This window comes from Thiemannella venezuelensis, assembly GCF_014203605.1.
In the GTDB taxonomy this organism is placed as follows: domain Bacteria; phylum Actinomycetota; class Actinomycetes; order Streptosporangiales; family Streptosporangiaceae; genus Planomonospora_A; species Planomonospora_A venezuelensis.
In genome coordinates this window covers 55,614-155,915 of the sequence record NZ_JACHJJ010000023.1, presented here as the reverse complement: position 1 = coordinate 155,915, position 100,302 = coordinate 55,614, and the positions used below count along the sequence as shown (strand labels likewise).

Genomic DNA, 100,302 nt, shown 5'->3' with positions numbered 1-100,302 from the left:
CCATCGCCCCCGCCCTGCTCGCCGCCGAACCCGGGCCACTGCAGATCCTGGCCGATGCCGCCTACGCCGCAGCCGGATTGCGCGCCTGCCTGACGGAGGCCGGGCACCGGCTGCTGATCAACCCGCCCGCGCTCAAACCCGCCGTCCCCGGTGGGTTCACGCTGGACGACTTCGGAATCGACACCGCCGCCGGCACGGTCTGCTGTCCCGCCGGGCACACCGTCGCGCTCGCCGCGCCCGCAGGCCGCTACCAACAGCGCCGCGCCACCTTCACCGGCCTGTGCGCCGCCTGCCCCCTGCGTGATCGCTGCACAACCGCCAAAACCGGCCGCATCCTCACCATTCGCCCGCACCACGATCTGCAGGCCGCCGCCCGCCACCAGGCCGCCACCGACCCCGCCTGGCAGGACGACTACCGGCGCTGGCGGCCCATGGCCGAACGCGCCGTGGCCTGGCTCGTGGCCCGCGGCAACCGCCGCCTGCCCTACCGAGGCACCCAGGCCAACGACCACTGGCTCCATCACCGCGTCGCCGCTCTCAACCTCCGCCGCCTCGTCAACCTGGGACTCACTCACACCGACAACATCTGGGTTCTCGTCCCCATCGCCCCATGACGAAGAGGGTGAGCCGGCGCATGCCGACCCACCCACCAAGATCTTCAGGACACTCCTAGGAGCTGTTCGGAGTTCGGATCATGTGGTTGAGGTGGGGAGCTTCAGCCACATGACCGAACCTCGAAGGCAGAGCCCGGCCTCGTGGCTTTCCGGGGCCTTGCCGTAGCGGGTCGCCGGACCGCGCCAGGTCTTGATCTTCTGGAAGAAGCGTTCAACGGTGTTGCGGCGCCACCGCGTGGCGGCACGATCGTGGTCCGACGAGGTGTCTACGCCGTCCGTGCCGGGTGCGGCCTGCGGCAACATCACCCGCAGCACCGGCGGCTGCTGCGGCGGCGCAGCCCCCTTTCCCTCGGTCAGGGCCTGCTCCAGCGCATCCAGGGTCTCTCCGGCCACGGCCAGCCCGGCCGACTCCTGATGCGCCCGCACGATCGTGGAGCCCACGCTGACCAGCTCCAAGCCCACCTGCCCGCGCGAGGCGGCCTCGGCGATCAGCGCGTCCATCAGCCCCTGGAACACCCCGGCCTCGGCCCAGGCGTTGAACCGGGAATACAGCGTGGACCAGGGCCCGTAGCGTTCGGGGACGTCACGCCAGCCGGATCCGGTTGAGCAGACCTCTGGCAGAGACGCCCCGATCGGGATCCACGGGAAACGGACGGTACACAACCGATCGAGCCCCCGTTCCCTCCGGCGAGTTCCATAATGGGGGCGATGTCCGTCGATCCTTTGCGTCGCGCGACCGCCGCCCTGTACGGTCTGGCCCTCGGCGACGCGCTCGGTTCCCAGTTCTTCGTCCCCGCCAACCGCCCCTACCTCGACTCCCGCACCCTGCCGCCCGGACCGTGGCAGTGGACCGACGACACCGAGATGGCCTGCTCGATCCACAAGGTCCTCGCCGGCCACGGCCGCATCGACCAGGACGTGCTCGCCTCCTCCTTCGCCGCCCACCACGACTTCGACCGCGGCTACGGCCCCGCCACCGGCCGCATGCTCCGCCTGGTCCGCGAAGGCGGCGACTGGCGCACCCTGGCCGCAGAGCTGTTCGACGGTAACGGCTCCTGGGGCAACGGGGCCGCCATGCGCGTCGCCCCGCTCGGCGCCTGGTTCGCCGACGACCCGGCGCACGCCGTACGGCAGGCGGAGTTGTCGGCCCGCGTCACCCACACCCACCCCGAGGCCGTCGCCGGCGCGATGGCGGTGGCCGCGGCCGCCGCCATCGCCGCCTCGCACGCCGACCTGTCGCCGGGCCGGTTCCTGGACCTGGTGGCCGAGCACGTCCCGCCGGGCATGGTCCGCGACGGGATCGGCGAAGCACGGCTGCTGCTGACCGTCCACGATCCGCTCCTGGCTGCCCGCGTCCTGGGCAACGGCCGCAACGTCACCGCCCACGACACCGTCCCGTTCACCCTGTGGGCCGCGGCCCGCCACCTCGGCGACTTCGAGCAGGCCTTCTGGACCACCGCCACCGCGGGCGGTGACGTCGACACCACCTGCGCGATCGTCGGCGGCGTCCTCGCCGCCCGGACCGGAATCCCGGGTGACTGGATGCGAACGGTCGAGGCACTGCCCGGCTGGGCCGGGGTACCCGAGCCCTTCCCGGACGATTCCGCGGCGGGGAGGGCAGCGGCGGCCCGCGCGGCCACCGCGCTCGCCCCCGTCCAGGGTCCACCCTCCGGCGGGCATGCGGCCGAACACCGGCGCCGGAAGTAGACACCCGTGCTGGACGCCATCGACGAGGTCCCATGGGACCGGCTGGAACACAACTACGGGACCGCCTCCGGCGTGCCCGCCCTCGCGCAGGAGCAAGGCGCGGCCGACGCCCTGGCCGAACCGGACAACCTGCTGTTCCACCAGGGCGGCTGGATCTGCTCCGCCGCCGCGGCGGCCGTACCGTCTCCTCGTCGAGCTGGCGGTGAGCGCGGACGTCCCCGAACGCGCGGAGATCATCCTAATCCTGTCATCCCGGCGGCCAACGCCATCGAGCATATCCTGGCCTGGTCACACTTCCGGCGGCTCCACCAGACCCGCGCTCTGGTTAGCCACTACAGAAGGCGCGGTGATCCACTCCCGGTGGACCTACGAATGTAGTACGGGGCAGCACCTGAAAGCCTTTCACGCCCGCGTTGCGCGGCACCGCGACGATCTCGACGCCCTCCGTCCCCGCAGCCCAGCCCACCAACCCGGAATCGACGGCGTTGACGTACCCGCCGTCCACCCACACGAGCCCCACCTGCGGAAACGCCTCCCGGATCCCGGACAGGACCAGCCTGGCGCCAGCCCGGTCCTGCACCGAGGCCGAATGCACCACCGCCCGCAGCACCAGCCCGCAGGCGTCCACCAGCAGGGGGCGCTTGCAGCCCCGCACCCGCTTGCCCGCGTCGTAGCCGATCGCCTCGCCACCCTGGCAGGTGCGCACGGACTGCAAGCCCAGCACCGCCGCCGACGGCTGCGGGTCACGACCCCCGGCGGCGCGGACCCTCTCGCGCAGCGCGTCATGGACGCGATCCCAGGTGCCGTCGGCCGTCCAGGAGCGAACCCACCGGTAGGCCACGTCCCACGGCGCCAGGTCATGCGGGACCAGCCGCCAGGCGCAGCCGGTGCCCAGCACGTACAGCACCGTGTCGATGATCAAGCGGCGTGGGAACGTCAACGGGCGTCCGCCCCGGCGCGGGTCCCGCGCGGGCAGCAACGGCGCGATCACCGCCCACTGGGCATCGGTCGGGGACGTGTCGTAGGCGGGCTTAGCAGGTGCAGGCACACATGCCGGTGATCCTGGCGAAACCGTGATCCGCAAGGATCACCACCCGGCTGCTACAGAACGAATCCGGTCAATTACCCAACACTTTCTCAGGCGCCGCCCCGGTCCGCGGCGAGCGTCCAGACCGCGTCCTCGCCTCGGCCCTGCGCGACACCGCGCCCGAACTCGGCCACAGCCGCGTCGAACAGCGGGGCCCGCGTGCCGGAGGAGGACAGCGCGTGTTGGAACGTGCGGGCTGCCTTCTCATAGGTTGCGAGGGTCGCCTGGTCGGTGGTGAAGTCCTCGTCGGCGAGCCGCTGGACTATTTCCTCCTGTTGGAACTCGAACACGCTGGCCACACGCACCGCCAGCGGCAGGAACTCCTTCGGAGAGATCCCTTGGGACTTCGCGTAGCGGGCGGCCTCGGCGAACGCGGCGAGGATGGTCATGTGGAAGGCGCCGACCGTGGCGGCCTCCAAGACGTTCGCACCCTCCGGAGACTCGGATACGTGGCGAGAGATGCCGCCGAGCAGCGCCAGGGCCGGCCGAGCGGTCTCCCACTCCGGTTCGTGGCCGGAGACCAGGAGCAGGAAATCGTCTCGCCCGACTTGTTCCGGATAACCGACGATCACGGCGTCGAGGTAGCCGCCACCCTGCTCGGCGACCCGGTCCCGCATCGGCCGCGCCTGATCCGGGCTGCCCGTGGTCACATTGACGACGACGCGGCCGGCCAGTGTCCCGGCGCCACCGAGAACGACCTCGACGCTTTCGTAGGTGCTAAGACAGATCACAACGATCCGCGCGCGCCTCACGGCCTCCTGCACAGCCGCAACGGCGGAGCATCCCGAGGCTGTCAGAGCCTGTGCGCGCTCCGGAGTCCTGTTCCACACCGTGACGTTGGCCCCTCTGCCCGCGAACGTCCTGGCCAGAGCAGAGCCCATGTATCCGCAGCCGAGCACGGCCACATCGAACTGAGCAGACATCCGCGCGTCCTTTCGTGTCGAGTGCTCGACCAGTCGCCGTGCACGAGCGAGGACAGCGGTCATGGACTCATCAAGCCGACCGCGTCTGCTCATGCGAATCTGCACCCGGTAAACCAGGCCGTGATTGAGCCCACGTGCCACACGATCCGACGGGAACGTCACCGGCCGCGGTCAAGCGATAGCGGCCCGGGGCGAATGCCGGGGGAGGCCGTGCCTCAGCCGTTTCCCGGGGATGGGGGTGAGCCGGGTTCAGGGGCGATCGATCACCGATTCCGGGAGGTCGTCGCCGGACCGACGACCCGGCTCCATGCACCGTCAGCGCTTGGTCGGCTTGCCCTGGAGCAACCCGGCTGCCTCACGGCGACGGACCTGCCCGCCCCAGGACGGTGGGCCGGCGAGCACTGCCCCCCCCCGTTTCGTGTCCCGGCGATTCGAGGGAGAACAGCCGGGGAGGGGCCCTACCGGTCATCGCGGCAGGATCGCCGCTACTAACCCAGTACCCGGCGCAGGATCTCGGGCACCGGACACTTGCCCGAACCGTCCCCGGCGATCGAGACATAGACGATGCGCGCCTCGCACACGGCCTCGGCATCCCGCAGTACGGTGAAGGACACCTCGAAGCTCGTGTTCCCGATCCGCACCGGCTCGACCAGAATCGACACGTCGTCGCCGAAACGGACACCTGAGCGCCAATTCATCTCGGCTCGGACGAGCTGGAAATCGACACCCTGTTCCTGCAACCCGAGGACAGGCAAACCCTTGTGCTGAAAGAAGCCCGAAATGGCCTCGTCGAACCATGCCAGATACCAGGCGTTGAAGACCACCCCCTGCTGGTCGACCTCGTAATAACGCACGTGCCACGGGTGGACGTATCCCATGTCTCTTCCTTCACATCGCGTTCCGATTCTGCTGTTCCGAAGGTTCTCCGCCGTCTCGCGGTGAAGGTAACAGCAGACATGGCTCTGCGAATCGGACCAGACTGCCAGATGGCGGCAAATCCGTGCCAGCAAAGCCGGACATGCTGGCGGAAGCGAGCACGGTGAGGGATCATCGTCCAGCTTTGGGAAATCCCGCTCCGAAGCGTCGATCCAGGGAGTCGTTTTCGAGCAGATCAGCGCGTCGCCCTCCTATCGGAAGCCCCGGCCCATCACGGTCGCGACGCTTGCTCTTGAACCGCCCTGTCCCGGCGAGGTCCTCGTCCGGATCGAGGCGGCCGGGTCGTACCATTCGGATCTCTCGGTCGTCGGCGGGAACCGACGCAGACCCTGTACCGCTTCAAAATCCATCGCAAAGGCTTGAGTTGGAAGTCCTGCGAAGTGACTACGCGGCTCGGCGGTACTCGTCGATCAGTCTGCCGAGCACTTTCCGGCGTTCGACCCGTCCTTCCAGCGGCATCACGCTCCCCTCGTCATGACCCGGTGGCTGCTGCGTGCGGGACCGACGCGGGCGACAAGAGGACCGTATCGACGCAGAAGGAGTCGACGGCCAGCAAACCTCGTGCTTGAGCGCGCAGGAACGTTCGCCAGGAGGTGTCGCCTCTCGGGACTCCGGTCGGTGCGCCGACACCGGAGGATCCGCCCTACGGTCGCCTCGCTGACCTGGTAGCCGAGCCGCACCAGTTCACCGGTACGGGGGTATCCGTGTTGATAGCACTGGAGGCAACGGACCTGACTGACTCGACGATCAACGGGGACCCAGTTTCCGGTGGATGGCCATGAAGACCACCTACCTACTGAATCTCCGTTCCCATGCCCCGGGAACCCACCTGCTTGATAGCGCCACAGCCGACTTAACCACCTGGCCTCAGGGAAACGCCCGGGCGGCCGCATGGACAAACCTGGCAGCGCGAGCCCATCGATTGGCGCGGTACTTCAATTAGCAAGCCGCTTCTCGCAGGGAGATTGAACCCTTATCGGATGTCCTGCACTGGACAGGTGCTCATGTCGAATCCAGTTCAGCGGCTCCCGTGAACCCGATCCAACACCGGACCGATCCCAAGATCACGGCAAAGGGGCAGTTCCTTGCGATCCCTCTGGAGCCGATCCGAGGCTCCTTACCAGAGCTCTCATCACGTCGTCAGCAGTGGCGACACCCCGTCAGTACACGCCTCCATGCTCCCACATCCTGTGCACCGCGGGTCCGGCAAGGGCGCACGGCTCGTCGACGTAGAAGGCAACAACCCGGCCGCGACGGTAGCCGGATCCGCTGCAGCGGGCTGGCCTTCCCGCCGCGAACTGGTCCTTGCCGGACTGCTGGAACGCGGCATCTGCGCGGCGGGCTGGGGCCGGCTCCTTCTCTCCACCGTCCACTCCGCGGATCAGACCGCCGAGACCGTCGAGGTATTCGTCGACGCCCTCGGCCTGATCCGCCCTCCCGAAATACAGGCCGGCGCGATCTAAGCGCCTGCTGCACCAACGCTTACGGACCATGCCGGGGGCGAGGCACCCCCCTTCCTCGCCTACATCATCCCCGCTCCCCATCCCCACCACAGGAGGTCCGATGGACTATTCCAAAATCAACCCACTTGATCATTCAGACGCAGAGGACGGCGTCACGTTCGAGGCCTCTCGGAGTGAGCCCGTACCCGCGCAGGATGACATGGCACCGGTAGGCAAGAGGTTCATCAGTCTCTACACCTTGGCTTCGCTCGCCACAGCGACCGCGATCAACACACCGCTCTTCGTCACTCTCGCCCTACGCGTCTCCGAAATCGATTCCGACGGCAAGACCACCTCTTTTGCTCTCCTCTCCGGAATGGGCATGCTGATCGCGACGATCAGCGCGCCCGTCTTCGGCACCTTGAGCGACAGGACGCGGAGCCGATTCGGTATGCGCCGCCCATGGATCGTCTTGGGCCTCATCGGCACGGTCTTCGGCGGATTCCTCATGGGCATCGCGCACGACCTGGTCACGCTGGCCGCCGGCTGGATGCTGATGTCGGCCTTCGGCACGGCCGTGGCCTCCTTGCTGCTGACTGCCATCTCCGACCGGGTACCCGAAAACCAGCAGGGCCTGCTGGGCGGACTCGTCGGCGCGAGCAACCTCATCGCCGTGATGGTGGGCAGCCTGATCATCGCCTTCGTCCCGCACAGCTCATTCCTTCAAGTGAACCTCCCGGTGGCCATGGCGGTCATCGCGGTCCTCGCCTTCATTCTGGCTTTCCCCGATCGCCTCCCGCAGGAGCGGGAGGACACGGGCGACGATTCGCCGGCCGCCGGCGGGAGGTTGCGCAATCTGCTCGCGGGCATGCGCTTCGACCCGCGGCAGTCGCCCGACTTCGCACGCCTTCTCCTTTCCCTGTTCCTGATCTCCCTAGGCGGCGCACTCGGAACGACATATGCGGTGTATTTCATCGAGGATCATCTGAGAGTGGGTTCTGAGGAGCTCGCCACGGTCATCGCCTACAGCAACGCGGCCTCATGTCTCCCCGCGCTCCTCGGCAGCCCGCTCGCGGGGTGGCTCGCCGACAGGTTCGGCCGGCGGCGGCCGATCCTGCTTTTCGGCACGGTGTGCAGCGTGATCGGGCTCCTGATCACCGCGTTCAGCAATGATCTTCCCACGTTCTACCTGGGAGCACTGGTGGGCGGCATCGGACTGGCCGCCTATTCGGGGGTCTATCTCGGGTACGCGATCGCCACCATGACCGACACGGAGAACAGCGCAAGGAATCTCGGTCTCACGAACGTCGCGATCTCGATTCCTCTGACTCTGGCCCCTTTCCTGACGCCGTTCTTTCTGTCCCTGGGGTCCGGCGAGCACAACTACATCAGTCTCTATATCACCGGAGCGGTGATCAGCATCACGGCGATCCCGGTGATGTACACCGTCCGCAACGCCCGGTAACGCTTCCGACATCCTCGGGCCCGGCAGTCGACCGCAGGAGAGGGCGTCCCTTCCCACCATCAGGAGACGACACCCTCTTCTCCGTCACCCCGGACTCACCGACGATACAACCGAGTTCACCCCCGTCCTTCGGGCGGCGCATCGTTCACAAGACGGCACTGGCCGGTAACGGCAGGGGGCCGAAGCCGTCATGGCCGCTGCACAGCGGGACATCCCAACTGACGCCCTGGCTCAAGGCGATGGCGCTCGGGCTCGATGTCGCAGGACCTGCCGAATGCCAGACTCTGGCCAGAGAACGCGGCGTCGCGCTTCTTTCCGGCCCGTCCAGAGCGTCAACCGGCTGCTTCTCTTCAATCCAACGATTCCGACGGTAACCCGGAGGCTCCATGGACATCGGTCTGTTCTACGCCCATCAGTTGCCCTCGACGCCTCCTTCCGTGGGGTTCGAGTGGGACCTCCAGACGGCCCGCTGGGCTGAGGAGTACGGCCTTGCGGAAGCCTGGTTCTCGGAGCACTTCACGGAGGGCTACGAGCGCTGGAACTCGCCCGAGCTCCACATCGCGGCACTTTCCCGTGAGACGTCCCGGATCAAACTCGGTACGGCGGCCAACCTGCTGCCGTACCACAATCCGGTAGCCCTGGCCTACCGCCTGATGGCGCTCGACCACATAACCAAGGGCCGCCTCATGGTCGGCTTCGGCGCCGGCGCCTACCCGACCGACGCCCAGCTGTTCGGCACCTCGATGCCCGAGCAGAACCACGAAATGCTGGAGGAGGCCCAGGACCTCATCCGACGCATCTGGGCCAACAAGGGCGAGAGCCTCAAGATCCAGGGTAAGCACTTCGGTGTCGACGTGCCGCCCAACGACAACCCCCTTCTGCTCGGCAACCACTGGCGGCCCTACCAGGAGAACGGCCCCCGCGTGGCCATGGCCGCGTTCTCACCGCGCTCCTCCACCCTGTTCAGGGCGGGGGCCCGAGGGGACATCCCGCTCACCATCGCGATGACCGACGAGTTCCTCGCAGGACACTGGGAGGTCTACGCGGAAGGCGCCGCGAGCACCGGCCGCACCCCGGACCGCCGGGACTGGCGGGTGGTGCGTGATGTGATCGTCGCCGACACCGACGAGGAGGCCTTCGCGCTGGCCTGTTCCACGCCGCTGCGGCGGACTCAGGAGGAGTGGGTCCTTCCCTACAACATGGACAACATCGCGAAGATGCTCCCCGAGGGGGTGAGCCCCGAGGACCTCAACATCGAGGCGCTCGCCTACTTCCAGTGGATCGTCGGTTCCGTGGACACGGTCGTCGACCGGCTGGCGGCCGAGTACGAGCAGTGCGGTGGCTTCGGATCTCTCCTGGTCTACAACTACGACTGCCACGAGGAGCCGGAGGCCTTCCGCCGGCACCTCGAGCTGCTGGGCACCGAGGTGGCGCCGCGGCTGACCGAGCGGGTCGGAAAGCTGACTTCTGGGCACTGATCTGCGACGACAAAAGGCGATGGCAGCGGTGTATCGCTGCCATCGCCTTTTGCGTGGCTGTGAGCCACCTGGTGGTGCGGAGCAGGGGCCGGTTCGGGCGCTCCGGCACAGCAGAGTTCCCGCAGCCTGATAGAGCACCGTCTTTCGACTCCTGTGCGACGGCGATCGCATCGCACGCGCATGTGAGGAAGCCGTTGGCAGGGCCTGCCAACGGCTTCGTAGCGCAGGTCCCGGGAGAGCCGCGGCCTGGAGGGGCCCAGAGCCCGCGGGGACTGTGTCCCGTCAGGCTCGCGCCGCGCTCTGCTCGCCGTGGTCGTAGGCGGCCGGATCGAAGGGGGCGCACTCGTCTCGGAAACGGTGGGCGAAGTCCGGCCAGGACAGCGTCGCTCGCCCGTTGCGGGGGTCGAGGTACCAGCTGCTGCATCCGCCCCGAATGATCACTGTTTCGGCGGCCCCCTCGTCCAGACGCTTCGCGAAGGCGTTCTCAATGTCAGAAGAGACTTCCAGGACCCGCCCATCGTGTGCCGAGCGCCAGTCCAGCGCCGCGAGAAGGTGGTCGATCTGGGCTTCGATCATGTAGATGACCGAGTTGTGGCCCAGGCTCGTCCCTGGCCCGTTGAGCAGGAAGAGATTGGGGAATCCTGCCGTGGCGATCGACTTGTAGGCCTGCATCCCGTTCGACCAGTGGTCGGCGAGAGCGTTCCCCCCACGCCCGAAGATCCGGTACGACGACGGGAGGTCGTAGGTCTCGAAGCCGGTCGCGACGACCAGGACATCGAGCTCGAACGCCTCTCCCACGGCGCTGAACGCCGTCGAACCTTCCACCCGTTCCAGGGCCGCCGCTTCGAGGTGCACGTTGGGCCGCTGGATGGCCGGGTAGTAGTCGTCGGACAGCAGGATCCGCTTGCAACCGATCGTGTAGTCGGGGGTGAGCTTCGCGCGCAGCTCAGGGTCGGATACCTGCTTATCGAGGTGGCTCAACGCCTGCCAGCTGGCCTCTGCGAGGTAGTCGTCGATGAGACGGCGGGCGGCGAAGCGGGAGTCGTTGTACCAGAACAACATCTCCCGCATCTCCTCGACCGTGCGCTGATCACGGCGGAAGAGATTCTTCTCCGCTTCGGAGAAGACACGGTCCCGGCGGGGCTGGATGTAGGGCGCCGAACGCTGGAACACGACGAGCTGATCGGCGATCTCTGCGAGCTGTGGAACGATCTGGATCGCCGAGGCTCCGGTTCCCACCACGCCGATGCGCTTTCCAGCCAGCGGGAAATCGTGGTTCCATCGGGCGGAGTGGAACAGCTCGCCGGTGAAGGTCTCCAGGCCTGGCACCTCGGGCAATTTGATGTCCGTCAGGTGTCCGGTCGCGGCGACCAGGACGTCACCGTAGAACTCGCCTTGCGGCGTCCGGACCGTCCAGCGGTGGTCGTTCTCATTCCAGCGGGCCTCGAGCATCTCGGCGCCGAAGCGCAGGTGTGGTCCCAGACCTTCTTCTCGGGCCGCCGCCCGCAGGTAATCCCAGATCTCCTGACCGGGTGAGAACATCCGCGACCAGTCAGGGTTCGTCCGGAAGGAGTAGGAGTAGAGCGGCGAGGGAACGTCACACGCGACACCTGGGTAGGTGTTGTCCCGCCACGATCCGCCGACATCATCGGCTCGTTCCAGGATGACGAACGAGGTCTCGCCGCGCCGGCGGAGCTGGATGCCGAGGCCGAGGCCGGAGAATCCGGCGCCGACGATGATCACTGAAACGTCGCGCAACGCGTCTGGGGTGGAGGTAGGCACATCAAGCTCCTTCGGATGGAGGTACGGGGGTGCGGGTCAGGGTCGGCGGGTCGGCAGAATCGCGCCCGCGGGGTACTGGTTCGGGTTGGCGTTGAACGCTGCGATCAGGTGCACCAGTTCGGCGGGCCGCTCGACGACCATCGCGTGGCCGGAGGTGACTTCGGTGTATCGGGCGTCCGCGATGGCGCCGAAGAGCCGCTTGGACTGCCTGAACGGCGTCATCAAGTCGTCCGTGCCGGCGACGATGAGGGTCGGGCAGGCGATCTTCGGTGCGACATCGGTGAGGTCCACGTGTCGGTTGATCTCCATCTGGGCTGCCATGACGTCGTCGGTCCGGAAGCTCGACACGAGCGCTTCGATCTCACCGTCGCTCAACATCGCCAGGAGAGGCGCACTGAAGGCGCAGAAGGCCTGGTAGCGCCGGAGCGCTTCGACGTCCGACTGCCGCAGTGCCCGCCAGATGTCGTTGCGCAGCTTCTGCTGCGCGTCAGTCTTCAGCCAGCCGGCCATCAGGATCAGTCCCCCCACCAGGTCCGGTCGGGTGCCGGCGGCGGTGGCGGCGACCACCGCGCCGAGCGAGTAGCCGGCGAGGGTCACGGGCCGGTCGGGAAGGACCTTCTCGATCACTGCCTGGACCTGCTCCGCCATCCGGATCTGCCCTTCGTCCGGCGGGCCCTGCGGAGTGGCCAGGTCCACTGCCACTACTCTCTGCTTGGCCGCCAGCATGGGGAACAGGAAGCCGAAGTGGCTGCGGGTGCTACCTCCGGTTCCGTGGACCAGCACGATGGGCGGAAGACCGCTGTGCTCGTCGAGCGAATCGAAGAAGTTCACCTCAAGGTCACCGATGTGAAGTGAGCCGTGGTTCTCTTTGACGTCTCCGGCAGTTGCCGGAACCGTGCTAGCCGTTGACATAGCTCTCCTTGCCGAGGTTCATGATCATGTGCTGTTGCGGTCCGCCGGTCCTCATGGCCACGCGGACGGGGTGGGCCTCAACCGGTGACGGTCAGCGCACGGAATCGGCTGCCGTGGAAGACGAGCGGCGGTCAAGCGGGATCGCCGAGCAGGGAAACCCGCTGGGAAAGCAGCTCTTCCACTGCCACGCCGGCGGCGAAGAGGTGAAACCACCCTCCGCCTCGTCATCCACCCCCGGACCTGCTGATCCGCGAGCGGGTTTATGACTGCTCCGACTATCGGCCAGTGCCGGCGCTGCTCATTGAGCAGGCGCGCCAGGGCATAGGACGGCTCTGTCATCCGGCCGGACGAGGCCTGCCGCTTCGCGTTTCGGTCGCGATCATGGCGGTCTGCTTTTCATGGTGCTTCTCCTTGGCGGTGCGGTCGGGCGCAGATCGTGCCCGCTTTTCCGCCCCGTGCCGATGTGGCATCGGGTAGGAGGCCAACGGATCTCACTGAGGTCGATCGGAATGCGGCCAATGATTTATCTGCCGTCCCGGAGACGTGGCGTCTTGACGAGTGCGGCCGCCACGGCGGCCCCGACGAAGAAGACGGCCCCGAGCAGGAAGATCTTGTTGTAGACGTCCTCGGTCGGCAATTCGATCGGTCCTGTCCCGGTGACGACCATCTTGACGTCGCTCACCAGCAGAGCCCCCACCACTGCTGCGCCGACGGCCCCGCCGATGGTGCGCGTGATCGAGTTGATCGAGTTAGCGACCCCGGTCTCTTCCGGCCGCACGTGCGCGACCAACAACACCGGCATCGAGGCATAGGCAGCGGCGATGGCGAGGTCACCGACCATGATGGCGATCACGACCTCGGCGGTCGTGGCATGCCGGAGCGTGAACATGAGCATCGCCCCGAGACCGACGAGGCTGCCCAACACCAGAATGATCTTGGGGCCGAATCGCTGAACCAACGATCCGAGGATGGGACCGGCCAGAATGGCGGCGATAGCACCCGGCAACATGTAGACGAACGCCGTGCGGAGACCGTCTGCGGCGAAGCCGTATCCAGAACCGGTCGGCGCCTGAACGAAGTAGGTGGCTCCCATGTAGAGCACCAGCATGGCGAGACCGACACAGAAGCCGGCGATGTTCGCCGCCAGCACGGGGCCGTTCTTGAGCATGCCGACGGCGACCAGTGGTTGCGACGATCGAGCCTGAGACCAGACGAAGGCACAGAGTGCGAACGCCGCGATGCCGAAGAGCCCGAGCACGGGAGCCGAGGCCCACCCCCAGCGTTCACCTTGGGAGATCGGCAGCAGCAGCGCCAGGAGGCCCGAGGCCAGCAGCGCGGCGCCTGCATAGTCCACCCGTCCGCCCGGCCCGCGCCGTCGTGGAAGCCGCGTCGCGAGCAGCAGGACGAGGCAGCACAGCACCACGCTGAGCCAGAAGATGCGGCGATAGTCCGCGCCGTTCAGTGTCAGCAGCCCTCCCGCGACGAGGGCGAGACATCCGCCGACGCTCATTGCGGACGCGGTGATGGCCATGGAGCCGGCCAGCCGGTGTGACGGCATCTCCCGGTGGAGGACGCTCATGGCGAGCGGGAAGAGACCCAGGCTCACGCCTTGGAGCGCTCGCGCCAGGATCAGCAGTCCCACGCTGTGGGTGAGAGCCCCGAGAAGGCTGCCTGCCAGAGCCACGGTCAGCACGCCGATGAATGCCACTTTGTGGCCGTGGACGTCTCCCAGCCTTCCCATCAAAGGCGTCATGGCGGAAGCACTCAGCAGAACGACGGTGGTCGCCCATGCCACTGTGGTGAGCGAGGTATTCAACTGGCTGGCCATCAACGGCAAAGCCGGCACCACAGTGCTCTGGATCATCGACAAGAGGAATCCGGCGCTCGCCATCGTCAGCAATACCAGCCGAGGAGATCCCTCCTCGGTGCCCTCCCGGTAGCGCTCCCGGCGCTGCCTGCCGCCTTTGGGCGCGGCATCGCCCAGGACGGGCTCCTTGGCATCTGCTTGTGTGGCGCCGCTGTCGTCAAGCACTTTCGGTCCCCCTCCGCAACCGGTCGGCGTGTGCGAACCTCGGCACCGCCCGGCATACGCCGAAAGTCTGGCCGTTGTGCCGATCTACGCATTGCGTCTGCGTGCCACGGTGTCGGCGCAGTGCGCCGCTGCGCACCGGTCTGCCTGCACGTCGGCCTTTCGGGACTTCGATGAAGCCGCTCCCAGTCCCTGGCCTGATCCGCATGGACAGGTTGCTCCGGACGGCCGCTCTTTTGCGGGTACTCAGGCCAGCGCCTCCGCGATCACCTCTCCGACCAGCACAGCCGAGTTCGCCGGGCCGCGTAGGGGGGCGGCCGGCAGGATCGACGTGTCCGCGATGGTCAGGTTGGCCACTCCATGGACCGCGCCGCTCCCGTCCACGGCCGCCGCCGGGTCACCGGAGCGGCCCATCGGGACGGTCCCGCAGGTGTGCTGCGACGTGCCGAGCCGGGTGGCGATCCACTCGTCGAGCCCCGTGTCGTCCAGATCGACGACCTCGGCCCGCTCGGCGGTCAGTTCGGCGAACGCGGCCGATCCCAAGATCGCCGCTGTCGCCCTGACCGCTTGGCGCAGCCGTCGGCGATCTTCCGGTTCGGCCAGATAGCCGTAGCAGATGCGGGGTGGAGTGTCCAGGTCGGGCGAGAGCGCGCGCAACCGGCCGAGCGGCCGGGGAGTCTGCACCGAGACGAGGAACGCATGCGGCGCCCCCGGCGCCGTGGTCTGGCCCCTGACGAGTCCCGCCATAGGCACGAGCGACTGGAGGATCTCCAGGTCGCCAGGCTCGCCTCCCCCCGAGCCCAGGTGGAGCGCCCCGCCCAGCCAGCTGTCCTCGGGCTCCGGCAGCGTACGGTTGGGCACCCACTCGACGACGACCTGTGGATGGTCGCTGAACGCGGCGCCGATGGCCGGAAGGTCGTGGACGACCTGGATTCCGGCGGCGGTCAGCACCTCGGCCGGGCCGATCCCCGACACCTGCAGCAGGTGCGCCGAGCCGAACGCCCCGGCGCACACAATGACCCGGCCTGCCTCGATCACCTCGGCATGACCGTCCCGGACCGCCAGGACACCCGTCGCGCGCAGGCCACCTGGTCCCCGTCGCAGCACGATGGAACGCACGGTGCAGTCGCCGTGTACGGCGAGGTTCGGCCGGGAGATGACGCCCAACAGGTAGGCGGCCCCGGTGTTGATCCGCACGCCGCAGGCCACATTGGTGGGAACCGGCCCGAAACCCGGGGGACCTTGGGCGTTCTTGTCGGCTTCTGCGGTATGGCCCAGTTCCCGTGCGGCCTCCGCGAAGGCGTGCGCAGCGGGGTGGGTGAGCGAAGTCCGCCGGACCTTGATCGGCCCGGTCCCGCCGTGCAGGTCCGACTCCCCCATGTCGAGATCGTTCTCCAGCCGCCGCAGCAAAGGAAGCGCCGCCTCGTAGGACCAGCGGGCATCTCCGGACGCCGCCGCCCAGCGGGCGAAGTCGGACTCCCGTGCCCGGATGAAGTAGCCGCCGTTGACCGTCGTCGAGCCGCCGAGCACCTTCCCGCGAACCGCCACATAGGGCCGCCCCGGCGCGAGCTCTGCCGGATAAGCGTTCGTGGTGGTCAGACGGGGCCGTGCGCCTGGCACCAGCCGCGCGTCGAGAAGGTCGGCGGAGAATCCGCCGACCGGGACCGGCCCTGCTTCGAGGACCAGCACCGACCGGCTCCGATCGGCGCTGAGCCTCGCCCCGAGCACCGCACCCGCTCCCCCGGCCCCGACGATCAGCACGTCGGGGTGGCCGTCGACCGCCGGGACCGAACGGAGGCCCATTGACCCCACCCCATTTCTCTCGCGCTTGATGCCTTTCACATTCCGGCAGGAGTCGCGGGAGCGGTGTGAGGACCGGATAGACGAAAGGCGGTTCCGGGGAGACCGGGGTGAAGGAACCGACCGCCGTTCCATCCGGGATACCGCTGTCGCCCCACTTGGCGGTACAAGCTCCGCACGCCATGGACGGTGTTCCGACTATCGGTCGCAGCGTCCACAACTCATTGAGCGAACGCGCCAAGGCGTTGGACGGGGCTGCCGCCCTGCATGCTCTGTCCTGCGTGACGGCCGCACCTCAGGTGACGCGACCTTCCGATCCGGCCGACTGGTCGACCATGGACTTCCTTGCCCTGCCGTCCAGCCGAAACCCCGTCCGTAGCGACGGACGCCTTGCTTCTACAAGCTGGCACTCGTCGTCAATGATCCCGCGGCCGCCGATGCCAGAGTCGGATCAGGACGCGGCGTTCCGCACGATCGGATCGCGGACGCGGTCCGAGAACTCTGGTCTCGCGCAGGAGGAAGTGGCATGGTGTCGCAGTGGAGCGCGTCGAAGACGGCGCTGGACCGGGCGCAGCGAAGCATCGGTGGAGGCGTGACGTCGAGCGTGCGCAGCTCGGTCAAGCCCCACCAGATCTACTTCGCTTCGGGTAACGGACCGCGCATCGTCGACATCGAGGACAACAGCTATATCGACTACGTCCTGGGCTGGGGGCCGCTCCTGCTGGGACATGCGCACCCGCAGGTCGGCGCGGCGGTCAAAGCGCAGCTCGATCGGGGAACCCTGTTCGGCGGCGGGAACCTCACCGAGATCGTCGCGGCCGAGAAGTTCCTCGCCGCGCTGGGATGGGCCGAGCGGCTGCTGTGGTCCAATACCGGCACCGAGGCCGTGCAGATCGCACTGCGCCTGGTGCGTTCCCACACCGGCCGCGATGTCGTCATCAAGCTCGGCGGCGGGTACCACGGCTGGCATGACACCGTCTTCGCCAGCGTCGTCGTCTACGGTGGCGGGGGAAGCGCCATCCCGCATTCTGCGGGGCAGCCCGCGTCCTCGCTGGCCGACCTGCGAGTCGGCCTCTACAATGACCTCGACGCCTGTGCGGCGCTCTTCGCCGCCGAACCCGGCCGGGTCGCCGCGGTCCTGGTGGACCCGACCTCGTCCAACACCGGAAGCGTGGTTCCCGCTCCGGGCTTCCTCGAGGGCCTGCGCCGCCTGTGCGACGAGCACGGAGCCCTACTGATCTTTGACGAGGTCGTCTCCGGGCTTCGGCTCGGCCTCGCCGGCGCGACCGGACGATTCGGGGTCACCCCCGACCTGGCGACCTTCGGCAAGGCCATCGGCGGCGGGTTGGGGGCCTCCGCGGTGGCGGGACGCGCCGACATCATCGACCTCGTCACCCGGGACACCGTGCACTCGGGCACCTTCAACGGCAACCCGCTGGCCATGGCGGCGGTCGACGCCACGATGGACGTGCTCAGCACGGACGGGGTGTACCCGCAGATCGAGAACACCAGCCGGACCCTCGTGGAAGGCATCCGGGCTGCCGCGGCCAAGACCGGGCATACCATCGCCGTCCACGGCATCGGCGCGACCGCGCTCGTCGCGCCCGGCCTGCCGGAGATCACCGGCCCGGACGACTTCATCACCGCCGACTGGCACTGGTGGGACGACCTCCTCGTTCCGGAGATGCTGGCCCGCGGCATCTATCTGCTTCCCCATGGAAGGCTCTTCCTGTCCACCGAACACGGCCCGGCCGAGGTCGCCGAGACCGTCGCCGCCTTCGCCGAGGTCTTCGCCATGCTGCCGCCCCCGCGCGTCACCTCCTGATCCGGCGCCTTAGAGGATGTCCTATGGGTGAGCCGGGCGTCAGTCAGGCACGGGTAAAAGCGTGTGGCGGTGAATCGCTTCCGGGTGGATCCGGGGAGATCACCCAGCCGTTGCTGTCGTCGGCGCAGCTGCGCCGGCGGGGAGGGCGGGACGCAGAATGCGCCTGATGAAGCGGTGTTCGAGGCCATCATCTACCTGTTGATAGAGCGGGTGTGCGTGACAGGCTCTGCCGTCGCATTTCGGGACCTGAAAAGTCCGCCGCGCATCACCGGGGCCGTTCTCGAGACGGCCTGAAGCACGTTGACGAGATCCCGTCCGACCACCTCGATCGGACGGGATCTTACTGCGCTCCCGGATGGCGTGGCCGTTGACGGGCTCTTCCGAGCATGGATGACGGTCATGGAGAAGGGCACCGACGGTGTGCGGCCATGCGGGCGCACCACAGACCGGCCGGTCGGCATGTTGTGGAGGCGGTGATCCCGCCGGCAGCTCGACAGTCGGTCGCAGGAGGTCACCTCGACTCGGGCGGGCCGTCGCCTCGCCCCGGGATGGCCCGCGTTCCGCGTAATTCAGCGGTCTGGAGGCGCGAATTCGGGGGTTGAGCTGGGCTGACATGGGTGTGGCCGCCTGGAGGGCGTTTCTCTAGGCGGTGGTGTTCACACTGGTCAGCGGTCTGCGGGCTTGAGGTCGATGACCTGCTTGGGGGCGGGGATGGCGAGCTTGGCCAGCAGGTCCTGCTGGAGCTTGGTCAGAGCGGTGACCTGCCGGAACAGTCCGGCGGGGCCGGTGAAGGTGCCCAGGTGGAGCCGTTCCAGCTCGCGGCGGCAGATGGGCCAGGTGCTGCCGGTGGTGGTCTCGATGATCCGGATGAGCAGCAGCGCGAGCCAGCAGAGGATCACGTGGGCGCGGATGCGCTCTTCGAGCCGGTGATAGACCGGCCGCAGGTCGATGATCTGTTTCATGTCCCGCCAGCCCCGCTCGACCTCCAGCAACTGCTTGTAGCCCAGGGCGATGTCGGTGGCCGACAGCTGCGGGTCTGAGCAGCGCAGCAGATACTTGCCGTCCAGGTTGGCCTCGGCCTTGACCTTCGCGGCATCGATACGGAGCTTGCCGGCCGGTGTCGCCTTCAGATACCGGTTCAGGCCCGGCTTGGCCGTGATCTTCCCGCGCAGCTCGCCGCGCTTGAACTCACTCAACGCATCAGACCCGTCGATCAGGTCGGTGAGCTGGGCTAGAAGCTGCTCACGCGTGTGCGCGTCGCGTTCGGCGGCTTCGGGGTTGTGGCAGATGAGGAATCGGTCGGTGTCGCTGATGCGTACTTCCTTGATGCGCATGTTGCCGGAGATCTCGGTGTAGCGGCCCTGCCGTGACAGGGCGGCCTTCACCTCGGCTGATCCGGAGCGGAGTTTCTCCCCGATGATGTAGGCGTGGTCGCCTTGCCGCAGGTAGCGGCGGTTTTCGGTGGAGGAGAAGCCCCGATCGGTCACCCACACGATCTTCGACAGGGTCCAGTCCCGCATGTCGTCCTTGACCTGGCGGATCACGTTCTGGTCGGAGGCGTTGCCGGGCCAGCACCAGCAGCGCACCGGGATCCCGTCCCGGGTGACGGCCATGCCGATCACGATCTGCGGCAGATCGTCCCGGGAGTCCTTGGACTTGCCGTGGGTGCGAAACCCGGCCGGTGTGCTCTCCCGTTCGCTGTCGTGGCTGCTGTTGTGGCCGCCGGCAAGCCGGTCGCCGCGGCTGTCGCGGGCGACGGGCTCATCGGGCTGCTCGAGTTCGAAGTAGGTGCTGGTGGTGTCGAAGAACAGCAGGTCGACTTCGAGGTTCAGCAGGGTCGCGACCTCGTCGAACACCTGTTTTTCCAGGTCGTCCTTGACCTCGTGCAGCCAGTCCATCGCCCGGTAGCAGGCGTCGTCATCGGTGCCGGGCAGGCCGTCGATGTGGACGTCATGGGTGATCCAGTCCGCGGCGGCCAGCTTCGACGACGGCGCCAGCGCCCGGTTGGCGACCAGGCCGAACAGCACCCGCTCGGTGGTGGTCATGTTCCGGCGGCGGCCCCGCTTGGGTTGCCCGACCCGGCCGACGATCTGGTCGATCTTCAGTCGTCGCCACAGATGGTCGAGAACGTAGGTGCCGCCGAACGGTACCGAGCACGTGAACTCCAGGTCCGGGGCCGCTGCAGCGGCCAGGGCCTCGCCCGGCTCCAGCAGCCGTGATAGAGACGCGACCAGCCTCCGGACCGCATCGCGATCCAGTTCGTCCTCGCGGCCGAAGGTGAACAGGACCTTCGGGACGGCCCGGCCCTTGATCGGGTCCCACTCGTTGTGGGCCAGGTGCAGGTACCGGACTGTCCCGGACTTGTTCTCCCGCTTCGTCGTCTTCACGTACACGGCTCTAGACCATAGACATCCAGCCCAGGTTGCCGCAGTCGAATCACCAAAATCGCGTCTCTAGGCGAATCCGGCCCGACAGCCCCAGCTTGGGCCGCTGACCAGCACATTCAGCCTGCACCGACCTCTAGGAACCCCGAATTACGCGGAACGCGGGAAAAGGGGCGAACAGACATGAGACCGCCTATGAACTCGGCAGCGTTCTGGTAGTCGCAGATCGCGGCGATCCCTGAATCGCCCGGTTCAGCGCACAAGAGCTTGCCCGGCGTCGGAGACCGGCTCAGCCGACGACCGACGCGGCCCATTTGTAGTCGGGCTTGCCGACGGCCGTGCGCTTCACCTCAGTGACGACCTTGATCTTGCGAGGCAGCTTGAAGCCGGCGATCCGGTCGGCCAGGAACGTGTTGAGCTCCTCCAGGGAGACCTCCTTGCCCGGGTGAGCACAGACCACCGCCGCGACCTTCTGGCCGAACCTCTCGTCGGGCACGCCGACGACGATCGCGTCGGAGATATCGGGATGCTCCTTGATGGACGCCTCCACTTCCTCGGGGAAGATCTTTTCGCCACCGCTGTTGATTACCAAGGAGCCACGGCCGAGCAACACGATCGTTCCGTCAGGCTCAAGAGTGGCGAAATCTCCAGGAATCGACCAGCGGGTGCCCTGGCTGTCGGTGAAAAAGGTGGCCGCGGTCTTGGCCGGGTCGTTGTAGTAGCCAATGGGAATGTGCCCGCTGCGGGCCAGCTTGCCGATCTCGCCGGGTGCGACGACCCGCAGCTCGTCATCGAGCACGGTGCAGTCAGGCCCCATCCTGAACTTGGCGGTCCCGCTGCTCCTGCCATCGGCGGAGGTGCCGCCGACACCGGTCTCCGAGGCGCCGTAGTTATCGACGAAGCGGACGTCAGGGAGATGGCCGCGGAGCGCATCGCGGACGGCGGGGGTCAGCGGTGCTCCACCGGACGAGAGCGCGTACAGCGAACCGGTGTCATACCGGCCTTTGGCCAGCTGCTCAGCGATCGGGCGGCCCATGGCGTCGCCCACGATCATCAACACGTTCGCGCCCTCCGCGGACAGCAGGGCCAGCGCCTCCTCGGGGTTGAACGCACGCTCGGTGTAGAGCACGACTTTGGCCCCAACGAACAGGCCCATGAGCGTCATCCACTGGCCGGCCCCGTGCATCACCGGCGCGCAGTTCAAAATGACGGCGCCGGGCTTGTTGGCGGCCTCCGCGAGCTGAGCGGGGTGCGATATCGGGGTGTTCAGGGAGCTGCCGCCCCCGAGCGCGCCGAAGAAGATGTCCTCACAACGCCACTCCACCCCTTTCGGGTAACCCGTCGTACCGCCTGTGTACATGATGTAACGGTCGTCACTGGAGCGTGACGGGAAATCGTCATGGGGTGAGGCCGCCGCGAGCGCCTCCTCATAGGGCACTGCGCCGGGGATCGTCTCGTCGCCGCCATCCTCGATGACCATGACGTGGCTCAGCTTCGGCAGCTCGTTGCGGACCTCCTCGACCCGGGCGAGCAGGGAGCGTTCCCCGATGATCGCGACGGAATCGGAATCAGCGAGGACGTGCCGGAGCTCACCTGCGACATAGCGGTAGTTGACCGGGATCGGCACCGCCCTGATCTTGTGTATCCCGAACATCGACTCCAGCCACTCGGCCCGGTTGTAGGCCAGGATCGCCACATGATCGCCCGGCCTGATACCCGCCTGCGCCAGGTGGTGGCCGACCCTGCTCGCCCGCGCGCTCAATCCCCCGTAGGACAGCCGCACATCGCCGGCGACCAGCGCCGGCCTGTCCGGGCCCGCTGTCGCGACAATCTCCAAGAGATCGGCCAGGTTATAGGTGCGCTCGGTCACGGAGGACTCCTCATCTTCGTTCCGGGTGGGCGGGGAAGGGGGTGGGCCGGGGCAGAGGTGTCGAACAGGAGTCTTTTCTTCGGCTTGGCGGCCTCAAGCTCAGAACGGCCGGGCATCTACCTGGCGAAAAGAACGGACCGCCACCCCCGTCGTCCGGCTGATCGATCACCCGGCCGAGGATGGCGGCAGATCTCCTGGTGGGGTGCGTTCAGACACGCAGCCGTCTTCAGGGGACACGAGGAGCCGTTGAGCTGTCGGCCGGTCCGCCGAGCCGTGCCCACCGGCTCGAAGGAACCCGCTCTCGTGTTCAGGGGCCGAAGCAGAGGGATGCCGGCGCAGGTCCGAGCCTGAGGCATCCCATCCGCTCGGTGCGCGTCAGAAAAAGCCGAGCCGCTGCGGAGCGTAGCTGACCAGCAGGTTCTTGGTCTGCTGGTAGTGGTCGAGCATTGCTCGGTGGTTCTCGCGCCCGATGCCGGACTGCTTGTAGCCGCCGAACGCGGCGTGGGCCGGGTAGGCGTGGTAGCAGTTCGTCCAGACGCGGCCGGCCTTGATCGAACGGCCCAGCCGGTACGCCGCGGAACCGTCCCGGGTCCAGACTCCGGCGCCCAGGCCGTACAGCGTCTCGTTGGCGATCTTCAGAGCCTCATCGGTGGAGTCGAAGGTGGTGACCGACACGACGGGACCGAAGATCTCCTCCTGGAAGATCCGCATGTCATTGGTGCCCTTGAAGACCGTTGGCTCGATGTAGAACCCGCCCTCCAGGCCCTCCACGGTCCGCGAGCCTCCACCGGTCAGCACCTGGGCGCCCTCGGCGCGGCCGATGTCGAGGTAGGACAGGATCTTCTCGTACTGGTCCCGGGATGCCTGCGCGCCGATCATGGTGGCCGGATCCAGCGGATTCCCCCTGACGATGGCCTTGGTGCGCGCGAGGCAGCGCTCCATGAACTCGTCGTAGATGGATGAGGCGATCAGCGCGCGGGAGGGGCAGGTGCACACCTCGCCCTGGTTGAGGGCGAACATCACGAACCCCTCGACCGCCTTGTCGAGGAAGTCGTCGTCGGCGGCCATGACATCGGGCAGGAAGATGTTCGGGCTCTTGCCCCCCAGTTCCAATGTCACCGGGATGATGTTCTGTGATGCGTACTGCATGATCAGGCGGCCGGTGGTGGTCTCGCCGGTGAAGGCGACCTTGGCGACCCGCGGGCTGGACGCCAGCGGCTTGCCCGCCTCGACGCCGAACCCGTTGACCACGTTGAGCACACCGGGCGGCAGCAGGTCGGCGATCAGCTCGACCAGCAGCAGGATGCTGGCGGGGGTCTGCTCGGCGGGTTTGAGGATCACGCAGTTGCCCGCGGCCAGCGCGGGAGCGAGCTTCCAGGTGGCCATGAGCAGCGGGAAGTTCCACGGGATGATCTGGGCGACCACCCCCAGCGGCTCGTGGAAGTGGTAGGCGACGGTGTCCTCGTCGAGCTGGCTGATACCGCCCTCCTGGGCGCGGATCACGCCGGCGAAGTAGCGGAAGTGATCGACGACCAGAGGCAGATCGGCGGCCAGCGTCTCGCGGACCGGCTTGCCGTTCTCCCAGGTCTCGGCGACGGCGAGCTTCTCGAGGTTCTCCTCCACCCGGTCGGCGATCCGGTGCAGGATCAGGGCGCGCTCAGCGACAGAGGTGGCAGCCCACTTGTCGGCGGCGGCGTGCGCGGCGTCCAATGCGAGTTCGACGTCGGCGGCTCCGGATTGGGCCACCCGGGTGAAGACCTGTCCGTCCACCGGGGACAGGTCTTCGAAGTAGCGGCCATCCGCCGGGGGCACGAAAGTGCCGCCGATAAAGTTGTCGTAGCTCTTGGCATAGGAGACGATGCTGCCTCCGCTGCCCGGCTTGGCGTAGACCATGGACTTCCTCCTCATTCACAAGCCCGGATGCGGGCTTGCGGTGCGAACACTTTGCGGTGCGCAGGCCGCCGAAACGTTCTCGTCAAGCGCGTAAGTCGTTCAGGGCTGCGTTGATCCGCGCGGCGGCGGGCGAGCGCTCCCGATGGAGCGATGCGCGGGTGCCAGACCTGCGCCTTTCGCCCCTTGCGGATGGGCACCGGTGGGCGCCGATGGGCCTCAATCTGCCTGAGCAGGACGGTCTGCTCGTTGAAGTAGCGCGCCAGCCGGTAGTTCCGGGATGCCATTCCCCGACCTCCCCCAGCAGCGCCGGCGCGGTGACGGCGACGGAAGGTGGACGACGCCCCGCTGGGGATGCCGGGCCATCTGGTCGATAGGCGGTTACAGCTGTCTGGAACTTGTCGCATGCGTGCGATTTGACGGCGCTGTGGGCCAATAGACGTCACTTTGCTTTCACGCAGAATCGACTACAGGCCGAGCCGGAAGCAGCCCGTCAGCGCTCTGATGCTCCTTCAAGAAGACGACGGCAGGGCATGGGCCGTCTCCAGAGATGGAGATGTGCGCTGGCAGGAGCTTCATCCCGCCCGGTGGCGTGCCGCCTGGATCGCAATGACGGGGCATGGCTCGCCGCCATCGACGTCGACCTGGCCGCGACCCGGCGGACGTGCAAAGCGGCGCCCGGCGATGCCCGAAGCGGGCAACGGCGGCTCCACGGTAATTCGAACCCGCCATCGAGACAGCCGTGTCGAGGCACGAACGCGACTGCCACGATGGTCCTACCTCAAAGGTGAGAACATGCAAACTCGGGCAGCGGTCTTGTGGGAACAGAACAAGCCCTGGCACGTTGAGGACATCGAGCTGGACGACCCGAAGGCCGGCGAGGTCAAGGTCAAGCTCGCGGCCTCCGGGCTGTGCCACTCTGACGAGCACATCCTCACAGGCGACATGGTGCTCAACCCGGAAACCTCAGCGCTGATGGGTGTCGAGCAGTTCCCCATCATCGGAGGCCACGAGGGCGCGGGGGAGGTCGTCGAGGTGGGCCCCGGGGTGACGACCCTGAAGGAGGGCGACCATGTCGTCCTGTCCTTCATCCCGGCATGCGGACGCTGCCCGTCTTGTGCGCGCGGCTATCAGCATCTGTGCGACCTCGGCGCGTTCCTGCTGGCCGGACGTCAGATCACCGACATGACGGCCCGGCATCACACGGCGGACGGCGTCGACCTCGGCATCATGGCCTGTGCGGGGACGTTCGCCCCGTACACGGTTGTGGCCGAGAGCTCCTGCGTCAAGATCGATGACTGGATTCCGCTGGACAAGGCCGCACTCATCGGGTGCGGCGTCACGACAGGTTGGGGTTCAGCGGTCAACGCAGCCGATGTACGCGCTGGGGAGACCGTGGTCGTCATCGGGCTGGGCGGGATCGGCATGGGTGCGGTGCAGGGTGCCGCACTCGCCGGCGCGCGTCACGTGCTGGCCGTCGACCTGGTCGAATGGAAGCGGGACAAGGCCATCGAGTTCGGCGCCACCCACACGGCGGCCTCCATGGAGGAGGCTGTGGCCAAGGTCGGCGAGCTGACCTGGGGCGCGATGGCCGACAAGGCGATCCTGTGCACCGGCGTCGCGACCGGCGACCTCATCCACCCGATGATGAGCATGATCACCAAGGGCGGCCGGGGCGTCGTCACCGCGATCGGCCCGATCCACCAGGAGGACGTCAAGCTCAACCTGTTCGACCTGTCGATGCAGCGCAAGGAGCTCGTCGGATGCATCTTCGGCAACGCCAATCCCCGTCGTGACATCCCCCGCCTGCTGCGCCTCTACGAGGAAGGCCGGCTCAAGCTCGACGAGATGATCACCACGACCTACACGCTGGATGAGGTCAACCAGGGTTATCAGGACATGCGAGACGGCAAGAACATCCGCGGTCTCATCACCTTCTGACCGTCCCGGTGCCGCCTGTCTGCCTCGTCCAACCGGCCGACGCGTCCGTCCTATGGCGAACCGGGCGCTGGCCGGCAGGGTCTTTTCAGGGGTGGGGGCGGTTTTTCCGGTGACCGACGGACGCTTCGGCGAGCATCGGCTTGTGCGCGTCCACGCCCTCCGAAGGAACCAGAAGGCAACACGGTGAGTCCTCATGCGAGGTCCAGGCCCTGCAGGGGGTGAACCGAAGGAGGCTGTACATGTCGAACCAGGCGCGCCGCCGGGCCCTCGTCGTAGGACTGGGCATCGCCGGAATCGCCACCGCCGTACGGTTGCACCAGATCGGCTGGTCGCCGGTACTGCTGGAAAGGGCCCCTGCGCGTCGCTCCAGTGGCTACTTCATCGCATTGTTCGGTGCCGGCACCGCTTCCGCCCGGCGCCTGGGTGTGCTGGAGGCCATCGGGGACCGCACCCACCGCGATTTCGCCGCGTACGAGGTGAACCGAGCGGGACGCCGCCGCCCAGGGGTCGGGTTCGCCGACCTGCCCGGCCGGCCACGGACCCTGTTGCGCGGCGATGTGGAACAGGGACTGTTCTCGGCGCTGCCCGACGATGTGGAGATCCGCTATTCCACTGTGCCGACGCAGTTCGTCCAGGACGACCAGGGTGTCGATGTCACCCTGCTCAACACTGCCACCGCCACCACGACCGCTGACCGATTCGATCTGGTCGTCGGTGCGGACGGGATGCGCTCCACCGTCCGCGAACTGGTCTTCGGCTCCCACTCGGAGTACCTGCACCCGCTGAACTACATGATCGGTGCCACCACGCTGGACGAACCGGTCGACGGCTTCTCCCCGAACGAAGGGCTGGTGCTGGCCGAGCCCGGACGCTCGGTATGGACCTTCCCCTTCGACGATCGTCCCCCAGGCCTGCTCTTCTCCTATCGCACCGACGATGTCGATCGCGAGTTCTCCCGGCCGCCGAGCGAGTCCGTCCGCGCAGCCTTCGGCCCCGAACCTGCGGGTGCTCTGCTGGAGCACCTGCTGGTCAAGTTCGAAGGGGCCACGGAGGTCCTGTTCGACTCGGTGAATCAGGTCAAGATGCCGCGCTGGCATCGCGGCCGGATCGTCCTGGTCGGCGACGCCGCCTGGTGCCTGTCCCTCTACTCGGGCATGGGAGCTTCCAGCGGCATCGCCGGGGGCGAACTGCTCGGCACCATGCTGGACCGCCACCCGGGCAACATGGCCGAAGCCCTGCGGAAATGGGAGGCTCGCATGCGGCCATTCGTCATCCAGGAGCAGAAAGGCGCTCTGGAACTGCGCACGCTCTTCACTCCCCATGACCGCAAGGAACACCTTCACCGCAGCATCTGGCTGCGCCTGATACACACCCCGATGATCGGCTCCCTCATGGGCAGGATCATCGAAGGCGGCGGAGAGATGGCGAACAAGAATTTCGACATCGCTGCGGCCTGACCAGCACGATGCCATGCTCACGTGGCCTGGCACTCGCGCACATCGAGACGGCACTCGGACTCAATGCCCGCCGGGCCGATCCGGGTGACCCTGGGACAACGAACACTTTCGGATGTCACCTGCGGTGATTACGGCTGAGGAGTCGACCGATGACGCACAACAATGCTGAGGTCCCCCTGGACGGACGTCTTCTTCGGACCGCGTTCGGAAAATTTCCCACGGGCGTGGTCGCGGTTTGCGCGATGCATGGGACGGAGCCGGTGGGCATGGCCGTCTCGGCGTTCATGCCGGTGTCGCTCGATCCGCCCCTGCTCAGCGTGTGTATCCAGTTGTCGTCGACGACCTGGCCGCGGCTGCGGGAGGCGGGCGTGGTGGGCGTGAGCGTGCTGAGCCGAGCGCAGCAGGCCCACGCTCAACGACTCGCCTCGAAAGAGGCCGATCGATTCGCCGGCCTGGAGGTCACCCGGTTGCCCTCCGGGGCCGTCGTCGTCGGCGGCACTCACGCATGGTTCGAGTGTGCGATTCGTGAGTCGCACCAGGCAGGCGACCACGAGATCGTCGTTCTGGAAATCCTCCGGCTCCAGGTTGAATCACATGCAGACGACCCCATGGTCTTCTTTGCCAGCGGCTTCCGCGGTCTCCGGCACGTGCAGGGCGTGAGTGCCGACAGTCTCGCCGGCCTCGAAGCCGCGCACTGGTGACCGACGCCGTACGTCGAGGCTGATGCTCGAAGGCGTACCGCGGTCATGTGAGAGCGCGGGCGGGTCACGCCAACCGTTCCGGCGCCCCTGGCGCTCGGCTCCCCGTCCGTAGATGTCGACGTGAGGTTCTGAAGCCTCCCATCCAGCGTTCGATCGATCCCGTGGAGGGTCAAGAGTGAAATTTTCGATCTTGTGCGTTCCGTACGCGTTGGATTACGCGGCCGGCACGGACAGCGTCTCCGACGTCATCGCCTGGGACCTCCAAGTCGCTTCATGGGCTGATCAGTACGGTCTCGACGAAGTCTTCTTCGCCGAGCACCACACCCTTGGCCACGAGCCGAGTCCCGCGCCCGAACTGATGATCGCTGCGGCATCGCAGACCACGACTCGCGTTCGGCTCGGAGCCCTTGGACATCTCATCCCGTATCACAACCCTGTGGCGCTGGCTCACAGGATGATGTGGATGGATCATCTGACTGGCGGGCGGTACGTCGCCGGTGTCGCTCCAGGCGCCTTTCCGACGGATGCGCAGCTGTTCGGGACGGGCGGGGAGAACGCGCGCATGCTCGCCGAGGGTCTCGACATCATCCATGCGATCTTCACCAAGCCTGGGCCTTGGCGTATCGACGGGCGGTACTGGACCGCCGACATGCCCCAGTTCTCCTCCAGCGTGAACGGTCCGCATCTCAAGCCCTTCCAGAGGCCCCATCCCGAGATCCTGATGACGGGCATGCAACCCAGGTCGCCGACTCTCGCCGAGGCGGGCAGGCGTGGTTACAGCCCGGTCAGCCAGGAAGTCTCCAGTGAGACGCTGATCCAGCACTGGGAGACTTATGCCGAGGCGGCCAAGAGCGCCGGGCACGTCCCAAACCGATCGAACTGGCGCATCACGAGGGACCTCTGGCTCGCCGACACCGATGAAGAGGCCCGACAGCAGGCTCTGAGCGGCCCTCTGGGTGAGGTCTGGTCCGAGGTCAACCTCCCATTGTTCAAAGACCTCGGACTGGGCTCGCTTCTGGCGGGAACAGCCGTGCCCGAGCAGGATCTGTCTCTGGAGTGGCTCGTGGACAACTTCTTCCTCGTCGGCTCGCCGGAGACGGTCGTCAAGAAGATCGAGAAACTCCATGCCGAGGTAGGCGGCTTCGGCACGCTCCTCATGGGCGCCCCGGGCCGCGGCCAGGAGCCGGAAAGGTACCGGCGCAGCCTCGAGCTCCTCGGGTCAGAGGTGGCTCCCCGGTTGTCTCACCTGGTGGCGGGCTCTTAGGGCCTGTACGGAGTTGAGATCAGAGGAATTCACCTGCGTTCCGGCCTCCGCTCCTGGTAGGCAGGCCATCGCCATGGTGTGTGGCGACCTCACCGACGAGGAATGCTCCTGGATCGAACCTCACCTGCCCCTGGGTGAGCAGGACCCGGTCCCGGACCTGCGGCAGCAGTTCAACGCGGTGATGTGGCGGTTTCGCACTGGCAGTCCACGGTGGGATCTGCCTGCTTCGTACGGGCCGTGGTCCACCGTCTACGACCGGTTCGCTTCTGGGGCATGGCTGGCGTCTTGGATCGCCTGATGCAGGCGGTGATCGCCGCGGTCGCGGCCTTCGGGCAGGCCGATCTCGACCTGGTCAGCGTGGACTCCGCCACGGTCCGGACCCACCACCACGCCGTCGGGACGGTCCTGGACGGCGAGGTGGCCACGGCGCTGCAGGGGGCCGCCGAGCAGGAACGCGGCTGTCGCGGTGGCCGCCCGGTCAGCCATGACCCGGATCTACAGGCAGCGCAACACCACCGAGCAGCGCATCAATCGGATCAAGGAGTGGCGCGGGCTCGCCTTTCGCTTCGACAAGACCCCAGCGAGCCACCTGGCCGGGCTCCACCTACGCGGCGCGATCCTGTGGATTCACGGCTCTGGCCCGCCTGAAGCCCCGCACTCTATACAGGCCCTAACCGACTGCGCCGAGAAGATCGAGACAAAGGCGGGTGGGGTGACCCCCGGGAGGCCACCCCACCCGTAGCGCTGATTCAGACGCGGAAGTGAGCGATCGACCGGTCGAGGTCACGCGCCAGATCGGCCAGCTGCTGCGCTGCCCCGGCCGCCTGCACCGCGCCGGCGTTGGACTCCTCCGCCGCGTGCGAGACGTCGGTGACGCTGCGCGCGATCTGGTCCATGCCGGTGGCCGCCTGGCCGACGCTGCGGCTGATCTCCTGCGTGGTCGCCGTCTGCTCCTCCACCGCCGAGGCCACCGTGGTCTGGTGCTCGTTGATCTGCTCGACGATCCCGGTGATCTCCGACAGCGCCCGCGCGGCCTCGGTGCTGCTGGCCTGGATCGCGGCGATCTTGCGGCTGATCTCCTCGGTCGCCTTGGCGGTCTCCTGAGCCAGGTCCTTGACCTCGGTCGCCACGACCGCGAATCCCTTGCCAGCCTCCCCGGCGCGCGCCGCCTCGATGGTGGCGTTCAGGGCCAGCAGGTTGGTCTGCTCGGCGATGCTGCTGATGACCTTGACCACGTCGCCCACCTCGGCACTGGCCGCACCCAGCGTGGCGACGGAGGCGTTGGTCTGGGCGGCGACGTTCATCGCCTGCTGGGCGACCTGGACCGCGCTGGCGGCGCTGCGCGAGATGTCGGCGATGGCGGCGTTCATCTCCTCGCTGGCCCCGGCCACGGTGGTGACGCTGGCCGAGACCTGGTCGGCGGCCGCCGCGGCGCTGTGCGACTGCGCCGCGGTGACGGTGGCACCCGACTCGATGCGCGCCGCCAGGCCGGTCAGCTCACCGGAGGCGGCCGACAGCTGTCGGGCCTGGGTGAGCACCTGCTGCACACTGGCACGCATGGCCTCCAGCGAACGGCGCAACGCCCCGGCCATCACCCCGACCTCGTCACGGGTACCGGGGTCGGGCACTTCGACGGCCAGGTCGCCGTCGGCGACCGCGCTGAGGGCGTCGGCGACGCCGCGCAGCGGACGGCTGATCCCTCGCGAGACCCACACGGCCAGCGCCAGGCCGAGCAGCACGGCCCCCGACAGGAAGGCGACCGACAAGACCACGGCGCGGTCGTACTCGGCGTCCAGGTCGGCAGCGGTGGCGGCGGCCTCGCTCTTCTCGGCCTCCACCATCTCCTTGAGCAGAGCCTTGCACGCCTCCCAGAGCTCATCGGCCTGGCCGGTGTCCTTGATCGACACATAAGCCGCCACATCACCCTTGAGCGCGGCGGGCAGCATCTGCTGCTCGGCGATCACGCTGTAGGCGTCGAAGCTGTCGACGAACTCCTCGACCTTGTCCGGGGCGGCGGCGACCGGTCGGTACTCCTCCAGCAGCTCGGTGATGTTGTGGATGTCGCCGTCGACCTCGTCGAGCGTCTCCTGCATGGCCTCGGTGCCCGCCTTGCGCAGGGGGACCTCGTTCTGGTCCAGGCGCAGTACCCGGACCGCGTCACGCAGGTCGGAGATCACCACCATCGGCTGGACATTGCCGGTGTAGATGGACTGGCCCGCCGAGCGCACGGTACTGGCCTGCACCAGTGTGGCGAGCGTGGCGGCCGATGAAACGAGCAGCGTGATCAGCATCGCGAAAGCGATCTTCATGCCGATCGGCATATCGGCCCACCGCCGACGCCTGCCCGCGTCCGTGCGCATGGTTGCAGCCTTCATGACGTCTCCTCAGCGAGAGCCCGGCACTCTTCCGGGTTCCTCCTCCCATCGGTCCTCGCCCGCCTGTACTGAGAAGCCCCGAAAGATCTTTGCCGTATCCACCCGATCCTCAGACGACGGACCCGGTACTAACCCGAAGCCCCGCCGCCTGGAAGAAGAGAGGTCCACCGACTCTCTTGACAGGAACGCGCTCGGTGCACAGCGCCGCATCGTGGCGGACCGGGTGACCGCCGCGTGAGCCCCGGTTGGCGCGGTTGGTGCGGGAGGAGTACACCGTGTCGGCGGCGACCGCGCCGGACCGGATACGGGGACGGCCGACCGGAACGTGGACCTTGATGCCGGCCAGGACCGCGGTGAAGCGGGAACTGTCGACGGCCTGGCCGGAGGGGAGCAAGAACGGCAGCGGGCGGCATCGACCACGGCCGCGAACTCCTTCTGCACGCGGGCTCAAGGGGCACTTCCGTGCGATGAACCCGCCAGCATCCAGGCCCTTATCTGTCATGAAGCACTGTGCCGTACCCGCCACCCCGTCGGCGAACGATTATCCGATCCTGGGATCATGCCATGGTCATTCTCGGCGCCAACGGTTTCCGCGTGCCGACTCGGCACTCCGAGAGGATCAGCCCTGAGCGGCCGGACCGCCGCCTGAAGCTCCAGGCCACCGCCAATCAAGATCGCTGCGACCGCTTTCCGAGGTATCTCGGCCGCCCTCGCCAGGCTCCTTAACGTCACTGGCCGTTCGGTTACGGGAGTGTAAGAACACACCACCACCTGGACAGCCTCCCCTTCCTAACTATACTGACGAGTCAGACTAATTTGGAGTGTAGATGGCATCCGAGACGGTGGGGCCCGTTCGCCGACGGGCTCTGGTGGTGGGCTGCGGGATGGCCGGGTGCGCCGCGGCGTGGTGGTTGGAACACGAGGGATGGGAGGTCGTGCTCGTAGACAAGGAGGTCGAGCCGTACCCGAGCAGCTACCTCCTGCAGTTGGACGCTCAAGCGGTGCGGGTCCTGCGACTCATGGGCGGCCAGGAGATCATCGACCGGGTGACCTTCGCGGCGCCGGCGATGTCGGTGCGGTGGGGCACCCGCAGGGTCCGCGAGCTCACGATCGACGGTGACGGCGAGTGGCGCCTTGCTCGCCGTTCGGTGCTGCTGTCGAGACTGTTTGCGCACCTGCCCGCCACGGTACAAACGCGGCTGGGCGTCGGGCTCGAGGCGCTGGAGCACCGTAGCCACGACGTCCTGGCCCGGTTCAGCGACGGTTCGACCGAGTCATTCGACATGGTGGTCGGGGCGGACGGGCTGCACTCGACGGTGCGCCGGCTGACGTTGGCCTCCCAAGCGCACAGCGTGTACCTCAATGGCCTGTCCCACGTGTGGATCAACGCCGATGTGCCCCTGCCCGACGGGCGTGCGGTGATCGCGTCTCGTGAAGGGATGCTGTCGCTGATCTACCCGTTCCTGGACACCGACCAGACGTCGGTCATGGCGGTTGTTCCCGTGCCGAGCGCGACCACGCCGGACGAGTCGATGCTGGTCGAGCGGGTCTGTGACATGGTCGAGCGCCTGGGCCCGGACATGCGCGCGGTCGCGGTGGCGGCACGGAAGTCTCGAGACACCAAGCTGACCCGGTTCTCGCAGGTGCGGCTGCCACGCTGGTACACCCGCCGGGTCGTGCTCCTGGGCGACTCCGCGCACTGCATCGACCCGGTGTCCGGGATGGGGGCGCACGCGTCGTTGCAGGGCGCCAAGACGCTGGCCGAGTCCCTGCGGGACACGGATGACGTCACGGCCGCCTTCGCGCGGCTCGAAGCCGAGATCCGCCCCTTCGCCAAGACGGCGCAGAGCATCACGGCGCGGGCCGTGGAGTTCAGCACCGGGGTGCAGGGACGCAGCCGGGTGGCCACCCTCGCCGGAGGGGCCGGCGACCTGTTGGCCACCATCCCGGCGGCACTGACGAGGTTCAACAGCCGCAGGCGGGCCGTTCGCCGGGCATGAGCCCCTGCCTGCGGGTCACCGACTGTCATGAGGTCGCCTGGTGGTCGGGCACACTGATCGCCGAGAGATATCGCTACGGCACGTGAGAGAGACTGATGGGACGCACAGCAGGACGAGGGCCCCAGGACACCAAGCGGTTGATCCTGGACGCCGCGAGGGGCGTCGTCGTGTCGCAGGGGGCCCGGGCGACCCTTGAGGACGTGGCGGTCGCGGCCGGCCTGACCCGCGGGGCCGTGATCTACCACTACAGCTCGAAGAACGCGCTGTGGATCGCGCTGGCCCGCGACGTGCTTGCCCGGTTCCACCAGGCGGTGCAGGAGCGCATCGAGGACGGCCGGGCGCCTGGCCGCCTGGCGCGCGCCTTCATCCGCGCGTCACTGGAGGGCGACGGGATCGACGCTGTCGGCGAGCGGCTGTTCCTCCTGGCCGCCCTCGCCGCCACCCCTGGGGTCCCCGAGATCGTCGCCGAGGACGGGGCCCGCTGGAAGGCGGAGATGGCCGAAGACGGACTCTCCGTGGGAGCACGCACCGTCATCCTCAACGCCGTCGACGGCGCCGGCCTGATGACCGGATGGGGGCTCAAGCCCGACCGTGCCGAGCTCGTCGCCCTGCGCATCGAGCTGGAGAGCCTCACCGCTGCCGGCTCTTAGCACCGCCTCGGGCGCATCGACGATCTCAGTTCGGCGTCGCCCGGTATCCGAGGACCGGCCTGTTCGCTCGTCGAGCGACGATCCCGTGCGCGGCGGGCCTTGACCGGGCGATGCCGGCGCACAAGAGCCGGTGTTCGGGCGCCGTGCCAGGCCGTCCGCGCCGTGCAGTCGACGGCCTCGGCGGTCTCGGTGAACACCACCGTCGATGACGCCGCGCCGAAGACGGTGCAACCAGCATCATCCCTTCGCGCCCCAGCGGTCGGCATCGCGGCCAAGGACACAGGCGACCCGGCCAGGACGAGGGAACACACGTCCACGATCCGCAGCCGCTGGTCCGATGTCGAGTGCGGCTCGACCGCCACGTCCGGCAGCGCGTTGTCCAGGATCGGCATGCCCATCGTGAGCGTGAGCAGGCTCACGCTCAACACGGCGACGGCACCCGCCGTCGGCTGGGCGACATGTCTGCGCTGTGGAGGGGCTGGTGACCGGGCCGCTCTTCGTCATGGGTTGTCCGCAACATCCGTACCGATGAATGACCTCACCGATTTGGAACTGTACTGACACGTCAGTACAGTTATTAGCAGATGAGGTAGAGGCCGGCAGGCCACACACGAACGGAGTGATCATGAACAGTGCCAGCACCCGATCCGCCGACGTCGTCGTCGTCGGTGCCGGGCTCGCAGGACTCACGGCAGCGGATCAGCTCACCCGGGCGGGGTATGACGTCGTCGTCGTCGAGGGCCGCGATCGCGTCGGTGGACGCATCCGCAAGGCCGAGATCGCGGGTGTCTCCGTCGATGCTGGAGCGACCTGGGTGGCGCCGGGTCACACAGCGGTACGCGATCTCGCGAGCCGGCTCGGCTGCGAGTTCGTGCCCCAGTTCCGTCCGGGCAAAGGGGTCATCTCCTTCGGGGGCAGGCGCAAGACCGACGGCATCACCGCCCTGGCGCCCTGGGTGATGCTCGACCTCTGGCGCATCATGAGCGGGCTGCAGAAGATGGTCGACGGCCTTCCCGTCTCATCGCCTTGGGAGCACCCCCATGCCGCGCGGCATGATTCGATGTCGCTCGGCGAGTGGCTGACCGCAGAGCACGCCCTGAAGGACACCCGGAAGTTCTTGAACGTCTTCAGCCTGGTGCACTGGGGTGCGCCCGTCGGCGAGGTGTCACTGTTCAACGTGATGCGCTACATCAAGAACCTGGGCGGCATCGAGCACATGCTCGCCGTCGAGGGCGGCGACCAGCAGGACCGAGTGCTGGGAACGACTTACACGCTGGTCAGCAGGCTCGCCGACACGCTGGGGTCCCGTGTGCTCGTCGACTCCCCGGTAGAGCGCATCACCACAGTCGGTGAACGTGTCACGGTCGAGACCGGCAAGCACACGATCGAAGCCCAGTACGTCATTGTGACGGCGTCGCCGGCACACCGCTCGACCATCGAGTTCACACCCGCCCTCCCGGAGCGCCACTACGGGCTCTCCCGCAGCTGGCGGCTGGGAGCGCTCAGCAAGGCCTTCGTCGCCTACGACCGCCCCTTCTGGCGGGACGAAGGCCTGTCGGGAGAGGGAGTGTCCGACGACGAGACCGTCTTCCTCACCTTCGACGTCAGCCCCGCCGCCGACGGCCCCGGCATCCTCATGGTCTTCTGCGACGGACGCGGGTTCGACGCCTACGACAAGGACGAGCGCCGCCGCCGCGTCGTGAGGCACCTCGTCCACCTGTACGGTGAACCCGCGCGCCACATCATCGACTACACCGACTTCTCCTGGGGCAACGACGTGTTCGCGCCCGGCGGGCCGAATCCGGCAGTCGGGACGAAGGCATGGACCACATTCGGACCGTTCCTGCGTGAGCCGGTCGGACTCGTGCACTGGGCCGGCACCGAGACAGCCGATGAGACGTCCGGCACCATGAACGGCGCGATCCTGTCGGGCCAGCGAGCGGCAACCGAGGTGGCCGCCCGTCTCGCCTCGACCTCTCATGATCTTTCTGTGGTCGGCTGAGTCGTTCGGCTACGGTGTGTTTTCGCGGCCTGGCCAGCGCGTCCGCCTTGCTGTCGCGCCGGGCGGACAGGGTTCCACTGACCCGTTGGATTCATTCTGCTGGTCGTGGACAGGGGTTTTCGCTGGTCAGGTCGGCACAGGTAAGGCCTGCAGGCGGGTGACGGCGTGATGATCTGCATCACGCAGGGCCAGTGTGCGGCGATGCGCAGCCGCGGCGACACCCTCCGCCTATCGAGTGGCGTTTCAGATCAATCCGCCGATCCGGGGCGGCTCCATAGTGGGCAGACATACACCAAGTCATCCAGCCAGTCTTCGCGCTTCTCAGGATCGGAATGCCGCCATGGTGAGTGCACGTTTCAAGCCGACCGAGGTACCTATGGGCACCTATCCGGTCGCCCCTGGGCGATTGACGCCTGGAACCCAGATCACGGTTGCTGTGCTCTGGGTGCGAGAGGACAAAAGCGAGGTCGGCGCGGTGTGGGAGATGACACCCGGAGTCCTCGACGAGACCCAAGGCAACGAGTCGTTCGTCATCCTCAGCGGCCGGTCGCGGGTGGATTTCCCGGACGGACGGGTGCTCGAATTCGGCCCCGGAGACGTCGGTGTGCTGGCGCCTGGAGACACCTGTCGTTGGACGACGCTGGAGACGGTGCGCAAAGTCGTCGTCTTCCGCATCACGTAAATCACCGTATTCGGTTCTCAACCGGGCCGATCCAGAAGGTCAGTGGATGCTACTCGAAGGCAAGATCGCCACAACGGGGCTGGCAGTTCGTTTCAAGCGGGTGGCGCTCGGACTCAATGCCTCGGGCGGCCGAACTGGCAGGGTCGATTCCTGACGCTCTGTCGTGACCCTCCTCAGGAGGCCCCGCGCCGATAATCCCTCCCGAAGACAGCCCTCTCGCCCCCACCCTGCCCCATCACCTGAAACGACCACCCGGCAAGGCCGAAATGCCACGGCGCCGCAACGCCATTCACCGAGGAGGAGTCATGAACGACTCGATCAGCGCAAACGACCACCCCGAGCAGACCACCCAGGAGTCCGAAGTGCCCTCAAAGGACAGGCTGCTCGAAGGTAAGGTCGCCATCGTCACAGGAGCCGCTCGTGGACAGGGCGCCTCCCACGCGAAACACCTCGCACAAGAGGGAGCATACGTGCTCCTCACCGACATCCTGGACGACCTGGGAAAGACGGTTGCGCAAGAGCTGCGGGACCAGGGTCACCAGGCCGGTTACGCACGATTGGACGTGCGGGACAGCTCACAGTGGAATGAGGTCGTCGCGGAGCTCGTCAAAACCAAGGGTTCGCTCGACATCCTGGTCAACAACGCCGGCGTCTGCGAGGTGTCGGCGGTGGAGGAGTGCTCCGACGCCGAGTGGGCATTGGTCATGGAGACCAATGCGGGGGGCGTCCTGCGAGGTTGCCGCTCAGCGATTCCCGCGATGAAGGCGACGGGCGGTGGTGTGATCGTCAACACCGCCTCGGTGCAGGCGGTCAAGGGAACGTGGGGGTATGCCGCCTACCAGGCGAGCAAGGCCGCTGTTGTGGCGCTGACACGATCGATGGCCATCACCTACGCGAAGGAGAATATCCGGGTCAACGCCATCGCCCCGTCAGCGGTGAACACAGAGATGCTGAAGCACGAAATGGAGCACTTCGCCACGAACGAGTACTTCGACTTCGACACATGGCTGTGGTCCCAGCCGATCAGCCGCGTCGCCGAGCCGGAAGAGGTGTCGAAGCTCGTGGTGTTCCTCGTCTCCGATCTTTCCGCCTATTCCACCGGCGGGGTGTTCCCCGTCGATGGCGGACTCCTCGCCGGATGAAAGGCGAGCACACCATCACGCGTGTCCGCACTGTCTGGTGATCAGTGCATTCACGCCATATCTCAACGGGGCTGAGCTTGTTCCGCTTCGACGGACACCACCGTTGTGGTGGTCAGATCGCGCAGGCGGTCTCATAGCCGGCCGGGCTACGGCAGCCCAGGCTGCTGTGCGGGCGCTGCACGTTGTACCAGCGATCTGCTCAGCCGCTTCCACCTTGTGCACCGCGCCGGTGCAGCTTGACGATCTCGGCTGTGAACTCACGGGCAGCCGAGCGGCGAGGACGCGGTTTTCTTCCCTCCCCTGCCATGTGCTCCATCATGGACATCCTTTGCGGGACGAGCCCCTGATCTCGGATGTCCGTCAAACCGGATCAAGCCCAAGCTGGCAGTTCGTTTCAAGCGGGTGGCGCTCGGACTCAATGCCTCGGGCGGCCGAACTGGCAGGGTCGATTCCTGACGCTCTGTCGTGACCCTCCTCAGGAGGCCCCGCGCCGATAATCCCTCCCGAAGACAGCCCTCTCGCCCCCACCCTGCCCCATCACCTGAAACGACCACCCGGCAAGGCCGAAATGCCACGGCGCCGCAACGCCATTCACCGAGGAGGAGTCATGAACGACTCGATCAGCGCAAACGACCACCCCGAGCAGACCACTCAGGAGTCTGAAGTGCTCACAGAGGACATGCTGCTCGAAGATGTGTCGATCGATGGCATGTGCGGCGTTTACTAGCCAGGATCGGACTACGCGATGACAAATTTGTTGAATGACGCCTGGGAGCTGTCTCCCAGTGTGGCATTGCGGCCGGAGCCGTTCGGAGCACTGGCTTACCACTTCGGCAACCGGCGTTTGTCCTTCATCAAACGCCCGGAGCTGGTATCCGTCGTCACTGCGCTCGCCGATCAGCCCGACGCTCGTGCCGCACTGGTCCTGGCGGGGGTATCCCCGGAGCAGTGGCCCGCTTATTCCTCCGCGCTGCGCGGCCTGGCCGCCGCCGACATGATCAGACGCCGTACGTCCGGCACCCCACGCACACAGTCGAACACGAGCCCGGACGCGCAGCCGGCAGCAGGCAGGACCGGTACGGCCAGCGGAGGGCTCGTCAAGCGGTTCGAATACGGCCTTGCCGCCCCGATCTGCCTGACCTGGGAACTCACCTACGCCTGCAATCTGTCGTGCGTGCACTGTCTTTCCTCGTCGGGACGGCGAGACCCCCGCGAGCTGAGCACACGACAGTGCGAGGCGGTGATCGACGAGCTGCAGGCCATGCAGGTTTTCTACGTCAACATCGGCGGCGGGGAACCGACGATCCGGCCGGACTTCTGGCACCTGCTGGACTACGCGGTGAGCCGCCGGGTCGGGGTGAAGTTCTCGACCAACGGAGTGCGCCTCACGCCCGAGCGGGCCCGGCACCTGGCGGCCACCGACTATGTCGACGTGCAGGTGTCCCTGGATGGCGCCACGGCCGAGGTGAACGACCGGGTGCGGGGCCCTGGTTCGTACGCGACGGCGATGCGGGCACTGGACAACCTGGCCGCCGCCGGCTTCGAGAACGCGAAGCTGTCGGTGGTCGTCACCCGTGAGAACGCAGGCCAGCTCGATGACTTCAAGGCGATCGCGGATGAGCGTGGAGCGACGCTCCGGCTCACCCGGTTGCGCCCCTCGGGGCGCGGCGCGGATGTGTGGGACGATCTGCACCCGACGGCTGAACAGCAGCGTGATCTGTACGAATGGCTGCTGAGGTCGGGTGAGGACGTGCTGACCGGTGACTCGTTCTTCCATCTGGCCGGCTATGGCGAGTCGCTGCCCGGGCTGAACCTGTGCGGCGCGGGCCGGGTGGTGTGCCTGATCGATCCGATCGGAGACGTGTACGCGTGCCCGTTCGCGATTCACGACCGCTTCCACGCGGGCAATCTGCTGTCGGCGGGAGGGTTCGCCCAGGTGTGGCGCGAGTCAGAGCTGTTCACGGAGCTGCGTTCGCCGCAGACCTCCGGTGCCTGTACGGGATGCGCCTTCTTCGACTCCTGCCGGGGCGGGTGCATGGCGGCGAAGTTCTTCACCGGCCTGCCGCTGGACGGGCCCGATCCCGAATGCGTGCAGGGGCACGCGGCCGACGCGCTGGCCGCGGCCGGGCGGACGGTGCCCCGTCCCAGCCAGGACCACTCCCGCCGTGTCCCGGTACAGATCGGCCCACGCCCCGCCGCTCCGCCGGTGCGCGCCTGCGCGGAGAGCCCTCTGGCCGGGTTGGTCGTCTCTTCGGAACGAGGTTTGTGATGGCTGCTTGGTTCGAAACGGTGGCCGCCGCGCAGAGCAGGGCCCGGCGCCGCCTGCCCAGGTCGGTGTACTCGGCGCTGCTGGCCGGCTCGGAGAAAGGCGTGACCTATCGCGACAACGTGGGCGCCTTCGCCGAGCTCGGTTTCGTGCCCCATGTCGCGGACCTGCCCGCCAAGCGTGACCTGTCCACCACCGTGATGGGCCAGCCCGTGTCGCTGCCGGTGCTCATCTCGCCCACCGGCGTGCAGGCCGTGCATCCGGACGCCGAGGTGGCGGTCGCGCGCGCGGCCGCCGCCCGCGGGACGATCATGGGGCTGAGCAACTTCGCCAGCAAGCCGGTCGAGGAGGTCGTCACGGCCAACCCCCAGACCTTCTTCCAGATGTACTGGATGGGCACCAAGGAGTCCATGACGGCGGAGATGGAGCGTGCCCGGGCCGCCGGCGTCAAAGGCCTGATCGTGACACTGGACTGGACGTTCTCCCACGGCCGCGACTGGGGCAGCCCGTGGATTCCCGACCGGCTGGACCTCAAGGCGATGGTCAAGCTGGCACCTCAGGCGCTGGCCCGGCCAGGTTGGCTCCTTGACTTCGTCAGATCCGGCCGCCTGCCCGACCTGGCGGTGCCCAACGTGGTCCCGGCCGGGCAAACGCCCCCGACGTTCTTCGGCGCCTATGGAACATGGATGCAGACACCGCCCCCCACCTGGGAAGACGTCGAATGGATGCGGGAACGGTGGGACGGCCCGTTCATGATCAAAGGCATCGGCCGCCTGGATGACGCCCGCCGGGCCGTGGATGCCGGAGCCACCGCGATCTCGGTGTCCAATCACGGGGGCAACAACCTGGATGGCATCCCGGCCAGCATCCGGCTGCTGCCGGCCATCGCCGAGGCGGTCGGCTCACAGGTCGAGGTGCTGCTGGACGGAGGCGTCCGGCGTGGTAGCGATGTGGTCAAGGCATTGGCGCTCGGTGCGCGGGCGGTCATGATCGGGCGGGCCTACCTGTGGGGGCTGGCAGCCAACGGCCAGGCCGGGGTGGAGAACGTGCTCGACGTCCTGCGCAACGGGATCGACTCGGCGCTGCTGGGCCTCGGCCACGCATCCGTCCGCGACCTGCGGCCGTCCGACGTGGTGATCCCGCCCGGCTTCACCCGGGAGATCGGCAGCTAAAGGTGTCAGCAGACCTGCCCTGGCCCGCGCTGCCGTCATCGCCCACCGTCCTGGTCCCCCTCGGGTCGACCGAGCAGCACGGCCCGCATCTGCCGCTCCACACCGACACCACGATCGCTGCCGCGGTCGCACAGGCCTGCGCGGCTCGCCTGGCCGCTCCGGTGATGATCGCCCCCGCTCTCGCCTACGGCGCCAGCGGCGAGCACCAGGGCTTCCCTGGCACCATGTCGCTCGGTACGGAGGCTCTGCGGTTCCTGTCGATCGAGCTCGTCCGGTCCATATCACTGTGGGCCGGACGCATCGTGATCGTCAATGGGCACGGCGGAAACGTGCGCGGCCTGGTCGCCGCCGTCACACAGCTACGGTCCGAACGTCATCATGTGGCGTGGGTTCCGTGCGCCGCCGACGGCGCCGACGCACACGCGGGACGCAGCGAGACCTCGCTCATGCTGCACCTGGCCCCCCACCTTGTGGACCTGACATGCGCGAAGCCCGGCAACCTCACTCCCCTCCCCCGCCTCATGCCGGACATCATCGCCCGGGGCATCGCCGGCGTGTCGCCCTCGGGAGTGCTCGGGGATCCCACCGCCGCCTCGGCGCAGGAAGGGCAGCGCCTGTTCGATCGAATGGCCGAGGACGTGGCAGCCAGGATCAGCGACGGTCACGTAGATCAAAACGGCTGCCTGATGCACCTCCGCGCGGTGCCATGTCAGACGTGAGCACGACCAGGACCGCCCCATGACCGGCATCGCAGCCATCCGCGCCCTGTGCCTGCAGGGCTACCACTCGGCCGATGGAGGAGTCCTCCCATGACCAGCATCCGCGACGCCGGCCTGCTGCCGACCGGCTTCACCGTCCGGCTGAACCGGCACGTGCGCGTCCGCGACCAGGGACGCACACTGGTCGGCGGGGCTCCGACCCGCATGATCCGCCTGTCCCCGGCCGCCGGCGATTACCTCCACGAGCGCACCATCCGCGTCCGTGACCGCTCCTCCGCCCTGCTCGCCGACCGGTTGATCGAAGGCGGTCTGGCCGATCCCATCGTGGCCGACCTGCCCGACCTCGACCCGGCACAGGTGACGGTCGTGATTCCCGTCCGCGACCGGCCCGCCGCCCTGGACAGACTGCTCACCTGCATCGGTGACCGGCACCACGTGATCGTCGTGGATGACGCATCACTCGCTCCTGCCGCCATCGCCGACGTCGTGGCCCGCCACCGCGCCGAACTCGTCGCCCTGAAACGGAACATGGGTCCCGCCACCGCCCGTAACGAGGGATTGAAACGGGTCACCACTCCTTATGTCGCCTTCGCCGATGACGACGTGGTCCTCGAGCCCGACGCTCTGCCACTCCTGCTGCGGCACTTCCATGACCCGCGCGTGGCCATGGTCGCCCCGCGCGTGCTGGGACTGCGCCTGCCCGGCCGGGACCGGTGGGTCGGACGCTACGAGGACGCCCGCTCCTCCCTCGACCTCGGCGTGCATCCTGGCATCGTCCGCCCCCGTGCGCCCGTCTCCTGGGTGCCCAGTGCCTGCCTGCTCGCCAGAGTCGACGCTCTCGGATCCGGCTTCAGCGCCGGCATGCGCGTCGGCGAGGACGTCGACCTCGCCTGGCGACTGGCCGGTGAAGGCCACCGGGTCCGCTACGAACCGGCCGCGATCGTCCATCACGAACACCGCACCGCCATCCCCGACTGGCTCAGGCGCAAGGCCTTCTACGGCACCGGAGCCGACCTGCTCGCCCAGCGGCACGGCCGTGATGTCGCCCCCGCCATCGTCACCCCGTGGAGTGCCGCCTTCGCCGCGGCTCTTCTCCTGCAACGCCGATGGTCCCTGCCGGCCGCCGCGCTCATCTTCGCCGCGGCCACCTTGCGCCTGTCGAGCAAGGTCCGCAACACCGAGCGCCCTGTCCGGCTCGGCGCCGTCCTCACCTTCGACCGCGCCCTCGCGGCGACCTGGCAGCTCAAGGCTCTGCTCCTGCGCCACTGGTGGCCGCTGGCCGCGATCGGCTGCCTGTTGTCCCGTCGCATGCGCCGGGCCGTGGCCGCCGCCGCCCTTTTCGATACGGTCGTCGACTTTCGCCGTACCAAGGCCCACCTCGACCCGTTCCGTTTCGCCATCGCCCGCCGTCTGGACGACGTCGCCTACGGGTGCGGTGTCTGGTACGGCGCGTTCAAGGGCCGCTCACTGCGAGCACTCCTGCCCGACATCCGCTGGAAGGGAACTCACAGTCACCACGAGCGGTCAACCGACGTCCGGCGAGCGGAGATCAGGTAGGTGCCGACCATGGCCCGGCATCTGCGACCCGACGTCGTGTTGATGGACGTGCGGATGCCGCGGCTTGATGGAATCTCCGCCACCAATGACGTGACCACGGTCTGCACCGTGCTGATCCTGATGACGTTCGCCATCTATGAGAATGCAGCGTTCGTATCGAAGTGTGGCCGCATCCGAGGTCTGTCGTCGTTTCTACGCCTGAGGATCCCGACGGCGAGGATGGGGATTCGGTGCCGGTGTTCATCCCTAGCAGACATTCGGCCTGCCCGAGGGCGTTCAGGAAACGCTCTGCGGTGGGGACCTAAGCCCACCTTCCCGCCGCCGGGCATGATTCCCCGCTCCAGCTGAAGACAACTGCGCGGATGCAGCCTGCCGCACACGTTGAAGGTCACATCATCATCAATGCCTTGGCGCGCCACGCGCGCTCACACAATGCCGTCGAACTGCTTCACCGTGACTCCATCGACTGCCCGTGTCACGCCCCGGCGTCGCGGTCAGGTACCTTCTGCCACACCTTCCGGTAGGAGGCCGGGGTGCTGCCGTACACCCGTTTGAAGTCATTGATGAAGTGGCTCGCATCGGCGTAGCCCCAGCGCATGGCGATGGTCTGGACCATGTCGCCGGTATGCAGCAGGTCGCGGTAGGCACGCTCCAACCGGCGCCGGCGCACCAGGGAGCCGAAGCTCTCGTCCGAGTCGGCGAACAGGCGATGCAGCGAGCGTACGGAGATTCCGTGCTGCTCGGCGGCCCGGGCCGGCAGGACATGACCGAGATGGAGGTGGTCGTCGATCCACCGGCTCACCGACAGGCGCATGCTCTCGCTGACTGCCGCTTTTGACGGCTGGCGATACTCCTGCACCGCGCTGAGCAGGAGTTCGACGACGACGTTGCGCGCTGCACTGATGGCGGTGGGGCTGAGCCGGTCGGCCTCGGCCGCGATGGTAAGGAGCACCCCGCGCAGGAGACGCAGTGTGGCCTGGTCCCCCTCGATCACCGCCTCGTCCAGGATCAGGGAGTTGCTTCTCGACATGTGCAGTGCCGGCTTCGGAACGAGTACCACGGTCTGCGACATCGGGCCGAGGATCTCGGACTCCACCAACGTCGTGGCGTCCCAGACCTCGACCGGTGCCGACACCACGTACTCCCGGTGGTCACCGAACACGACTCGCTCGCTGAACGTGCGCGTGTTCACCGACACTCCGATGTACTGGGTCACCGGCGAGTCACCCGTGAAGCGGACGCCGAAGGGATCGGCTTCGACATCGACCAGAACGAGGTCTTGCAGCGTGCGCCGCCGAAACCGTCCGCGAAACGACGTGAGCTGCTTCGGGAACCACACCGAATCGGCCATGCGACTCGACACGTAGGCGTTGTTCCACGCCCGGACACACTCGGGGGTGATCGGCCCGTCCATGTGCAGGCGCTCCCCAGTCTCCACCATCACCACAAGACCTCCGGTGTGGCAGGCCACAAGCCCGCACGGTACGGCGCGAGCCGAGCGGGACGGGCATCGGATCGAATGCTCTTCACGCGTTGCTCCGGGTCGTCACGGGTCAGCGAGCCACGGGCTGACCGGTCATCGTGCTCCCACCGTAGACGCGATTTGTTCACCTGACAATGTCAGTTGAACAACTCCTTGCCATCGAGGCCCTGAGGTCTCATACGATCAGACCGTGGCACACGTGAGCGCCGCTGAGCGCCGACCGCAGCTGATCCGCGCCGCCATCACCGTGATGAGCCGGGACGGCGTAGCCGCCGCCAGCACGCGTGCGATCGCCGCCGAACTCGGCATCGCACAGGCGACGGTGCACTACGTCTACGGCGCCAAGGACGAGTTGTACCGAGCGGTAATCGAGCAACTGACCACGGACATCGCCGAGCAGGTCCGGGGCATTGACATACCGACGGAACCGGACTTCCAAGCCACCATCGGCGCGTACGCCCGGCAGCTATGGCGTACCGTCGTCGAGCAGCCCCACATCCACCAGCTGATCACCGAGCTCTTCGTGATGGGCCTTCGTTCCCCGTCCCTGCGCCCCACCGTCACCGACTATCAGCGGCAGCTCGACATCGTCTTCGAGAACGCGTTACGGGAGGCGGCAGCATACACGGGCACGACATTGGCCCGTCCGGTCGAGGAGGTGGCCCGTTTCTTCTTCGCCGGGCTCGACGGACTGATCCTGCATCGGCTCGCCCGCCCCGACGACATGGCCGACGAGCGCTCGCTCGAGCAGATCGTGGCGGCCACGGTGGCTTTGGCCGAGGGGCACTTGCCCCTCTCGGTCGTGTGACGCAGGCAACCGCAGGTCTCCGGCTCCCCGGCGTCAGACGCCGGGATGTCCTCAGGTCTCGGCGTCAGCTGCGAAGTGAGATCCCTCGCCGGCCGCGATCGCCGAAGGACGCTCAAGCGGGCCAGGACGCCGCTCTCCTCCTGATCCCCGTCCTGTCTAGCCTGACTTCGGGCCAGCGGGCGCAGGAGGCGCGCTGAGCGCGGCTCACCGCTGAGGCGGGAAGTCGGCCGGCAGCACTGTCCTGCGACCTTATCCGGGCGCTCATCTGGGAACAGCAGACCAATGCCGAGATCTCCACTTCGATACCGCCGCGGCTGCCCGTTGTGCGCGGGCCGGAGCCAACCGGCCACCACGAACATGAGGACCGATTCCTCTGGCTTCGAGCCTTGTCAATCACCCACGATCCACACAATTTGACAATTGCTCTCAGGAAAGCCGGTTCACCGGCCGATGGACATGAGCAGCCCAATACACAAGATAACCAGCGAATCTTCGGGGCTACGGAAGGTGTGGTCATGCCGCTGTTCCCGGGTCGTCTTACCGGCGGACGCAGCGCTCAAAGCTCTGCCACATGGCAGAGCTCAAGCCGGTGGCCGACGGCTGGCGCGTACCTGCTTGTGCTGTTGTGCCTGGTCGCCTCCTTCGCCACCGCGGCGCAGCAGCGCGCGGAGATACAGGCCAGCGAGCAGGAACGGCGTGACAAGACCATGGCCGATGTGGTCGCGGCGATCTCGGCCACGGTGTTGCGTCACACCGACTTCATCGCGACCCTGCACGCCACCGTGGTGACCCGGCCGGACATGACCAACCGGCAGTTCGCCGAGTGGATCACCGAGTCGGAGGTCTTCGACCGCTACCCCGGCGGAGCCGGTTACGGCTACATCCAGCTCGTGCCGGCCGCACAACTGGACGATTTCCAGCAGGCGATCCGCACCGATCCTCCCCGCCTTCCGGCCGGGGCTCCCGCCGGGAATCTGTCCGTGGTCCCCGCCGGCTCCCGCTCGGCGTACTGCCTGGCCCGCCTGAGCGCCGCCCCGGCCTCCTCTCCTTACGCCGCATATCCACCGGGTTTCGACTACTGCGCCCTCCAGCGCGGGTCGGGCCATGCGACCCCCGACGGACCGGATGACGAGACCGACGCAGTGATGGCGACCTTGGACGCGCGCACGGGACTGTTCGCGCTGCTCCGTTTCGTCTCCGCCCCCGCCGCCACGCCGGCGGCCATCGAGGAGCGTCATGCTCCACCGCGCGGGTTCGTGATCAGTGCTTTCGACGCCAGGGCCATCATCGCCGCCGGCCTGAGCAGTCACCACGACCTGCGGGTGGAACTGCTGTACCGGCCCCGCCCCGGCGCGAAGACACCCCTGAACAGCGCGGCACCCATCGTCTTGGCCGCCGGCGGCTCCACACCGCAATCTGCGGTGACGCGGGAGCTTCCCATCGGCGCCGACAGCACCTGGAGCGTCCGCGTCACCAGCGGTTCCGCTGAGGCAGACCGCCATGCCGATATGGCGTTCTGGGCCACGCTGGGCAGCGGCCTGTTGCTGTCGGCGCTCCTGGCGGCGTTCATGCACGTGCTGGCACGCAGCCGCCGGTACGCCCTCGACCTGGTGGCCCGCAAGACCGAGCAACTGCGCTACCAGGCCACCCACGACGCTCTCACCGGGCTGCCCAACCGCGCGCTGATCCTGGAGCAGGTGGGACAGGCGCTGGACGACTGCCAGCAGCCGGATACGGCCATCGCGGTCATGTTCCTCGATCTGGACGGCTTCAAGAACGTCAACGACACTTTTGGGCACGCCGCCGGTGACCGGCTGCTCCGCGCGGTCGCCCAACGGGTGACCGGCGTGCTGCGCGATGAGAGCACCGTGGGCCGGCTCGGCGGAGACGAGTTCGTGGTCCTGCTACGGGATGCACGAGACGGCCGGCCGGAGACAGTCGCGACCCGGATCATCCAGGCTGTACAAGAGCCGTTCATCCTGGGAGATGATCGGGCATACGAGGTGCGCGTCGGCACCAGCATCGGAATCGCCACCGGCCCACCGGGCAGTGCCGACGAGTTGCTACGGGACGCCGACCTGGCTCTCTACCAGGCCAAGAAGGCAGGAAAAGGCCGCTACGTGATGTTCGCGCCCGCCGTATCCGGTCATGCCGACACCCCGATCGCCCGGTAAGCCGACAACGACGACTCCACCCGCGCCGGTCCGCAGGTGCCGTGGTCCGCCCGGTCTCCGAAGGGCTCCAGAACGGGACGGTCGGATCGCTGCGGGCGGCCTGATAGTCCCGCAAGCGCACAGCAGAGCCAGGAAAAGCTCAATGTCCAGCTGATCTTGCATCGGTGACATCGGGCGGTGATGGCGTGGCGCGGATTTTCTATGAGGGCGCCCTGACGGCACAGGAAAGTAGACATGCGGCAGCCGACATGGATGGGGTCAGGCGACCGGCTGGCCCTCCTCGACCTGCTCGCTGAACACCATGACGTCGGTACTTCCGCGTGCGCGGAGCGTCGGCTGCACCACGCACAACCCTCGGCCAAGTTCACGAATGAAGGAGAAGCCCATGGGACTGCTGGACGGCAAGGTGGTGTTCATCACCGGTGGAGGCCGCGGACAGGGCCGCGCTCACGCTCTCGCGTCGGCGCAAGAGGGCGCAGACGTCATCCTCACCGACATCGACGCTCCCATCAAGACAGTCCCCTACGACCTGGCGGGAAAGGAAGACCTCGCGGAGACGGTTCGCCTCGTCGAAACTCTGGGCCGACGCGCTCTGTCGGTCGTCGCGGATGTCCGCTCCCAGCAGGCGCTGGATGACGCCGTCAGCCAGGGCATCGCCGCGTTCGGCAAGATCGACTGCCTCATCGCCAACGCGGGCATCCTCACCGAGGGGAAAGTCTGGGAGCTGGACGACGAGACCTGGCAGGACATGATCGACGTCAACCTCACGGGAGTATGGCGCTCGGTCAAGGCGGTCCTGCCCCACATGATCGAACGCAAGAGCGGATCCATCGTCATCACCGCCTCGTCCAACTCGGACGACCCCGACCCCGGCATCGCGCACTACACGGCGGCAAAGGCCGGCGTCATCGGCCTGATGAAGAACGTGGCGGTGGAGGTCGCGCCCTTCGGCATCCGCTGCAACGCGATCAAGCCTGGCTTCATCGCCAGCGAGATGACCTCATGGCAGGGCATGCTGGACCGGTACGCCGGCCATGAGGGTGGAACCATCGAGCACATGCACCAGGCCGGTTACTTCTTCAACGCGCTGCCGATGCCCATGATGCAGCCGGAGTCGACCGCCAAGGTGGCGCTCTTCCTGAACTCGGACCTGGCCGCCTATGTGACCGGCCAGCACTTCTTCGTGGACGCCGGCCACTCCGTCCTCTCTCGGACCAACCTGGGCGCAGTCATACCGTCCGCCGAAGCCTGACGTACGGACGGTTCCGCATCACACGAGGGGCGCCAGCGTGGCAAACCAATAAGCCCCGCGCCTGCCTAGACCGGCCATCCGCACAAGCCCGTGAGTGACATCCTGCACCGGCCCGGGGAGTCTCCCCGCAAGGCAGGCCTGTTGAGGGCGGAGATCCAGGAGAACGGCGATCTTCTATAACCAGTCGTCCACGAACTGGATCTCCGTTGACTGCCGAGTATTCCGACTTGGCTGTTTCTCGTGCTGTCGAGGCAATCTGCGAAGCAGGCGGCCTTCCCTGGTCGGCGGTTTCAGCGGCGCTGGGAGGCAGCGTGGCGTGCGGGACGGCTAGAAACGCCAGCACGAGCATGGCGATGGTGACGTACCGATGCCAGGGCGTCCACTTGCGCGCCTGTAGGAGGTCAGGCCGAGCAGGTCCTCGCCGTGCTCGTCGTCCTCCCTGGCCTTCCAGCGTATCCCGGCCGCATCGATCAGCTGGGGGAAGTGCGGAGCCCGTCAACCTGAGGTGCCCCGCAGTACTGGTCGGCCATACCGGCCGACCAGTGCCCTTGTAGATCGCGCTGGGATCGTCAACGATCAGCATCCCATCGGAGCGGCCCAGGCGCGGAGCGGCAGCTGGATGAAGCCGCGGACGGCTCCCCCGGGCCTGCGGACTGCCTGCCCTGCCATGCGCAGTTCCGGCAATCGGCTCGCGAGCGTCCGCAGAGCGATCTCTCCTGTCAGCCGGGCCAACGAAGACTCCAGTCCCATGGCACCGCTGACGGCGAGATGCCTGGGGCCGGAAGTACGGGTGATGTCGAAGCGCGCAGGGTCGGGAAACTGGTCGGGGTCCCGGTGGGCCGCAGCGAGCATCACAAGAACTCTGCTACCGGAGGGCACTGTGTGTCCTGCCAGCTCGATGCGCTCAGACGCAATACGCAAGATGAACTGGCGAGGAGGATCGAACCGCAGGGTCTCTTCGGCTGCTTTGTCCGCCAGTTGCGGTGCCGCCTTGAGCATCTGCCACTGGTCAGGGTAGGCCGCCAGCGCGGCCACCGCATTGCCGATCAGATTGACTGCGATGTCGAGGCCGGAAACGATCAGCTCCTTGCATGCTTCGATGATCTCCTCCAGGTTCAATCTGGCGGGGGCGGTGCTGGGCCAGCCAGTCGTGCCGGCGTCCGGGTTCTCCCGGCGTTCCCACTGACGGACGTGACCGAGCAGCCTGTCCGGGTCGTGTTCTGGCGTGCGGCCGCGGCGCGCAGCGGTGAGCCGGCTGATCAGGTCACCGCCGGGATGCTTACGTCGCTCACGTTGAAGCCGGATCAGCAATGCCTCCAGATCCTCGTTCGCGTCGTGCAGTTCTTCGGCCTGTCTTGCTGAGGGCCTCCCGCCGACCGAGCGGCCCATGACGGCGCACAGGTCGGCAAAACGTGCTGAGTCGCCATGGGGAATGCCCAGTACTTCACTGAGGCACGCAGTGACCAGGGGAAGGGCGAAGTCGTCGATCAGATCGAACGCGTCGCCATCTGCAGCCCGGCTGAGCAGGTTATGTGCGGTGACCTCGACGCGGGAAACGGAGGGCTGCAGCGCCGGCTTCACCAGTGAGGCGGCGATGGTACACGCGTGATCGTTTTCCTGCATCCGTGCCTCGAACGGGCTGGCAGCGGCGGGTGTCTCCCCAGGCGTGGGTGCACGCCTCCCAGCAGGGCGGGCAAATGACCCCCATGCCAAGAAGCGGGGGTCGTGCAGAACCCGGCTGCAGCGGTCATACGACAAGACGGCGAGCATCCCGGTACGGCTGCGATAGACCGGCTCCTGAGCGCGCATCTGCTCATACAGCCCGTAGGCGTCACCGCAGAACCCTGGTTCGAGAAGCCTGGCCAAAGGATCACCGGTGCGGGCCAGCAGCCACAGCCACAACCGGTTGGGGGAAGCACCGGCCTGGAACCGCGCGGTGCCGGTGGGGTGATAGCTCATCGTCTCTCCCTGATCGGGTCGTCTGCGGCAGTCACCGGATGCCGCTGAGACGGCCACGTCTCATATGAGGCAGATTCTGCTCGTGCTTGTGGAGCGGCGATACAGACGAAAGTCGATTAACACTGTTCGCAGGCATGAGTTCGCCGTTCGGAGGAGAGCAAGCACCCTTTCGTGGCACCCAGGCCCGGTCTCAGGCGATCGATAGCCCGAGCTGTGCCCGGGCGCCTGGTGTCGGGCGCGGCGTGGACCCGGCTGCAGTCAGGGGCTCGGCGTCGCCCGTGACGACTGTCAGCCATCCGTCCTGTCCCGGGCGGCGTTCCGCAGGCCACGTACAGCACTCACGCCGCCCGGGCCGGTCTCCCACAGGACCTGGATGGTCCGCGCGCTCCCGACCCGGACGCGCTCTGCGCAGCAGGGGACACGGGTAGGCCCCGGCGGTCCCCTCAGCCGCCCGGCGAGTGGCCGAAACGAGCAGCCACGGGTGAAACCGCCGTAGAGCTGCCGGTGATACCGGCATCGACCACCAGGCCCCGGCTGCCGATGTGGTCCTTTCCCGCGGCAGCAGGTGCTGCTTGCACGATCTTCCTCGTTCCTCAGTGCTGGACGGGCTCGCTGCTCAACTTCTGGCCGCGAAGCAGAAACCACGCGACGACAGCGGCGACAAGCAGCAAGGCGGCGCCGACGCCGGCGGCCAGAGCCACTCCGCCGACGAAGGACTCGCGTGCCGCGCGCAGCAGCGCGGCGGCCGCATCGGCGGGCATGCGCGCGGCGGCCACCACGGCTCCGGCCAGCGACTCGTGTGCCGCCTGCGGGGTTCCGGCCGGCCCGGTGAAGTCCTGGTAGATGTTGGTGACGACCGACCCCAGCAGGGCGATGCCGAGAGCGGTACCCAGTTCGTAGGCCGTCTCCGAGACCGCCGAAGCGGCACCGGCCTGCTCCTTGGGGACGGCGGTGAGGATGATGTCCGAAGTAACCGTGAACGACAGTCCGGCGCCGAATCCGACGATCAGCAACGTGGCGCCCAGCAGGGGGTAGCCGGTGGACTGGCTGATCGTGGTGAGCGCGGCCAGGGCCAGGCCGATGACGGCCAGGCCGCTGGAGACGACCGCGCGCACCGAGAAGCGTCGCGCCGCGGCGCCGGCGACCAAGCCGGCCACGACCGCGCCGACGGCGGCCGGCAGCTCGGCGATGCCCGCTTCGATGGGACGCCGGTCCTGGACGAGCTGCAGGTACTGGGAGAGGAAGAACAGCAGCCCGGACAGCCCGAGGATGGTCAGCAGGTTCGCCAGGACGGCCCCGCTGAAGCCACCGTTGCGAAACAGCCGGACGTCCACCAGCGGGACGGGAAGACGGCGCTGACGCCGGACGAACCCGTAGAGAGCGGCCCCACCGAGCAGGCCTGCCGCCAGGGTGGGCCAGGTGAACCCGTCAGCGGCGGCCTCCTTGATCGCGTACACGACGCCGACCATGCCGACCAGCGACAGCAAGACACTCGGCAGGTCCCACGGCCCCGGGGAGGGGTTGCGCGATTCCGGCAGCATCTTGATCCCGACGACGACCAGCAACGCCATCACCGGCAGGTTGATCAGGAACACCGAGCCCCACCAGAAGTGCTCCAGCAGCAGACCGCCGACGATTGGGCCGACCGCCATACCCGCCGAAGCGGCGGCGCTCCAGATACCGATGGCGAGAGTGCGCTCCCGGGGGTCCTGGAAGAGGTTGCGGATCAGCGCGAGGGTGGAGGGCATCAGCGTGGCGCCGGCGACACCGAGCAACGCCCGGGCGGCGATCATCATCTCGGGAGTCTGCGCGTAGGCGTTGAGTACCGAGACCAGCCCGAAGGCGGTGGCTCCGATCAGCAGCAGGCGCTTGCGGCCGATGCGGTCGCCCAGGCTGCCCATGGAGATGAGCAGGCCGGCGATCACGAACGAGTAGGCGTCGCCGATCCACAGCAGCTGAGTGCCGGAAGGCTGCAGATCCTCACTGAGGTAGGGCGTGGCCAGACCCAAGACGGTGGCATCCACCGCCACGAGCAGCACGGCAAGCACCAGGACGCCCAAGGCGAGCCAGCGGCCGGGACGCCGCTGCGTGCTGTCCTGCTCCCCCGAACGCAGAACACTGGTCATGATTCGTCCCTTCGCATCGCACCACCGAGCAACAACTCGGCGATCATGTGAGTGAAGTCATTGCGGGCCACCCGGCCCTCGGCGACGGCCCAGCTACCGGCGGCCAGCAGGCCGTAGAGAGCCTCGGTGAGCCACGTCGCGCTCAAGTCGATGCGGAATTCACCGGTTTCCTGACCTCGGCGGAACAGGCCGGTGAGCCGCTCATCGATACGGAACCAGCCCGCGTTCTGCTTTTCGCCCTCGAAGAGCTGGTTTTCGGAGTAGAGGAAGGTGAGCAGGCCCGTACAGGGCTGGATCTCGCGCACCAGACGGCGCACCGCGCCCGCGGCCGCCCCCTCCTCAAGGCGCGCCGCCTCCAAGGCCGCCTCACACTTGGCGATGCCCAGCTCCTCCAAGGCGCGTACAAGAGCATCGCGCCCGGTGAAGTGACGATTCAGCGTCGCCCTGCTGATCCCCGCGGCACGGGCGACCTCTTCCATGGTCGCCGTCGCCTTCCGCGTCAGGAGATCCGCGGCAACATGCAGCACATGATCACGATCAAAGCTCATGAGCCAATAATAACCCATAAGAGACACTGCTGCCTCAAATGAGACATGGATGACTCATCAACGAGGAACCCATGGGTGCCAGAAACTCGGCCACTCTATGCGACCTGCGCATACTCGTGGATCCTTAGATTCAGACGATCAACGCAACACTGCTGATGGATGGGTGGATCGTGGCTCGGATGGGTCGGCCGGGAATGTCGGACGCGATGAAAGCAGACTTGTGGCGGCGGTGTCGAACCATCCGCTACGCGAGGGCGAGCAGGAGGCGATCACCTGGATGAGCTGTGATCGCGACGACGGTGTGGACTACGGCCGGGTCGCCTACGCCCGCCGTCCCAGCGGCGAACCGGTCTTCGAGGATCCGGAAGTGTTCACTGTGGGCGTCCGCCCGCACGAGGGGATTCCGGGCTTCGCCCTACTCGGGGAGCACTTGATGGATGAGACGGGCAACTGAGCGGGGGGCGCGGGCAAGGCGGAGGCGTTCTCGGCTGGTGAGACGGTCGCAGCCCTGGGCCAGGCCGGCGGTGGAGGGCACCCCGATGCGTAGATGACAAACGCGACCCCTGATGATCGTCGGTGTCTAGCCAGTCGATCAAGAACAGGGGCCGCGTTCGCGTGCCATCATCCCCGATCGACATGCTCACCCGCCACTCCGAGCATGTCGCACTCTCCGATCCATGGACCGATCTGCCCGTCCTGGCCGAGGTTCTGGACACCGTGCCCGACCCGCGCAGCCGCCACGGACGCCGCTACCGGCTCGGCCCGCTGCTGGCCCTGACTCTGCTCGCCGTACTCGGCGGAGCCACCTCGATCGCGGCGATCAACCGGTCCATCAGCGGATACGACCCGGCCGTCCTGTCCGGTGCCGGGCTGACCGGCACCGCCCGCCTGGCCACCAGCACCCTGCGCAGGCTGCTCGCCCGCCTGGACGGCAACGCCCTCGATGCCGCGATCGGTACCTACCTGGCCACTGTGGCCGCCGACGGCCCGCCCACCAGCCGAGCCCCGCTGATCGGCCTGGCCATCGACGGTAAGACCCTGCGCGGCAGCCGCACCGGCGCAGGAACGGTGCATCTGCTGGCCGCCGCCCGCCACGACACCCAGACCGTCGTCGCCCAGCGCCAGGTCACGGCCAAAAGCAATGAGATCAGCGCGTTCACGCCGCTGCTGACCGGCCTGGACCTATCGAACGCAGTGGTCACCGCCGACGCCCTGCACACCCAGGCCGAGCACGCCCGGCAGATCATCGCCGCGGGCGGCCACTACCTGCTCATCGTCAAGGGCAACCAGCCCACCCTGCATCGCCGGCTCAAGACCCTGCCCTGGCGTGATGCCTTCCTCAGCGATCGCACCGACGAGCGCGGACACGGCCGCCGCGAGATCCGCCGCATGAAGATCTGCACCGTCCGGCCCGGTCTGCCCTTCCCCCACGCCGCCCAGGCCATCCAGGTCAAACGCCGCCGCACCGACCACAAGACCGGTAAGACCACCATCGTCACGGTCTACGCGATCACCAGCCTCCCTGTGGGCCGCCTCCCCCACGCCCGCCTCGCCGCGCTGATTCGCGGCCACTGGAGCATCGAGGCGCTGCACCACATCCGCGACGTCACCTACCGCGAGGACGCCTCCCGCGTCCGGACCGGTGCCGCTCCCCGCATCATGGCGAGCCTGCGGAATCTGGCCATCGGCCTGGCCCGCCTGGTCGGCTGGACCAACATCGCCGCCGCGACCGACCACTACCGCAGTCACCCCGCGGACGGGCTTCAGCTACTCGGTCTCACAACGTGAGAACGCTCCGGCCCTGGGGGCGCGGGACTCCGAGGTGTGAGGAGCCCCGCGTTCTCCGGACAGCTTCCTGATGATCACTCCATGCTGCGAGCCGTCGGCTCAGGTACTCGTTGTGGACCTCAAGCGGAGTTCGGTACCCGTTCGCGGAATGGAGCCTGCGTCGATTATAGAACCCCTCGATATACCGGACAACCTCGCGCCGTGCTTTGGCCCGGGTGGTGAAGACCATTCCGTTGAGCCACTCGTTCTTCAACGCACCAAAGAACGATTCCGCCAGGGCGTTGTCCCAGCACACGCCCGTCCGTCCAACGGACCGGCGCATGCCGTACCGAGTCAGATGCCGCCCAAATTCCTCGCTCGTATAGTTCGAACCGCGGTCGGAATAGAAGACACATCCCTGCTGCAGCTCGATCCTGCCGGCGGCCGCATCAATGGCATCGCAGATGAGCGAGGTCTTGTAGTGATCGGCCATCGCCCAGCCCGCCACCATCTTGGAATGGCATTCAATCACCGTCGCCAGATAAACGGGCTCTTCGCAGTTGAGGGTGTAGCGCCGAGAACATAGAGCTGTTGGACGGTTGGATGTGAGTCGTCAGGAAGTGCGAGCGTCGTAGTTTTCGCGGTTTGCGAGGACCTCGGCCATGTGTGTCTGCGCCCAGTTTCTGAGCCCGCGCGTCATGTGGTGGAGCGAGAGGCCGAGGTCGGTCAGCTCGTAGGAGACGGTGACAGGGACGGTTGGCGTCACGGTACGGGTGAGCAGACCGTCGTGCTCCAGCGACCGTAGCGTCTGGGTCAGCATCTTCTGGCTGACTCCGGCGAGAAGACGAGAGATCTCGGAGTAACGCATCGCCTTCGGAGTGTCTGCGTGTGCTGCACCGGTCTGGCCACGGCTGTTGTCGCCGCCCAGCGCGCACAGGATCAGGACGACCCACTTGTCCGAGATTCGGTCGAGCAGCTGCCGGCTGGGGCAGCCTGCCAGGAACGCGTTGTACTCCACCTTGGCCTGAGCCCTCTTCTGGGCCGCCTTCATCGTCGTCACTGATTCGCACCTCTCACCGATGGGTGGGTTACGCACTTCCAAGTGCCTACTTCCCGATAGGAAGTTTCTCTCCAATGCTGATGCAGGGAGGCAGCAGGCGCCACCCCCAAGTGCACGACGAAAGGCAACAAGATGAGCACACCCTCCCTCTCTCTTCCCGGCGGCACCTGGAATCTGGGTGACCTGACCGTCACCCGGTTCGGTTACGGCGCCATGCAACTGGCCGGCCCGTGGGTCATGGGGCCGCCCGCTGATCGCGAGGGTGCCCTGGCCGTTCTGCGTGAAGCGGTCGACCTCGGTATCACCCACATCGACACCAGCGACGCCTACGGGCCGCGCGTCACCAACGAGTTGATCCGCGAGGCACTGCACCCCTACCGCGAGTCGCTGCACATCGTGACCAAGGTGGGCGCGACCCGCGACGAACAGGGTGGCTGGCCCACGGCCCGGCGACCCGAAGACCTGCGCCGCCAGGTCCACGACAACCTCAAGTCCCTCCGGCTCGACGTACTCGACCTGGTCAACCTCCGACTCGGCAACGCCGAAGGCCCCCAGCCCGGCTCGCTCGCCGAGGCGTTCGAGACGCTCGTCGAACTCCAGCAGCAGGGCCTGGTCCGCCACCTCGGGGTCAGCAACGCCACCGAGGAGCAGGTCACCGAGGCACAGAGCATCGCGCCGATCGTGTGCGTGCAGAACATGTACAACCTCGCTCACCGCCACGACGACAAGCTCATCGACCGGCTTGCCACCGAAGGTGTCGCATACGTGCCCTTCTTCCCCCTCGGGGGCTTCACCCCGCTTCAGTCCTCGGCGCTCTCGGCGGTCGCCGCTCGGTTGAAGGCGACACCGATGTCCGTCGCGCTTGCCTGGCTGCTGCAGCGATCGCCGAACATCCTGCTCATCCCCGGCACGTCATCGACAGCGCACCTGCGCGAGAACATCGACGGCGCGGGACTCTCCCTCTCGCATGAGGACGTGACCGAGCTGGACGACATCGGCCGCTGAATGCCTCGTGGCCGAACGGCCTACAAGCCACGACCGAAGCCACCGTTCATGTTTCGGTTCCGGTCGCCTTCGCGCGACCGGGACCGGAGCAGGACGATTCGCCCTCACCTGGTTGACTTCAGATCATCGACCGTCAGGAACTTGTGTCCACCGGCGGTGGCAGCTAACCCCGCGTCGGTGGCTGGGTAGGCGTCGAGGTCTCCCGAGGAAGGGGGTTCCTACACCAAATTCATCCGGAAGACTCGACGTTGCGCGACGCTACCCCTGAGATGGGCTTCGCCCGCGCTGACATGACTACGTTCTGCCGCCTTGACGAGCTCGGGCTCGAAGTCACCGGTCAGCGACTTGCCCCGGATCATGCGGTTCTCGCGTGCCGGGTCGTCGAGTCCGATCAGTGGTGCCGCCGCTGTGGTTGCGAAGGCGCACCGCGTGACACCGTGACCCGGCGGCTGGCGCACGAGCCACTCGGCTGGCGGCCCACGATCCTTCACGTCACGATCCGCCGCTACCGCTGCATCGACTGTGGGCACGTGTGGCGGCAAGACACCACCAAGGCGGCTGAGCCGCGGGCGAAGCTCTCGCGCCGCGGGCTGCGGTGGGCGCTTGAAGCCATCGTCTGCCAGCACCTCACCATCGCTCGTGTCGCCGAAGGACTCGGGGGCGCCTGGAACACCGCCAACGATGCCGTTCTGGCCGAGGGCAAGCGCGTCCTCATCGATGACACCGGCCGGCTCGACGGCGTCACCGCGATCGGCGTCGACGAGCATGTGTGGCGCCACACCAGGCGTGGCGACAAGTACGTCACCGTGATCGTTGACCTGACCAGCAACCGCGACGGCACCGGGCCTGCCCGGCTGCTCGACATGGTCGAAGGCCGTTCCAAGCAGGTTCTCAAGACCTGGCTCGCCGAACGCGAAGAGTCCTGGCGCAACCGCGTCGAGGTCGTCGCGATGGACGGTTTCACAGGGTTCAAGACCGCTGCCAGCGAGGAACTGCCTGACGCGGTCGCGGTCATGGACCCATTCCATGTCGTGCGTCTGGTCGGCGATGCACTCGACCGATGCCGCCGACGTGTCCAACTGGCCATCCACGGGCATCGCGGACGCAAGAGCGACCCGCTCTATACCGCGCGGCGAACCCTCCACGCCGGCACTGACCTACTCACCGACAAGCAGAAGGACCGACTGGCCGCGCTGTTTGCCAGCGACGCTCACGTTGAGGTCGAAGCCACGTGGGGGGTCTACCAGCGGATGATCGCCGCCTACCGGGAACCCGATCGGAGCAAGGGCCGAGAGCTGATGGTGAAGTTGATCGAGTCGGTCAGCCAGAGCGTCCCGAGCGCGTTGAGCGAGATCATCACGCTCGGCCGGACACTGAAGAAGCGAGCCACCGACGTGCTGGCCTACTTCGAACGCCCGGGCACGTCCAACGGACCGACCGAGGCCATCAACGGACGGCTCGAACACCTCCGCGGCTCCGCCCTCGGATTCCGCAACCTCACCAACTACATCGCCAGATCCCTGCTGGAAACCGGCAGCTTCAGGCCACGACTACACCCTGGATTGTGAAGAGCCGATAAACGAACCCCTCCCAGGTGGGGATGTAGGTAATGTCCCCGACCAGCTTGCTACCCGGCCGCCTCGCGGTGAATTCCCGCCGTACCAGGTCGGGAATCCCGCTATAAGAGCCATCGGCCAGGGTGGTGACCGGCCGCCACGGCCGACTCCGCCCCGGCCGCAGGCCCAGCTCGCGCATCAGATGCCGGACGAGCTCGTCGCTGACCTGTTCTCCCGAGCGGAGCAAAGCCGCGTGGATCCGCCGGTAGCCATAGGTCTGATGGCTGTCGGCGAAGAGCGCCTCAATTTTTTCCTTCAGCCGTTCCCGGCGCTCAGCGGTCGCCGAGACCGGCCGCCCGCGCCATTCGTAATAACCGGAGCGGGACACGCCCAGCCACGCGCACATGTCCACAACAGCGTAAGAGGCCTTCTCCGCATCGATGAGCTCGTACTTGGCGGTCACCGCTGTTCCCGGGCGAAGAAGGCCGCGGCTTTTTCAGGAACTCGTTCTCTTCGCGGAGCTTGCGATTCTCTCGCTCCAGCGCAAGCTCCCGATCGCTTTTCTTCTCGCCCGTATCCTGTGCCGGCGCCACGTCATTGCCCCGGGTTCGCCGGTAGGTGTTCACCCAATTCCCGAGCGTGGTGTCATGGATACCGAGTTCCTTGGCCACATGCGCCACCGGCCGCGGGCCCTCCAGCACCATGCGGACTGCTTCGTCCTTGAACTCCTGGCTGAATCGTCGGCTACGTCCCGCCATCCTCTTCCCTCCCGGTACGCCCTCAACGGTAGTTGGGGGCCTGTCCGGAAGATCCGGGGCACCTCACGAGCATCTGGTCGGCTCTGCGCACCAAGCTGTTCAACTTCACCGTCGGCGACATCGACCAGCTCGCTCGTCTGATCAGGAGCCGGCTCAAGCCCATGCAGTACCGTTCCGACCTGCTCAACGGGTTCATCGCCGCGACAGGTCTCACACCCGACTCGATGTAACCCCTGGCTTTCAGTCTCTGTAGCCCTGGAGACCCACACACGACACCCGCATCTCGATCAACCTCCGGCATCGCGCGCCTCACGCTCTCAGCACCCTCGCCAGGTCGTGGACGATGAGCAGCTTCTCGAACAGGCACGTCAAGCCGATCTTGCGCACCAAGCCGTTCACGGACGGCCGATATCGACCGACACCCTCCGGCGGGAGCTTTCCGTAAGCAGTGCCAAGGCCCGTGCCGTCGCCGTACGGCTGCGAGAGGAACAGCCTGTATCCGGCTGAGAACTATCGCACCGCCTTCCTGGAGCGCTTCGGGTTCAGTCCGGCCGGTCCGCCGTACCGCCGTGCTCCCATCCGGCGGAGTCCGGCTGGATGCACCGGCAGAACATGCGGCAGACTGCCCGGCATGTCCCTGGCAGACCTGACCGCCGCCCGCTGGGCGGGTCTCGACGACCACCAGGCCCTCGCCCACGCCGAACGTCTGGCCGAGCAGTTCTCAGCCGACCTGCTCTGTCTGGAAGACGCCGACTACGCCGGGCGCCGCCTGCGCCGGGCCCTGTTCCACCGCGACGGCATCACCTACGCGCTGGTCCCCGGCGGCGAGGTCCGGATCGGCTTCGATCCCGCCTGTTTCACCCCCAGTCCGCAGCAAGGGCTCGACATCGCGGACCGCCTCCGCCAGAGATGATCTTCCACGATGCGCAGCCGGACGCTCTGACGGAACAGCGACGGAACAGGGGCCGAAACCGGGACCTCACACCATGATCAGAAAATCGGACATCTTCAGCGAACGGGCAGGCCGGTGACCGCGCGGCCGATGATCAAACGCTGGATCTCGGACGTGCCCTCGAAGATGGTGTAGATCTTGGCGTCGCGGTGGAAGCGCTCGACCGGGTGCTCACGCGTGTAGCCCGCCCCGCCCAGGATCTGGATCGCCTGCTCGGTCACCCACACCGCGGTCTCCCCCGCCACCAGCTTGCACATCGACCCCTCGGCCTGCTCGAAGGTCTTGCCGTTGCGGGCCATCCAGGCCGCCCGCCACGTCATCAGGCGGGCGACGTCGACCCGGGTGGCCATGTCGGCCAGCAGGAAGGCGATGGCCTGGTTCTCACCGATCTTGCGGCCGAACTGCTCGCGCTCGCGGGCGTAGTCGCGGGCGTACTCGAAGCCGGCGCGGGCGATGCCGACCGCCATGGCCGCCACCGAGGGCCTGGTCGTCTCGAAGGTGCGCATGGCCGCCTGCTCTCCGGCCCGCCCGCCCTCGCGGACGCGCGCCAGCCGCGCGTCGAGCTTCTCCTTCCCGCCGAGCAGGCATGAGCCGGGCAGGCGGACGTTGTCGAGGACGACCTCGGCGGTGTGGGAGGCGCGGATGCCGTGCTTCTTGAACTTCTGGCCCATCGACAGGCCGGGCGTCCCCGGGGGGACGACGAAGGAGGCCTGGCCCCGGGTGCCCAGGGAGGGGTCGACGGAGGCGACGATGACGTGCACGTCGGCGATGCCGCCGTTGGTGGCCCAGGTCTTGACCCCGTTGAGGATCCAGTCGCCGGAGGCCTCGTCGTGGACGGCCCTGGTGCGGATGGCGCCCACGTCGGAGCCGGCGTCCGGTTCGGAGGCGCAGAACGCGCCGAGCTTGACGTCGTCGGGGGTGCCGAACATCTGCGGGAGCCACTGCCCGATCTGCTCGGGGGTGCCGCTCGCGGACAGGGCGGCGGCGGCCAGGCCGGTGCCGACGATGGACAGGCCGATCCCGGCGTCGCCCCAGAAGAGCTCCTCGAACGCGACGATCAGGCCGAGGCCGCTGGGCTCGAACCACTGCTGGGCGAAGAAGTCGAGCGAGTAGAGGCCGATCTTGGCGGCCTCCTGGATGACCGGCCAGGGCGTCTCCTCGCGCTCGTCCCATTCGGCGCCGGCCGGGCGGACGACCGTGCGGGCGAACTCGTGCACCCAGTCGCGCACCTCGCGCACGTCGTCGCCCAACTCCGGGCAGAAGCCGGTCTCGCTCATTCGTCCACTCCTCCGGGATGCGTTACCAACGGTAACACCCCTACTTTACCGGCCGGTACGGCCTCCCGAGAAGCGGGGACACCGATCCTCCGTGCCTATCTGCCCCGGGACGAGGTGAGGATTCCGGCGGCGGTCGCGGCGCGGCGGGAGGGCGGGCCCGCCGGGCAGGACGGGCGCGGCCCGGCGGGAAGGAGCCCGCGGTCTCGCGCGCCGGTCAGCCCGCGGCGCGCGCGCCGTACCCGGGGACGCCGACCATGGGAGGCCGCTCGGCCACGGCCACGTCCCGGACCGTCGCGTGGTGGCCTCCGGGCCCCCGGCGGAACTGGGCCAGCCGCGGGGACGGCTCGTGCAGCGGGATCATCTTGTCCTGGCGGTCCAGCCGGGACCAGGCGGTCTGCAGGATCTGCGCGGCCATGCCGCCCAGAGCCTCGGTGGACTGGTGGGAGTGGACCCGGCGGCCCAGGTCGACCTGGGCGAGGGCGTCGAGCCCGGCCAGATCCAGCAGGTCGACCAGGAGCCCGAGCTCCACCCCGTAGCCGGTGACGAACGGGACCCGTTCCAGCACCGAGCGCCGCCCGGCGTACTCCCCCGCGAGGGGCTGGACGAACCCGGCCAGCAGCGGCCAGTGCAGGTTCAGCAGGGGACGGGCGACCAGCTCGGTGACCCGCCCGCCGCCGTTGCCGAGGTCGCCCAGCGGCCGGTCGTAGCAGCCCTTGACGTAGACGACGCCGGGGTCGCCGAGCAGCGGGCCGAGCAGCCCGGTCACGAAGGACGTGCGGAACTCCCGCAGGTCCGCGTCGACGAAGACCAGCAGGTCGCCGGAGGTCGCGGCCAGGGACTTCCACAGCGCCTCCCCCTTGCCGTCCAGCGGCTTGAGGTCCGGCAGGATCTCGTCCTGCGCGACCACCCTGGCCCCCGCCGCGGCGGCGCGGGCGGCGGTGTCGTCGGTCGAGCGGGAGTCGATGACCACCAGCTCGTCGACGAGCGGCGCCGCCTCCATCAGCTCCCGCCGGATCGCGGTGACGATCTCCCCGACCGTCCCGGCCTCGTCCCGGGCGGGGAGCACGACGCTGACCGTGGTGCCGCCCTTCGCCTCCAGCAGCCATGGCAGGGGCCAGCCATCCGATGATGATGTACGGCTGCGCAGCCATGCCTCGACCTCAGGCAGCACAACCCACCCTTCCCACCATCTCGGAATCCACAGGTATCACCCTATGGTGCACTGATTCACCTCGAGTACCGGCTCCCGCCCGCGGCCGCCAGGTGGGAAGATCGGCTCAGGCCCGAGCGGGAGGAGACGGCATGGATCCGGCAGTCCCGGCCCGGCGGAAGGGGCCCTCGGTGCTCCACCGGCTGACCGGAGCCTTCCGCAGGCCCGGCAAGCGGGCGGACCCGGCGGAGTGGGAGGCGTTCCCGCTGATCGAGGCGGCCGGAGAGGTCGTGGCGGGCTGGGGCCTGGAGATCCGCGCGGGGCTCGCGGCGGACCCGGCGGCGACCGGGGCGGACGCCGGGGCTCCGGCCCTCCGCGCGCCGTTCGAGCTGGACGTCCAGGTCATCGCCGAGGGGTTCGAGGCGCCGGGCGGGTGGCGGGTACGGCTGCGGGTGGACGAGGCGTCGCCGTACCCCGCCGCGGTCCTGCCCCTGGTGGCACTCCCGCCGGACCGTCCCGGTCCGCGGGGCCCTCAGCGCTCCCCCGGTCCGCAGGGCGCCGGAGCCCCGCAGGCCGTCCGGGACCCGCGCCTCCCTCCGGACGCGGAGGCCGCGGCGGCGGCGGTCCGGCGGATCCGGGCGGTCTACTCGGTCCAGGGCCAGGTGACCGGCTTCGGGACGCGGGCCGTCGCGGTCCTCGGCTCCCCCGGTCTGCTCGGCCGCGACCCCGCTCCGGCCCCTGCCCCGGACCCGGTCGCGGGCACCCGGATCCGGCAGCCCCGGCCCGGCGGGTTCGCGGACGTCACCGCCGTCATCGCCCACGGCGACCGGCCCGGGCGGCTGTGGTGGTCCTACCTGTCCCCGCACTTCGTCACCCCCGACCGGGCCGAACTCTGCGACCTGGGCACGCGGGCCTCGGCGCTCGGCCGCGACCTGCTCGGGCGGGCGGACCGCGCGGACGCCCCCTCCCGTCTGCGCGCCGCCGCCGGAGAGCGGCTGGCGCGGGAGGTCCCCGCCGGGTTCCTGGAGCTGCTGGAGGCGGTGGCCGCGCGGATCGCGCCGCGCCCGCCGCGGATCCTCCTGCTCTCCGAGGACCCGTACGTCCCCTGGGAGCTGGCGGCGCTGGAGCGGCCGCTCGACCCGTCGCTCCCCGCCTTCCTCGACTGCCAGGCGGTGGTCGGCCGGTGGTCCCTCGGCGGGCGGCGTCCGGGGCTGCCCGCGCCGCCGGTCGTCCGGGGCGAGGCCTCCGCGCTCCGCGACGGCCTGGCGGCGCTCCACGGCACCCTGGCGGCGTTCGGCGAGCCGGCGGAGCTGATCGGCCTGACCGTGCCCGGCGGGACCGGCGGCCTGCTCCGGGTCGACGGCTCGGACCCGGTGCCCCGCCTGGTCGCCGGGCACCGCCTGGAGGGCGCGCCCTTCGTCTTCCTCGCCGGAGGCGCCGACCCCGACCTGGCCCCGGCGTTCCTGGTGGCGGGGGCGGGCGGTGCGGCCGCCCCGCTCTGGCCGGTCGGCGGCGAGGCCGCGCGGGAGCTGGCGCTGGAGCTCCACCGGCGCTGCCTGGCCGGTGAACCCCCCGCGGAGGCCCTGCGCTCCCTGCGCTGCGCGGGCTCGGCGGCGGCGCTGGCCTACCGGTTCTCCGGCCATCCGTCGGCCGTGCTCGCCCCGCCTCAGTCGACGGCGTGACGCTCCAGGAAGGTGTAGACGTCGGCCTCGTCCACGCCGGGGAAGGAGCCGGGCGGGAGCGCGGCCAGCACGTGGGAGTTGGCGCGGGCCGAGGGCCAGGCGTAGCCCTCCCAGCGCTGGGTCAGCTCGGCGGGCGGACGCCGGCAGCAGTCGCCGGAGGGGCAGTCGGACCTGGTCCGGTGGGTGGTCTCCCGGCCGCGGAACCAGCGTGACTCGCGGTACGGCACGCCGAGGGTGATGGCGAAGTCCCGCTCGCGGCTCGGGTCCACGTGGGCGACGCAGAAGTAGGTGCCGGTCGGCGAGTCGGAGTACTGGTAGAAGACGGAGAAGCGGTCGGGCGAGGCGAAGACCTGGCGCCCCGACCACTGCAGGCACATCCGCTGGCCCTCGATCGCGCCCTGCTCGTCGGCGGGGAAGACGATGCCGTCGTTCTCGTAGGCCTTGTAGATGATCCCGCCGGCGTCGTTGCGGACGAAGTGGCAGACCAGGTCGAGGAAGTGCGTGGCCAGGTTGGTGAAGCGGTGCGCGGCCATCTCGTAGGAGACGGCGAACACGTCGCGCAGGTCCTCCACGCTGAGCGCGCGGTCCTGCTTGGCCTCCCTCAGGTACGGCACCGCGGCGGCCTCGGGCACGAGCACGGCGGCGGCGAAGTAGTTGGCCTCGGTGCGCTGGCGCAGGAAGTCGGCGAAGTCGCGGGGCTTGTGGTGGCCGAGGGCCAGGTGGCCGATGGTCTGCAGCAGGATCGTGCGGGGGGTGTGCATGCCGAGCTGCTCGTGCTTGACGTAGATGCGCCGGTTGCGCAGGTCGGTGATGGAGCGGACCGTCCTGGGCAGGTCCTGCACGGTCTGCACGGTGTAGCCGAAGTGGGTGACCAGCGCCTGGACGGTGCTCTGGGACAGCGCCCCGGACCGGTAGCCGACCGCGGCCAGCGCCTCGGCGGCGGCCTTCTCGATCTCCGCGAAGTAGTTGCCCTGCTCGCGCTGCTTGCGGCGGAGCTCGGCGTTGGCGGCCCGGGCCTCCTCGGGGGTCGCGGTGCCCTTGGTCTCGCGTGAGCGCAGCTCGCCGTACAGGCCGAGGATGTGTTCGAGCACGTCGTTGGGGACGCGTGCGGAGACCTTCAGCCTGGCCAGGCCGAGCCCGGCGTAGAGCGGGTCGCGCTGGGCCTCCTCCAGCGCCATCTCCAGTTGCGCCCGCCGGTTGGGCGCCTGGCGGCGCAGCAGCTCCTCCACCGGTACGCCCAGCGCGGAGGCGAGCGCCTTGAGCAGCGAGAGCTTCGGCTCGCGCTTGCCGTTCTCCAGCAGGGAGAGCTGGCTCGGTGCGCGGCCGACGCGTTCGCCGAGGTCGGAGAGGGTGAGGCCGCGCTGCTTGCGCAGGTGGCGCAGGCGCTGCCCGAAGGCGATGAGATCGAGCTCCTGCGTCAAAGACAGCGGTTCTTCACCCACCAAGGATCCCATGACCTCGATCCTAAGCGAAATTTCCCCGTATTTTCCACCTCGGAAGGCCCCGCCCTCGCCGGCCGGCCACCAGGCGGGCCCGGAGGAGCCCGGCCGCCCCCTTTCGACGATCTTGTACGGCCCGCGCGCGGAGTGGTCTGGACCACAGGCCCGATTGGTCTAGTCCATAACGAAAACTCTGAACTTCTTCTCTTCCGAATACCCGCGAGTATTCGTGTTTAGAGAAAAAACTCGATTCTTTCCGCAAAATCGGCCTTGTTTGCCCGTTTCGTCTGGGCACAGACTCATGGCAAGGCACCCAGGGGACGACAAGGAGTGAAAAAATGAACGATCGCCTCAAGGGAGCCGCAGACGAGCTGCGGCGCGAGTGGGAGACCGACCCCCGCTGGAAGGGCATCGAGCGGTCCTACACCGCCGAGGACGTGGTCCGGCTGAGGGGTTCGGTCCAGGAGGAGCACACGCTCGCCCGGCTCGGCGCCGAGCGCCTGTGGGACCTGCTGCACACCGAGGACTATGTGCACGCGCTCGGTGCGCTGACCGGCAACCAGGCCGTCCAGCAGGTCAAGGCGGGTCTGAAGGCGATCTACCTGTCCGGCTGGCAGGTCGCGGCCGACGCCAACCTCGGCGCGCAGACCTACCCGGACCAGAGCCTCTACCCGGCCAACTCGGTCCCGGCCGTCGTGCGCCGCATCAACAACGCGCTGCTCCGCGCCGACCAGATCACCTGGTCCGAGGGCGACGGGGACGCGCCGCACTGGCTCGCCCCGATCGTGGCCGACGCCGAGGCCGGCTTCGGCGGCGTGCTGAACGCCTTCGAGCTGATGAAGGGCATGATCGCCGCCGGTGCGGCGGGCGTGCACTGGGAGGACCAGCTCGCCTCCGAGAAGAAGTGCGGCCACCTCGGCGGCAAGGTGCTGATCCCGACCAGCCAGCACGTCAAGACCCTCAACGCGGCCCGCCTCGCGGCCGACGTGGCGGGTGTCCCGTCCCTGATCATCGCGCGGACCGACGCCCAGGCCGCGACGCTGCTGACCACGGACGTCGACCCCCGCGACCAGGCCTTCACCACCGGCGACCGCACCGCCGAGGGCTTCTACCGGGTCCGCAACGGCGTCGACGCCTGCATCGCCCGCGGTCTGGCCTACGCGCCCCACTCCGACCTGCTCTGGATGGAGACCTCCACCCCGGACCTGGACGTGGCCCGCGAGTTCGCCGAGGCCATCAAGGCCAAGTACCCGGACCAGATGCTCTCCTACAACTGCTCGCCTTCCTTCAACTGGAAGAAGCACCTGGACGACTCCACCATCGCCAAGTTCCAGCGCGAGCTCGGCCACATGGGCTACAAGTTCCAGTTCATCACGCTGGCGGGCTTCCACTCGCTCAACTACTCGATGTTCAACCTCGCCCAGGGCTACGCCAACGACGGCATGACCGCCTACGTCGAGCTCCAGGAGGCCGAGTTCGCCGCCGAGTCCCGCGGCTACACCGCCACCCGCCACCAGCGCGAGGTCGGCACCGGATACTTCGACCTGGTCAGCACGGCCATCGCGCCGGACTCCTCCACCACGGCGCTCAAGGGCTCCACGGAGGAGGAGCAGTTCGAGGCTCACTGACACTCGGACGCTTCTTCGCATCGAGCCCGCCCGGACGCTTCCAGGGCATGGGACGGTTCCCCGGGCGGGCTCGATGACCAGGTCGTCGGATGAGGCCCCGCCGTACGGACTTCCCCCCGGGTCCGTACGGCGGGGCCTCGCGCGTGTCCGCGCGGTCCCACGCCCTGCGGCGTTCCCGGGAGGGGACGGCGTCGGGGGCAGGACCGGCGCACTCCGTCCGCACGGCCTCCCCGCGTCCGGCCACCGGACGCGTGGCCGGACGCGGGGACGGAGATCAGGACAGCAGGGTCTCGCCGATCCATCCGCCGTCCGGGCAGCCCGGCGGGACGGCGAACACGGCCGAGCCGATCGGCGTCGTCCACTCGTTGAGCAGGTCGGCCTCGGCCAGGCGCTTTTGGACCGGGAGGAACTGCCGGGCGATGTCGGCCTGGTAGGAGGCGAACAGCAGCCCCGAGTCGGCGCGCCCGTCGGCGGACAGGCCCTCGTCGTAGTTGTAGACCCGGCGGAAGATCCGCAGGCCCGGATCGGTGACGCGGGCCCGCCGGATGTGGGCCTGCTCGGCGATGACCGGGAACCCGGCCGGGGTGAGCCTGGCGAAGTCGGGCTCGTCGTGCTCGCGTGTCCCGGTGAGCGGGGCGCCGCTGTCCAGACGGCGGCCCACCGCGAACTCCTTGCCCACCGGGTCGACGGCGTCCCAGGTCTCCAGTTCGGCCCGGATGCGCCGCAGCACCAGCGTGGTGCCGCCGCGCATCCACTCCGGGCCTCCGGAGGTCCACACGGCCCGGTCGAAGTCGGCCGTGCCCGGCTCCGGGTTGACGGTCCCGTCGAGCTGTCCCATGACGTTGCGCTGGGTCGTCCCGGCGCCCTGCACGTGGGCGGCGCGCCGGAAGCCGCGCTGGGTCCACCGGACCCGGGCGAAGGACCGGACGTCCTTGGCGGTCATGCGCAGGGCGTGGGTCACGGTGAGGGGGTCGTCGGCGCAGATCTGCAGCAGCAGGTCACCGCCGTTCCACCGCTTCTCCAGCTTGTCGACCGGGAAGGCGGGCAGGGGAGCGACCGACTCCGGGCGCAGGTGGTCGACCTCGGCCGCGGCGAACAGGCCGGGGCCGAACCCGAAGGTGACGGTCAGCCGGGCGGGAAGCGCCGCCAGTTCCGGCTCGGTGTCGGCCAGCGCGGGCCTGCCCGCGGTCAGGCGGCGCGCGTCATCGGTGAGCAGGCGCATCATCCGGGCGATCGCCTCCCTGCCGGTGCCGGGCAGCAGGTCCAGGCCGACGAAGACGGCGTGGGCCTGCGGCGGCGTGGCGATCCCGGCCTGGTGGACGCCGTGGAAGGACTCGGCGGCGGTGCCGTCCGGAGTCTCGGGGACGCCCTGTCCGCGCGCGGCCGTCCCGGGCCCGCCGGGCGTCCCGGATCCGGTGGCCGCGGCGGGCGAGCACGCCGCCACGGCTCCGGCCGCCGCCACCGCGCCGCCCGTCAGCAGTCCCCTGCGGGTGAGGCGGGGGCCGGCGCTCACTGGTCGTCCTTGCCGGAGTGCGCGTCCTTGTCCCCGCCGCCCATGTCCCCGCCCATGTCCCCGCCGGTGTGCGCGCCGGGCTGGTAGTCCTCCTCGCCGCCGGCGAAGTCCTTGCCGACGGCGGTGAACCCCAGGGTCGAGCCGTCCTCGAGGGTGAGGGTGAAGGTGATCTGCGCGCCGGGCTTCACCTCTTCGGTGACGCCCATCAGCATGATGTGGTCGCCGCCGGGCCTCAGGGGGTGCGTGCCGTGCGCCGGGACGGTGAAGCCGCCCTCCTTGGGGCGCATGACCGTCTTGCCGCCGGAGTCGACGACCTCGTGCAGCTCGATCTCCGGCGAGAGCGGGGAGGCCCCGGAGACGACGGTCACGTCGGTGCCGCCGTTGTTGACCAGGGTCCCGAAGGCGGCGGTCATGCCCTCCTTCGTGGTCTTCACCCAGGGGTCGGTGATCGTCAGCACGGGCGAGGAGGACGGGGCGGCGGACGGACCGGCCGCGGGCGCGGCCGAGGTGGTGGCCTGGGAGGCGCATCCGCTGAGCGCCACCGCGGCGGCGAGCAGGATCGCGGCGGGGGTGGCGGGAAGAGTACGGCGAGAGAGCACGATGAATGCCTTTCTGGCATGCGGCAGGCCGCCATGGGCGAGGACCATGCCGGAGAAGAGGTCACGCAGGTCGGATTCGCCGGGCCGCGGGAGTGCGGCCTCGGCGGGGCCGCGCACGCGCGGGCCCGAACGGTGCGAGAACGGCCTCCGGCGACGCGGACGGTCAGCCGGAGGCGGCGGTGACCCGCCGGGGAGGTCCGCGCCGGTGTACGGCGTGGCGGAGCAGGACCGAGCGCCATGCGCGGGGCTCGGCCGCGGAGGGCGCGGAGAACGGCGCCCGTTCCGGGAGCGCGTGGACCACGAGCAGGCGGAGCAGCCGCAGCGGGAGCCTGCGCAGCAGCGTCCACAGTGCCGCCTCGCCCCGTGCCAGCCACAGGGCGGTCAGCCCGACCGCCCAGCCGTGCATGACCAGCATGCCCAGGCCGGGCACGAGCCCCGAGTGGGCGTGCCCGGCGGCCTCGGCCGCGGGCGCCGCGTGGCACAGGGAGAACAGCATGTGCAGCACGACCTGCAGCCCGCCCAGGAGCGGCAGGATCACCGCCGCCGGGCGCTCGCGCCCCGCCGCCGCCAGTGCCGCGGCGAACGCCAGCACCGCCCCGCCCGCCGCGCTCGGCGCGGAGACGGGGCCTCCGGCGAACAGGTGCGCGGCGATGCTCAGCCCGAGGCAGAGCGCGGTGAACACCGCGGCGCGGGCCAGGCGGAAGGGCAGGGAGGCGGGCATGACGTGAACATCATTCCATGGGGGGCCGCCGCCCGCCGGTCCGGGTGGATCACCGCTCAGGGGAGAGTGCGGGCGCGCATCCGGTTCCGGGGCGGGGGAAGCCCGGGCGGGCCGCCGCGAGCTCCCGGTGATCGCTCCGGACACCTCTAATACATCCCGATATGCCCGGTTAGTTACCCTATGCTTACTGTCCGCTCCATAATCTCGGTTTCATGGGGATTTGGCAGGGACCGGACGGCACCCGGGTCGAGGCGATCGTCCGCGACGACCAGCCGTGCCTGCGCGTCACCCGCCTGGTGGGCGGGGAGCGGGTGCTGGTCGCATACTGCGCCGGCGTGCACGAGGTGGGCCGGTACGTGGATCTGGCGAAGCTGGTCCCGATGGAGACCGGCCGGAGAGCGGCCTCCGGCCGTACGCCGGCCTGACCCGGGAGACCCCGCCCCGGAAACCCCGCCCCGGAAAAGAACGTGAACCTTTGTGACCGGTGAGGCGTCGGTGTAGGCAGGGAGGCCCGATGGAAGTCCTGGACGGCCTCGCCGACGAAGACCTCCGCCTGGAGCTCGTCCTCGTCGAGGCCCTTTACCTGGAGGCGGAACGGCTGGCCGCACAGTCCGGCCGCCTCTGAACGACCCGCCCGCGCCCGCCGCCCGGAAAGAAGGCGGCGGGCGCGGGTTCTACCGGCCGGGGCGATCCCCGTAGTGTTGGCCCTCCCGGGCACACGCGAGGATCGAGAGCATGAACAAGCGCGAGCTGATCGAGAAGGCCGCAGCGGAGGCGGGCCTCACCCGGCGGCAGACCGCCGCGGCGCTGGACGCGATCCTGGACGCCATCCAGCACGCCGTCGCGAGCGAGGACAAGGTCGCCATCCCCGGTTTCGGCTCCTTCGAGATCGTGCACAAGCCCGCCCGCGCCGGGCGCAACCCGCAGACCGGCGAGCCCCTGGAGATCGCCGAGACCTGGACCGCGAAGTTCAAGCCGAGCCCGGGCTTCATGGGGCTGATCCGCCAGCGCAAGAAGGACTGACCCGCCTGCCCTGCCGTGCGCGGCGACGGCGCCGGGCCGTGCGAGAGCGGCGGCCCCCGGGGAAGTATCCATTCCCCGGGGGCCTGGTGTGCCGCCATGTGACGGCGCCGGCACGTTTAAGAGGACCGGTCATCCTGACGATGTCGTGCTCTGCCTTTAAGCTACGGACGCACGTGGAGCGCCCAGCGGGACTCGAACCCGCACCCGACGATCTCTGCCTGCCCTCGGTCGATCCGGCGCACGGCGGCGAATGCTGAACCTGGAGCGAGAGTCTGAGCGTGAGCGGCCGCCTCTACCTGTTGGGCCATCCCGGCGTGAAAGTGCCGGGAGAGGGACTCGAACCCCCACATGCACCGCGTGTCAGTCTGACGTTCAGTTTCAGCTTTCGCGCTTTCGCGCGTCCCCGCGCTCCCACGGGGAGTCTGTGAAGACTACCTCAGGAGGTAGTCGAAGATCCTGTCCCCGATCCGCTGGTCGGCGACCTCGGCGCCGTTGGCCTCCTCGCGGGCGAACTTCACGGCGTCCTGGAGCTTGGTGACCCGCTCCAGCAGCTCGTTGACCCGCTTGCGGGGCATGGCGCCGGAGAAGGCGACCCTGGTCCAGAAGCCGACGACGACATCCTCGTGGTAGACCTCGACCTGGGCCGGGTGCTTGTCGGTGGCCTCGGCCTTGACGTGGTTGCGCGGCACCTTCTTGGTCCGGGTCGTCTTGACCGGCTCGGTCCGCCAGCAGTCGGTGGAGGGGTCCAGCGTCCAGGTCTCGGCCGCGTCCAGCACCGGCAGCTTGGAGACGAAGGTGTGCAGGTCGACCAGCTGCTTCTCCAGGAAGAGCAGGTAGGTGACCGGCACCCGCTCCAGCAGGACGGCGCCGTCGACCTTCACGTCGGCATGCGCGGCGCAGTTGGCCCAGTCCTTGGTCGCGGTCACGTCGAACAGCCGGGTCAGCGCGGCGCCCACCTGCCTGAGCAGATCCTCCGCCTGGACCTGCACCCGCGTCGACTCCGGGGGGAGGTGCTCCCCCTCGTCGTCGATCGGCTGGTAGGTCCGCGACAGCCCCAGCAGGAGGGCGTTCTTCTGGATCGTGTGGTACGCGTCGGTCACCTTGCGCTGGACGTCGGACTTGACGCCCTTCTCCACGGCGAGGATCTGGTTCAACTTGGTCGCCATGCGGACAAACTAGCAGCGAGATCCCTTGTGCTCACCCCGTTTTCCCGGCGGCCTCAGCCGCCGATCTGGACCGATGGGCTGGGCGAGGGGGAGACCGTGGCGGACGGCGTCCCGGACGCGCTCGGCGTCGGCGTCGGGCTCTCGCCGTCGCCGGTCTGCGGGATCTGGGTGAAGGAGGGCTTGGGACCGGCCGTCCGCGTCGGGCAGTCCCCCGCCCCGCCCCTGCCCCGCCCCTTCCCGCCGCCCTTCCCCGCCGCGTTCACGTCCGCGCAGGTCTGCGGCTCGCCGGGATCGTCCGGGCCGCCGGAACCGCGGGGGCCGCCGGGGTCGTCCGGTGAGTCCTGCGGACCGTCCGGTGAGGGCTCCTGGAGGTGGCCGGTCGCCCCGGGGACCGGAACGGTCCTGGTCGTGGTGACCATGATGGTCGAGGGGCCGGCCTGGGGCGGGCCCCCCGCCGGGCCGTCCTGCGGCCGGCTCCCCCGGGAGGTCGCGCCGATGGTCGTCCCGTCGACGGGGATCACCATCGGCACGTGCTCGGGCGTTCCGCCGCCCGCCGCGGGACCGCCGTTGCCCGCGGCGACCATGGCGAACGCCACCATCGAGACGGTCGCCAGCGCCGCGAAGCTCGCCTGCGGCAGGTGGGCGCCCCGCCCCGGTCCGGCCCGGCGGGAGCGCCGGGCCGGGAGCGAGGGCAGGTCCCCCACCGGCCGGTCCGGGCCCGAACGGTCCACCGGGCCTCCCCGGCCCGCCCCACCGCCGGAGGCCAGCCGGAGCAGGCCGCCCCCGGGCGGGTACGGCACGGGCGTCCAGATCTCCGCCAGCACCTCGGCGACCGCCTCGCGCGCGTCCCACGGGTCGCCGATGCCGCCCGCGGCGAGCAGCGCGCCGAGCAGGTCCGCCGCCGCGGGCCTGCGCGCGGGCTCCTTGGCCAGTGCCGCCTCCACCGCGGGACGCAGCAGGTCGGGAACCGAGGACAGGCGCGGCGGCTCGACCAGGATCCGCCGGGTCAGCACGTCGGGCTCGCCGGCGCCGAACGGGTGGTGGCCGGTGGCCGCGTAGGCGATGAGGCAGCCCCAGGAGAAGACGTCCGAGGCGGGCAGGGCGGGACCGCCGGTGAGCCGTTCCGGGGCGACCCATCCCGGGCTGCCCATGACCTGACCGGCCTGGGTGTGCGCGGCGAGGGTGTCCACGTCCCTGGCGATCCCGAAGTCGATCAACCGGGGGCCGGTGTCCGACAGCAGCACGTTGCCGGGCTTCAGGTCGCGGTGGACCAGCCCGGCCTCGTGCACCGCCGTCAGCGCGCCGGCCGTGCCGAGGGCGACGCCGTAGGCCAGGTCCGGGGTGAGCGGGCCGCGCGCGGCGACCACCTGGGAGAGGGCCGGGCCGGGGATGTACTCCGAGACCAGGTAGGGTCGCTCCCGGTCGGTGCCGTCCTCCACCACCGCGGCGGTGCAGAACGGCGTCACCCGGCGGGAGAACTCCACTTCCTCGGCGAAACGGGCCCGGAGCGTGGGATCGTCGAGGTGCACCGGATGCGGCGTCTTGAGCGCCACGACCCCGCCCTGGGGGTGTTCGGCCAGGTAGACGACGCCCATGCCGCCGGTGCCGAGGCGGCCGAGCAGGAGATAGCGGCCGATGATGACCGGGTCCCCGACGGTCAGGGGCCGCACGCCGGGAGGCATGCCGCTGCTGGGGCCAGTTCCGCCACGCGCCATCCGATCGAGCCTTCCTGTACGGCTACGGCAAGCACACTGTGACGGGATGGGAGAGGAGTTCGCTCCTGACTAGTCATAAGGGATATAGCGGGTAAGGCCAATCATCCCTCAAGGTAAGTAACCATTGATATCAATGGGACTAGTCATACCGATGTGACCTGCGGGATCGCGGGCGGCACGGGTGCGGGGCCGCCGCCCGACGGCCCCGGGACCGTCAGGCGGCGGCCGTACGGTCTCCCGCCTCCCCCGGCACGTCCCGGGCGGCGAGCCGCTGCGCCGCCGCCAGGAAGCGGGCGATGTGCCGGAACACCCTGCGCGCCTCGGGGACCACGTCGGCGAGGATGGGGAAGACGTGCGGCATCCGCCTCCACTCCTCGTAGGTAACCGGGACCCCCGCGGCGCGGGCGCGCTCGGCGACCCGGCGGCCCTCGTCGCGCAGGACCTCGGTCGAGCCCGTGACGACCATCAGCGGCGGCAGCCCGGTGTAGTCGCCGAAGACCGGGGAGACCAGGGGATCGCGGGCGTCGAGACCGGCGGTCCACCGGCGGGCCAGCCACTCGACCCGGCCGGCCGGGATCACCGGGTCGAGCAGCCGGTTGACCCGCCGCGGGGTGTCACTGAGGTCCGCCCACGGGGAAAGGCACACCGCGGCGGCGGGCAGCGGCGCCCCCCGGTCGCGCAGCGCCAGCAGGGCGGCCAGGGTCAGGTGGCCTCCGGCGGAGTCACCGGCGATGAGGATGTCGGCGGGCTCGTACCCCCGCTCCAGCAGGCACCGATAGGCCCCCACGGCGTCCTCGAGCGACTCGGCCAGCGTGTGGACCGGCCCCTGGCGGTAGTCGACGGCCAGCACCGGGCGGCGGGCGGCGACCGACAGCCGCCAGGTGATCGGCCGATGGGTGGCCGGGGAGCAGACGAAGTAGCCGCCGCCGTGCAGGTAGAGCAGCACCTTGCCCTCGTCGAGCCCGTGCCCGGCGCGGACCCACTCCCCCGGGCACGCCCCGGCCCGGTCCTGCACGAGGCTCACGTGCGGGGGCAGCCGCAGCGGCACCCGGCCCGCGAGCGCGACGAACCGCGAGGCCGCCAGCACGCTGAGGTCGGAGCGGAGGAGAAGACCGGACAGCGGTTTGACCGTGCCACGCATGATCGCGTTGAGCGCCGAGGCCTGCCAGCTGACGGGGTAACCGGGACAGACGTCCACGTCGATCTCATCGCGCATGCGGGAACCTCCTGGGAGGAGGATTCCCGCCAGAACTTCGTTCTACCATGTGCCTGGTATGTCGTGAAGGTTACGCCTATATCGCCTACCATCCCATTCCGGTCGGCCGGCGCAGCCGGAACCCCTGCGCCGCTCCGGACGAGCGCTCCCGGACGGACGGCCCGCCTCTCCCACCGGATGCCCGGCCTCCGCCGGCCGGTCCGCCGCAGGCGCCCCTCCCCCTCCCCCGGAGGCCCGCCACCGCAGGACGCCCCGTCCCGGATAACCCGTTGCCCCCGCCCCGACCTGCGAGGAAAATCGGAGGGTTGCCCTCACGACACCCCGAGGAGGCCGTCTTCCCGCCCCGAACCCGCCTCCGGCCCCACCCGCGCCTGTCCCTCTACGCGCGCCTCGCCGGGTACGGCTTCCGCCGCCACTCCGCCTACCGGGCCGCCGCCCTCGCCGGAGCCTTCACCAACACCGTCTTCGGGATCCTGCGCGCCCACGTCCTGATCGCCCTGTGGGAGGCCCGTCCCGGCCTGGCCGGATACGACGTCGCCGACGCCGTCACCTTCTGCTTCCTCGGCCAGGCGTTCATCGGCCCGATGCAGCTGCTCGGCGGCGGGGTCCAGCTCGCCGAGCGCGTGCGCAGCGGCGACGTGGCCGTCGACCTCCTGCGCCCCGCCTCGCTGCAGGCCTGGAACCTCGCCGACGACCTGGGCCGCGCCGGCTACCTGTTCCTGCTGCGCAGCGTGCCGCCGACGCTCGCCGGGGCCGCGCTGTTCGGCATCGTCACCCCCGCGCACCTCGCCACCTGGGCCTTCTTCACCGCCAGCTTCGTACTCGGCGTGGTCGTCAGCTTCGGCTGGCGCTACCTGGTCGCCCTGTCGTCGTTCTGGATCGTCGACGACCGGGGCACGCAGGCGCTGTCCATGGTGATGGCGATGTTCTTCAGCGGCATGGTCCTTCCGCTGAACCTCTTCCCCGGCTGGTTCGGCACCCTGGCGCAGTCCCTCCCCTGGGCGGCGATGGTGCAGGTCCCCGCCGACGTCTACCTCGGCAAACGCGACGCGCTGGAGGCGCTCGGCTTCCAGGCCCTCTGGGCGGCGGCACTGCTGGCCCTGGGCGCCCTCGCCACCCGCGCCGCCCGCCGCAAGGTGGTGGTCCAGGGTGGATGAGCGCGCGGGCCGCCCGCGGGAGGCGGCCCGTGGCTAGAACCTACCTCCTGCTCGCCTGGACGTGGCTGCGCGCCTCGGCGCAGTACCCGGTCCCGCTGGTCATGATGGTCCTGGGCTCGTTCGTGCTGACCGGGATGGACGTCGCCGCGATCTGGATCGTCTTCGGGCACACCCGGTCGCTGGGCGGCTTCGCGCTCGCCGAGGTCATGTTCCTGTACGGCACCGCGGGCGTGTCGTTCGGCCTCGCCGACCTGCTCTTCGGCAACGTCGACCGGCTCAGCCAGCACATCAGGGCCGGCACCTTCGACGCCATGCTCATCCGCCCGGCGAGCGCGTTCGTGCAGGTGGCCACCGACCGGTTCAGCGTGCAGCGGTTCGGCCGGCTCGCCCAGGCCGCGGTGGTGCTCGCCGTCGCCCTGCCCCGGCTCGACCCGCCCTGGAGCCGGATCTGGATGGTCCCGGTGATGATCGTGTGCGGGGTCGTCATCTTCGCCTCGATCTTCACCATCGGCGGCGCGATGCAGTTCCTGCTGACCGACGCGCCCGAGGTGAGCAACGCCTTCACCTACGGCGGCAGCACCCTGACCCAGTACCCGCTGACCGTCTACGGCGGCGACCTGGTCAGGGCCGTCACCTTCATCGTCCCGCTGGCGTTCGTCAACTGGCAGCCCGCCCTGTACGTGCTGGACCGGGACGACCCCTTCGGCCTGCCGTACGGACTGCGCTTCGCCGCGCCCGCCGCGGCCCTCGTCCTCGCCCTCGCCGCCGCCCTCGCGTGGCGGGCGGGCATCCGCCGCTACCGTTCCACGGGGAGTTGACCGCATGATCGAAGTCGACGGCGCCGGCCGTTCCTTCACCGTCGGGCGGGGCCGGGCCCGCAGGACCGTGCACGCCGTGCGGGAGCTGTCGTTCACCGTGGCGGCCGGGGAGTTCGTCGGCTACCTCGGCCCCAACGGCGCGGGCAAGTCCACCACCATCAAGATGCTCACCGGCATCCTCGCGCCGACCTCGGGCCGCCTGCGGGTGGCCGGACTCGATCCGACGCGCCGCCGTACGGCTCTCGCCCGCCGGATCGGGGTGGTCTTCGGCCAGCGCACGACCCTGTGGTGGGATCTGCCGCTGAAGGACAGTTTCGAACTGGTCCGACTCCTTTACAAAGTAGATCGAAATGACTTCCGCCGGAGGCTGGACGAGCTGACCGAGCTCCTGGACCTCGCCGCGTTCATGCGGACCCCGGTCCGCCAGCTCAGCCTGGGCCAGCGCATGCGCGGCGACGTCACCGCCGCCCTTCTGCACGATCCCGCCGTCCTGGTCCTCGACGAGCCCACCATCGGCCTCGACGTGGTGAGCAAGGCCGCCATGCGCGAGTTCCTCGGCCGGCTCAACGCCGAGCGCGGCACCACGGTGCTGCTCACCACCCACGACCTCGGCGACATCGAGAAGCTCTGCCGGAGGGTCATGCTCATCCACCACGGCCGCCTCGGCTTCGACGGCACCCTGGAGGACCTGCGCGCCACCACCCCCGGCGAGGACTCCCTCGAGGACGTCGTCACCCGCCTCTACACGGCCTCGCCCGCCGACCGGTGAGCGGTCGCAGGCCGGGCCCGGCGGGCATGCGCGGTCACCGCGTCAGCGGATCCCGTCCGCTTCGAGGGCCGCGCGGACGGCCCCGCAGTCGGGATCGGCCTCGGCGGCCCGCTCGAGCCTCTCGGACAGCAGGGCGGCGGCCTCGGCGAGGTGCGCCAGGCGCTCGGCGCCGAGGGTCTCCAGCACGAGGGCCCGCACGGACTCCTCCCGGACGCGCCGGGCGCGCTCGGCCGCCTCGCGCCCGGCGGCGGTGAGGACGATGTCCCAGCCCCGCGCGTCCTCGGCGCACGCCTGCCGCCGCAGCAGGCCGCGGGCGCTCATGCGGGCGGCCTGGTGGGACAGCCGGCTCTTCTCCCACTGCAGCGTCCAGCGCAGCTCCAGCGCCCGCATGCGCCCCTGCGGGGCGTCCAGGAGCGCGTCGAGGATCTGGTGGTCGGCCTCGGACAGGCCGGTGGCGCGGGCGAGTTCGCGCGCCAGGTGGGCGGCCAGCCGGGCGTGGACGACCGTGTGGCTCCGCCACGCGTCCATCGCCGCGGGGCCGGCCGGCGCACCGGTCGCCGCCGGGCCGGTCGAGGGCGGGCGCGCGGTCATGGCTCCACTCTACGGGACGAATAGTTGACACGTCACCAAAAGAGGTATGGTTGATACGTCTACTATTTTTGGCGGAGGAGCCCATGCCCGACTACGGCCACGACCTGCGATTCGGATCGTTCATCACGCCGCAGAACCGGCGGCCTGACGCGGTGACCGAGCTGGCCCTCCTGAGCGAGCGGGCCGGCCTGGACCTGGTCACCTTCCAGGACCACCCCTACCAGCCCGGTTTCCTGGACACGTGGACGCTGCTGAGCTGGGTGGCCGCCCGGACCGAGCGCGTCCACCTGGCCGGCAACGTCCTCAACCTGCCGCTGCGGAACCCGGCCGTGCTGGCGCGCTCGGTGGCCAGCCTCGATCTGCTCTCGGGCGGGCGGATCGAGCTCGGCCTGGGAGCGGGGGCCTTCTGGGACGCGATCGAGGCCATGGGCGGCCGCCGGCTCACCCCCGGGCAGAGCATCGAGGCGCTGAGCGAGGCCATCGACGTCATCCGCGGCGTCTGGGACGCCGGCGAGCGCCGCCTGCTGCGCGTGGACGGCGCCCACTACGCGGTCGACGGGGCCAAGCGGGGCCCCGCGCCCGCGCACGACGTGCCGATCTGGCTGGGCGCGTACAAGCCGCGGATGCTGCGCCTGATCGGCGCCAAGGCCGACGGCTGGCTGCCCAGCCTCGGCTACCTCCAGCCGGAGGACGTCCCCGCGGGAAACAAGATCATCGACGAGGCGGCCGCGGAGGCGGGGCGCGACCCGCGCGAGATCCGCCGCCTGCTCAACCTCGCGGGCGGGGGCTTCGAGGACTCCGGCCGCGGGCCGCTGCAGGGGCCGCCCGCCCGGTGGGTCGAGCGGTTGCTCCCCCTGGCGCTGGAGGACGGCGTCAGCACGTTCATCCTCGGCTCCGACGATCCGCGGACCATCCAGACCTTCGCCCAGGAGGTGGCCCCGGCCCTGCGCGAGGCCGTGGCCGCCGAGCGGGCCTCCTCAGGCGCCGCCGCGGGCACGGGCGCCGGCCGCGCGCGCCCGGCCCGCGCTCTCGCGCTGCGGCGCGCGGGCATCGGCTACGACGCGGTGCCCGCCTCCCTGGCCGCGACCGCGGTCGAACCCGGCGACCGCGGTTACGAGGACGTGCGCTCCACCTACGTGTGGCCCGGCTCGCCCGGCCTGGTCCTGCGCCCGTCCACGCCGGGCCAGGTGGCCGAGGCGCTGGCGTTCGCCAGGGAGCAGGACGTGCCGCTGGCGGTGCGCAGCGGCGGGCACGGCATCAGCGGGCGGTCCACCAACGACGGCGGCATCGTCATCGACGTGGGCGCGATGAACGGCGTCGAGGTGATCGACCGCGAGCGGCGGCTGGTGCGCGTCGGGGCGGGCGCCCGCTGGGGCGAGGTGGCCCAGGCGCTGGCGCCGTACGGGCTGGCCATCAGCTCCGGCGACTACGGCGACGTGGGCGTCGGCGGCCTGGCGACCTCCGGTGGGCAGGGCTTCCTGGGACGCTCCTACGGGCTGACCATCGACCACGTCGTGGGCGCCGAGGTCGTCCTGGCCGACGGGCGGATCGTCCGCGCGGACGCCGGGCACCATCCCGACCTGTTCTGGGCCCTGCGCGGCGCGGGCGGCGACATGGGCGTGGTCACCTCCTTCGACATCGAGGCCGCGGAGGTGGGCGACGTCGTCTTCGCCGTCCTCGTGCACGACGCCTCGGACCTGGCCGCGTTCCTGCAGGGCTGGGGACGGCTGGTCGAGAGCAGCCCCCGGCGGCTGACGGCCTTCCTGTCGGCCTTCCCCGGCCGGGCGGGCGGGCAGATCCTCGCGCAGACCATCATCGTGTGGGCCGGGGACGACGCCGACGCCGCCGTCGCGGCCATCGAGCCGTTCCTGGAGCTCGCCCCCGTCCTGCAGCAGCAGGCCCAGCTGACCCCCTACGCCGCGATCGTCGCGCCGCACCGCAACCGCCACTCCGGCCAGGCCCGCATGCGCAGCCGCTCCGCGCTGGTCGAGCACCTCGACGCCGCCGCCTCGGCCGCGGTGGCCGGCATGTTCTCGGCCGGCGACGTCGCCATGTTCCAGGTGCGGTCGGTCGGCGGGGCGGTCAACGACACCGCCCCGGACGCCACCGCCTACGCCCACCGCACCCAGAACTTCTCCCTGTCCGCGGTGGTCGACGAGTCGCGGCGGGCACGGGCCGACCGGGCGTGGGAGCGCCTCGGCGTGAACGCGGTCTACCCCAACTTCGAGTCCCACGGAGGCGAGGACCTGCCGGCCAAGGCGTTCCCACCGGCCACGCTGCGGCGGCTGCGGCGGGTCAAGGCCGTCTACGACCCGCACAACGTCTTCCGGCACAACGTCTTCCGGCACAACGCCTTCAGAGAAGGCACCCGGTGACGGGCCGGCCCGGTGGCCCCGGGTTCAGTAGTAGGACGGCTCTCCGGGCTCTTCCTCGTACTCGTCGTCCTCCTCGCGGCTCCGCCCGGCCCAGCGGGAGGGCATCAGGACGGGCAGGAAGAGGGCGACGCCGAGCATGGCGTAGATCCCGCTGTTCAGCAGCACGCCCATGCCCACCGGCGCCACGTCGAGCTCCCGGTGGAAGGTGGGGACCTCGGTCAGCAGGCCCATCGCCCGGCCGGCGTCGAGAACGTAGATCACGGTCCACGCGAGCAGGACCATCGACGGGACGAACCCGGCCAGCGGGGAGACCCTGCCGGCGATCACCAGGCCGAGCAGCAGGCCGAGCCCGGCCATGACGCCCAGGGCGATCCAGGTCTGCGCCCCGCCGGGCTGCGGGGACAGACCCGCCGCACCGGGCAGCGGCCGCCCGAGGGTCGTCGCGGCCGCCCATCCTCCACCGAGGAGCAGGACCGCCGTCGTCACCAGCCCGATGAGCAGCCCGACGAAGTGCCGCATCGCCACCACCCCGGATCCACGTGCTTTCACGGTCGCGGCAACCCTAGCCACAAAAGCCGCAAAACGGCAGGCATCACACACTATTGGTTATCCCGCCCGGCGTCCCGGCCCTTCCGACCAGCCCGTTCCGTTCGGTACCCGGCGGCCGGGCGTGAGACCATGTCCGGCGTCATGCGTGCCCGCCTCCCGCTCCGTCTCGTGCGCTCGGCCGCCTTCGCGGCCGTCTGCGTGGCGCTCGCCGTCCTCGGCCACGTGGCCGCGGGCGGCTCGGGGCCGCAGGCGTGGGCGGTGGCGGCGGGGACCGCGGCCGCCGTCATCACGGCGCTCTCGCTCGCCGGGCGCGAGCGGTCCGCCAGGACCGTCAACGTCGCCCTCACCGGCGCGCAACTGGTCCTGCACGAACTGTTCGCCCTCGGCGGCCCCTCCGGGATCTCGCTGACGGCCCACCCGCACGGCCAGGGGCTGGGCGAGAGCCTGGGCATGCTGCTGGCCCACCTCACCGCGACGCTGGTCACCGGCTGGTGGCTGGCCCGCGGCGAGACCGCGCTGTGGGCGGTGCTCCGCTCGGCCGGGCACCACCTCGCCGCCGCCGGGCACCGCGCCGGCGCGGCGTTCCTGCTCCTGCAGGCCCCCTCGGGCCCGCCGGCCGCGCCGCCCGCCGCCGCGCCCGGCGCCGTCCCCGTTCCCGTCCGGCCCCTCCTCCGTCACATCGTCAGCCGGCGCGGTCCTCCGCTTCCCGCCGCCTGACCCGCCCCCTTTCCCGGAACCCCGGAGGGGCTCCGACGAGCCCGAGTCCCCGAAGTGGAGAACACCCATGTCCCTTGCCGCAGCATGCCGCCGCGCCGCGACCGTCACCGCGGGCGGCGCCGCCCTCGCCCTCGCCCTCGCCGCGCCCGCTCTCGCACACGTCACGATCAACCCCGGCAGCGCCGAGCAGGGCGCTTTCACCAAGGTCGCCTTCCGGGTGCCGAACGAGCGCGACGACGCCTCGACGAGCAAGGTCGAGGTCGCCTTCCCCGCCGACCACCCGCTGCCGTTCGTCTCGGTGCGGCCGGTGCCCGGCTGGGACGTCGAGGTGACCGAGGAGAAGCTCGACAAGCCCGTCACCACGGAGTACGGAGAGATCACCGAGGCGGTCACGAAGATCACCTGGTCCGGCGGGACGATCGCACCCGGCCAGTTCCAGGAGTTCGAGGTCTCGATGGGCATGCTGCCCAAGGACACCGATCACCTGGTCTTCCCCGCCACGCAGACCTACACCGGCGGCGAGGTCGTGAAGTGGGCCGACGAGCCCAAGGCCGACGGCTCCGAGCCCGACCGCCCGGCCCCGGTCCTGAAGCTCACGCCCGCCTCCGGCGGCGACGGCCACGGCGCCGGGCACGACGCCGGGCACTCGGCCACCCCGTCGGCCGGGGCCGGATCCGCTCCGTCGGTGGCCCCGGTCGCGGCCGCCACCGCGTCCTCCGGCGACGGCACCGCCCGGCTGCTGGGCGCGGGCGGGCTGCTCGCCGGGCTCGCCGGCACCGTGATCGGCGTGCTCGGCCTGCGCCGCGGGAGCCGTACGGCCTCCGCCCCGGACCCGGAGCGGTCCCGGCCCGCCTGACGCGCTCCCCGGCCCGAAGGCCGGGGATTCGGGCTGTGCCGCGTCTGCGGCACCTCTGCGGCACCTCTGCGGCTTCCTGCGCAGCCCCGCCGGCCCCGGCCGGTCGGCGGGGTCCCGCCCGGGATCCTCAGGCGGTGATGTCCTTGCCGGTGAAGCGGGCCCAGGCGATCGAACCGAAGACGGCGGTGTAGGCGGCGAAGACCAGCAGGCCCTGGCCCATCTCGGCGACGGCGACCGGATCGCGCAGGACACCGTCGAACCCGTTCCACCACTGCGTCAGCAGGTACGGCTGGAGCCAGGCGAGCTGCGGGATCACACCGAGGACCTGGACCACGACGACCGTCACCACCGTCGCCGCGATGGCGCCGATCGCCACCTCGGTCAGCGTGGACAGGGCCAGCGCGACCGCGGCCAGGGCGGCCATCCCCGCCGTGACGTAGAGGACGACCAGGCCGATCCTGAGCAGCCCCTCGGCGAAGGGGATCGTCGTGCCGGACAGCAGGGTGATCGGCCCGGCCGGGAACAGCGCCAGGCCGGTCACCAGCGCCGACAGGGCGATCACGCTGACGGCCGCCAGGCAGAACAGGACCGCGTTGCCGTACTTGGCGGCCAGCAGGCGGGTCCGGCCCGCCGGGGCGGTGAGCAGGTAGCGCAGCGTGCCGCCGCCCGCCTCCCCTGCGACCGCGTCACCGGCCACCACCGCGACCGCGACCGGGAGCATGAGCTGCACCAGCACGGAGAGCGCGGCGAAGGTGAGGAAGAGCCCGTTCCCGGTGATCTGGGCGAAGATCGCCCCGCCGTTCCCCGGCCCGTCCCCCGCCTCGGCCGCGATCGGCTCGGCGAACAGCCGCATCGCGACGCCCACCAGCACCGGGATGACCCCGAGCACGGCGAGCATGGCGAGGTTGCGCGGGCGCCGGAAGGTCAGCCCGGCCTCCGAGCCGAGCAGCCGCAGCCAGGCGCGCACGGCCCCCGGAGCCCGGGAGGCGGGAGCCCGCCCGGCGGGCCCCCCGTCCGGCACGGGACCGCTTCCCGCCCCTCCTCCGGCCGGAGTGCCCGACGCGTCCGGCACGCCCCTCGCGTCCGGCACGCCCTGTGCATCCGGCATGTTCTGTACATCCGGGGCGCCGGGCCCGTCCAGCGTGCCCGGTCCCGAGCCCGCCGTCGCGGTCGCGACTCCCGTGCCGTCAGCCGTCGACATCGAAACCCTCCCCGGTCAGTCCCACGAACACGTCCTCCAGGCTCGGCCGCTGCACGGCCAGCCCGCGTACCGCGACCCCCGCCGCCACCAGCGCGGCGGTGACCCGTTCCGGCGCATGACCGCCCAGCTCGGCGACGGCCTGCCCGTCCCCGGTCCGGACCCCCTCCAGGCCGAGTCCGGCCAGCACGGCCGCCGCCTCGGCGGTGTCCGGGGTCTCCACCCGGACCGTGACCGCCTCCCCGCCGAGCAGCCCGGCGATGGGTCCCTGGGCGACCAGCCGGCCGGTCCGCATGACGCCGACGTGGGTGCACATCTGCTCCACCTCGGCGAGCAGGTGGGAGGAGACGAACACGGTCGTCCCGTCGGCGGCGATCTCCCTCACCAGCGCCCGCACCTCACGGGTGCCCTGCGGGTCCAGCCCGTTGGTCGGCTCGTCCAGGACCAGCAGTTCCCTGGGACCGAGCAGCGCGGCGGCGATGGCCAGCCGCTGGCGCATGCCCAGCGAGTAGGCGCGGTAGCGTTTGCCCGCCGCCGCGGCCAGGCCGACCCGGTCCAGGGCGAGCCCGATCCGCCGGGAGGCGGTGCGCGGGTCGGCCTTCGGGTCGGCGGCGTCGTAGCGGCGCAGGTTGGCCTCTCCCGACAGGTAGGGGTAGAACGCCGGTCCCTCGACCAGCGCCCCCACGCGGGGCAGCACCGCGGCGACCCCGCCCGGCATCGGCGTGCCGAGGAGGTCCCAGCCTCCCTGCGTCGGCGCGACGAGGCCGAGCAGCATGCGGATGGTCGTGGTCTTCCCCGAGCCGTTGGGGCCGAGGAAGCCGAAGACCGACCCGCGCGGCACGGACAGGTGGAGATCGTCCACGGCCAGCTGGCCGCCGCGGAACCGCTTGGTCAGCCCGCGGGTGACGATCGAGTGGTCTCCGGCTCCCGTCGTCACCTCCCGGCCACCTCGGTCAGCTTCTCCGGGGTGACCGCGCCGACGAGCAGGCGCCCGTCGTCGGTCAGCAGGGCGGAGACCAGCTTGGTCCGGACGACCTTGCCGCTGCCCCACGGCCCGCTGACCGGGGTGGCGGCCTTCAGCAGGGCGTCGGCCAGAGCGGCGGTCTCGGGGGACCCCGCCTCCTCTGCCCCGCTCCCACCGGCCTGCTCGCCCTCCCGGCCCCGCGGGGCCCCGGCCCCGAGGTCGCGCTCGGAGAAGGGGAGCACCGCGACCGCGGTCCAGCCCTCGCCGACGGTCCGCAGGCCTCCGGCGAGCTGCTCGCCCTTCTCCTGCCGGTCCTGCGGGTCGGCCCCCATGGCCTGCGCGAGCTCCTCCAGCGACTGCTCCTCCACCTTCGCGCCGGCCGGCGGGGTGAAGGCGAAGTTCTCCGGAGCGGGCGGGGTGAAGCTGACCGAGGTGAACCCGATCTCGAAGGCGGGCTCCGCCGCGCTCTTGGCGTAGACCTGGACCCTGAGCGGGACGAAGGTCTCCCCGTCGAGCGCCAGCTTGACCTCCTTGACCAGGGACGAGGCGTCCTTGGGCGCGAGGGTGAGCTGGTAGGCGTCACGCCCGGCGACCTTCTCGCTGGAGCTCACGCCGACGGCGGTGCCGGCGCCGGCCCGCTGGAGGACCTCCTTGGCGAGCTGCTGCGGCGTGGTCGCCGTGGGCAGCGCCTCGGGGTGCTCGGGCCGCTCCTCGAACGCCTTGCCGGTGCTCTTGATCCGGGTGGCCGTGCTGGAGTCGCTCTCCCAGAGCCAGACCTGGTCGCCGTTGACGATCAGGTCGGTCTCGCTCATCCGGCCGGGCAGCGCGAGGCGGACCTTCTCGCCGCCGCCGTACCAGACCTTGAGCTCGTGGGAGCCGGTGAGCAGGGCGGCGGGGGAGGTGCCGCCCATGCCCGAGACCTCCGGCAGCCCCGGGACGCCGAAGGACGCGGTCTGCAGGACGGTGCCCGACATGGGCGCCGGCCCGGACTCGGCGGCCTTGAGGGCGTCGGCGAGCAACTGCTCGGCCGTGCGCTCGGGCAGCACGGGGTCGCCCTGGACCGCGGCGATGACGGGCCCGGCGCCGACGGCCCCGGCGACCACCGCCACCGCGGCGATCGGCACGCCCCACCTCACGGCGCGGCCTCGCCGGGCCCGCCGCTGCTGCTGTGTTCGCTCTGGCATGTCACTCCTCAACGGTATGCCGTCAATGCCTTCTCACTCGCAGCCTGCGTGAACGTTCCTGTGCCGAAGCTGAGACAGACTGAGAGGGCTCACAGGCTTCTCAGCCGGGTCTCAGGCGCGCTGCCGGAAAATGGGGCGGTCAGATGGAAGGAGGCAGGGAATGCGGGTTCTCGTCGTGGAGGACGAGCGGCGGATGGCCGCGGCGCTCCAGCGCGGGCTGCAGGCCGAGGGCTTCGCGGTCGACCTCGCGCACGACGGCGAGGACGGCCTGCACCTGGCCAGGCAGGGCGAGTACGACGTGGTCGTGCTGGACATCATGCTGCCGAGGCTGTCGGGCTACAACGTCTGCAAGCAGCTGCGCGCCGAGGAGAACTGGGTGCCGATCCTGATGCTCTCGGCCAAGGACGGCGAGTACGACATGGCCGACGGGCTCGACCTGGGCGCCGACGACTACCTCACCAAGCCGTTCTCCTACGTGGTTCTGGTGGCCAGGCTCCGGGCGCTGCTGCGGCGCGGCGGGAGCAGGCGGCCCGCCGTGCTGCGGGCCGGCGACCTCTCCCTGGACCCCGCCCGGCGCAAGGTGGCCAGGGGCGAGACGCCGGTGGAGCTGACTCCCCGGGAGTTCGCCCTCCTGGAGTACCTGATGCGCCGTCACGACGAGGTGGTCTCCAAGAGCGAGATCCTGGAGCACGTCTGGGACGCCTTCGACACCGATCCCAACGTGGTCGAGGTCTACGTCGGCTACCTGCGCCGCAAGATCGACGCGCCGTTCTCGCGCAACGCGCTGCAGACCGTGCGGGGCGCCGGGTACCGGCTGGCCGGCGATGGCGGCTGAACCGGGCTCCGGGACCGATCACCGCGCGGCCGGACCGGAGTCCGGGACCGCCCGCCGTACGGCCGGGCCGCGGTGGCGCAGGGAGGCGGGCGCCCGCCGTACGGCCGGGTGGTGGCGGCGCAGGAGCCTGCGCTTCCGGCTGACCGCGGTCGCCTCGGCCGTGCTGGCGGTGGCGCTGGCGGTCTCGGCCTACGTGATGATCGGGGTGCTCGGCCGGGCGCTGGTCGCCACGACCGACGAGTCGGTCTACCAGCGGGCCAGGGAGATCGTCTCGCTGGCCGACGCCGGGCAGCTGCCGGACGAGCTGACCTCCCCCGACGGCGTGCTGATCCAGGTGCTCGACCCCGCCGGGCGCATCACCCACGCCACCACCGGGACCGACCGGCTGGTCCCGCTGCTGGACGCGGCGGACCGGGCGGCGGCTCTCCAGGAGCGGCGGGCGCGCTTCCTGCGCGGCGCGCCGTACGGGATCCCGCACATGCTGCGCGTGCGGGTGCTCAGCGCCGACGGGGGGCGGACGGTGATCGCGGCCCGTCCCTTCGACGAGGTCGAGACCAGTCTCAGCACCGTGGGAAAGGTCCTGTTCGTCGGCACCCCGCTGCTGCTCGTGCTGCTCGCCGGGGCCAGCTGGGTGATCATCGGCAGGACGCTCCGGCCCATCGCCGCGCTGCGCCGGGGCGCCGAGGAGATCACCGGCACCGCCCGCTCCCGCCGGCTGCCGGTCCCCGAGTCCCGCGACGAGGTGCACAGCCTGGCCACCACGCTCAACGCCATGCTGGACCGGCTGGAGCGGGCCGACGCCCGCCAGCGCGCCCTGGTCTCCGACGCCGCGCACGAGCTGCGCAGTCCCCTGGCCAGCATCAGGCTCCAGCTGGAGGTGGCGCTGGGCCACCCCGGCGGGCAGGACGACTGGCGGGAGACCGCAGAGGGCGTGCTGGAGGACACCACCCGCCTGACCCGGCTGGCCGAGGACCTGCTCGCCCTGGCCCGCCTGGACGAGCGCGGCGGCGCGCTCGCGCGCAGGGAACCGGTCCGGCTGGACGACCTGGTCCCCCAGACCCTCGAACGGTACGGCCGGGCCGTCGTCTTCCGGACCGGCGACGATCCCCCGGCCCGGTCCGGGGACCGGACGGGAGGCGCCGCCGGGAACGGAACGCGGGCGGACCCCGGCGGCCCGGGCGGTGCGGTCGTGGTGGCCGGGGACGCGCTGGACCTGGGGCGGGTACTGGTCAACCTGGTCGACAACGCGCTGCGGCACACCGTCTCCCCGGTGGCGGTCGAGCTGCGGGCGCAGGGAGCGGACGCGGTGCTGACCGTCACCGACGACGGGCCGGGCATCCCGGAGGCCGACCGGGAGCGGGTCTTCGACCGGTTCACCCGGCTGGACAGCGCGCGCAGCCGGGACGAGGGCGGGGCCGGGCTGGGGCTGGCGATCGTCCGCGAGACGGTCCACGCCCACGGCGGCGCGGTCCACCTGGAGGACGCCTCCCCCGGCCTGCGCGCGGTGGTACGGCTCCCGCTGTCCTGACCCGCCCCGCCGGCCGGGTCCGGCGCCGGCTCCCGCACCGTCCGCCCGGTCTCCCGCGACCTCCACGACGATCGTCTTTCTCAATCAATCGATTGACGGATAAAGGGGGCGGGCATACCGTCTCAGGTATGGCCTCCACCGAAGGCGACCGGCCGGAGATGATCCTGCGGGTCGCGACCAGGCTGTTCGCCGCCCTCGGCTACGACGGCACCTCCACCCGTCAGATCGCGGAGGCCGCGGGGCTGAACATCGCCACCGTCAACTACCACGTCGGCGGCAAACGCGATCTCTACCTCGCGGTCATGGAGCGCGCCCACCGGGCCGAGCTGGGCGCGGTGGAGGCGGCGGTCAAGGAGCTGGCGGCCGCACCGGAGCGGGACGCGGCCGCCGCCGTGCACCGGCTGGTCGACGTCTACGTCGACTTCTGCGCCGAGAACCCGGAGATCCCCGCGCTCTGGATGTACCGCTGGCTCTCCGACGCCGCCGACGTCACCGAGCTGGAGCGGCGGTACGTCCAGCCGCTGGTCGGCCTCGTCTCCACCGCGGCCGGGTCCCTGGCCCGGCCGGGCGGAGCCGACGTGGAGTACCTGATCTGGTCGGTGATCTGGTGCACCCACGGCTTCACCAGGGGCGGCGTGCTCGACGAGGCCGGAGACCGCCGCGGCCCCGGCGACCCCCGGGCCCTGCGCCGCTTCCGCGCCCACCTCCACCAGCTCGTCCACCGCTCCCTCGGCCTTCCCGGCGACCCTCCCTGACCCCGTCCGCGTACGGACCGGAGCCGCCCTCTCCGGGCGGCCGCGCCCCTCCACCCGACCCCACCGCCACCCGACCCCACCGCCACCCGACCCCACCGCCACCCGACCCCACCGCCACCCGACCCCACCGCGCCCCCGGCCGTGCCCACGGCGGCGGGCGTTCCCCCGTACCCGCCCACCGCACCGGCTCGCGGAGCCGCCCGGCGGAAGGAGTCCCATGAACCTGCCCGACAAGGGCCGCGAAACCGGCGAGCTGCTGGCGGAGATCGCCCGGCTGAAGGAGGCCGACCTGCCGGTGCGGGGCGGCAAGGTGACCGCCTACGTCTACGACACCGGCCGCCCGGAGGTGCACGAGGCGGCGGCGCGGGCCTACTTCGAGATGCTGGAGGTCAACACGCTCGACCCGACGGCGTTCCCCAGCGTGGTGGAGATGGAGCGGCAGGTGGTCGGCGCGGTCGCCGACCTGCTCGGCGGCGGGACCGGGATCTTCACCAGCGGCGGCACCGAGTCGATCATGCTGGCGGTGAAGGCGGCCCGCGACTCCCGCCCGGTCGCGGGCCGGCCCCGGATGGTCCTGCCGGTCACCGCGCACCCGGCCTTCCACAAGGCCGCGCACTACCTCGGGCTGGCGGTGGACGCGGTGCCGGTGGACCCGGTGACGTTCCGGGCGGACGCCGCGGCGGTGGAGGCCGCGATCACCGATGACACGGTGCTCGTCGTCGCCTCGGCCCCCTCCTACCCGCAGGGCGTGATGGACCCGGTCGGGCCGATCGCGCGGGCCGCCGCCGCGCGCGGCGTGCTCTGCCACGTGGACGCCTGCGTGGGCGGGTGGCTGCTGCCCTGGCTGCGCGAGGCCGGGGCCGAGATCCCGCCGTTCGACCTGTCGGTGCCGGGGGTCACCTCGATCTCCTGCGACCTGCACAAGTTCGGCTACTCCCCCAAGGGCGCCTCGGTCGTGCTCTTCGCCGATCCGGCGCTGCGCCGCGCGGCCTACTTCGCCTCGGCGTCGTGGCCCGGCTACACGGTGATCAACGCGACCGTGCAGAGCTCGAAGTCCGCCGGGCCGCTGGGCGGCGCGTGGGCCACCCTGCAGGCGCTGGGCCGCGAGGGATACCTGGAGCTGGGCCGTACCACCCTGGCGGCGGCCCGGCGGCTGCGCGAGGGCATCGCCGCCATCGGCGGCCTGCGGGCCCTCGGCGAGCCCGAGTCGTCGCTGGTCGCCTTCGCCTCCGACGGGATCGACGTGTTCGTGCTCTCGGACGAGGCCCGCAGGCGCGGCTGGTTCCTGCAGCCCCAGCTGTCCTACGCGGGCATTCCGGCCAACATCCACATCACGGTGACCGGAGTGACGCTGGGCGGCGTGGAGGCGATGCTGGAGGTGATCGCCGAGTCGGCCGCGGCGGCCCGGGAACGGGGGCCGGTGAAGCTTCCCGAGGGGCTGGTGGAGCTGGTGGCGGGGCTGGATCTGGAGGCGCTGGACGACGCGGCCTTCGGTGGGCTGGCGGCCTCGGTCGGGGTGGACCCGGGCGGCTCGGGGCAGCCGGAGATGGCCGTCGTCAACGCGGTGCTCGACGCGCTCCCGGCCGACCGCCGGGAGGCGGTGCTGATCCGCTTCCTGTCCGCCATCTACGCCTGAGGCCGACCGTGTAACAAATGGATTTACTTCAGTCAGGATATTGAAGTGAACACTCCGGCGGCCCACCATGGGATCAGTCACCGGGACCGGGGCCTCCCGGCTGGGGCGCCGGGCGTGCGACACCCGGGCCGCCGCCGCGCGGGACCTCCCGGAGACGGCAGGACCTCCTGGAGAACGAGGCGTCCACCCCCGCCTCGACCGGACCACCCGTTCCCCCCACGGGTGGCCCGGTCCCTTTCCTCGGTCCTCACGGCATGCGGGCCCCACGGCTCCCCGGGCCCCACGGCATGCGGCCGTCGTGCCGCCGTTCCCGACGGGCCCGCGACGCCTCCGCCCGCCCGTCAGGGCAGTTCGGCGAAGCGCTCGACCTGCTCGATCTTCCCCGCGATGATGATCACGTCGCCGTAGCCGAGGACGGTGTCCGCCCCGGCGTAGGTGAACTCCTCGCCCTGCCCCTTGACGCAGACCACCGTCACGCCGTACTTGCGGCGCAGGTTGGTCTCCCCCAGCGGGACGCCGATGTAGTCCCGCGGCGGGCGGGTCTTGACCAGCGCGTAGTTCTCGTCGACCTCCATGTAGTCGAGCATCCGCCCGTTGAGCAGGTGCGCCACCCGCTCGCCCATGTCGTGCTCGGGGAGGATCACGTGGTGGGCGCCGACCCGCTCCAGGATCCGGCCGTGGTCGCGGCTGATGGCCTTGGCCCAGACGTCCTCGATCTCCAGCTCGACGAGGAGGGAGGTGGTCAGGATGCTGGACTCCAGGTCCGTGCCGATCGCCACCACCGCCCGGTAGAAGTCCGGCACGCCGAGCTGGCGCAGCGCCTCCAGGTCGGTGGAGTCGGCGGCGACCACGTGGGTGAGCCTGCCCGCCATGCTCTGGACCACCTTGGGCCGGTGGTCGATGGCGAGCACCTCGGTGCCCCGGCGGACCAGCTCCGCCGCGAGCGAGCTGCCGAACCGGCCCAGCCCGATCACCACGACGGGGTCGTTCCTGGCGTCAGGCAACGGTCGTCCTCTCTTAGGGGAGTCCCCTCAGGCGGGTGACGGCGGCGAGGGCCGCACGGGCGGAGGCCGCGTCGTGGACGCGGAACACCCGGGCGCCCTGCCACGCGGAGACGGCGAGAGTGGCCATGGTACCGGCGTGGCGCTCGTCGACCGGCAGTCCCCCGAGGGTCTCGCCGACGAAGTCCTTGTTGGAGACCGCGACCAGCACCGGCCACCCGGTGGCGGTCATCTCGTCCAGGCGGCGGCCGACCTCCAGGGAGTGGTAGGTGTTCTTGCCGAAGTCGTGCGCCGGGTCGATGAGGATCGACTCGCGGGGGACGCCGGCGGCGGCGGCCCGCTCGGCCAGGCCGGTGGTGTAGCCGATGACGTCGGCCACCACGTCGTCGTAGGCGATGCGGTGCGGGCGGGTGCGCGGGGCGACCCGGCCGGCGTGCGCGCAGACCAGGCCGGTGCCGTACTCGGCGGCGACCCTCGCGAGGCCGGGGTCGACCCCGCCCCAGGTGTCGTTGAGCAGGTCGGCGCCCGCGGCGGCCACGACCTCGCCGACCTCGGCACGCCACGTGTCGACGCTGATGATCAGATCGGGATGGCGCTCGCGGACCGCCGCGACCAGGTCGGCCACCCTGCGGATCTCCTCGGCCGGGTCCACCTCGTCGCCGGGGCCCGCCTTGACGCCGCCGATGTCCACGATGTCCGCGCCGCCGCCGACGGCCGCGTCCACCGCCTCCAGGGCGGCCTCGAAGCCGTAGGTCCTCCCCCTGTCGAAGAACGAGTCGGGGGTGCGGTTGACCACCGCCATGATCGCGAACTCGCCGGGCCGGAACTCACGGCCGCGCAGGCGCAAGATAGTCATCGGGACCGAGCCTATCGCCCGGTGCCGGAGAGGCCGGCGCTCCCACCTGCGCCGCCTCCGTGGGTTCTTCTCGAAGGGTCGTCACGGGCGGTGTGCCCGCAACCGTCCTACGCGGCCGACCCACCTTCGGCCACGGTCAGGAACTCCTGCGCGACGGCGGGCAGCCGCCGCCGCGCGTGCACGATCGCGATCACCCGGCGGACCGAGGGATCGAGCTGCCGGACCACCAGCCCGGCCCGGGCCGCCTGCTCGGCCATCCCGCGGTACCAGAGCAGGGAGGCCGCGCCCGCGCGGACCGGCCCCAGCCAGTTGCCGCGCTCCTCGGTCTCCAGGGCCGCCACCGGGGCGACGCCGTACTTGGCGAACAGTGAGTCGAACTCCCTGCGCCGGGCGCTGCCGGAGACCGGAAGCACCAGCCGCATGCCGTTGAGTCTGCTCATCGGCACCGGGTCGGGCAGGTCGAGGCCGGGCGGGGAGATCAGCACGATCTCCTGCCGCTCCAGCGGATGGCTGACCAGGTCGGTGGGGACGGGCAGGTCCGTGAGGCCGATGTCGGCCCGCTGGTTCCTGATGGCGTTCACCACGCCGTCCCGTCCGTCGCAACGGACGATGTGCACGCGCACCCCTGGATGTTCGGCGGTGTAGGCGGGGAGGATCCGTCCGGCCAGCCCCGGCTCGAGGCTGGGGGTCGAGGCGATGCGGAGCTCCGCCTCGGACGAGTGGCCGTGCGTGGACAGGGCCTCGATCTCGTGAACGGCGTCGAGCGCCTCCCGGGCCAGCTTGACCACCCGGCGCCCCTGCGCCGTGACGACCACGCCGCGCCCCGAACGGGCGAACAACGTCATTCCGAGTTCCCGCTCCAGGTCCCTGATCGCACGGGAGAGCGCAGGCTGTGCGATGTACAGCGACCTGGCCGCGTCGGTCATGGTGCGGTGCTCCGCCGTCGCGACCACGTAGCGGAGCTGCTGCAGATTCATGGCTCCGAAGCTAGGACACCGGACGCGGCCCGGTCCGGCACATCGCAGAGATCACCTCGGATGATTTCGGACCGTAGCCGAACACGGTCACATCCGTGACGGGTGGTGAATCTGTAGGCTTACGCCCTAAATTTCGCAGAGGTCCGAACGATTCGGTCTCACCGGACGACCGGGGCCATGGGATGACATCACGGCAGCAGGCGGGCAGGGCCGCCCTGCCGCCCCCTCCGTCACACGGGTCTCGGGCCCGGCTCGGGCGCCCCGCCGCTTTCCCCCTGCCCTCGTCGGTTAAACCGCCATTCACCCCACCTTGGCTATCTGTCTGTCATGTCCAGGTATGGGGGCTAGAATCCAGGGCAATTCTGTGCAATCGGGGGACCTCGGCCGTTCTGCCAGGTGGACCGGGATGAAGACCGACTAGGAAGCGGTGTGACGATGCGCCATGGGCAGGACTCGGGGGATCTCTCCGGTGAGGGCGGGAAACGGCGCCCCCGCCGGCGCGGAAGCCGCGCGGCCCGCCCCGGTGGCGTGCCGGACGTGCGGACCGACCGCACCCCCGCCCCTCCCGCGGAGCACGGCGCGGACGTCCGCTCCGCTCCCCCCGCCGCCGCGATGGCCGGGACCGGGCAGGCGGCGGTCGCCGGGGCCGGGCAGCCGGCCGGCCCCTCGGCCGGGCGGACGGAGCACGGCGCGGACCCGGGCGGCGGGACCGCCACCCGGGTGAAGCCCGCCCCGGAGCGCGTACCGCAGCCGGAGGGCGGCGACCCGGCCCGGGAGATCGGCGCCCACGGGGCCGGACCGAATCCGGCCGCGGCCCCGGCCGGCGACGGCCCCGCCCCGCGCCCCCGGTTCGCCCGGCCGCTGACGGCCGGGGCGCTCATCGGCTGGACCGCCCTGTCGGCGATCCTGCCGGGCATGGCGCACCTGCGGGCGGGGCGCCGCCGTACCGGCTACATCCTGCTCGGCGCCTTCGGTCTGCTGCTGGTCCTGGGGGTGATCGCCGGGATCGTGTTCTCCGGCGAGGGCAACACCGGCGCCGCCACCCGGGACGGCCTCCTCGGCCTGGGCGCGGGCCTGGCCGGGCTGGGCGCGCTCGGCTGGTTCCTGCTGGTGGTCTCCTCCTACATCACGCTCGGCCCCAACCGGCTCGACAGCACCGGTCAGATCGTCTCCGGCGTCGTCATCGGCACGCTCTGCGTGGTGGTGATGGCCCCCTTCGCGCTGGCCGCCAGCGCGGTGCTGACCATCAAGGAGACGGCCAACGCCATCTTCCCGAGCGAGCCGCAGGACCCGGCGGCGCCCACGTTCAAGCCCGAGGACCCGTGGAACGGGCAGGACCGGGTCAACTTCCTGCTCATCGGCGGCGACGGCGCGGGCAACCGGGAGGGCGTGCGGACCGACAGCATGAACGTGGCCAGCATCCACGTCAAGACCGGCAACACGGTCATGTTCAGCCTCCCCCGCAACCTGCAGCACGTGCGCTTCCCGCCGACCAGCCCGCTGGCCAAGCAGTTCCCCGACGGCTTCATGCGCGAGCTGCCCAACGGCGGCCTGCTCAACGAGGTCTGGCAGTACGCCGAGGACCACCCGGAGGTCATGGGCCGCAAGCACCAGGGCCCCCGGGCGCTCATGGACGCGATCGGCTACACGCTCAACCTGAAGATCGACTACTACGCCCTGATCAACATGTACGGCTTCGCCCACCTCGTCGACGCCATCGGCGGGCTGAAGATCAGGATCGACCGGGACGTGAAGTACGGCGGCTCGTTCGGCACCGCCGGCACGATCAAGGCCGGCTACCGCACGCTCTCCGGCGAGGAGGCCCTCTGGTACGGCCGCTCGCGCGTCGGCAGCGACGACTTCTCCCGGATGGCCCGCCAGCGCTGCGTCATCGGCGCCTTCGCCAAGCAGGCCACCCCGACCACCGTCCTCACGAACTTCACCAAGATCGCGGGGGTGGCCAAGAAGGCGGCCCAGACCAACATCCCGCGCGACATGCTGGAGCACCTGACCAACCTCGCCCTCAAGGTCAAGGACGCGAAGATCACCAGCCTCCAGTTCGTGCCGCCGGAGTTCTACACCGGCTCCCCGGACTGGCAGAAGATCCGCGCCGCGACCGCCCGGGCCCTGCGCCAGTCGCTCCAGCCCAGCCGCCGCTCCCTGGCCGGCCGGGCGACGGCCTCCCCCGGCACCACCGGCGCCTCTCCGGGCACCTCCGGCGCCGCCCCGACGCCGTCGCTCACCGCGCCGACCCCCAGCAGGACCCCCACCGCCAACAACAGGAGCGCCCAGTCCCTCGACGAGCTCTGCGGCATCTGACGGCCCGGACCTCTCCGGCGCGGAAAGGCCCCGCGCTCCTTCCCGGGAGCGCGGGGCCTTCGCGTCTCCCCGGCGGCCGCGCCCCGGCCCCGGGCACGGCTCAGCCCGCCACCCGGGCGCTCCTGGGCAGCAGGGCGAACGCACCCAGGTAGAGCAGGCCCGCCACGACCAGCAGCGCCTGGTAGCCGACGACCAGCGCCAGGTACTCCAGGCAGCCGCCCACCATCGCGCCCAGCAGGTTCGCGCCGAAGGCCGTCGTGCCGTCGGCGGAGTCGGCGAAGCGCTTGGCGAACACCACGTTGGCCGCGAAGATCGGCAGGAACGCCACGACCACGGCGACCACCGCGCGCAGCGGCACCGGCAGGCCCAGCAGCCAGGAGTTCGGCACCAGCCAGGCCAGCGCCAGGCCGGCCAGGAGCACGCCGTACATGGCGGGCAGCGACGGGGTGCGGAAGCGGCGGGTCACCTCCACCGCGGCGAGCACCGCGACCAGGACCCCGGCGAACACGATCGCGTTGACCACCCAGGTGGTCCCGAACAGCAGCGCGAACCCGGTCACGCTCTTGGTCTCCAGCAGCAGGAACGCCACGCCCAGCAGGAACAGGTCGGCGTAGGGGCGCATCCGGGCGTACGGCCCGGCGACCGCGCGGACCGCCAGCACGCTCACGATCAGGATGAGCAGCAGGGTGATGACGTAGATCTGCGGGATCGTCCGGTCCTTCAGGTAGAGGAAGGGCCGGTCGTCGCCGGAGGGCGGCGGGGTCTGGGCCGTCGCGCCCGCCCATCCGGCGCCGCAGGCCTGGTCGGCGGCGGCGAGCCCGGCGGTGATCACGGCCTGCTGGCCCGTCTCGCTGACGATGTCCACGCACGGCTTGTGGCCGAAGGCGGCCTGCACGGTGGAGGCGAGCCGGTCCACCAGCCAGCTCTCCCGGTAGTAGTTGTACATCGAGAAGGTGCCGCCGGGCCTGAGGTGCTCCCTGGCGGCCTCCATCGCCTCCCGCGTGAACAGGTAGCTCTCCAGCCGCAGCGAGCTGGCGCCGGAGACGAGGGTGAGCGAGTCGGGCAGCGCGAACAGGATCAGGTCGTACTTCCGGTCGGTCCGCTCCAGGAACGCGCGCCCGTCGGTGACGTGCGTGGTCACCCGCGGGTCGTCGTAGGGCCGGTCCGGATGGTAGGTCCCGCCGAGCTCGCGGAGCTTGGGGTCGATCTCCACGGCGTCCACCCGCTCGGCGCCCTTGGACAGCGCGATCGCCACGTCGGTGCCGCTGCCCGCGCCCACGATCAGCACGTCGCCCAGCCTCCCCGCCGCCGCCCGCTCGTACGGCAGGGCGTACTGCCGCTCCCACTCCAGCCGCCTGGCCGCCGGAACGGCCCGCTGGTGCGGGATCCCGTTGACCTGGATGTCCATCACCGGGACGCCCTGCTCGGCGAAGTGGCTGCGGGTCACCTTGTAGTACGGCGACCACAGGGCCCCGGCGGTCAGCGTCTCGGCCGCCAGCGCCGCGACCACCACCAGCGACGGCACGGCCAGCGCGACCCGCGCCCAGACCCGCCGCGGCCGGAGCAGGACGGCGTAGGCGAGCGCGGCGATCGCGCCCCACACCACCGGGGGCGCGCTGAGGAACGACAGGGCGGTGAACAGGCCGATGCCGGTGAGGCTGCCGATCAGGTCGTAGCGGTAGGCCTCCAGCCGCTCCAGCTCCGGGAAGCAGCGCCCGACCAGTTCGGCCGGGCCCATCAGCACGATCGCCGCGGCGGCGAAGACCACCGGCAGGATCAGCCAGGGCGGCGGCCCGGCGGTGCTGAGACTGGTCCAGTACAGCACGCCCTCGGTCTGCCGGTCGACGGTGACCGGGAAGAACAGCACGACCATCACCAGGACGGCCAGCGTGATCGGCGAGTAGTACGGCTGCCGGGTCGTGCGGCCCACCCGCAGGAACCCCAGCCCGATGCCCAGGAACGAGCCGAGCAGCACGAAGTTGGTGAAGTAGCTCAGGTGCACGATGTTCGACCCGGTCCACCGGATCAGCGCCAGCTCCAGGAAGAGCATGAAGGCGCTGGCCACGACCAGCCTCGGCCGGGTGGCCAGCCAGTGCGCTCGGACGTCGGGATGCGGAGGTGGCGTGCTCTGCGCCGCTGCTGTCATTCGTCAAACGCTAGTGATCCCTGTCCCGCCGGGGAAGGAAAATTCACTACGATGGTTTGCCGGGGTTCACCCCTGAGGGTGCTGGTGGGAGATGGTTTGAACCGGTGGACATGATCGACCGGATGAAGGAACGTGGTGGGGTGCGTTTTCCCTAACTAGCAGGTGGTGCCGCATGCGCGTCCTGATCCAGCTCCGCCCCTCGTCCGAGCTCGTCGCCGCCGTGACCGACCCGGCGGTGACGGTGTCCCCGGCCGACGTCGCCGACGGCCTGCCGGGGGTCGTCCTCGACGCCTCCTACTCCCCGGTGGCGGTGCCGCGCCCGGTGCCGGCCGCCGGGGGCGACCCGCTCTCGCTGAGCGGGCCGATGACGTTCTCCCTGGCCGCCGACGACGCCTCGGTCCTGGTCCGCGGGGAGATCTCCG

The 100,302-nt window shown here is 69.8% G+C and carries 83 protein-coding genes and 4 pseudogenes (1 of these 87 cut by a window edge); 46 read left to right on the top strand and 41 right to left on the bottom strand.

The genetic code is table 11. The features are described from left to right. Positions 1-614 (top strand): transposase (locus tag FHS22_RS28450; RefSeq protein ID WP_184946610.1); only part of this gene is annotated, 614 nt, incomplete at its 5' end. 78 nt (positions 615-692) lie between these two features. Here the strand turns inward: FHS22_RS28450 and FHS22_RS39690 are convergent. Together FHS22_RS39690 and FHS22_RS39685 are read right to left on the bottom strand one after the other, a co-directional pair. Further along, positions 693-1,115: a hypothetical protein gene (locus FHS22_RS39690; RefSeq protein ID WP_377297136.1), complete on the bottom strand. Its 423-nt coding sequence runs from the start codon at positions 1,113-1,115 to the stop codon at positions 693-695. Positions 1,116-1,127: 12 nt separating this feature from the next. Beyond that, positions 1,128-1,277 (bottom strand): annotated as a pseudogene (locus tag FHS22_RS39685) (transposase); the annotation flags it as partial. A 45-nt stretch (positions 1,278-1,322) separates the two neighbouring features. Here FHS22_RS39685 and FHS22_RS28440 point away from each other — a divergent pair. Continuing rightward, positions 1,323-2,321, top strand: a complete 999-nt coding sequence (locus tag FHS22_RS28440) for an ADP-ribosylglycohydrolase family protein (protein WP_221474213.1) — start codon at positions 1,323-1,325, stop codon at positions 2,319-2,321. A gap of 325 nt (positions 2,322-2,646) precedes the next feature. Here FHS22_RS28440 and FHS22_RS28435 read toward each other — a convergent pair whose 3' ends face one another. From FHS22_RS28435 to FHS22_RS28425, 3 genes are all read right to left on the bottom strand, one after another. Next, complete coding sequence (locus FHS22_RS28435; protein ID WP_221474212.1) at positions 2,647-3,369, bottom strand: IS5 family transposase; 723 nt, start codon at positions 3,367-3,369, stop codon at positions 2,647-2,649. Between the two features lie 89 nt (positions 3,370-3,458). Further along, positions 3,459-4,331 carry an NAD(P)-dependent oxidoreductase gene (locus tag FHS22_RS28430; RefSeq protein ID WP_184946604.1) on the bottom strand — a complete coding sequence of 291 codons (873 nt, stop codon included), beginning with the start codon at positions 4,329-4,331 and terminating at the stop codon, positions 3,459-3,461. A 488-nt stretch (positions 4,332-4,819) separates the two neighbouring features. Next, complete coding sequence (locus tag FHS22_RS28425; RefSeq protein WP_184946602.1) at positions 4,820-5,209, bottom strand: acyl-CoA thioesterase; 390 nt, start codon at positions 5,207-5,209, stop codon at positions 4,820-4,822. Between the two features lie 1,248 nt (positions 5,210-6,457). Between FHS22_RS28425 and FHS22_RS28420 the strand changes: the two genes are divergently transcribed. From FHS22_RS28420 to FHS22_RS28410, 3 genes are all read left to right on the top strand, one after another. Continuing rightward, positions 6,458-6,730 carry a hypothetical protein gene (locus tag FHS22_RS28420; RefSeq protein ID WP_184946600.1) on the top strand — a complete coding sequence of 91 codons (273 nt, stop codon included), beginning with the start codon at positions 6,458-6,460 and terminating at the stop codon, positions 6,728-6,730. 100 nt (positions 6,731-6,830) lie between these two features. Beyond that, complete coding sequence (locus tag FHS22_RS28415) at positions 6,831-8,174, top strand: MFS transporter (protein ID WP_184946598.1); 1,344 nt, start codon at positions 6,831-6,833, stop codon at positions 8,172-8,174. Positions 8,175-8,560: 386 nt separating this feature from the next. Beyond that, on the top strand, positions 8,561-9,652 hold the full coding sequence (locus FHS22_RS28410) for an LLM class flavin-dependent oxidoreductase (protein ID WP_184946596.1): 1,092 nt from the start codon (positions 8,561-8,563) through the stop codon (positions 9,650-9,652). Between the two features lie 282 nt (positions 9,653-9,934). On the opposite strand, the gene FHS22_RS28405 is transcribed toward FHS22_RS28410, so the two are convergent. The 4 genes from FHS22_RS28405 to mftG all read right to left on the bottom strand — a co-directional run bounded on the left by FHS22_RS28405 (position 9,935) and on the right by mftG (position 16,178). Continuing rightward, positions 9,935-11,434 carry a flavin-containing monooxygenase gene (locus FHS22_RS28405; protein ID WP_184946594.1) on the bottom strand — a complete coding sequence of 500 codons (1,500 nt, stop codon included), beginning with the start codon at positions 11,432-11,434 and terminating at the stop codon, positions 9,935-9,937. A gap of 36 nt (positions 11,435-11,470) precedes the next feature. Continuing rightward, entirely contained in the window at positions 11,471-12,265 is a 795-nt protein-coding gene (locus FHS22_RS28400; RefSeq protein WP_221474211.1) for an alpha/beta fold hydrolase, read from the bottom strand. A gap of 604 nt (positions 12,266-12,869) precedes the next feature. Beyond that, on the bottom strand, positions 12,870-14,378 hold the full coding sequence (locus tag FHS22_RS28395) for an MFS transporter (RefSeq protein WP_184946590.1): 1,509 nt from the start codon (positions 14,376-14,378) through the stop codon (positions 12,870-12,872). A gap of 243 nt (positions 14,379-14,621) precedes the next feature. Continuing rightward, the gene (mftG, locus tag FHS22_RS28390; protein ID WP_184946588.1) at positions 14,622-16,178 is read right to left on the bottom strand and encodes a mycofactocin dehydrogenase MftG; all 1,557 of its coding nucleotides are present in this window, start codon (positions 16,176-16,178) and stop codon (positions 14,622-14,624) included. A 523-nt stretch (positions 16,179-16,701) separates the two neighbouring features. Here mftG and FHS22_RS28385 point away from each other — a divergent pair. After that, entirely contained in the window at positions 16,702-18,000 is a 1,299-nt protein-coding gene (locus FHS22_RS28385; protein ID WP_184946586.1) for an aspartate aminotransferase family protein, read from the top strand. Positions 18,001-18,665: 665 nt separating this feature from the next. Here FHS22_RS28385 and FHS22_RS28380 read toward each other — a convergent pair. The 3 genes from FHS22_RS28380 to exaC form a co-directional block, all read right to left on the bottom strand. Then, positions 18,666-20,393 carry an IS1634 family transposase gene (locus tag FHS22_RS28380; RefSeq protein WP_184946584.1) on the bottom strand — a complete coding sequence of 576 codons (1,728 nt, stop codon included), beginning with the start codon at positions 20,391-20,393 and terminating at the stop codon, positions 18,666-18,668. Between the two features lie 280 nt (positions 20,394-20,673). Beyond that, positions 20,674-22,254: an acyl-CoA synthetase gene (locus FHS22_RS28375; RefSeq protein WP_184946583.1), complete on the bottom strand. Its 1,581-nt coding sequence runs from the start codon at positions 22,252-22,254 to the stop codon at positions 20,674-20,676. A 375-nt stretch (positions 22,255-22,629) separates the two neighbouring features. Next, complete coding sequence (exaC, locus tag FHS22_RS28370; RefSeq protein ID WP_068923797.1) at positions 22,630-24,147, bottom strand: acetaldehyde dehydrogenase ExaC; 1,518 nt, start codon at positions 24,145-24,147, stop codon at positions 22,630-22,632. Between the two features lie 792 nt (positions 24,148-24,939). On the opposite strand from exaC, the gene FHS22_RS28365 reads away from it, so the two are divergent. The 5 genes from FHS22_RS28365 (at position 24,940) to FHS22_RS39680 (ending at position 29,805) form a co-directional block, all read left to right on the top strand. Then, positions 24,940-26,085, top strand: coding sequence for an NDMA-dependent alcohol dehydrogenase (locus FHS22_RS28365; RefSeq protein WP_184946581.1), 1,146 nt, complete (start codon positions 24,940-24,942; stop codon positions 26,083-26,085). Positions 26,086-26,324: 239 nt separating this feature from the next. Next, positions 26,325-27,542 carry an FAD-dependent monooxygenase gene (locus FHS22_RS28360; RefSeq protein ID WP_184946579.1) on the top strand — a complete coding sequence of 406 codons (1,218 nt, stop codon included), beginning with the start codon at positions 26,325-26,327 and terminating at the stop codon, positions 27,540-27,542. A gap of 149 nt (positions 27,543-27,691) precedes the next feature. Beyond that, positions 27,692-28,243, top strand: coding sequence for a flavin reductase family protein (locus FHS22_RS28355; RefSeq protein ID WP_068923800.1), 552 nt, complete (start codon positions 27,692-27,694; stop codon positions 28,241-28,243). Between the two features lie 175 nt (positions 28,244-28,418). Beyond that, positions 28,419-29,507, top strand: coding sequence for an LLM class flavin-dependent oxidoreductase (locus FHS22_RS28350; RefSeq protein ID WP_184946577.1), 1,089 nt, complete (start codon positions 28,419-28,421; stop codon positions 29,505-29,507). Positions 29,508-29,580: 73 nt separating this feature from the next. Next, positions 29,581-29,805, top strand: coding sequence for a transposase (locus FHS22_RS39680; protein ID WP_377297126.1), 225 nt, complete (start codon positions 29,581-29,583; stop codon positions 29,803-29,805). On the opposite strand, the gene FHS22_RS39675 is transcribed toward FHS22_RS39680, so the two are convergent. Both FHS22_RS39675 and FHS22_RS28340 read right to left on the bottom strand, forming a co-directional pair. Then, positions 29,757-29,993, bottom strand: coding sequence for a hypothetical protein (locus tag FHS22_RS39675; RefSeq protein ID WP_377297134.1), 237 nt, complete (start codon positions 29,991-29,993; stop codon positions 29,757-29,759). The two genes, FHS22_RS39680 and FHS22_RS39675, sit on opposite strands and share 49 nt — an antisense overlap. Positions 29,994-30,256: 263 nt before the next feature. Continuing rightward, a complete protein-coding gene (locus FHS22_RS28340) occupies positions 30,257-31,882 on the bottom strand; it encodes a methyl-accepting chemotaxis protein (protein ID WP_184946575.1) in 1,626 nt (541 codons plus the stop codon). An 827-nt stretch (positions 31,883-32,709) separates the two neighbouring features. Between FHS22_RS28340 and FHS22_RS28335 the strand changes: the two genes are divergently transcribed. Both FHS22_RS28335 and FHS22_RS28330 read left to right on the top strand, forming a co-directional pair. After that, positions 32,710-33,882, top strand: coding sequence for an FAD-dependent oxidoreductase (locus tag FHS22_RS28335; protein ID WP_184946573.1), 1,173 nt, complete (start codon positions 32,710-32,712; stop codon positions 33,880-33,882). 95 nt (positions 33,883-33,977) lie between these two features. Beyond that, a complete protein-coding gene (locus FHS22_RS28330) occupies positions 33,978-34,532 on the top strand; it encodes a TetR/AcrR family transcriptional regulator (RefSeq protein WP_184946571.1) in 555 nt (184 codons plus the stop codon). Here the strand turns inward: FHS22_RS28330 and FHS22_RS28325 are convergent. Next, complete coding sequence (locus FHS22_RS28325; RefSeq protein WP_184946569.1) at positions 34,529-34,951, bottom strand: hypothetical protein; 423 nt, start codon at positions 34,949-34,951, stop codon at positions 34,529-34,531. The genes FHS22_RS28330 and FHS22_RS28325 overlap by 4 nt on opposite strands. A 206-nt stretch (positions 34,952-35,157) precedes the next feature. Here FHS22_RS28325 and FHS22_RS28320 point away from each other — a divergent pair, with 206 nt between their 5' ends. The 8 genes from FHS22_RS28320 (at position 35,158) to mftF (ending at position 44,072) form a co-directional block, all read left to right on the top strand. Continuing rightward, a complete protein-coding gene (locus FHS22_RS28320) occupies positions 35,158-36,534 on the top strand; it encodes a flavin monoamine oxidase family protein (protein ID WP_184946567.1) in 1,377 nt (458 codons plus the stop codon). A 340-nt stretch (positions 36,535-36,874) separates the two neighbouring features. Beyond that, entirely contained in the window at positions 36,875-37,216 is a 342-nt protein-coding gene (locus FHS22_RS28315) for a cupin domain-containing protein (RefSeq protein ID WP_184946566.1), read from the top strand. A 305-nt stretch (positions 37,217-37,521) separates the two neighbouring features. Then, entirely contained in the window at positions 37,522-38,358 is an 837-nt protein-coding gene (locus FHS22_RS28310) for an SDR family NAD(P)-dependent oxidoreductase (protein ID WP_184946564.1), read from the top strand. 607 nt (positions 38,359-38,965) lie between these two features. Then, complete coding sequence (mftA, locus tag FHS22_RS28305; protein ID WP_184946562.1) at positions 38,966-39,085, top strand: mycofactocin precursor MftA; 120 nt, start codon at positions 38,966-38,968, stop codon at positions 39,083-39,085. Between the two features lie 18 nt (positions 39,086-39,103). After that, the gene (mftC, locus tag FHS22_RS28300) at positions 39,104-40,627 is read left to right on the top strand and encodes a mycofactocin radical SAM maturase (protein ID WP_184946560.1); all 1,524 of its coding nucleotides are present in this window, start codon (positions 39,104-39,106) and stop codon (positions 40,625-40,627) included. Further along, the gene (gene mftD / locus FHS22_RS28295; RefSeq protein ID WP_184946558.1) at positions 40,627-41,796 is read left to right on the top strand and encodes a pre-mycofactocin synthase MftD; all 1,170 of its coding nucleotides are present in this window, start codon (positions 40,627-40,629) and stop codon (positions 41,794-41,796) included. The genes mftC and mftD overlap by 1 nt, the downstream gene beginning before the upstream one ends. A gap of 2 nt (positions 41,797-41,798) precedes the next feature. Beyond that, a complete protein-coding gene (gene mftE, locus FHS22_RS28290; protein ID WP_184946556.1) occupies positions 41,799-42,515 on the top strand; it encodes a mycofactocin biosynthesis peptidyl-dipeptidase MftE in 717 nt (238 codons plus the stop codon). A gap of 90 nt (positions 42,516-42,605) precedes the next feature. Continuing rightward, positions 42,606-44,072 (top strand): mycofactocin biosynthesis glycosyltransferase MftF, encoded by a 1,467-nt coding sequence (mftF, locus tag FHS22_RS28285; protein ID WP_184946555.1) that lies wholly within the window; start codon positions 42,606-42,608, stop codon positions 44,070-44,072. A 475-nt stretch (positions 44,073-44,547) separates the two neighbouring features. Here the strand turns inward: mftF and FHS22_RS28280 are convergent, their stop codons facing one another. Further along, positions 44,548-45,513 carry a helix-turn-helix domain-containing protein gene (locus FHS22_RS28280; protein WP_260408380.1) on the bottom strand — a complete coding sequence of 322 codons (966 nt, stop codon included), beginning with the start codon at positions 45,511-45,513 and terminating at the stop codon, positions 44,548-44,550. A 241-nt stretch (positions 45,514-45,754) separates the two neighbouring features. Here FHS22_RS28280 and FHS22_RS28275 point away from each other — a divergent pair, with 241 nt between their 5' ends. The 3 genes from FHS22_RS28275 to FHS22_RS28265 all read left to right on the top strand — a co-directional run bounded on the left by FHS22_RS28275 (position 45,755) and on the right by FHS22_RS28265 (position 49,789). Then, the gene (locus tag FHS22_RS28275) at positions 45,755-46,363 is read left to right on the top strand and encodes a TetR family transcriptional regulator (protein ID WP_221474210.1); all 609 of its coding nucleotides are present in this window, start codon (positions 45,755-45,757) and stop codon (positions 46,361-46,363) included. A 515-nt stretch (positions 46,364-46,878) separates the two neighbouring features. Further along, positions 46,879-48,537: a sensor domain-containing diguanylate cyclase gene (locus tag FHS22_RS28270; RefSeq protein WP_184946549.1), complete on the top strand. Its 1,659-nt coding sequence runs from the start codon at positions 46,879-46,881 to the stop codon at positions 48,535-48,537. Between the two features lie 385 nt (positions 48,538-48,922). After that, a complete protein-coding gene (locus FHS22_RS28265) occupies positions 48,923-49,789 on the top strand; it encodes a mycofactocin-coupled SDR family oxidoreductase (protein ID WP_068923818.1) in 867 nt (288 codons plus the stop codon). Between the two features lie 576 nt (positions 49,790-50,365). Here the strand turns inward: FHS22_RS28265 and FHS22_RS28260 are convergent. The 3 genes from FHS22_RS28260 to FHS22_RS28250 all read right to left on the bottom strand — a co-directional run bounded on the left by FHS22_RS28260 (position 50,366) and on the right by FHS22_RS28250 (position 54,422). Next, positions 50,366-51,748, bottom strand: a complete 1,383-nt coding sequence (locus tag FHS22_RS28260) for a cytochrome P450 (protein WP_184946547.1) — start codon at positions 51,746-51,748, stop codon at positions 50,366-50,368. 593 nt (positions 51,749-52,341) lie between these two features. After that, complete coding sequence (locus tag FHS22_RS28255) at positions 52,342-53,874, bottom strand: MFS transporter (protein WP_184946546.1); 1,533 nt, start codon at positions 53,872-53,874, stop codon at positions 52,342-52,344. After that, positions 53,871-54,422, bottom strand: coding sequence for a TetR/AcrR family transcriptional regulator (locus FHS22_RS28250; protein ID WP_184946545.1), 552 nt, complete (start codon positions 54,420-54,422; stop codon positions 53,871-53,873). The genes FHS22_RS28255 and FHS22_RS28250 overlap by 4 nt, the downstream gene beginning before the upstream one ends. 163 nt (positions 54,423-54,585) lie before the next feature. Here FHS22_RS28250 and FHS22_RS28245 point away from each other — a divergent pair, with 163 nt between their 5' ends. After that, the gene (locus tag FHS22_RS28245; protein ID WP_221474209.1) at positions 54,586-54,876 is read left to right on the top strand and encodes a hypothetical protein; all 291 of its coding nucleotides are present in this window, start codon (positions 54,586-54,588) and stop codon (positions 54,874-54,876) included. A 161-nt stretch (positions 54,877-55,037) separates the two neighbouring features. Continuing rightward, entirely contained in the window at positions 55,038-56,210 is a 1,173-nt protein-coding gene (locus FHS22_RS28240; protein WP_184946543.1) for an ISAs1 family transposase, read from the top strand. Here FHS22_RS28240 and FHS22_RS28235 read toward each other — a convergent pair. Together FHS22_RS28235 and FHS22_RS28230 are read right to left on the bottom strand one after the other, a co-directional pair. Next, a pseudogene (locus FHS22_RS28235) lies at positions 56,200-56,739 on the bottom strand (integrase core domain-containing protein); the annotation flags it as partial. The gene FHS22_RS28240 and the pseudogene FHS22_RS28235 sit on opposite strands and share 11 nt — an antisense overlap. 63 nt (positions 56,740-56,802) lie before the next feature. Next, entirely contained in the window at positions 56,803-57,240 is a 438-nt protein-coding gene (locus FHS22_RS28230; protein ID WP_221474225.1) for a winged helix-turn-helix transcriptional regulator, read from the bottom strand. A 141-nt stretch (positions 57,241-57,381) separates the two neighbouring features. Here FHS22_RS28230 and FHS22_RS28225 point away from each other — a divergent pair, with 141 nt between their 5' ends. Beyond that, a complete protein-coding gene (locus tag FHS22_RS28225; protein ID WP_184946538.1) occupies positions 57,382-58,254 on the top strand; it encodes an aldo/keto reductase family oxidoreductase in 873 nt (290 codons plus the stop codon). Positions 58,255-58,523: 269 nt separating this feature from the next. After that, positions 58,524-59,822, top strand: a complete 1,299-nt coding sequence (locus FHS22_RS28220; RefSeq protein ID WP_184946536.1) for an ISL3 family transposase — start codon at positions 58,524-58,526, stop codon at positions 59,820-59,822. On the opposite strand, the gene FHS22_RS28215 is transcribed toward FHS22_RS28220, so the two are convergent. Together FHS22_RS28215 and FHS22_RS39670 are read right to left on the bottom strand one after the other, a co-directional pair. Then, positions 59,794-60,273, bottom strand: coding sequence for an IS3 family transposase (locus tag FHS22_RS28215; RefSeq protein WP_184946534.1), 480 nt, complete (start codon positions 60,271-60,273; stop codon positions 59,794-59,796). The two genes, FHS22_RS28220 and FHS22_RS28215, sit on opposite strands and share 29 nt — an antisense overlap. Positions 60,274-60,328: 55 nt before the next feature. After that, positions 60,329-60,568, bottom strand: a pseudogene (locus FHS22_RS39670) (transposase); the annotation flags it as partial. Between the two features lie 71 nt (positions 60,569-60,639). Between FHS22_RS39670 and FHS22_RS28210 the strand changes: the two are divergent. Further along, a pseudogene (locus FHS22_RS28210) lies at positions 60,640-60,798 on the top strand (IS630 family transposase); the annotation flags it as partial. 401 nt (positions 60,799-61,199) lie between these two features. Then, complete coding sequence (locus FHS22_RS28205; protein WP_184946530.1) at positions 61,200-61,481, top strand: hypothetical protein; 282 nt, start codon at positions 61,200-61,202, stop codon at positions 61,479-61,481. 95 nt (positions 61,482-61,576) lie between these two features. Here the strand turns inward: FHS22_RS28205 and FHS22_RS28200 are convergent, their stop codons facing one another. Both FHS22_RS28200 and FHS22_RS28195 read right to left on the bottom strand, forming a co-directional pair. Continuing rightward, the gene (locus tag FHS22_RS28200) at positions 61,577-62,797 is read right to left on the bottom strand and encodes an acyl-CoA dehydrogenase family protein (protein WP_184946527.1); all 1,221 of its coding nucleotides are present in this window, start codon (positions 62,795-62,797) and stop codon (positions 61,577-61,579) included. Positions 62,798-63,011: 214 nt separating this feature from the next. Further along, entirely contained in the window at positions 63,012-63,968 is a 957-nt protein-coding gene (locus tag FHS22_RS28195) for a glucosyl-3-phosphoglycerate synthase (RefSeq protein ID WP_184946525.1), read from the bottom strand. 131 nt (positions 63,969-64,099) lie between these two features. Here FHS22_RS28195 and FHS22_RS28190 point away from each other — a divergent pair, with 131 nt between their 5' ends. Beyond that, entirely contained in the window at positions 64,100-65,629 is a 1,530-nt protein-coding gene (locus FHS22_RS28190; protein ID WP_184946523.1) for a CHAT domain-containing protein, read from the top strand. On the opposite strand, the gene FHS22_RS28185 is transcribed toward FHS22_RS28190, so the two are convergent. Next, positions 65,614-67,083 (bottom strand): helix-turn-helix domain-containing protein, encoded by a 1,470-nt coding sequence (locus FHS22_RS28185; RefSeq protein WP_377297118.1) that lies wholly within the window; start codon positions 67,081-67,083, stop codon positions 65,614-65,616. The two genes, FHS22_RS28190 and FHS22_RS28185, sit on opposite strands and share 16 nt — an antisense overlap. Before the next feature lie 323 nt (positions 67,084-67,406). Here FHS22_RS28185 and aceA point away from each other — a divergent pair, with 323 nt between their 5' ends. Further along, complete coding sequence (aceA, locus tag FHS22_RS28180) at positions 67,407-68,696, top strand: isocitrate lyase (protein WP_184946520.1); 1,290 nt, start codon at positions 67,407-67,409, stop codon at positions 68,694-68,696. 274 nt (positions 68,697-68,970) lie between these two features. On the opposite strand, the gene FHS22_RS28175 is transcribed toward aceA, so the two are convergent. The 3 genes from FHS22_RS28175 to FHS22_RS28170 form a co-directional block, all read right to left on the bottom strand. Next, on the bottom strand, positions 68,971-70,209 hold the full coding sequence (locus FHS22_RS28175) for a Dyp-type peroxidase (RefSeq protein ID WP_338047996.1): 1,239 nt from the start codon (positions 70,207-70,209) through the stop codon (positions 68,971-68,973). After that, positions 70,206-70,808, bottom strand: a complete 603-nt coding sequence (locus FHS22_RS37465; protein WP_338047995.1) for a copper chaperone PCu(A)C — start codon at positions 70,806-70,808, stop codon at positions 70,206-70,208. The genes FHS22_RS28175 and FHS22_RS37465 overlap by 4 nt, the downstream gene beginning before the upstream one ends. Before the next feature lie 163 nt (positions 70,809-70,971). Continuing rightward, the gene (locus FHS22_RS28170; protein ID WP_184946516.1) at positions 70,972-71,529 is read right to left on the bottom strand and encodes an MFS transporter; all 558 of its coding nucleotides are present in this window, start codon (positions 71,527-71,529) and stop codon (positions 70,972-70,974) included. Between the two features lie 212 nt (positions 71,530-71,741). Here FHS22_RS28170 and FHS22_RS28165 point away from each other — a divergent pair, with 212 nt between their 5' ends. Both FHS22_RS28165 and FHS22_RS28160 read left to right on the top strand, forming a co-directional pair. Continuing rightward, the gene (locus FHS22_RS28165; RefSeq protein ID WP_184946515.1) at positions 71,742-71,954 is read left to right on the top strand and encodes a hypothetical protein; all 213 of its coding nucleotides are present in this window, start codon (positions 71,742-71,744) and stop codon (positions 71,952-71,954) included. A gap of 310 nt (positions 71,955-72,264) precedes the next feature. Next, positions 72,265-72,552 (top strand): HU family DNA-binding protein, encoded by a 288-nt coding sequence (locus tag FHS22_RS28160; protein ID WP_184946513.1) that lies wholly within the window; start codon positions 72,265-72,267, stop codon positions 72,550-72,552. Between the two features lie 431 nt (positions 72,553-72,983). Here FHS22_RS28160 and FHS22_RS28155 read toward each other — a convergent pair whose 3' ends face one another. The 3 genes from FHS22_RS28155 to FHS22_RS28145 all read right to left on the bottom strand — a co-directional run bounded on the left by FHS22_RS28155 (position 72,984) and on the right by FHS22_RS28145 (position 76,649). Next, entirely contained in the window at positions 72,984-73,718 is a 735-nt protein-coding gene (locus FHS22_RS28155) for a DUF7873 family protein (RefSeq protein WP_184946511.1), read from the bottom strand. A gap of 53 nt (positions 73,719-73,771) precedes the next feature. Further along, positions 73,772-75,388, bottom strand: a complete 1,617-nt coding sequence (locus tag FHS22_RS28150) for a protein kinase domain-containing protein (protein ID WP_184946509.1) — start codon at positions 75,386-75,388, stop codon at positions 73,772-73,774. A gap of 259 nt (positions 75,389-75,647) precedes the next feature. Continuing rightward, positions 75,648-76,649 (bottom strand): alpha/beta hydrolase, encoded by a 1,002-nt coding sequence (locus FHS22_RS28145; RefSeq protein ID WP_184946507.1) that lies wholly within the window; start codon positions 76,647-76,649, stop codon positions 75,648-75,650. Positions 76,650-76,954: 305 nt separating this feature from the next. On the opposite strand from FHS22_RS28145, the gene FHS22_RS28140 reads away from it, so the two are divergent. Genes FHS22_RS28140 through FHS22_RS28130 form a run of 3 tightly spaced genes read left to right on the top strand, consistent with a single transcriptional unit; the run spans position 76,955 to position 79,393 of the window. Continuing rightward, on the top strand, positions 76,955-77,806 hold the full coding sequence (locus FHS22_RS28140; RefSeq protein WP_338047994.1) for an ABC transporter permease: 852 nt from the start codon (positions 76,955-76,957) through the stop codon (positions 77,804-77,806). Positions 77,807-77,835: 29 nt separating this feature from the next. Then, complete coding sequence (locus FHS22_RS28135; RefSeq protein WP_338047993.1) at positions 77,836-78,624, top strand: ABC transporter permease; 789 nt, start codon at positions 77,836-77,838, stop codon at positions 78,622-78,624. Between the two features lie 4 nt (positions 78,625-78,628). Then, positions 78,629-79,393, top strand: coding sequence for an ABC transporter ATP-binding protein (locus FHS22_RS28130; protein ID WP_184946503.1), 765 nt, complete (start codon positions 78,629-78,631; stop codon positions 79,391-79,393). Positions 79,394-79,435: 42 nt separating this feature from the next. On the opposite strand, the gene FHS22_RS28125 is transcribed toward FHS22_RS28130, so the two are convergent. Then, positions 79,436-79,984: a MarR family transcriptional regulator gene (locus tag FHS22_RS28125; protein ID WP_184946501.1), complete on the bottom strand. Its 549-nt coding sequence runs from the start codon at positions 79,982-79,984 to the stop codon at positions 79,436-79,438. A gap of 83 nt (positions 79,985-80,067) precedes the next feature. Between FHS22_RS28125 and FHS22_RS28120 the strand changes: the two genes are divergently transcribed. Further along, entirely contained in the window at positions 80,068-82,359 is a 2,292-nt protein-coding gene (locus FHS22_RS28120; protein WP_184946500.1) for an LLM class flavin-dependent oxidoreductase, read from the top strand. 24 nt (positions 82,360-82,383) lie between these two features. On the opposite strand, the gene FHS22_RS28115 is transcribed toward FHS22_RS28120, so the two are convergent. Further along, positions 82,384-82,908: a hypothetical protein gene (locus tag FHS22_RS28115; RefSeq protein WP_338047992.1), complete on the bottom strand. Its 525-nt coding sequence runs from the start codon at positions 82,906-82,908 to the stop codon at positions 82,384-82,386. A 141-nt stretch (positions 82,909-83,049) separates the two neighbouring features. On the opposite strand from FHS22_RS28115, the gene FHS22_RS28110 reads away from it, so the two are divergent. Next, the gene (locus FHS22_RS28110) at positions 83,050-83,625 is read left to right on the top strand and encodes an MFS transporter (RefSeq protein ID WP_260408365.1); all 576 of its coding nucleotides are present in this window, start codon (positions 83,050-83,052) and stop codon (positions 83,623-83,625) included. 67 nt (positions 83,626-83,692) lie between these two features. Next, a complete protein-coding gene (locus FHS22_RS28105; protein ID WP_184946497.1) occupies positions 83,693-84,481 on the top strand; it encodes a YcnI family copper-binding membrane protein in 789 nt (262 codons plus the stop codon). 127 nt (positions 84,482-84,608) lie between these two features. On the opposite strand, the gene FHS22_RS28100 is transcribed toward FHS22_RS28105, so the two are convergent. From FHS22_RS28100 to FHS22_RS28090, 3 genes are read right to left on the bottom strand one after another with little or no spacing between them, the layout of a single operon-like run. Next, positions 84,609-85,682 carry an ABC transporter permease gene (locus FHS22_RS28100; protein WP_260408364.1) on the bottom strand — a complete coding sequence of 358 codons (1,074 nt, stop codon included), beginning with the start codon at positions 85,680-85,682 and terminating at the stop codon, positions 84,609-84,611. Beyond that, positions 85,669-86,616, bottom strand: a complete 948-nt coding sequence (locus FHS22_RS28095; protein ID WP_184946495.1) for an ABC transporter ATP-binding protein — start codon at positions 86,614-86,616, stop codon at positions 85,669-85,671. The genes FHS22_RS28100 and FHS22_RS28095 overlap by 14 nt, the downstream gene beginning before the upstream one ends. Continuing rightward, positions 86,613-87,827: a LolA family protein gene (locus FHS22_RS28090; protein ID WP_184946493.1), complete on the bottom strand. Its 1,215-nt coding sequence runs from the start codon at positions 87,825-87,827 to the stop codon at positions 86,613-86,615. Before FHS22_RS28090 ends, FHS22_RS28095 begins: the two co-directional genes overlap by 4 nt. 160 nt (positions 87,828-87,987) lie before the next feature. Between FHS22_RS28090 and FHS22_RS28085 the strand changes: the two genes are divergently transcribed. From FHS22_RS28085 to FHS22_RS28070, 4 genes are all read left to right on the top strand, one after another. Beyond that, entirely contained in the window at positions 87,988-88,662 is a 675-nt protein-coding gene (locus FHS22_RS28085; RefSeq protein ID WP_184946491.1) for a response regulator transcription factor, read from the top strand. Then, on the top strand, positions 88,652-90,190 hold the full coding sequence (locus tag FHS22_RS28080; protein ID WP_184946489.1) for a sensor histidine kinase: 1,539 nt from the start codon (positions 88,652-88,654) through the stop codon (positions 90,188-90,190). Before FHS22_RS28085 ends, FHS22_RS28080 begins: the two co-directional genes overlap by 11 nt. 128 nt (positions 90,191-90,318) lie before the next feature. Further along, complete coding sequence (locus FHS22_RS28075; RefSeq protein ID WP_184946487.1) at positions 90,319-90,945, top strand: TetR/AcrR family transcriptional regulator; 627 nt, start codon at positions 90,319-90,321, stop codon at positions 90,943-90,945. Positions 90,946-91,162: 217 nt separating this feature from the next. After that, positions 91,163-92,581: a pyridoxal phosphate-dependent decarboxylase family protein gene (locus FHS22_RS28070; protein ID WP_184946485.1), complete on the top strand. Its 1,419-nt coding sequence runs from the start codon at positions 91,163-91,165 to the stop codon at positions 92,579-92,581. Between the two features lie 341 nt (positions 92,582-92,922). Here FHS22_RS28070 and FHS22_RS28065 read toward each other — a convergent pair whose 3' ends face one another. The 3 genes from FHS22_RS28065 to FHS22_RS28055 form a co-directional block, all read right to left on the bottom strand. Continuing rightward, on the bottom strand, positions 92,923-93,585 hold the full coding sequence (locus tag FHS22_RS28065; protein ID WP_184946483.1) for a potassium channel family protein: 663 nt from the start codon (positions 93,583-93,585) through the stop codon (positions 92,923-92,925). Between the two features lie 13 nt (positions 93,586-93,598). Then, a complete protein-coding gene (gene folP, locus FHS22_RS28060) occupies positions 93,599-94,438 on the bottom strand; it encodes a dihydropteroate synthase (RefSeq protein WP_184946481.1) in 840 nt (279 codons plus the stop codon). Positions 94,439-94,545: 107 nt separating this feature from the next. Next, on the bottom strand, positions 94,546-95,415 hold the full coding sequence (locus FHS22_RS28055) for a LysR family transcriptional regulator (RefSeq protein ID WP_184946479.1): 870 nt from the start codon (positions 95,413-95,415) through the stop codon (positions 94,546-94,548). Between the two features lie 537 nt (positions 95,416-95,952). Between FHS22_RS28055 and FHS22_RS28050 the strand changes: the two genes are divergently transcribed. Beyond that, positions 95,953-97,734: an LCP family protein gene (locus FHS22_RS28050; protein WP_338047991.1), complete on the top strand. Its 1,782-nt coding sequence runs from the start codon at positions 95,953-95,955 to the stop codon at positions 97,732-97,734. A 100-nt stretch (positions 97,735-97,834) separates the two neighbouring features. Here the strand turns inward: FHS22_RS28050 and FHS22_RS28045 are convergent, their stop codons facing one another. Continuing rightward, the gene (locus tag FHS22_RS28045; protein WP_184946478.1) at positions 97,835-99,880 is read right to left on the bottom strand and encodes a spermine/spermidine synthase domain-containing protein; all 2,046 of its coding nucleotides are present in this window, start codon (positions 99,878-99,880) and stop codon (positions 97,835-97,837) included. 172 nt (positions 99,881-100,052) lie between these two features. Here FHS22_RS28045 and FHS22_RS28040 point away from each other — a divergent pair, with 172 nt between their 5' ends. After that, a protein-coding gene (locus FHS22_RS28040; RefSeq protein ID WP_184946476.1) for a S8 family serine peptidase crosses the window boundary here: on the top strand, positions 100,053-100,302 show its 5' portion. The gene runs 1,103 nt beyond the window's last position; the window shows 250 of its 1,353 coding nt (coding positions 1-250); the start codon lies at positions 100,053-100,055; the stop codon falls past the right edge of the window.

What these genes read in the sequence shown, in the direction of transcription:
- FHS22_RS28260 (WP_184946547.1), bottom strand. Translation starts at nt 51,748, where the DNA reads ATGAGCTATCACCCCACCGGCACCGCGCGGTTCCAGGCCGGTGCTTCC.
- FHS22_RS28415 (WP_184946598.1), top strand. Translation starts at nt 6,831, where the DNA reads ATGGACTATTCCAAAATCAACCCACTTGATCATTCAGACGCAGAGGAC.
- FHS22_RS28200 (WP_184946527.1), bottom strand. Translation starts at nt 62,797, where the DNA reads ATGAGCGAGACCGGCTTCTGCCCGGAGTTGGGCGACGACGTGCGCGAG.
- FHS22_RS28100 (WP_260408364.1), bottom strand. Translation starts at nt 85,682, where the DNA reads ATGTCGACGGCTGACGGCACGGGAGTCGCGACCGCGACGGCGGGCTCG.
- FHS22_RS28055 (WP_184946479.1), bottom strand. Translation starts at nt 95,415, where the DNA reads ATGAATCTGCAGCAGCTCCGCTACGTGGTCGCGACGGCGGAGCACCGC.
- FHS22_RS28265 (WP_068923818.1), top strand. Translation starts at nt 48,923, where the DNA reads ATGGGACTGCTGGACGGCAAGGTGGTGTTCATCACCGGTGGAGGCCGC.
- folP (WP_184946481.1), bottom strand. Translation starts at nt 94,438, where the DNA reads ATGACTATCTTGCGCCTGCGCGGCCGTGAGTTCCGGCCCGGCGAGTTC.
- FHS22_RS28170 (WP_184946516.1), bottom strand. Translation starts at nt 71,529, where the DNA reads ATGCCCGCCTCCCTGCCCTTCCGCCTGGCCCGCGCCGCGGTGTTCACC.
- FHS22_RS28075 (WP_184946487.1), top strand. Translation starts at nt 90,319, where the DNA reads ATGGCCTCCACCGAAGGCGACCGGCCGGAGATGATCCTGCGGGTCGCG.
- FHS22_RS28160 (WP_184946513.1), top strand. Translation starts at nt 72,265, where the DNA reads ATGAACAAGCGCGAGCTGATCGAGAAGGCCGCAGCGGAGGCGGGCCTC.
- FHS22_RS28310 (WP_184946564.1), top strand. Translation starts at nt 37,522, where the DNA reads ATGAACGACTCGATCAGCGCAAACGACCACCCCGAGCAGACCACCCAG.
- FHS22_RS28270 (WP_184946549.1), top strand. Translation starts at nt 46,879, where the DNA reads ATGCCGCTGTTCCCGGGTCGTCTTACCGGCGGACGCAGCGCTCAAAGC.
- mftD (WP_184946558.1), top strand. Translation starts at nt 40,627, where the DNA reads ATGGCTGCTTGGTTCGAAACGGTGGCCGCCGCGCAGAGCAGGGCCCGG.
- FHS22_RS28280 (WP_260408380.1), bottom strand. Translation starts at nt 45,513, where the DNA reads ATGGTGGAGACTGGGGAGCGCCTGCACATGGACGGGCCGATCACCCCC.
- FHS22_RS28255 (WP_184946546.1), bottom strand. Translation starts at nt 53,874, where the DNA reads ATGACCAGTGTTCTGCGTTCGGGGGAGCAGGACAGCACGCAGCGGCGT.
- mftG (WP_184946588.1), bottom strand. Translation starts at nt 16,178, where the DNA reads ATGGGCCTCCGTTCGGTCCCGGCGGTCGACGGCCACCCCGACGTGCTG.
- FHS22_RS39680 (WP_377297126.1), top strand. Translation starts at nt 29,581, where the DNA reads ATGGTGTGTGGCGACCTCACCGACGAGGAATGCTCCTGGATCGAACCT.
- FHS22_RS28355 (WP_068923800.1), top strand. Translation starts at nt 27,692, where the DNA reads ATGACGCACAACAATGCTGAGGTCCCCCTGGACGGACGTCTTCTTCGG.
- FHS22_RS28250 (WP_184946545.1), bottom strand. Translation starts at nt 54,422, where the DNA reads ATGAGCTTTGATCGTGATCATGTGCTGCATGTTGCCGCGGATCTCCTG.
- FHS22_RS28360 (WP_184946579.1), top strand. Translation starts at nt 26,325, where the DNA reads ATGTCGAACCAGGCGCGCCGCCGGGCCCTCGTCGTAGGACTGGGCATC.
- FHS22_RS28105 (WP_184946497.1), top strand. Translation starts at nt 83,693, where the DNA reads ATGTCCCTTGCCGCAGCATGCCGCCGCGCCGCGACCGTCACCGCGGGC.
- FHS22_RS28120 (WP_184946500.1), top strand. Translation starts at nt 80,068, where the DNA reads ATGCCCGACTACGGCCACGACCTGCGATTCGGATCGTTCATCACGCCG.
- FHS22_RS28430 (WP_184946604.1), bottom strand. Translation starts at nt 4,331, where the DNA reads ATGTCTGCTCAGTTCGATGTGGCCGTGCTCGGCTGCGGATACATGGGC.
- FHS22_RS28330 (WP_184946571.1), top strand. Translation starts at nt 33,978, where the DNA reads ATGGGACGCACAGCAGGACGAGGGCCCCAGGACACCAAGCGGTTGATC.
- mftC (WP_184946560.1), top strand. Translation starts at nt 39,104, where the DNA reads ATGACAAATTTGTTGAATGACGCCTGGGAGCTGTCTCCCAGTGTGGCA.
- FHS22_RS28185 (WP_377297118.1), bottom strand. Translation starts at nt 67,083, where the DNA reads ATGGGATCCTTGGTGGGTGAAGAACCGCTGTCTTTGACGCAGGAGCTC.
- FHS22_RS28130 (WP_184946503.1), top strand. Translation starts at nt 78,629, where the DNA reads ATGATCGAAGTCGACGGCGCCGGCCGTTCCTTCACCGTCGGGCGGGGC.
- FHS22_RS28410 (WP_184946596.1), top strand. Translation starts at nt 8,561, where the DNA reads ATGGACATCGGTCTGTTCTACGCCCATCAGTTGCCCTCGACGCCTCCT.
- FHS22_RS28365 (WP_184946581.1), top strand. Translation starts at nt 24,940, where the DNA reads ATGCAAACTCGGGCAGCGGTCTTGTGGGAACAGAACAAGCCCTGGCAC.
- FHS22_RS28315 (WP_184946566.1), top strand. Translation starts at nt 36,875, where the DNA reads ATGGTGAGTGCACGTTTCAAGCCGACCGAGGTACCTATGGGCACCTAT.
- FHS22_RS28085 (WP_184946491.1), top strand. Translation starts at nt 87,988, where the DNA reads ATGCGGGTTCTCGTCGTGGAGGACGAGCGGCGGATGGCCGCGGCGCTC.
- FHS22_RS28425 (WP_184946602.1), bottom strand. Translation starts at nt 5,209, where the DNA reads ATGGGATACGTCCACCCGTGGCACGTGCGTTATTACGAGGTCGACCAG.
- FHS22_RS28440 (WP_221474213.1), top strand. Translation starts at nt 1,323, where the DNA reads ATGTCCGTCGATCCTTTGCGTCGCGCGACCGCCGCCCTGTACGGTCTG.
- FHS22_RS28165 (WP_184946515.1), top strand. Translation starts at nt 71,742, where the DNA reads ATGGGGATTTGGCAGGGACCGGACGGCACCCGGGTCGAGGCGATCGTC.
- FHS22_RS39675 (WP_377297134.1), bottom strand. Translation starts at nt 29,993, where the DNA reads ATGGCTGACCGGGCGGCCACCGCGACAGCCGCGTTCCTGCTCGGCGGC.
- FHS22_RS28320 (WP_184946567.1), top strand. Translation starts at nt 35,158, where the DNA reads ATGAACAGTGCCAGCACCCGATCCGCCGACGTCGTCGTCGTCGGTGCC.
- FHS22_RS28335 (WP_184946573.1), top strand. Translation starts at nt 32,710, where the DNA reads ATGGCATCCGAGACGGTGGGGCCCGTTCGCCGACGGGCTCTGGTGGTG.
- FHS22_RS28220 (WP_184946536.1), top strand. Translation starts at nt 58,524, where the DNA reads ATGGGCTTCGCCCGCGCTGACATGACTACGTTCTGCCGCCTTGACGAG.
- mftF (WP_184946555.1), top strand. Translation starts at nt 42,606, where the DNA reads ATGACCAGCATCCGCGACGCCGGCCTGCTGCCGACCGGCTTCACCGTC.
- FHS22_RS28125 (WP_184946501.1), bottom strand. Translation starts at nt 79,984, where the DNA reads ATGACCGCGCGCCCGCCCTCGACCGGCCCGGCGGCGACCGGTGCGCCG.
- FHS22_RS28155 (WP_184946511.1), bottom strand. Translation starts at nt 73,718, where the DNA reads ATGGCGACCAAGTTGAACCAGATCCTCGCCGTGGAGAAGGGCGTCAAG.
- FHS22_RS28340 (WP_184946575.1), bottom strand. Translation starts at nt 31,882, where the DNA reads ATGAAGGCTGCAACCATGCGCACGGACGCGGGCAGGCGTCGGCGGTGG.
- FHS22_RS28045 (WP_184946478.1), bottom strand. Translation starts at nt 99,880, where the DNA reads ATGACAGCAGCGGCGCAGAGCACGCCACCTCCGCATCCCGACGTCCGA.
- aceA (WP_184946520.1), top strand. Translation starts at nt 67,407, where the DNA reads ATGAACGATCGCCTCAAGGGAGCCGCAGACGAGCTGCGGCGCGAGTGG.
- FHS22_RS28230 (WP_221474225.1), bottom strand. Translation starts at nt 57,240, where the DNA reads ATGAAGGCGGCCCAGAAGAGGGCTCAGGCCAAGGTGGAGTACAACGCG.
- mftA (WP_184946562.1), top strand. Translation starts at nt 38,966, where the DNA reads ATGAACGACTCGATCAGCGCAAACGACCACCCCGAGCAGACCACTCAG.
- FHS22_RS28080 (WP_184946489.1), top strand. Translation starts at nt 88,652, where the DNA reads ATGGCGGCTGAACCGGGCTCCGGGACCGATCACCGCGCGGCCGGACCG.
- FHS22_RS28090 (WP_184946493.1), bottom strand. Translation starts at nt 87,827, where the DNA reads ATGCCAGAGCGAACACAGCAGCAGCGGCGGGCCCGGCGAGGCCGCGCC.
- FHS22_RS28385 (WP_184946586.1), top strand. Translation starts at nt 16,702, where the DNA reads ATGGTGTCGCAGTGGAGCGCGTCGAAGACGGCGCTGGACCGGGCGCAG.
- FHS22_RS28190 (WP_184946523.1), top strand. Translation starts at nt 64,100, where the DNA reads ATGGATCCGGCAGTCCCGGCCCGGCGGAAGGGGCCCTCGGTGCTCCAC.
- FHS22_RS28070 (WP_184946485.1), top strand. Translation starts at nt 91,163, where the DNA reads ATGAACCTGCCCGACAAGGGCCGCGAAACCGGCGAGCTGCTGGCGGAG.
- FHS22_RS28110 (WP_260408365.1), top strand. Translation starts at nt 83,050, where the DNA reads ATGCGTGCCCGCCTCCCGCTCCGTCTCGTGCGCTCGGCCGCCTTCGCG.
- FHS22_RS39690 (WP_377297136.1), bottom strand. Translation starts at nt 1,115, where the DNA reads ATGGACGCGCTGATCGCCGAGGCCGCCTCGCGCGGGCAGGTGGGCTTG.
- FHS22_RS28205 (WP_184946530.1), top strand. Translation starts at nt 61,200, where the DNA reads ATGTCCCTGGCAGACCTGACCGCCGCCCGCTGGGCGGGTCTCGACGAC.
- FHS22_RS28225 (WP_184946538.1), top strand. Translation starts at nt 57,382, where the DNA reads ATGAGCACACCCTCCCTCTCTCTTCCCGGCGGCACCTGGAATCTGGGT.
- exaC (WP_068923797.1), bottom strand. Translation starts at nt 24,147, where the DNA reads ATGGTCTACGCCAAGCCGGGCAGCGGAGGCAGCATCGTCTCCTATGCC.
- FHS22_RS28145 (WP_184946507.1), bottom strand. Translation starts at nt 76,649, where the DNA reads ATGCGCGATGAGATCGACGTGGACGTCTGTCCCGGTTACCCCGTCAGC.